This is a genomic window from Pseudomonas sp. DVZ6, from assembly GCF_024259445.1.
Lineage (GTDB): Bacteria > Pseudomonadota > Gammaproteobacteria > Pseudomonadales > Pseudomonadaceae > Aquipseudomonas > Aquipseudomonas peradeniyensis.
This window is the reverse complement of record NZ_JANCLM010000021.1, coordinates 1-100,727: the sequence shown is the minus strand read 5'-3', so window position 1 is coordinate 100,727 and position 100,727 is coordinate 1. Positions and strand designations below refer to the sequence as shown.

Annotated in this window: 90 protein-coding genes and 1 pseudogene; 43 read left to right on the top strand and 48 right to left on the bottom strand. The window is 65.7% G+C overall.

Features of this window, described 5'->3' with window-relative positions:
• The first annotated feature begins 150 nt into the window (after positions 1–150).
• From NMG10_RS14215 to NMG10_RS14200, 4 genes are all read left to right on the top strand, one after another.
• On the top strand, positions 151–252 hold the full coding sequence (locus tag NMG10_RS14215; RefSeq protein WP_302328695.1) for a DUF3077 domain-containing protein: 102 nt from the start codon (positions 151–153) through the stop codon (positions 250–252).
• A gap of 163 nt (positions 253–415) precedes the next feature.
• Positions 416–1,321, top strand: coding sequence for an alpha/beta fold hydrolase (locus tag NMG10_RS14210; RefSeq protein ID WP_232856073.1), 906 nt, complete (start codon positions 416–418; stop codon positions 1,319–1,321).
• 378 nt (positions 1,322–1,699) lie between these two features.
• A complete protein-coding gene (locus NMG10_RS14205) occupies positions 1,700–1,957 on the top strand; it encodes a hypothetical protein (RefSeq protein ID WP_186712545.1) in 258 nt (85 codons plus the stop codon).
• A gap of 205 nt (positions 1,958–2,162) precedes the next feature.
• Positions 2,163–2,450, top strand: coding sequence for a DUF3077 domain-containing protein (locus tag NMG10_RS14200; protein WP_203652532.1), 288 nt, complete (start codon positions 2,163–2,165; stop codon positions 2,448–2,450).
• 160 nt (positions 2,451–2,610) lie between these two features.
• Here the strand turns inward: NMG10_RS14200 and NMG10_RS14195 are convergent, their stop codons facing one another.
• From NMG10_RS14195 to NMG10_RS14180, 4 genes are all read right to left on the bottom strand, one after another.
• Complete coding sequence (locus tag NMG10_RS14195; RefSeq protein ID WP_254464581.1) at positions 2,611–3,528, bottom strand: RHS repeat-associated core domain-containing protein; 918 nt, start codon at positions 3,526–3,528, stop codon at positions 2,611–2,613.
• 647 nt (positions 3,529–4,175) lie between these two features.
• Positions 4,176–6,659: a TonB-dependent receptor gene (locus NMG10_RS14190; protein WP_254464580.1), complete on the bottom strand. Its 2,484-nt coding sequence runs from the start codon at positions 6,657–6,659 to the stop codon at positions 4,176–4,178.
• Between the two features lie 103 nt (positions 6,660–6,762).
• Positions 6,763–7,698, bottom strand: coding sequence for a FecR domain-containing protein (locus NMG10_RS14185; RefSeq protein WP_254464579.1), 936 nt, complete (start codon positions 7,696–7,698; stop codon positions 6,763–6,765).
• Positions 7,699–7,708: 10 nt separating this feature from the next.
• Positions 7,709–8,209, bottom strand: coding sequence for a sigma-70 family RNA polymerase sigma factor (locus NMG10_RS14180; protein WP_203652536.1), 501 nt, complete (start codon positions 8,207–8,209; stop codon positions 7,709–7,711).
• A gap of 185 nt (positions 8,210–8,394) precedes the next feature.
• On the opposite strand from NMG10_RS14180, the gene NMG10_RS14175 reads away from it, so the two are divergent.
• From NMG10_RS14175 to NMG10_RS14160, 4 genes are read left to right on the top strand one after another with little or no spacing between them, the layout of a single operon-like run.
• Positions 8,395–10,308 carry a sigma-54-dependent Fis family transcriptional regulator gene (locus NMG10_RS14175; RefSeq protein WP_254464578.1) on the top strand — a complete coding sequence of 638 codons (1,914 nt, stop codon included), beginning with the start codon at positions 8,395–8,397 and terminating at the stop codon, positions 10,306–10,308.
• A 3-nt stretch (positions 10,309–10,311) separates the two neighbouring features.
• Complete coding sequence (locus NMG10_RS14170; RefSeq protein ID WP_254464577.1) at positions 10,312–12,039, top strand: ABC transporter ATP-binding protein; 1,728 nt, start codon at positions 10,312–10,314, stop codon at positions 12,037–12,039.
• On the top strand, positions 12,029–12,706 hold the full coding sequence (locus NMG10_RS14165) for a S8 family serine peptidase (RefSeq protein WP_203652538.1): 678 nt from the start codon (positions 12,029–12,031) through the stop codon (positions 12,704–12,706). Before NMG10_RS14170 ends, NMG10_RS14165 begins: the two co-directional genes overlap by 11 nt.
• Entirely contained in the window at positions 12,699–13,997 is a 1,299-nt protein-coding gene (locus NMG10_RS14160) for an NAD(P)/FAD-dependent oxidoreductase (protein WP_254464576.1), read from the top strand. Before NMG10_RS14165 ends, NMG10_RS14160 begins: the two co-directional genes overlap by 8 nt.
• A gap of 124 nt (positions 13,998–14,121) precedes the next feature.
• On the opposite strand, the gene NMG10_RS14155 is transcribed toward NMG10_RS14160, so the two are convergent.
• Together NMG10_RS14155 and NMG10_RS14150 are read right to left on the bottom strand one after the other, a co-directional pair.
• Positions 14,122–15,435: an alginate export family protein gene (locus NMG10_RS14155; RefSeq protein ID WP_254464575.1), complete on the bottom strand. Its 1,314-nt coding sequence runs from the start codon at positions 15,433–15,435 to the stop codon at positions 14,122–14,124.
• 133 nt (positions 15,436–15,568) lie between these two features.
• Positions 15,569–17,062, bottom strand: coding sequence for an aldehyde dehydrogenase (locus NMG10_RS14150; RefSeq protein WP_203652541.1), 1,494 nt, complete (start codon positions 17,060–17,062; stop codon positions 15,569–15,571).
• A gap of 502 nt (positions 17,063–17,564) precedes the next feature.
• Between NMG10_RS14150 and peaA the strand changes: the two genes are divergently transcribed.
• The 5 genes from peaA (at position 17,565) to NMG10_RS14125 (ending at position 23,909) form a co-directional block, all read left to right on the top strand.
• Positions 17,565–19,130, top strand: a complete 1,566-nt coding sequence (gene peaA, locus NMG10_RS14145) for a quinohemoprotein amine dehydrogenase subunit alpha (RefSeq protein WP_203652542.1) — start codon at positions 17,565–17,567, stop codon at positions 19,128–19,130.
• A gap of 36 nt (positions 19,131–19,166) precedes the next feature.
• Positions 19,167–20,597 carry a quinohemoprotein amine dehydrogenase maturation protein gene (peaB, locus tag NMG10_RS14140; protein WP_254464574.1) on the top strand — a complete coding sequence of 477 codons (1,431 nt, stop codon included), beginning with the start codon at positions 19,167–19,169 and terminating at the stop codon, positions 20,595–20,597.
• A gap of 1 nt (position 20,598) precedes the next feature.
• Positions 20,599–20,922: a quinohemoprotein amine dehydrogenase subunit gamma gene (gene qhpC, locus NMG10_RS14135; protein WP_050705338.1), complete on the top strand. Its 324-nt coding sequence runs from the start codon at positions 20,599–20,601 to the stop codon at positions 20,920–20,922.
• Between the two features lie 19 nt (positions 20,923–20,941).
• Positions 20,942–22,063 (top strand): quinohemoprotein amine dehydrogenase subunit beta, encoded by a 1,122-nt coding sequence (peaD, locus tag NMG10_RS14130; RefSeq protein WP_254464573.1) that lies wholly within the window; start codon positions 20,942–20,944, stop codon positions 22,061–22,063.
• 163 nt (positions 22,064–22,226) lie between these two features.
• Positions 22,227–23,909, top strand: a complete 1,683-nt coding sequence (locus NMG10_RS14125; RefSeq protein ID WP_254464572.1) for an AMP-binding protein — start codon at positions 22,227–22,229, stop codon at positions 23,907–23,909.
• Between the two features lie 3 nt (positions 23,910–23,912).
• On the opposite strand, the gene NMG10_RS14120 is transcribed toward NMG10_RS14125, so the two are convergent.
• The 3 genes from NMG10_RS14120 to NMG10_RS14110 all read right to left on the bottom strand — a co-directional run bounded on the left by NMG10_RS14120 (position 23,913) and on the right by NMG10_RS14110 (position 26,941).
• Complete coding sequence (locus NMG10_RS14120; protein ID WP_203652546.1) at positions 23,913–24,470, bottom strand: TetR/AcrR family transcriptional regulator; 558 nt, start codon at positions 24,468–24,470, stop codon at positions 23,913–23,915.
• 232 nt (positions 24,471–24,702) lie between these two features.
• Entirely contained in the window at positions 24,703–25,854 is a 1,152-nt protein-coding gene (locus NMG10_RS14115) for an acyl-CoA dehydrogenase family protein (protein WP_062363361.1), read from the bottom strand.
• Between the two features lie 16 nt (positions 25,855–25,870).
• Positions 25,871–26,941, bottom strand: coding sequence for an enoyl-CoA hydratase/isomerase family protein (locus NMG10_RS14110; protein WP_254464571.1), 1,071 nt, complete (start codon positions 26,939–26,941; stop codon positions 25,871–25,873).
• Between the two features lie 406 nt (positions 26,942–27,347).
• Between NMG10_RS14110 and NMG10_RS14105 the strand changes: the two genes are divergently transcribed.
• From NMG10_RS14105 to NMG10_RS14095, 3 genes are all read left to right on the top strand, one after another.
• The gene (locus NMG10_RS14105) at positions 27,348–28,196 is read left to right on the top strand and encodes a LuxR family transcriptional regulator (RefSeq protein WP_254464570.1); all 849 of its coding nucleotides are present in this window, start codon (positions 27,348–27,350) and stop codon (positions 28,194–28,196) included.
• A gap of 68 nt (positions 28,197–28,264) precedes the next feature.
• Positions 28,265–29,755, top strand: coding sequence for an aldehyde dehydrogenase (locus NMG10_RS14100; protein ID WP_254464569.1), 1,491 nt, complete (start codon positions 28,265–28,267; stop codon positions 29,753–29,755).
• Between the two features lie 22 nt (positions 29,756–29,777).
• Entirely contained in the window at positions 29,778–31,160 is a 1,383-nt protein-coding gene (locus NMG10_RS14095; RefSeq protein WP_254464568.1) for an aspartate aminotransferase family protein, read from the top strand.
• Between the two features lie 130 nt (positions 31,161–31,290).
• Here the strand turns inward: NMG10_RS14095 and NMG10_RS14090 are convergent, their stop codons facing one another.
• The 8 genes from NMG10_RS14090 to NMG10_RS14055 all read right to left on the bottom strand — a co-directional run bounded on the left by NMG10_RS14090 (position 31,291) and on the right by NMG10_RS14055 (position 37,304).
• A complete protein-coding gene (locus tag NMG10_RS14090; protein ID WP_203652552.1) occupies positions 31,291–31,692 on the bottom strand; it encodes an ACT domain-containing protein in 402 nt (133 codons plus the stop codon).
• A gap of 102 nt (positions 31,693–31,794) precedes the next feature.
• Entirely contained in the window at positions 31,795–32,283 is a 489-nt protein-coding gene (locus tag NMG10_RS14085) for a DUF2878 domain-containing protein (RefSeq protein ID WP_254464567.1), read from the bottom strand.
• A 3-nt stretch (positions 32,284–32,286) separates the two neighbouring features.
• A complete protein-coding gene (locus NMG10_RS14080) occupies positions 32,287–33,546 on the bottom strand; it encodes a cyclopropane-fatty-acyl-phospholipid synthase family protein (RefSeq protein WP_203652554.1) in 1,260 nt (419 codons plus the stop codon).
• Positions 33,521–34,330 carry a DUF1365 domain-containing protein gene (locus NMG10_RS14075; protein ID WP_254464566.1) on the bottom strand — a complete coding sequence of 270 codons (810 nt, stop codon included), beginning with the start codon at positions 34,328–34,330 and terminating at the stop codon, positions 33,521–33,523. The genes NMG10_RS14080 and NMG10_RS14075 overlap by 26 nt, the downstream gene beginning before the upstream one ends.
• Positions 34,327–35,574, bottom strand: coding sequence for an NAD(P)/FAD-dependent oxidoreductase (locus NMG10_RS14070; RefSeq protein WP_203652556.1), 1,248 nt, complete (start codon positions 35,572–35,574; stop codon positions 34,327–34,329). The genes NMG10_RS14075 and NMG10_RS14070 overlap by 4 nt, the downstream gene beginning before the upstream one ends.
• A 6-nt stretch (positions 35,575–35,580) precedes the next feature.
• Positions 35,581–36,333, bottom strand: coding sequence for an SDR family oxidoreductase (locus NMG10_RS14065; protein WP_254464565.1), 753 nt, complete (start codon positions 36,331–36,333; stop codon positions 35,581–35,583).
• Positions 36,330–36,752 (bottom strand): nuclear transport factor 2 family protein, encoded by a 423-nt coding sequence (locus NMG10_RS14060; protein WP_232857234.1) that lies wholly within the window; start codon positions 36,750–36,752, stop codon positions 36,330–36,332. The genes NMG10_RS14065 and NMG10_RS14060 overlap by 4 nt, the downstream gene beginning before the upstream one ends.
• A gap of 105 nt (positions 36,753–36,857) precedes the next feature.
• On the bottom strand, positions 36,858–37,304 hold the full coding sequence (locus tag NMG10_RS14055) for a PAS domain-containing protein (protein WP_050705354.1): 447 nt from the start codon (positions 37,302–37,304) through the stop codon (positions 36,858–36,860).
• Positions 37,305–37,457: 153 nt separating this feature from the next.
• On the opposite strand from NMG10_RS14055, the gene NMG10_RS14050 reads away from it, so the two are divergent.
• Entirely contained in the window at positions 37,458–38,345 is an 888-nt protein-coding gene (locus NMG10_RS14050) for a MerR family transcriptional regulator (RefSeq protein ID WP_232857232.1), read from the top strand.
• Between the two features lie 7 nt (positions 38,346–38,352).
• Here NMG10_RS14050 and NMG10_RS14045 read toward each other — a convergent pair whose 3' ends face one another.
• The 4 genes from NMG10_RS14045 to NMG10_RS14030 form a co-directional block, all read right to left on the bottom strand.
• Positions 38,353–39,282, bottom strand: coding sequence for a malate dehydrogenase (locus tag NMG10_RS14045; RefSeq protein WP_254464564.1), 930 nt, complete (start codon positions 39,280–39,282; stop codon positions 38,353–38,355).
• Positions 39,283–39,580: 298 nt separating this feature from the next.
• Positions 39,581–40,276, bottom strand: coding sequence for an anti-sigma factor (locus tag NMG10_RS14040; protein ID WP_232857230.1), 696 nt, complete (start codon positions 40,274–40,276; stop codon positions 39,581–39,583).
• Positions 40,273–40,812: a sigma-70 family RNA polymerase sigma factor gene (locus NMG10_RS14035; protein WP_232857228.1), complete on the bottom strand. Its 540-nt coding sequence runs from the start codon at positions 40,810–40,812 to the stop codon at positions 40,273–40,275. The genes NMG10_RS14040 and NMG10_RS14035 overlap by 4 nt, the downstream gene beginning before the upstream one ends.
• A 100-nt stretch (positions 40,813–40,912) precedes the next feature.
• Positions 40,913–41,446 carry a DUF3455 domain-containing protein gene (locus NMG10_RS14030; protein ID WP_254464563.1) on the bottom strand — a complete coding sequence of 178 codons (534 nt, stop codon included), beginning with the start codon at positions 41,444–41,446 and terminating at the stop codon, positions 40,913–40,915.
• Between the two features lie 293 nt (positions 41,447–41,739).
• On the opposite strand from NMG10_RS14030, the gene NMG10_RS14025 reads away from it, so the two are divergent.
• Complete coding sequence (locus NMG10_RS14025; RefSeq protein WP_234562589.1) at positions 41,740–43,641, top strand: potassium transporter Kup; 1,902 nt, start codon at positions 41,740–41,742, stop codon at positions 43,639–43,641.
• A gap of 162 nt (positions 43,642–43,803) precedes the next feature.
• On the opposite strand, the gene NMG10_RS14020 is transcribed toward NMG10_RS14025, so the two are convergent.
• From NMG10_RS14020 to NMG10_RS14010, 3 genes and pseudogenes are all read right to left on the bottom strand, one after another.
• Positions 43,804–44,346 carry a Fic family protein gene (locus NMG10_RS14020; RefSeq protein ID WP_337994565.1) on the bottom strand — a complete coding sequence of 181 codons (543 nt, stop codon included), beginning with the start codon at positions 44,344–44,346 and terminating at the stop codon, positions 43,804–43,806.
• A 65-nt stretch (positions 44,347–44,411) separates the two neighbouring features.
• Entirely contained in the window at positions 44,412–44,582 is a 171-nt protein-coding gene (locus tag NMG10_RS14015; protein ID WP_232857262.1) for a YhfG family protein, read from the bottom strand.
• 192 nt (positions 44,583–44,774) lie between these two features.
• Positions 44,775–44,957 (bottom strand): annotated as a pseudogene (locus tag NMG10_RS14010) (hypothetical protein); the annotation flags it as partial.
• A 236-nt stretch (positions 44,958–45,193) separates the two neighbouring features.
• Here NMG10_RS14010 and NMG10_RS14005 point away from each other — a divergent pair.
• From NMG10_RS14005 to NMG10_RS13995, 3 genes are all read left to right on the top strand, one after another.
• On the top strand, positions 45,194–46,177 hold the full coding sequence (locus NMG10_RS14005) for a DUF1852 domain-containing protein (protein WP_254464582.1): 984 nt from the start codon (positions 45,194–45,196) through the stop codon (positions 46,175–46,177).
• Positions 46,178–46,204: 27 nt separating this feature from the next.
• Positions 46,205–47,233, top strand: a complete 1,029-nt coding sequence (locus NMG10_RS14000; protein ID WP_254464561.1) for a methionine synthase — start codon at positions 46,205–46,207, stop codon at positions 47,231–47,233.
• A gap of 87 nt (positions 47,234–47,320) precedes the next feature.
• A complete protein-coding gene (locus NMG10_RS13995) occupies positions 47,321–47,830 on the top strand; it encodes a flavin reductase family protein (protein WP_254464560.1) in 510 nt (169 codons plus the stop codon).
• 363 nt (positions 47,831–48,193) lie between these two features.
• On the opposite strand, the gene NMG10_RS13990 is transcribed toward NMG10_RS13995, so the two are convergent.
• The 3 genes from NMG10_RS13990 to NMG10_RS13980 form a co-directional block, all read right to left on the bottom strand.
• The gene (locus NMG10_RS13990) at positions 48,194–48,655 is read right to left on the bottom strand and encodes a type II toxin-antitoxin system YhaV family toxin (protein ID WP_156859478.1); all 462 of its coding nucleotides are present in this window, start codon (positions 48,653–48,655) and stop codon (positions 48,194–48,196) included.
• Complete coding sequence (locus NMG10_RS13985) at positions 48,655–48,972, bottom strand: type II toxin-antitoxin system PrlF family antitoxin (RefSeq protein ID WP_232857222.1); 318 nt, start codon at positions 48,970–48,972, stop codon at positions 48,655–48,657. The genes NMG10_RS13990 and NMG10_RS13985 overlap by 1 nt, the downstream gene beginning before the upstream one ends.
• Positions 48,973–49,115: 143 nt before the next feature.
• The gene (locus NMG10_RS13980) at positions 49,116–50,030 is read right to left on the bottom strand and encodes a LysR family transcriptional regulator (RefSeq protein WP_232857215.1); all 915 of its coding nucleotides are present in this window, start codon (positions 50,028–50,030) and stop codon (positions 49,116–49,118) included.
• A gap of 207 nt (positions 50,031–50,237) precedes the next feature.
• Here NMG10_RS13980 and NMG10_RS13975 point away from each other — a divergent pair, with 207 nt between their 5' ends.
• The 6 genes from NMG10_RS13975 (at position 50,238) to NMG10_RS13950 (ending at position 59,767) form a co-directional block, all read left to right on the top strand.
• Entirely contained in the window at positions 50,238–51,260 is a 1,023-nt protein-coding gene (locus NMG10_RS13975) for a zinc-dependent alcohol dehydrogenase family protein (protein WP_110738667.1), read from the top strand.
• 259 nt (positions 51,261–51,519) lie between these two features.
• Positions 51,520–52,920: a hypothetical protein gene (locus NMG10_RS13970; protein ID WP_254464559.1), complete on the top strand. Its 1,401-nt coding sequence runs from the start codon at positions 51,520–51,522 to the stop codon at positions 52,918–52,920.
• A 117-nt stretch (positions 52,921–53,037) separates the two neighbouring features.
• The gene (locus NMG10_RS13965; RefSeq protein WP_254464558.1) at positions 53,038–54,690 is read left to right on the top strand and encodes a VRR-NUC domain-containing protein; all 1,653 of its coding nucleotides are present in this window, start codon (positions 53,038–53,040) and stop codon (positions 54,688–54,690) included.
• The gene (locus NMG10_RS13960; protein ID WP_254464557.1) at positions 54,687–56,942 is read left to right on the top strand and encodes an ATP-dependent DNA helicase; all 2,256 of its coding nucleotides are present in this window, start codon (positions 54,687–54,689) and stop codon (positions 56,940–56,942) included. Before NMG10_RS13965 ends, NMG10_RS13960 begins: the two co-directional genes overlap by 4 nt.
• Positions 56,943–57,021: 79 nt before the next feature.
• Positions 57,022–58,659, top strand: coding sequence for a phosphoglucomutase (alpha-D-glucose-1,6-bisphosphate-dependent) (gene pgm / locus NMG10_RS13955; protein ID WP_254464556.1), 1,638 nt, complete (start codon positions 57,022–57,024; stop codon positions 58,657–58,659).
• A 223-nt stretch (positions 58,660–58,882) separates the two neighbouring features.
• Positions 58,883–59,767, top strand: a complete 885-nt coding sequence (locus tag NMG10_RS13950; protein WP_254464555.1) for a pirin family protein — start codon at positions 58,883–58,885, stop codon at positions 59,765–59,767.
• 74 nt (positions 59,768–59,841) lie between these two features.
• On the opposite strand, the gene NMG10_RS13945 is transcribed toward NMG10_RS13950, so the two are convergent.
• From NMG10_RS13945 to NMG10_RS13935, 3 genes are all read right to left on the bottom strand, one after another.
• Positions 59,842–60,735: an RHS repeat-associated core domain-containing protein gene (locus NMG10_RS13945; RefSeq protein ID WP_254464554.1), complete on the bottom strand. Its 894-nt coding sequence runs from the start codon at positions 60,733–60,735 to the stop codon at positions 59,842–59,844.
• A 155-nt stretch (positions 60,736–60,890) separates the two neighbouring features.
• Positions 60,891–61,307, bottom strand: a complete 417-nt coding sequence (locus tag NMG10_RS13940; RefSeq protein ID WP_232857203.1) for a RidA family protein — start codon at positions 61,305–61,307, stop codon at positions 60,891–60,893.
• Positions 61,307–62,623, bottom strand: coding sequence for an NAD(P)/FAD-dependent oxidoreductase (locus NMG10_RS13935; RefSeq protein WP_254464553.1), 1,317 nt, complete (start codon positions 62,621–62,623; stop codon positions 61,307–61,309). Before NMG10_RS13935 ends, NMG10_RS13940 begins: the two co-directional genes overlap by 1 nt.
• Before the next feature lie 404 nt (positions 62,624–63,027).
• Here NMG10_RS13935 and NMG10_RS13930 point away from each other — a divergent pair, with 404 nt between their 5' ends.
• On the top strand, positions 63,028–63,705 hold the full coding sequence (locus NMG10_RS13930) for a DUF1028 domain-containing protein (RefSeq protein ID WP_234562601.1): 678 nt from the start codon (positions 63,028–63,030) through the stop codon (positions 63,703–63,705).
• Positions 63,698–64,858 (top strand): acetylornithine deacetylase, encoded by a 1,161-nt coding sequence (gene argE / locus NMG10_RS13925; RefSeq protein WP_254464552.1) that lies wholly within the window; start codon positions 63,698–63,700, stop codon positions 64,856–64,858. Before NMG10_RS13930 ends, argE begins: the two co-directional genes overlap by 8 nt.
• A gap of 71 nt (positions 64,859–64,929) precedes the next feature.
• Here the strand turns inward: argE and NMG10_RS13920 are convergent, their stop codons facing one another.
• The 4 genes from NMG10_RS13920 to NMG10_RS13905 all read right to left on the bottom strand — a co-directional run bounded on the left by NMG10_RS13920 (position 64,930) and on the right by NMG10_RS13905 (position 71,191).
• The gene (locus NMG10_RS13920) at positions 64,930–66,321 is read right to left on the bottom strand and encodes an APC family permease (protein ID WP_254464551.1); all 1,392 of its coding nucleotides are present in this window, start codon (positions 66,319–66,321) and stop codon (positions 64,930–64,932) included.
• A gap of 257 nt (positions 66,322–66,578) precedes the next feature.
• Positions 66,579–67,826 carry a carbohydrate porin gene (locus NMG10_RS13915; RefSeq protein ID WP_254464550.1) on the bottom strand — a complete coding sequence of 416 codons (1,248 nt, stop codon included), beginning with the start codon at positions 67,824–67,826 and terminating at the stop codon, positions 66,579–66,581.
• A gap of 125 nt (positions 67,827–67,951) precedes the next feature.
• Complete coding sequence (locus NMG10_RS13910; protein ID WP_254464549.1) at positions 67,952–70,357, bottom strand: glucose/quinate/shikimate family membrane-bound PQQ-dependent dehydrogenase; 2,406 nt, start codon at positions 70,355–70,357, stop codon at positions 67,952–67,954.
• Positions 70,358–70,597: 240 nt separating this feature from the next.
• Entirely contained in the window at positions 70,598–71,191 is a 594-nt protein-coding gene (locus tag NMG10_RS13905; protein WP_254464548.1) for a TetR/AcrR family transcriptional regulator, read from the bottom strand.
• A 103-nt stretch (positions 71,192–71,294) separates the two neighbouring features.
• Between NMG10_RS13905 and NMG10_RS13900 the strand changes: the two genes are divergently transcribed.
• The gene (locus NMG10_RS13900; RefSeq protein ID WP_254464547.1) at positions 71,295–72,662 is read left to right on the top strand and encodes an MATE family efflux transporter; all 1,368 of its coding nucleotides are present in this window, start codon (positions 71,295–71,297) and stop codon (positions 72,660–72,662) included.
• Here NMG10_RS13900 and NMG10_RS13895 read toward each other — a convergent pair.
• Entirely contained in the window at positions 72,653–72,997 is a 345-nt protein-coding gene (locus NMG10_RS13895; RefSeq protein WP_232857602.1) for a cupin domain-containing protein, read from the bottom strand. The two genes, NMG10_RS13900 and NMG10_RS13895, sit on opposite strands and share 10 nt — an antisense overlap.
• A 60-nt stretch (positions 72,998–73,057) precedes the next feature.
• Here NMG10_RS13895 and NMG10_RS13890 point away from each other — a divergent pair, with 60 nt between their 5' ends.
• Positions 73,058–73,957, top strand: coding sequence for a LysR family transcriptional regulator (locus NMG10_RS13890; RefSeq protein ID WP_203646233.1), 900 nt, complete (start codon positions 73,058–73,060; stop codon positions 73,955–73,957).
• A 107-nt stretch (positions 73,958–74,064) separates the two neighbouring features.
• Complete coding sequence (locus NMG10_RS13885) at positions 74,065–75,261, top strand: MFS transporter (protein WP_203646235.1); 1,197 nt, start codon at positions 74,065–74,067, stop codon at positions 75,259–75,261.
• Positions 75,262–75,273: 12 nt separating this feature from the next.
• Here NMG10_RS13885 and NMG10_RS13880 read toward each other — a convergent pair whose 3' ends face one another.
• A complete protein-coding gene (locus NMG10_RS13880; RefSeq protein ID WP_232857598.1) occupies positions 75,274–75,885 on the bottom strand; it encodes a LysE family translocator in 612 nt (203 codons plus the stop codon).
• A gap of 100 nt (positions 75,886–75,985) precedes the next feature.
• Between NMG10_RS13880 and NMG10_RS13875 the strand changes: the two genes are divergently transcribed.
• Positions 75,986–76,966, top strand: a complete 981-nt coding sequence (locus tag NMG10_RS13875; RefSeq protein WP_254464546.1) for a GlxA family transcriptional regulator — start codon at positions 75,986–75,988, stop codon at positions 76,964–76,966.
• Positions 76,967–77,095: 129 nt separating this feature from the next.
• On the opposite strand, the gene NMG10_RS13870 is transcribed toward NMG10_RS13875, so the two are convergent.
• From NMG10_RS13870 to metH, 5 genes are all read right to left on the bottom strand, one after another.
• Positions 77,096–77,953, bottom strand: coding sequence for a CAP domain-containing protein (locus NMG10_RS13870; RefSeq protein ID WP_203646240.1), 858 nt, complete (start codon positions 77,951–77,953; stop codon positions 77,096–77,098).
• 277 nt (positions 77,954–78,230) lie between these two features.
• Positions 78,231–79,385, bottom strand: a complete 1,155-nt coding sequence (locus NMG10_RS13865) for a cysteine desulfurase family protein (RefSeq protein WP_254464545.1) — start codon at positions 79,383–79,385, stop codon at positions 78,231–78,233.
• Between the two features lie 164 nt (positions 79,386–79,549).
• A complete protein-coding gene (locus NMG10_RS13860; protein ID WP_254464544.1) occupies positions 79,550–80,029 on the bottom strand; it encodes a DUF2269 domain-containing protein in 480 nt (159 codons plus the stop codon).
• 1 nt (position 80,030) lies between these two features.
• Complete coding sequence (locus NMG10_RS13855) at positions 80,031–81,143, bottom strand: saccharopine dehydrogenase family protein (RefSeq protein ID WP_203646242.1); 1,113 nt, start codon at positions 81,141–81,143, stop codon at positions 80,031–80,033.
• Positions 81,144–81,335: 192 nt separating this feature from the next.
• Positions 81,336–85,043 (bottom strand): methionine synthase, encoded by a 3,708-nt coding sequence (metH, locus tag NMG10_RS13850; protein WP_254464543.1) that lies wholly within the window; start codon positions 85,041–85,043, stop codon positions 81,336–81,338.
• A 173-nt stretch (positions 85,044–85,216) separates the two neighbouring features.
• Here metH and NMG10_RS13845 point away from each other — a divergent pair, with 173 nt between their 5' ends.
• The 5 genes from NMG10_RS13845 (at position 85,217) to NMG10_RS13825 (ending at position 90,843) form a co-directional block, all read left to right on the top strand.
• Complete coding sequence (locus tag NMG10_RS13845; RefSeq protein ID WP_254464542.1) at positions 85,217–87,517, top strand: fatty acid cis/trans isomerase; 2,301 nt, start codon at positions 85,217–85,219, stop codon at positions 87,515–87,517.
• 262 nt (positions 87,518–87,779) lie between these two features.
• Entirely contained in the window at positions 87,780–88,814 is a 1,035-nt protein-coding gene (locus NMG10_RS13840) for an acyltransferase (RefSeq protein WP_254464541.1), read from the top strand.
• 57 nt (positions 88,815–88,871) lie between these two features.
• Positions 88,872–89,456 carry a Fe-S biogenesis protein NfuA gene (nfuA, locus tag NMG10_RS13835; protein WP_023630602.1) on the top strand — a complete coding sequence of 195 codons (585 nt, stop codon included), beginning with the start codon at positions 88,872–88,874 and terminating at the stop codon, positions 89,454–89,456.
• 295 nt (positions 89,457–89,751) lie between these two features.
• On the top strand, positions 89,752–90,360 hold the full coding sequence (locus NMG10_RS13830) for an SCO family protein (protein ID WP_203646248.1): 609 nt from the start codon (positions 89,752–89,754) through the stop codon (positions 90,358–90,360).
• On the top strand, positions 90,361–90,843 hold the full coding sequence (locus NMG10_RS13825; protein ID WP_234563032.1) for a copper chaperone PCu(A)C: 483 nt from the start codon (positions 90,361–90,363) through the stop codon (positions 90,841–90,843).
• Positions 90,844–90,966: 123 nt separating this feature from the next.
• Here NMG10_RS13825 and NMG10_RS13820 read toward each other — a convergent pair whose 3' ends face one another.
• Together NMG10_RS13820 and NMG10_RS13815 are read right to left on the bottom strand one after the other, a co-directional pair.
• Positions 90,967–91,194 carry a hypothetical protein gene (locus NMG10_RS13820; protein ID WP_023630605.1) on the bottom strand — a complete coding sequence of 76 codons (228 nt, stop codon included), beginning with the start codon at positions 91,192–91,194 and terminating at the stop codon, positions 90,967–90,969.
• A gap of 15 nt (positions 91,195–91,209) precedes the next feature.
• Complete coding sequence (locus tag NMG10_RS13815) at positions 91,210–92,361, bottom strand: MFS transporter (RefSeq protein WP_203646250.1); 1,152 nt, start codon at positions 92,359–92,361, stop codon at positions 91,210–91,212.
• A gap of 108 nt (positions 92,362–92,469) precedes the next feature.
• Between NMG10_RS13815 and NMG10_RS13810 the strand changes: the two genes are divergently transcribed.
• Entirely contained in the window at positions 92,470–93,279 is an 810-nt protein-coding gene (locus NMG10_RS13810) for a helix-turn-helix domain-containing protein (protein WP_254464540.1), read from the top strand.
• Here the strand turns inward: NMG10_RS13810 and NMG10_RS13805 are convergent.
• The 5 genes from NMG10_RS13805 to NMG10_RS13785 all read right to left on the bottom strand — a co-directional run bounded on the left by NMG10_RS13805 (position 93,239) and on the right by NMG10_RS13785 (position 96,896).
• Complete coding sequence (locus tag NMG10_RS13805) at positions 93,239–94,072, bottom strand: AraC family transcriptional regulator (protein ID WP_203646252.1); 834 nt, start codon at positions 94,070–94,072, stop codon at positions 93,239–93,241. The genes NMG10_RS13810 and NMG10_RS13805 overlap by 41 nt on opposite strands.
• On the bottom strand, positions 94,069–94,383 hold the full coding sequence (locus tag NMG10_RS13800) for an AzlD domain-containing protein (RefSeq protein ID WP_062574311.1): 315 nt from the start codon (positions 94,381–94,383) through the stop codon (positions 94,069–94,071). Before NMG10_RS13800 ends, NMG10_RS13805 begins: the two co-directional genes overlap by 4 nt.
• Complete coding sequence (locus NMG10_RS13795) at positions 94,380–95,078, bottom strand: AzlC family ABC transporter permease (RefSeq protein ID WP_203646253.1); 699 nt, start codon at positions 95,076–95,078, stop codon at positions 94,380–94,382. Before NMG10_RS13795 ends, NMG10_RS13800 begins: the two co-directional genes overlap by 4 nt.
• Before the next feature lie 103 nt (positions 95,079–95,181).
• The gene (locus tag NMG10_RS13790; RefSeq protein ID WP_254464539.1) at positions 95,182–96,003 is read right to left on the bottom strand and encodes an aldo/keto reductase; all 822 of its coding nucleotides are present in this window, start codon (positions 96,001–96,003) and stop codon (positions 95,182–95,184) included.
• Positions 95,991–96,896 (bottom strand): LysR family transcriptional regulator, encoded by a 906-nt coding sequence (locus tag NMG10_RS13785; protein ID WP_254464538.1) that lies wholly within the window; start codon positions 96,894–96,896, stop codon positions 95,991–95,993. Before NMG10_RS13785 ends, NMG10_RS13790 begins: the two co-directional genes overlap by 13 nt.
• Positions 96,897–97,016: 120 nt before the next feature.
• Here NMG10_RS13785 and NMG10_RS13780 point away from each other — a divergent pair, with 120 nt between their 5' ends.
• From NMG10_RS13780 to NMG10_RS13765, 4 genes are all read left to right on the top strand, one after another.
• Positions 97,017–97,715, top strand: coding sequence for a CoA transferase subunit A (locus tag NMG10_RS13780; protein WP_050705130.1), 699 nt, complete (start codon positions 97,017–97,019; stop codon positions 97,713–97,715).
• A 35-nt stretch (positions 97,716–97,750) separates the two neighbouring features.
• Entirely contained in the window at positions 97,751–98,407 is a 657-nt protein-coding gene (locus NMG10_RS13775; RefSeq protein ID WP_050705131.1) for a CoA transferase subunit B, read from the top strand.
• Between the two features lie 191 nt (positions 98,408–98,598).
• A complete protein-coding gene (locus NMG10_RS13770; RefSeq protein ID WP_062360297.1) occupies positions 98,599–100,017 on the top strand; it encodes a short-chain fatty acid transporter in 1,419 nt (472 codons plus the stop codon).
• A 206-nt stretch (positions 100,018–100,223) separates the two neighbouring features.
• A partial coding sequence (locus tag NMG10_RS13765) for a POTRA domain-containing protein (RefSeq protein WP_274235417.1) occupies positions 100,224–100,727 on the top strand: 504 nt, incomplete at its 3' end.

The following is a 100,727-nucleotide window of genomic DNA, read 5'->3' as shown; positions in this document are numbered from 1 at the left end:
TCGCGAAAGGGCTGCGCAGCAGCCCCGGCGATTTTGATGGCGGCTCGGAACCTGGGGCCGCTGCGCAGCCCTTTCGCGGCGCAAGGCCGCTCCTACAGGGTTGAGCTAAATCAATGAGTTATGGCTTTTCCACGAGAGAGGATTTCGCAAATGGACAATGAACCGGTGCTGGTCTGGGCATCGCACTACCTGAGCGATATGGCCAAGGCATTGATGGATGATGCGCATATGGGGATGTTGAAGAAGGTGTGAAACAGACCCCGGTGGTCTGGGTGGTCAGCCGAACCGACCCGGACCACACTCGAATGCCCTCAACACCTTTTATCGTGGCGACAAGCCCGTATAGTGCCTAGCTGTCATCAGTCAAAGGAGTGGCCATGAAACAAGCAGCACATCGCCCGGAGAGGGGAATCTGATGCGTATCGCAACGATCCTCGCGGCAGTCGGGACTACCTTGTCGTTGATGTCGGCGTCGCTGTCGGCGTCACCCGGCCAGCCTTCGTCTCCGTTACACACTGATCAGCAGCGTATCTCGGTCCAGGTCGAAGGCGAGGGCAGGGATGTGATCCTGATTCCGGGGCTGGCATCGTCTCGCGAGGTATGGGCTGACCTTGCCGCTCGGTTACGCCAGAACCACCGTCTTCACCTTGTGCAGCTCGCAGGCTTTGCCGGTTTGCCTGCGGTGTCCGATAGCGAAGGGAAAGTGGTCGCTCCGGTGGCCGAGGCAATTGCTGACTACATCCGCACCCAGCATATAGAGGCACCCGTGATCATCGGTCACTCACTGGGGGGAGAGGTTGCATTGATGCTGGGGGCTCGTCATCCCGATCAGGTTGGGCGCTTGATGATCGTCGATGCGTTGCCGTTCTATACGTTGCTGATTGACCCTTCGGCCACCAGCGAAACCGCTACGGCGCAGGCGGCAGCAATGCGTAGTTCGCTCTTGTCGGCATCGCCGGAGCAGAGCGAAGCGATGCAGAAGGCATCCATCGCCCGACTCGCCAAGACCGAGGCGGTCAGGCCAGGGGTGGTTTCTGCGGGGATCAGCTCTGATCGCAAGACCGTGGCGGATGCAGTGTATGAGTTGATGATCACTGATCTGCGTCCCGAACTCGGTCGCATCAGCGCGCCGGTCGAAGTCGTTTATGCATACGACGATTTTTACGGTGTGCCTGCATCCAGCGTCGATGCAACGTTCCGTCGGGCCTATGCCTCGACACCTGATATCCATTTCACCCGCATCGATGACAGTTTTCATTTCGTCATGCTCGATCAACCGGAACGGTTTGCCAGCGTTGTAGAAACCTTCCTCAAAAAGTAAGCAGTGCGGAGCCCGGCCAATGATTTGTTGGTGCGTCCTACAGGGATGAATCAGATTTTCCCTATTTCGAGTAGTCCATTTCCGAAGCATGCTTCGCCCACTGTTGCGCCCTCGAACTGGCGGCTAGTCTCGCTGGGTCGTTGCCAAATCAACGACCGGGCCTGCAAGTCCGTCTGAACATCGAACTGTACTCACCTTCGAGTCGCTGGCGTTTTCCAGTGGCTGTGCTCAATGGTGGCTACGTGCGGTTGGCCCTCGGGCCGGCCGGGTTATCGCTCGATGTTCCCCGGACTTGCAGACCCGCACGTAGCCGCCACCCATCCTCCTGCAGGTGAATGGGTGTCTGGTTGATCATTCATGAACGTCGAGTATGAAGTCATGTTGAAGATCGTCCCAGATCCACCCCCGTCCGCTGAATCCCCTCATCTCCTTGAAGACACCCTCGTCCAGGCCACCGAGTACGTCATGTGCGCACTGGCCGTCGCCCATCAGTCGTTCAGCCACCTGCCCAAATCACCGGCCACTCTGGTGATGCTGACGATGATGCACGAGCTTGATGCCACCCGCATGCTGCTGGAGTCGGCACTGGCTCAGCTCCAGATGAGTGCACGACCGCCGTCGTACACGTTGCATTGACAGGGCTGCCACGGCCCCCTTGGCGATCGTCTAGCCCTGTGGGAGCGGCCTTGTGTCGCGAAAGGGCTGTGCAGCAGCCCCGGCGATTTTGATGGCGGCTCGGAACCTGGGGCTGCTGCGCGCCCCTTTCACGACACAAGGCCGCTCCCACAGGGTCTAGCTAAATCAACGAGTTATGGCTTTTCCAAGAGAGAGGATTTCGCAAATGGACAACGAAACCCCTGCAGACCACGGCCAGCTCGGCTGGACCGTCGGCACCTGCACCTGCCTGGAAGGTGCCACCAAAGGTACGCGCCTGTTCCGCGTAGAACCCGGCAACTGCGCGAGCCACGCCATGGAGCAGGCCTCCGTGCTGCTCGACAGCGCCCGCCGGGCGTCCTTCATCGGTGTGATGGACAATGAGCCGGTGCTGGTCTGGGCATCGCACTACCTGAGCGATATGGCCAAGGCATTGATGGATGATGCGCATATGGGGATGTTGAAGAAGGTGTGAAACAGAGCCCGGCGGTTCGAAAAGGACCGCCTAGCCTCATGACGGAATGCAGATAGGCAGGTTTATAGAGGAATGTGCACCGTATTCTACAGTACTCATTGGCCTCGCAGTCGTCGCGCCCAACTGACGAGTTTTTCTAACTTGCTATATATCGCGCAGGTCAGGCGTCAGCTCGTATGTCGCTTGATTTCGAGTTTAAATCTGCGTTGCGCTCATAATATGAATTTCTGCGAAATAGTGTTGATTCTTTTGTGGGTAACACTTTTATTTTGTCAAATGAGCTTTCAAAAAAAACTATTATATTTTTATTGTCGCCGGCATAGTCGAAATCCTTACCTTTGGTGAGCTTGTTAAAGTCCTCTGTGTATATCCTGAAAACACGCGCCTTTGACCGGGTACGGGATGCGCTCGCGCCGGCGTAAGCTGTTGCCAGTTTGTAGTCGAATGTTCCGTAGAAACCGATTCCATAAATACCTTCGCCAATATTTTTAGGGTCGATTCCCGCAGCTAACGATTTCTCATAAATCGAAGAGCTACCATGAAATGCAATCATCTGACGATTAGTTGGCTTAAATAGGCGCCATATGGTTCGGGTGGTGTCTGTAATAAACTGCCCAACTGTAATGTGTCCATCTGGATCTTTGTTGTTTACTGGGTCCCCCAAACAATAAATATATGGATTTAGGTCGCCTGCACCAAAAGGACTAATGCTGTCAGGGCTGTTGAATCGCTTTAATGAGGGGCTGAACGCCCGATAACCGTGACCTAAGTGATAGCGCTGCGTCAAAGGATCAAAGGGCTCGCCGTTAAAGCCAAGCAGCGCCAATACACCTTTATGCCAACCATAGGGGGAATAGACAATGCATCGTCGTGGATGTGCGGACTTGAACAGGCTCGAGGGTGAATGATTTTGTTCAGTGGCTATCAGAGTGGTGATGTACGAGCTGCATCTGAATTTTTTTCTGACGGATACGTCTGGTAGTGCACGGCTTAGAGTATTGCCTGACAAGACTTCGCCCGAGGTGCGCTTCGAATCAATAGACATTTGGATCCGTCCGGCAGTTACGGTCTGGAACATAAGCATTCCACTGCTACCTGAAAATAAATACTAGTAAAATTGATAGCTATCTGTTGAGGCACCGAAGCGAGCGGTTAAAAATTTCTGGTGGCGGCAGGAAAGTCGAACGTCACGCAGGCCGCGCTCGGTTTCTTAGGCGGCACCTACAGTAGGTTTTATTTCACCCGAATGGATGGCGGTTGATCAGCCGGAGCGGTTCGTCAGCGCTGTTGAGGCTTTCCTCAAGCCGTGAGCAGAGCGCGGGTGATGAAACGTTGGCGTGCTTACGGGCAGCCCTCTCAGGTCTTTGGGGGCAAGGGCTGTTGACCGAGTGAGGGCCCCCAGGTGTCCACCGCAACCTTTGCAGCGCCTATGAGATCGAGCGCCGCCCGCGCGGCGCATCGCGGCACAAGGCCGCACATCTGTTTCGGGCCAGTCAGTCCTGTGCCATTACCTGGTCCGCCTTGTTGGTCCGACACGGTTTCAGCGTGGCCACCACTGCCGCTTCACCTGTCTCAAGACATGTACCAAGGCGGGCAACCATGAGATGTGTGAGCGGCCTTGTGCCGCGATGCGCCGCGCGGGCGGCGCTCGATCTCACAGGCGCAGAAGCCTTCGCGGCGAACACCCTGAAAGCCCCGGCGCTTACGGCGCCGATCCTGCCCCCATCAGAAACTCCCCTTGAGCGTCACCATGAAGTTACGCGGCTCACCGTAGTGGTTGCCCCAGCCAGCAGCCCCGATGGTCGCGTAATAGCGCTTGTCCAACAGGTTGTTGCCGTTCAACGCCAGGCTCCAGTGCTCGTCGAGGCGGTACTGCACGCGGCCGCTCCACAGGGTGTAGCCCGCTTGCTCGATGCTCAGGTTGCCCTGGCGGCGGAAGTTGTCGCTCTGGCTGGAAACCCCGGCACCGACCGTCCAGCGCTCGAGCGCGCCGTCGAGCTGGTAGTCGCCCCAGACCTTGAGCATGTGCCGCGGGATGAAGCTGGAGGTAAAGTTGAGCTCGGTCGGGTCGGTCTGGTTGATGGTGCTCAGGTACTTGGTCTGGGTGTAGGTGTAGCCCGCCAGCAGTTCCAGGCGCTCGATGGGCGAGCCGCTGACCTCGGCCTCGAAGCCCTGGGCGCGGACCTTGCCGCTATCGGTGTAGCAGTACTGGTCGCCCGAGCCCATGCAGGTGGCGGCGTAGTCGGTTTCGGCGCGGTGCTCTTCGACCGTGCGGAACAGGTTGAAGGCGGTGTTGAGCGCGCCGCCGAACAGTTCGCCCTTGATGCCCAGCTCGTAGTTGGCGCCGGTCTTGGGTTGCAGGGCCTGGCCCTGGGCATTCACCAGGTTGCTCTGCGGCTGGAAGATATCGGCGTAGCTGGCGTAGGCGGTCCACTCATCGTTGAGGTCATAGAGCACCGCGGCGAAGGGCGTGACCTGGCCGTTTTCCTGGCTGCGGTTGTGTACCCAGTAATCCCAGGCCTGGGTGTAGGAGTCGCTCTGGTTGCGGTACCAGCTCACCCGCGTGCCGAGCACCAGGGTCAGCGGCTCGGCCAGCTTCAGGCGCAGGGTGGCGTAGGTGCCGTACTGGCTGGTGGTGGAGTCGCTGGGCGCGCTGCCGCCACGGCTGGGGTTGGCCAGGAATTGGTCCTTGGACGGGTGGGGGAAGGCCCCTGACGGGTCGAAGGGGTTCTGGGTGCCGCCGAGCGGCATCAGCGCGAAGTAGTCGTGGGTCTTCTGCCGACTGGCGTTGGCGCCCACGATCAACTCGTGCTCGAGGCCGAACGCCTCGAACTTGCCGTCGACGTAGCTATCGAAGCCGTAGTCGTCCTGGTCGTAATCGAACCGGCCGACAATACGGCGCATTCCGGCGCTGCTGGCGCCGACCGGCACCGCGCCCTCGGAATAGCCGTATTCGATGTTCTGGTTGTTGTGGGTGTAGACCGAGGCGAAGTTCAGCGTCCAGTCGTCGTTGAAGCGATGCTTGAGGTCGGCGAAGCCGGTGATGCGCTGACTCTGCTGGTCATTCCAGGTGGCGCCCAGGCAGGTGGAGCGCGACAGCTTCAGATCGCTGCCGTCGGCATAACGGGGCAGGCCGGTATAGCACGGCGAGGCGTCGACGTCTTCATAGGCAAGGCCCACGCCCAGGGTTGTGTCGGGCGTCACGTCCCAGTCGAGGGCGCCGTACAGCACCTGGTCCTGGCGCTTGGCGTTGTCGTAGAAATACTGACGATCCTGCAGGGTCGCCACGGCGCGGCCGCGCACGGTGCCCGACTCGTTGAGCGGGCCGCCGACGTCCACCTGGCCTCGGTAGTTGTCCCAGGTGCCGGCGGACAGGGTCAGCGCGGTGTGGGCCTTGTCCTGGCCGCGCTTGCGCACGAAGTTGACGCCGCCAGCGGAGGAGCCTGAGCCCTTCATCATGCCAGCGGCGCCCTTGAGGATCTCGACGCGGTCGTAGAAGGCCATGTCGCTGGAGAAACTGTTGGCCTGCACGTAGTTGCCACCCACATCCAGCGGCACGCCGTCGTACTGGTACTGGCCGTCGAGGTTGAAGCCACGGGAATAGAAGTACTTGCCGCCCATGGGCGAGTCGTAGACGGTGATGCCGGGGGTCTTGTCCAGCACCTGCTCCAGGGTATTGAGGTTCTGGTCGTCGAGCATCTTGCGGGTCATCACGGTGACCGACTGCGGCGTTTCCTTGAGGCTGTGCACGCCTTTGCCGATGGTCACCGCGCGCGCGGCGTAGGACTGGGTGCCCTCGCTGGTGGCATCGAGGCGGTTGGCGTCGATGGTCAACGGCCCCAGTTCCATCGCCGCGCCATTGTCGGCCGGCACCAGCACATAGCCGCCGTTGCCCTGGCGCTGGGCTTGCAGCCCGCTGCTGGCGAGCAGGCGCAGCAGGCCTTCCTCGACGCTGTAGCTGCCGTCGAGTCCGGCGGTGTTGAGGTGGCGGGTCTGCTCGGTGTCGAACGAGATGGTTACCCCCGCCTGCACGCCGAACTGGGTGATCGCATTGCCCAGGGGGCCGGCGGCGATATGGTAGGTGTTCTGGCTGCTGGCCATGGCATGGGCCGGCGCGAGCAGCGCGCAGGGCACGCTGGCGAGGGACAGGCCGAAGGCGAACCGGCGGATGGCCAGGTGCAGGCGGGCGGTGGGGTGGGGAGCGGGCATTGGGTGATCCTTGCGTGTCATGGCGGAAAGTCGCTGTCGTCGCGGCTTGTGTCATGGACGGACGAGAATCGAAATCAGCAAGATTGCGGAAAACTTTTTTCGCTCAGGCAGGCTCCACGCTGACCCAGTAGCGACTCAGGTAGCGCACCTTCACCGGCAGGGATTTGGGCAGGTTCGCCAGGGCGATATCGGTGTCGTCGATACGGAACGAGCCGGAAATGCTCATGCCGCGAATGGCCGGGGCGCAACGCAGCACCCCGCTTCGGTAGCGGCCCAGCTCGTCGATGAAGTCACCCAGGCGCCAGTCGTTGACGCTGAGCATGCCCTGGACCCAGGCCGTCGAGTCGGCGGGCAGGGGCTGGGCGCGGGCCAACGTGTCGCGGTCGAAGCCGGCCTGTTGCCCTGCGTCCAGGCGCAGCACCTGGTCGAGATGGTGCTTGGGCCGAATCTCGACGGCCGACTGCAACACACCGACCCGTGTCTGCTCCGCTAGCTGCCGCACACTGAACCGCGTACCCAGCGCCCGCACGCTGCCGTTGTCGGTGTGCACGATGAACGGGCGCCGGGCGGGGTCGCTGGCGGTGCTGACCAGGATCTCGCCGCGATAAAGTTGGATCGCCCGTACCTGCGTATCGAAACGCACATCCAGCGCGGTGTCGACGTTCAGCTCCAGCTGCGAGCCATCCTCCAGGCGCAGCGAGCGCCGTTCGCCGCTGCCGGTGCGCTGCTGGGCGAGGAGGGCGCTGTAGGGCACCTGTTCGCTGGCCAGCCAGGTGCCGCCGCCGACGGCCAGCAGCATGCCCAGTACTTTCAGCACCTCGCGGCGCTGCGCCTGGGCCGCGCCCAAACCCGACAGCGCGGCCTGGCGTGGCACCATTGCCCATTGTCGCTGAAGCTTCTCCACTCGCGTCCAGGCTTCGGCATGCGCCGGGCTTGCGGCCAGCCACGTCTGCCAGGCCTGGGTCCGTGCAGTGTCGGCATCACCGTCATTGAGCTGCACGTACCAGGTCGCGGCCGCTTCGAGTGTCTTCATATCCATTGACCAGCCCTCAGCTCTCGACCACCAGCAGGCAGCGGGTCATGGCCCGGATCAGGTGGTTTTTCACCGTGGTGATCGAGACGTCGAAGCGTTCGGCGACCGCCGCATAGGTCAGCCCTTCCAGTTGCACCGCGAGGAAGATGTCGCGGGTCCTGGGGCCGAGCTCGTCGAGCATTGCATCGACCGATACCAGCATCTCGATGATCGACAGGCGAATCTCCGGCGACACCTCGACCGGTTCGGGTCGCAGGGCCAGGGCCTGCAGGTAGGCCTGCTCGATGGCGCGGCGGCGAACCTTGTCGATCAGCAGTGCGCGGGCGATGGCGCTGAGGTAGCTGCGCGGCTCGCGGATGGGCGCCTGGTTGCGGGCGGTCATGACCCGCAGGAAAGTGTCGTGGGCCAGGTCGGACGCATCGGCGGTATTGCCCAGGCGCGCGCGCAACCAGCTTTTCAACCAGCCGTTGTTCTCGCTGTACAGCTGGTGCAGCGCCGAGCGGTCGAGCGTCGACATAGAGCGGGATCCATGATGTAAATGGTAATTGCTCGCATTGTCTCGGTGCGGCGGGGGGATTGCAAGGTCCACGGCTGCTGGCGTGGCTTGCGCTTACTAGATGACTGCCAACGAATTCTGACGCACACTGCCGAAAAAACCGATGCCCATTGCCCCGCCTGAGCGGGGCACCCCTGGAGCACGCAATGGCGCGACAACTTCCAACAACAAACGCCAACGACCCGCTGCAGCAATCCCGCCTGGTCCGCCTGAAGCTGGCCAGTGAAGGCGAGCTGCCCTCCGGCATGCTGCGTGACGAGATCGACGCCTCCTGGCGCCGCAGCCTCGGCCACGGCCTGGACTGCCTGCAGGGCGAGCAGGTAGGCCTGGGCATCCGCCATGGCCTGGACCTGCGTGCGCTGCTGGAGCACAACCGCCTGCTGATCGACGCGGTCACCCCCGAACTGGATTACCTGGTCAAGCGCCAGGGCAAGAGCGGCATCGTCATCCTCGGCGACGCCCAGGCCAACGTGCTGGCCATCGAGGGCCAGAAGCAGACACTCGAGCGCGAGGGCCTGCGCGACCTGCACCCGGGCAGTTGCTGGAGCGAGGCCCTGCGCGGCACCAACGCCATCGGCACGGCGGTGGTCGAGGGCCAGCCGACCCTGATCAACTGCGGCGAGCACTACCTGGACCGGCTCAGCCCGTTCTCCTGCACTTCGGTGCCTCTGCGCGATCCGCGTGGCGAGGTGATAGGCGTGCTTGATGTGACCCGTGAAGGTGTCATGGCCCAGCCCCAGGACAACCTCTCCACGCTGCTGCTGGCCGCCGGCAATATCGAAAGCCGGTTGTTCGGGCTGTATCACCCCGAGCACCTGGTGCTGGCCTTCCACAGTCGGCCGCAGTACCTGGCCAGTGCCTGGCAGGGCCTGCTGGCGCTGAGCCTGGAAGGCGAGGTGCTGGCGGCCAACGACAATGCTTGCCAACTGCTGCAGATGTCTCGCCAGACGCTGCTTGGGCGGCGCAGCAGCGACCTGCTGGGCGAGCGTTCGCCGGCATTCATTGCCCGCCTGTGGCAGGGCGGTGTCAGCAGCGTGCAGACCGCCAAGGGCGAATTCTTCTTCCGCGCCTTGCAGTTGCCACGGCATGGCCGCGTCAGTGGTCCGGCGTTCACCACCAAGCCGGCCGAGCCGGCCAAGGCCCAGGCCCTGGAGGCCCTGGCCGGCGGTGACCCACGCCTGGCACGGGCTCTGCGCATGGCCCGCCAGGGCCTGGCCAATGGCTTGCCGGTGCTGCTGTTGGGCGAAACCGGTACCGGCAAGGAAGTCGCCGCCCGTGCCCTGCACCAGGCCGGCCCGCGGGCCGACAAGCCCTTCGTGGCGGTCAACTGCGCGGCGATTCCCGAGGGCCTGATCGAGTCCGAGCTGTTCGGTTACCGCGAGGGCGCCTTCACCGGCTCGCGCCGTGGCGGCATGGTCGGGCGGCTGATGCAGGCCCATGGCGGCACGCTGTTCCTCGACGAGATCGGCGACATGCCCCTGGCCTTGCAGGCGCGCCTGTTGCGTGTCCTGCAGGAGCGCCGGGTGGCGCCGCTGGGGGCCGGCGAGGAGCAGGACATCGATGTGGCGCTGATCTGCGCCACCCACCGCGATCTCAAGCGCCTGGTCGCCGACCAGCAGTTCCGCGAAGACCTCTACTACCGGGTCAACGGCGTATCCCTGCGACTGCCGGCACTGCGCGAGCGCGACGACCTGGCGACACTCATCCAGGGCCTGCTGGACAAGTCCGGGGCCAGGGGCGTCAGCCTCGATGCACCATTGGTGGCGCTGCTGGAGAACTTCGACTGGCCGGGCAACATCCGCCAGTTGGAAATGGTGGTGCGCACCGCCCTGGCGATGCGCGAGGAGGGCGAGCAGGTGCTGACCCTCGACCATCTCACCGACTGCCTGCTCGATGAACTGGCCAGCGGCGCCGCGCCGTCCGGCAGCCTGCGCGACAACGAGCTGGAGCTGATCCGCGCTGCCCTGGCCCGCCATCAGGGCAATGTCTCGGCCGCGGCCGAGGCCCTGGGCATCAGCCGCGCGACGCTGTACCGCAAGCTCAAGCAGTTGCGTGGTTGAGCCATGGGCGGACTGTTTTCCCGGCTGATCGAATCCAGCGACCCGGCGCTGATGCGTCAGGCGCTGGCCTGGTTGTATGGCTTCGTGCGTCCACACCGTGGCGCCATCGGCGTGCTGCTGGCGCTGTCCCTGGGCGCCTCGCTGCTGGCCCTGGCGCAACCCTGGCTGGTCAAGACCCTGATCGACGAGGGGTTGCTGGCCAAGGACTACCAGACCCTCTGGCACATGGCGGCAATCATGATCGTCGCCGGCCTGCTCGGCACCGTGCTGGCCGGGGTCAACCGCTACCTGCATACACGGCTGTCCGGGCGCATCCTGTTCGCCCTGCGCGATGACCTGTACCGCCACCTGCAACGGCTGTCGCCGACCTTCTACGGCCGGCGGCGCACCGGCGACATCCTGTCGCGGCTGGACGGCGATGTCGCCGAGATCCAGCGGTTTGCTGTGGACTCGCTGTTCTCGGCGGTGTCGGCGCTGATCGGCCTGGTCGGCGCCGTGGCCCTGATGCTGATGCTGTCCTGGCAGCTGTCGCTGCTGCTGGCGCTGCTGATTCCGATCGAGGTGCTGTGGCTGCGCTGGATGCGGCGCAAGGTCGAGCGCGAGGTGCGCAGCCTGCGCGAGCGCTCGGCGGACGTGTCGTCGTTCCTGGTCGAGACGCTGCCGGCGATGAAGTTCATCCAGGCCGCCGGCCAACAGCAGCGCGAGGCCGAACGCCTCGACCGGCTGGGCCAGGGCTACATGGGGCAGTTGCTCAAGGTGCAGGTCACCGAGTTCTTCACCCAGGCGGTGCCCGGCACCCTGACCTCCTGGTGCCGGGCGTGCGCATTCCTGGTCGGCGGCTGGTGGGTGATCCAGGGGACCTGGCAGCTGGGTGCGCTGATCGCGTTCTCCACCTACATGGGCATGGCCGTCGGCCCGGTGCAGAGCCTGCTGGGCCTGTACGTGGCGGTGCAGCGGATGGCCGTGAGCCTGGCCCGGGTGATGGAGCTCAAGCAGGAGGCGGTCGCGGTGCGCGAGGCGGATGATCCCAGGCCCATGCCGCAGGGGCCCGGCGAGCTGCGCCTGGAGGCGGTGAGCTTCGCCCACGACGGGCGCCAGGGCAAGGTGCTGGACAAGGTCGATGCCAGTCTGCCGGCCGGGGCCAAGGTCGCCATCAGTGGCGCCTCCGGCGTCGGCAAGTCGACGCTGATCGACCTGCTGCAACGCTTCTACGACCCCGATGGCGGGCGCATCCTGCTCGATGGCGTCGACCTGCGCGAGCTCGACCTGCAGGCCCTGCGGCGACGCATCGCCGTGGTCAGCCAGGACATCGTGCTGTTTCGCGGTACCCTGGCGCAGAACCTGGCCTACAGCACGCCCCAGGCCAGCCGTGACGACCTCGAGCGGGTGGTGCGCCTGACCCGTCTGGAGAGCCTGGTGCAGAGCCTGCCGCTGGGGCTCGACGGCTTGCTGGGCGAGCGTGGCCAGCAGCTGTCCGGTGGGCAGAAGCAACGCATCGCCATCGCCCGGGCGCTGCTGCAGCAACCGGCGATCCTGGTGCTGGACGAAGCCACCTCGGCGGTGGATGAAGCCACCGAGCGCGAGGTGATCGCCGCCATCGACCAGCTGTTCGCCGGGCGCACGCGGATTCTCATCAGCCACCGCGCCTCGACCCTCGCCGATGCCGACCTGCACCTAGAACTGCTGGACGGACAGTTGCGCAGCAAGGAGCCCGCCGACCATGGCCGCTGAACCGTGCATCGGCGTGATCGACAGCGGCTGCTCGCCGGAGCAGGCGGCCGGCCTGCTGGATGCGCGTCGCTTCTGGCTCGAAGAGGGCATGTTGCGCGAGGGTGACCCGCTGCCGGACGCCCTGGGCCATGGCAGCGCCGTGCTGGCGCGGCTGCGCGCCGAGTCCGGCGCCCAGCCCGTGCTGCTGGCCCAGGTGTTCGCCGGGCAGGGCAGCACCAGTGCCTTGCAGGTGGCGGCTGGTCTGTTGTGGCTGGTGGAGGCCGGCGCGAGCGTGGTCAACCTGAGCCTGGGCCTGCGCCAGGACCGCCCGGTGTTGCGCCAGGCCTGCGCCGAGGCCGTGGCCGCCGGGGTGCTGCTGTGCGCCTCCAGTCCGGCGCGGGGCGAGCCGGTGTACCCGGCCAGCTACCCCGGGGTCATCCGCGTGACCGGCGATGCCCGCTGCGCTGCCGGGCAGTGGTCGTGGCTGGACACGGCCCAGGCCGACTTCGGCGCGGCGGTCGGCAGCGATGGCGGGGCAGGAGCCAGCCTGGCCTGCGCCGCATTCAGCGGCCGGGTGGCGGCCCTGCTGCGCGAGGAGCCCGGCATGACCCGGGAGGCGCTGTTGCGGTGGCTGAAAACCCACGCGGCGTTTGCCGGCCCTGAGCGCAAGGGGCTGATCAATGTCTGAATCGAGCATCCTGATACTCGGTGCCGGACCTGCCGGCGCAGCCACGGCGCTGGGGCTGCGGCGAATGGGCTATGCCGTCACGGTGGTGTCCGACTGGCGCCGCTTCGCCGCGGTGGAAGGCGTGTCGCAGCGGGTGCTGGAGGGCCTGCGTCATGCAGGCCTGGGCGCCGCCCTGGCCGAGGCCACCACGCCGGCCACGCGTCAGGTGCACTGGAACGGCGAGCGGCTGCAACCGAACCAGGAATGCCTGCTCGATCGCCAGCGTTTCGACCAGGCCCTGCGCGACGACCTGCGCCGCGCCGGTGTCGAGCTGGTCGAAGGGCGTGTGCGCGAGGTGGCGCGGGGGCAGGGGTACCGGTTACACCTGGACGACGGTCGCACCTTGCACGGTAACTTCCTGGTCGAGGCCCGTGGTCGCCAGGCGCCGTTGAGCGAAGGTCGCCTGCGCGGACCGGAGACCGTCAGCCTGCTCAACCTCTGGCAGGCAGCGCCCGGCACGCCGGCCTCGGCGGTGGAGAGCCTGGACGACGGCTGGGCCTGGATGGCGCGACTGGCCGATGGCCGCTGCTACTGGCAGGTGACGCTGGATGCGACGGCGGCACAGCTGCCGGGCAAGGCGGCCTTGCCCGAATACTGTGCCGAGCGTCGGCGTGGTTCGGCGCTGGTGGAGCAACTGTTCGGCGAGCAGGCCTTCGCCCCTGCGCAGGTGCATGCCCGTAGCAGCACCGCGATCCTGGCCGGCGCCTGCGCAGGCGATGATTGGCTGCGGGTGGGGGATGCGGCGATGGCGGTAGACCCGCTGTCGGGTAACGGGATCTTCCAGTCGTTGTCATCGGCCTTGCAGGCGCCGGTGGTGATCAACACCTTGTTGCAGCGGCCTGAGCACGCGGCCCAGGCGCTGCGCTTTCACCAGGAACGGATTGAGCAGCTGTTCCTGCGCTTTGCCCGTATTGGCCGGGATTTCCACGATCAGGAGCAGTCGCGGGCGACGGCCGCGTTCTGGGCTGCGCGCCGCGAATGGCCGGATACGCAGCCGATCCATGCCCAGGCCGCCTGGAGCGCTGTGACGGTGGAGCTTCGGCCGGTGTTGCGTAATGGCTTCGTGGAGGAGGCCGAGGTGGTGGTGACGGCAGACCAGCCGTTGGGGGTGTGGCACTTGCAAGGGGTTGAGTTGGCGCCCGTGGTCCGTGGGGTGCAGGCGGGGCTGTCGCTGCAGGCGTTGTTGCGTGATCGGCCTGCACAGCAGCAGATGATGGTGCGGCGGTGGTTGTTGGAGCAGGGGTGTCCTTGAGACTGTGGGGCTGCTGCGCAGCCCTTTCGCGGCACAAGGCCGCTCCTACAGAGGATCGCGGTCTCCTGTGTAGGAGCGGCCTTGTGCCGCGAAAAGGGCCGCGCAGCGGCCCCATAATCTGGAATCAGAAGAAGGTCCCGACCACCAGTTGCAGATAGGTCCCCCTATCCCGGCCACCCAACTGCACGCCGCCATCCTGCGCACTGCGCTGCGGGGTATAGAACCCCACCAGCGGGCTGATCAGCCAGTGCTCGTTGACCATCCACTCCACATACAGGTCCACCTCGCGCCCACCCAGGTTGCCCTGGTCGGTCTTGAGCGTGTCGAAGTCGAAGTACAGCGCCCCCACGGTCAGGCCCTCCCGCGGCGTGGCCTTGAGCGCCACATGGTGAACCTGGGTGTTGCTGTTGAAGGGCCCGGCGTAGTTGGCCGCCACCTCGCCCTGGAACCAGGTGCCGTAGCCTCGGCTCAGGCCATAGAAAAGCGGGTCGAAATGCTCCGAGAAGCGGCTGTAGCGGTAGGTGGCGGTGGGCGCCCAGGGCAGCTCGGAGAACGTCCAGTTGCCCTCCAGGTACCAGGCGTTTTCGCGTCCGCCAGTGCGGTCCTGGGTGACGTATTCGGCGGCCAGCTCGAGGTCTTTCACCCCCAGGTTGCCACGCCCGCGCAGGCTCACCGTGTCCATGCCGTCGCGGTGTTCCAGGCCGAGGATCTCGGCGTAGCGGCGGTCGACATCCAGGCCGTGGATCCAGCTCAGGCCCACGGTGCCCGCATCGCTGACATGTTCGAGGTTGGCCACCGCCATGGCGGTGTCGGCCTGGAACGGGTTGTCTGATTTGAGCCACATCAGGTCGCCACGCCAGCCTTGCTTGCCGCCCAGGCGCAACACGGCGGTGCGGTCGAAGGCCTTGCGCGCCGCCAGGTAGTAGGCGCCGCCGCGGTCGAAATCGGCGCCCAGGTCGACATTGCCGGCATTGACCGGGTCGCCTTGGATCAGGAAGCCGTCGCCGAGGGTGATGACCTGACGGCCCCCAGAGACATCGATGCCATCCTCACCGAGGGCCGGGAACAGGTTGCCCGAGCGCCAGCCGAGGTAGGCGTCCTCGATGCCGGTGCGACGCTCGTTGCCGAGGGTGAAACCGGCGGCGTCACCATCGCCCCAGGTGGCCGAGCTGAGCAGGCTGAAGGCGCCGTACAGCGTGCCGCTGTCGGCCAGGGCCTGGCTGGAGCTCAGGCCGTACTTGACGTAGCCCTCGCGCCAGTTGCTGCTGCCGGGCTGGCGGTTGCCGAACTGGTCGAAGCTTTCGTCGCTGTGGAAGACGCCGAACAGGGCTTCGAGGTTGGCGTCCAGGGTGGTGCCGGCGTTGTTGTAGAGTTCATGGGCCTGGGTGAGGGGAGAGGCCAGCAGCAGGGCCAATGTGCAGGCGAGCTTGTGCGTCATGGTGTGCTCCATGTTTTTATTGTGTGTTCTGTAGGGGCTGTTCCGGCCTCTTCGCGGGTAAACCCGCTCCCACAGGGATCGAGCGAATCCTGTGGGAGCGGGTTTACCCGCGAAGAGGCCAGTGCAGGAAGACTCAGAGCCTGATCAACACCGACTTCAGCTCGGTGTAGTGCTCGATCGCCGCCGCGCCCATCTCGCGGCCGACGCCGGAGAGCTTGTAGCCGCCAAACGGCAGCGCCGGGTCCAGTGCGCTGTGGCAGTTCACCCACACCGACCCGGACTTGATCCGCGGGATCATCCGGTGCACCGCGGCGAGGTCGTTGGACCAGATGCTCGCGCCCAGCCCGTAGGGGTTGTCGTTGGCCATGCGCACCACCTCGTCGAGGTCGTCGAACGGCATGGCCACCAGCACCGGGCCGAAGATCTCCTCCTGCACCAGGCGGTGGCGCTGGTCGACATCGACGATCACCGTCGGCTTGACGAAGTAGCCCGGGCCGAAGCCTTCGCCGCCGCAGGCGATGGTCGCGCCCAGCTCGCGGCCCAGGTCGATGTAGCCGGTGACCCGGTCCTGCTGCTTGGCCGAGATCAGCGGCCCCATCTGCACGGTCGGGTCCAGGCCGTTGCCCAGCTTCATGGCGTTGGCGATGCCGGCGATATCGGCCACCACGTTGTCGAAGTGCTTGCGGTGCACGTACAGCCGGGAACCGGCGCAGCATACCTGGCCCTGGTTGAAGAAGATCGCGGTGGCGGCGCCGGCGGCGGCTTCCTGCAGGTTGGCGTCGGGCAGGACGATGGTCGGCGACTTGCCGCCCAGCTCCAGGGTGACGCGGGTCATGTTGTCCATGGCGGCCTTGCCGATTAGCTTGCCGACCTCGGTGGAGCCGGTGAAGGTCAGCTTGTCCACGCCCGGGTGGCGGCTCAGGGCGGCGCCGGCGTTCAGCCCGGTGCCGGTGATCACATTGAACACGCCATCCGGGTAGCCGGCCTCGCTCACCAGTTCGGCGAGCTTCAGCGCGGTCAGCGGGGTTTCGTCGGCAGGCTTGAGGACCACGGTGCAGCCGGTGGCCAGGGCCGGACCGAGCTTCCAGCAGGCCAGCAGCAGCGGGAAGTTCCAGGCGACGATGGCACCGACCACGCCGACCGCTTCGCGGCGGATGAAGCCGTGGAACTCATCGTCGGGCATCAGCGGCAGCGAGGGCTCGACCGTGCTGCCTTCGAGCTTGGTGGCCCAACCGGCCATGTAGCGCAAAAAATCGATGGCCAGTTGCACGTCCATCACCTGGGCCACGGCGGCGCTCTTGCCGTTGTTCAGGCATTCCAGCTCGGCCAGCTCCCGGGCATCGCGCTGCATCAGGTCGGCCAGGCGCCACAGCAGGTTCTGCCGTTCACGCGGGCGTGTGCGGCTCCAGGCCGAGTTGTCGAAGGCCTGGCGCGCGGCCTGCACGGCGCGGTCCACGTCCTGGGCCTCGGCCGCGGGCACCTCGCCGAGGACCTCGCCGGTGGCCGGGTTGCGCAAGGTCATGGTGCGACCGCTGGCGGCGTCCTGCCAGTCGGCGCCGATGCGCATCCTGAGCTTGCGTGCGAGGAAGTCGCGTGTGGCGGGGAGGATCGGCAGTTCGGAATGCATGGGGGCGGTGCCTCTTGTCATGGTTGTGACCAGGGCTGGGGCAATGGGCGTGCCAAAGGACTCGGATGGCGGGTAGGCCCAGCTAGTGGTGGCTTTTGCCGGATTGGGAGTGAATAGAATCAGGGTTGATCTGTTGCATATTGAGATCGGGTGAGACGTCGTGTGACACACATTCACGGGTGCTGGGGCCGCTGTGCGGCCCTTTCGCGGCACAAGGCCGCTCCTACAGGGGATCGCGGTCTCCTGTGTAGGAGCGGCCTTGTGCCGCGAAAGGGCTGCGAAGCAGCCCCGGCAACTGTCTCAAGGTGAAACACCCAGTCGCGAAATGGGACGTTCACCTACAATCCCAAACGCTGGCCCCTACCCGCAAAACCAAGGTAACTCACTGATCCAAAACATTTTTGCTGCAACTGGCACACTTCCTGTATCGCAACTGTCACATGCACACCGCTGTACCCAAGCGTGCGAATAACGATAAGAACAACACCGTGGAGGTCTGACCTTGAAGACGACTCGACTCCGGCGGCAGGCGGGCACACTGGCGCTGGTCGCCACCGCACTGCTGGCCGCCCAGGCCATGGCGGCCGAGCAGGGCCCGAGCCTGTTGCAGAACAAGTGCATGGGTTGCCATATCCCCGAAGGCAACGACAGCTACAGCCGCATCAGCCACCAGCGCAAGACCCCGGAAGGCTGGCTGATGAGCATCGCCCGCATGCAGGTGATGCATGGCCTTTCGATCAGCGACGACGACCGCCGCACCCTGGTCAAGTACCTGGCCGACAAGCAGGGCCTGGCGCCCAGCGAGACCGAGGGCGTGCGCTACGCCATGGAGCGGCGGCTGAACACCGTCGAGCACTTCGACGATCAGCTCAGCCAGATGTGCGGGCGCTGCCACTCCGGTGCCCGGGTCGCCCTGCAGCGGCGTCCGGCCAAGGAATGGGAACACCTGGTCAACTTCCACCTCGGCCAGTGGCCGTCCCTCGAGTACCAGGCCCAGGCCCGCGACCGCGACTGGCTGGACATCGCCCTCAAGCAGATGGTGCCGGACCTGGCCAAGCGCTTCCCCCTCGACAATCCGGCCTGGGCCGAGTGGCTCAAGGCGCGGCCCGAGTCCAAGGTCCTGGCCGGGCAATGGGCGTTCAGCGGCCACATGCTGGCCAAGGGCGACGTGCGCGGGGTGATGACGGTCAGCGCCGAGCAGGGCGACACCTTCAAGGTCGAACTCAAGGGCGCCTATGCCGATGGCACGCCGTTCAACGGCAGCGGCTCGGCGATCCTCTACAACGGCTATGAGTGGCGCGGCAACGTCAAGGTCGGCGAAGCCAACCTGCGCCAGGTGTTCGCCGCCATCGAAGGCCAGATGAAGGGCCGCATGTTCGAGGCCGAGCATGACGAGCGCGGCCTGGACTTCAGCGCCGCCAAGGCCGGCCAGGGCCGTCTGCTGGCGGTGCAGCCGGCGTTCATCAAGGCCGGCGGCGACAGCGAGATCAGCCTGGTGGGCAGCGACCTGTCCGGCAAGCCCGACCTGGGCGCGGGCGTCGAGGTGACCGAGGTGCTTGAGTCGACGCCGACGCTGATCCGGGTCAAGGCACGTGCCGCCAGGGACGCCGCCGCTGGCCAGCGCGAGGTCGCGGTGGGCGCGCTCAAGGGCGTGCAACTGGCGGTGTACGACAAGGTCGAGGAGGTCAAGGTGGTGCCGGCATTCTCCATTGCCCGCATCGGCGAGAACGGCGCCTCGGTGCCCAAGGTCCAGGGCCGCTTCGAGGCCGAGGCCTGGGGCAAGGACGCCAGCGGCCAGCCGCTGCGCATCGGCTATCTGCCGGCCACCTGGAAAGTCGAACCGTTCAACGAACGGGCGGTCGAGGACGAAGACGTCAAGTTCGCCGGGCAGATGCAGGCCGACGGCGTGTTCGTGCCGGGCGGGGCAGGGCCCAACCCGGCGCGCAAGATGATGACCAACAACGCCGGCAACCTGAAGGTGATCGCCACCCTCGCCGACGGCGGCCAGCAGGGCGAGGGTCACATGATCGTCACCGTGCAACGCTGGAACAATCCGCCACTGCCATAGGCATCAACCTGACGCATCGAATCCCGGGAGGTCGCCATGGGCGCACTACTGAACCTGGTCGAACGCAACCTGCACGAAGTGCAGGTGGATGCCGACCGCATGCTGTTCCATATCCCCAGCAGTTCGCTGTTCGCCGCCGACGCGGTGACCGGCGGCATCATCGACGCCCTGCGCCGCCAGGGCTGCTCCGCCGAGGAGCTGATGCAACGCCTCGGCCAGCAGTTTTCCGGACAGGACATCGAGGAAACCCTGCGCGAGCTGATCGCCCTGGAAGTGGTCAGCGACGGCTCGCCGCTGACCCCGGAGATCGCCCTGAAACAGGTCGAGCGCACGGCGCTGAACACCGTGGTGCTCAACGTCAACACCGGCTGCAACCTGAGCTGCACCTACTGCTACAAGGAAGACCTCGACAAGCCTTCGGCCGGGCGCAAGATGAACACGGCCACCGCCGAGGCCTCGGTGGAGATGCTGCTCAAGGAGTCACCCGACGAGCAGCGCTACAGCGTGGTGTTCTTCGGTGGCGAGCCGCTGTCCAACCGGGCGCTGATCGAGCACATGGTGGCTTACTGCGAGCGGCGTTTCGCCGAGGCGGGCAAGCAGGTCGAGTTCATCATGACCACCAACGCCACCTTGCTGACCGAGGAAGTCGTCGACTGGCTCGACGCTCATCGCTTCGGTTTGTCGGTCAGCATCGACGGGCCCAAGACCGTGCACGACCGCAACCGCATCACCGTGGGCGGGCAGGGCACCTACGACGTGGTGCGGCGCAAGGCCGACATGCTGCTGTCGCGCTACCGCAGCCGGCAAGTGGGCGCGCGGGTCACCCTGACCCGTGGCATCACCGACATCGAGACCATCTGGAACCACCTGTTCAACGAACTGGGTTTCGCCGAGGTCGGTTTCGCCCCGGTGACCTCCGGCGACATGGCCGACTTCAACCTCACCGGCGACGAGCTGGTGCAGGTGTTCGCCAACATGAAGGCCCTGGGCCGGCGTTACCTGGAGGCGGCGCTGGAGCATCGCAACATCGGTTTCTCCAACTTGCACCAGCTGATCACCGATATCCACGAGGGCCACAAGAAGGCCCTGCCGTGCGGGGCGGGGCTGAAGATGCTGGCGGTCGACCACGAGGGCGAGCTGAACCTGTGCCACCGTTTTACCGGCTCCAGCCTGCCGACCTTCGGCAACGTGCACCAGGGCGTGAAACAGGCGCAGCTCAATGATTTTCTCTCGCAACGCCTGGACCGCAGCGGCACCGGCTGCGACAGCTGCCGCATCCGCAACCTGTGCTCCGGTGGTTGCTACCACGAGAGCTACGCCCGCTATGGCGATCCGCAGCACCCGACCTACCACTACTGCGAGCTGATGCGCGACTGGGTCGACTTCGGCATCGAGGTCTACAGCCGCATCATGGCCGCCAACCCGGCCTTCATCGATCGCTACATCACTCCCAGGAAGGCGCATTGACATGAAGCACCTCAAACCGCTGAACAACAAGGCGCGCATCCTTGAACAGGCCGCCGCCGAAGACCGCGTCGACGAAGTGCTGGCCATGAGCGCCGTGGCCGGCTGCACCGCCACCACCGATCCGGGCTGGGAAGTGGACGCCTTCGGCGGCGTCAGCTCGCTGTGCCAGCCGATGGAGGCCGACCTCTACGGCTGCTCCGACCCTTGCTGGTGGCCGGCCCAGGTGCCGGACATGATGAGCACCTACCAGGACTGGAACGCCCAGGCGACCAACTCCGCCGAAGACTGGCGCAACCTCGGCACCGTATTCCCGAAAGACAAATAGAACGACAAGGGGAAACCGCATGAAAGCTGGATTCTGCGCGCAGCTCGCGCTCACCATTGCCGCCACGGCCTGCGCCTGGGCGGCCCAGGCAGATGATGCAGGCCCGGCCTTGAAGGCCGGCCATGAATACCTGATCGCCACCAACTACCCGAACAACCTGCATGTGGTCGAGGTGGCCAGCGACACCCTGTACAAGACCTGCCGCATGCCCGATTCGTTCGGCCCCGGCACGGCGATGATGGCGCCGGATAACCGCACCGCCTACGTGCTGAACAACCATTTCGCCGATATCTACGGCATCGATCTGGACAGCTGCAAGACCACTTTCCACGCCAACCTCTCCAGCGTGCCGGGCGAGGTCGGCAAGGCCATGTACTCCTTCGCCATCAGCCCCGACGGCAAGGAGGTCTACGCCACGGTCAACCCGAGCCAGCTCCTGAACGACCACTACGTGGTCAAGCCGCCGCGCCTGGAGGTGTTTCGCACCAGCGATGGCCTCGACGCCAAGCCCGTGCGCAGCTTCCCGATGCCGCGCCAGGTCTACCTGATGCGCGCCGCCGACGACGGCAGCCTGTACGTGGCCGGGCCGGACATCTACAAGCTCGACGTCAAGACCGGCAAGTACAGCATCGCGCTGCCACTGCGCAGCTGGAACCGTCCGGGCTACAGCGCGCCGGACGTGCTGTACTTCTGGCCGCACCAGAGTTCGTTGCATGAGTTCTCGATGCTCTACACCATTGCGAAGTTCAAGGATGCCAAGCAGGACCCGGCCACCGCCGAGCCGCTGTACGGCTACCTGAGCATCGACCTGAAGACCGGCAAGGCCCACACCCAGGAGTTCGCCGAACTGACCGAGCTGTACTTCACCGGCCTGCGCTCGCCCAAGGATCCGAACCAGATGTACGGCGTGCTCAACCGCCTGGCCCGCTATGACATCCAGCAGAAGAAACTGGTCAAGGCCGCCAACCTCGACCATACCTACTACTGCGTGACCTTCGACAAGGCCGGCGACAAGCTCTATCTGGGCGGCACCTTCAACGACCTGGCGGTGTTCGACCCGAACACGCTGGAGAAGGTGAAGAACATCAAGCTGCCCGGTGGCGACATGTCGACCACCACGCCGCAGGTGTTCGTTCGCTAGAGGACCGGGAAATATACATCCCCGTGTAGGAGCGGCCTTGTGCCGCGAAAGGGGCGCGCAGCGCCCCCGGCGATTTCAGCGTCACAGCGAGATTGGGGCTGCTTTGCAGCCTTTTCGCGGCACAAGGCCGCTCCTACAGGGATCGCACAACAAGAGAGCCCCTATGCCCCAGCCCAGCCATACCCAAGGCTCAAAAGCCACTCCCTTGCTCACCCACTGCATCGGTGACGCTTTCGACGTCACCGCCGCCCGCTTCCCCGACCGCGAAGCCCTGGTGGTCCGCCATCAGCACCTGCGCTACACCTGGCGGCAACTGGCAGACGCTGTCGACCTGCACGCCCGCGCCCTGATGGCCCTGGGCCTGCAGGCCGGTGATCGCCTGGGCATCTGGGCACCCAACTGTGCCGAGTGGTGCATCACCCAGTTCGCCAGCGCCAAGATCGGCGCGATCCTGGTCAACATCAACCCGGCCTACCGCACCAGCGAGCTGGAGTACGCCCTGGGCCAGTCAGCCTGCCAATGGGTGATCTGCGCCGACGCCTTCAAGACCTCCGATTACCACGCCATGCTGCTGGACCTGGTGCCCGAGCTCGGTGCCTGCCGACCGGGCGAGCTGCAAAGCACCCGGCTGCCCGAACTGCGCGGGGTCGTCAGCCTGGCCGATACGCCACCCAGCGGCTTCCTGGCCTGGCCGGCGTTGCAGGCCCGCGCCGGCGAAACCGACGCCGGGCAACTGACCGCACGCCAGGCCAGCCTGCACCGGCACGAGCCGATCAATATCCAGTACACCTCCGGCACCACCGGTTTCCCCAAGGGCGCGACCCTCAGCCACCACAACATCCTCAACAACGGCTACATGGTCGGTGAAAGCCTCGGGCTGACCGAGCACGACCGGCTGGTGGTGCCGGTGCCGCTGTACCACTGCTTCGGCATGGTCATGGCCAACCTCGGCTGCATGACCCACGGCAGCACCCTGATCTACCCCAACGATGCCTTCGATCCACTGCTGACCCTGCAGGCCGTGGCCGAGGAGCGCGCCACCGCGCTGTACGGCGTGCCGACCATGTTCATCGCCGAGCTCGACCACCCGCGCCGCCACGAGTTCGACCTGGGCAGCCTGCGCACCGGCATCATGGCCGGCGCCACTTGCCCGATCGAGGTGATGCGCCGGGTGATCGACGAGATGCACATGAGCGAGGTGCAGATCGCCTACGGCATGACCGAGACCAGCCCGGTGTCGTTGCAGACCGGCGCCGCCGACGACCTGGAGCGCCGGGTGACCAGCGTCGGTCGTACCCAGCCGTGGCTGGAGAGCAAGGTGATCGACAGCGCAGGCTGCACCCTGGCATGCGGCGAGATCGGCGAGCTGTGCACCCGTGGCTACAGCGTGATGCTCGGCTACTGGAACAACCCCAAGGCCACCGCCGAGAGCGTCGATGCCGATGGCTGGATGCACACCGGCGACCTGGCGGTGATGGACGACGAAGGCTATGTGCGCATCGTCGGCCGCAGCAAGGACATGATCATCCGCGGCGGCGAGAACATCTACCCGCGGGAGCTGGAGGAGTTCTTCTTCACCCACCCGGCGGTGGCCGATGTGCAGGTGATCGGCATCCCCTGCAGTCGCTATGGCGAGGAGATCGTCGCCTGGGTCCGCCTGCATCCGGGGCAGGTGTTGGGCGCGGACGAGCTGCGCGACTGGGCGCGGGCGCGCATCGCGCATTTCAAGGTGCCGCGTCATTTCCGCTTCGTCGACGCATTCCCGATGACGGTGACCGGCAAGGTGCAGAAGTTCAGGATGCGCGAGATCAGCATCGAGGAGCTGGCTGGCGGCACCGATCGATAGTCGTCAGCCCTGTGGCCGGGCACCGTTGAGGAACAATTGCTCGACCGTCTGCGCAGTGTTGGCGCTGGCGGCGCGACCGCGGTGCTCGGCATCGACCATGCCGTAGATCATGGTCATGAATATCTCGGTGAACACTGCCGCGCTGATGTCGATGCGTAGCACGCCCAACTGCTGGGCACGCAGGAAGAACGCATCCATGGCCTGGATATAGACCTGCCAGCGCAGGTCCTCGGCGTCGTTGAGCAAGGTATCGGGGCGGTACTGGAACATCAGGAACATCAGCAGTTCGCGATGCTTGAGGTGTTCGGCGATCAGGTGTCGGATGCCGGCCAGCGGTTCGACGCGCTCGAGGTCGGCTTCAAGAATGACCTGGTTGAGCACCTGCTCGCCATGGTCCTCGAGCAGTTTCACCAGGTTGTCGCGGGTGCCGCAGAAGCGGTGCAGGGTGGCCTTGCTGACCCCGGCGGTTTCCGCCAGCTCCTTGAGGGTGGCGCGGGGGTGGACGACAATGGCCTGGGCCAGGGCCTTGAGCAGGCGCTCTTCCTGGAGGGTTCTACGCATGTGGGACCTCGAGTCGGGGTTCGGCGACGAAATATCCACAATTGTATCATATGAGACGAATAAATCTCATAAAGGGGCACGCCCCGTGTAGGAGCGGCCTTGTGCCGCGAAAGGGCTGCGCAGCAGCCCCGGGATTTCAGCGTAAATGCAAAGATTGCCGGGGCCGCTTTGCGGCCCTTTCGCGGCACAAGGCCGCTCCTACAGAGGGGCGCGTATAACCTGATGCCTTGCCTCAGACCGTATAGTGCTTCAACTCACGCGCAATCAGCATGCGCTGGATCTCGCTGGAGCCCTCGTAGATCTGGGTAATGCGCGCATCGCGATAATACTTCTCCACCGGGTAGTCTTCCAGGTAGCCGTACCCGCCATGCACCTGGATTGCCATCGAGCAGACCCGCTCGGCCATCTCCGAGGCGAACAGCTTGGCCTGGGAGGCCTCCGACAGGCAAGGCTTGCCGGCGCTGCGCAGGCGCGCGGCATGCAGGATCAGCAGGCGAGCAGCGTTGACCTGCACCTGCATGTCGGCCAGCAGGTTGGCGATGCTCTGGTGCTCGTTGATCGGCTTGCCGAACTGGATGCGCTCGCGGGAGTAGGTCAGCGCCGCCTCGAACGCCGCGCGGGCAATGCCCAGGGCCTGGGCGGCGATGCCGATGCGCCCGCCTTCGAGGTTGGACAGGGCGATGGCCAGGCCCTTGCCGCGTTCGCCCAGCAGGTTGGCGGCCGGGATGCGGCAGTCGTCCAGGGTCACCGCGCAGGTGTCGGAGGCACGAATGCCCATCTTGTGTTCGCTGCGGTCGACCTTGAAGCCTGGGTTGTCAGTCGGTACCAGGAAGGCCGAGAGGCCTTTCTTGCCCAGCTCCGGGTCGGTCACGGCGAAGACGATGGCCAGCTTGGCGCGGCGGGCGTTGCTGACGAACTGCTTGGCGCCGTTGATGACCCACTGGCCATCGACCAGCTCGGCGCGGGTGCGCAGGTTGTGGGCCTCGGAGCCGGCCTGGGGCTCGGTCAGGCAGAAGCAGCCGATCGCCTCGCCGCTGGCCAGTTGCGGCAGCCAGGCCTGCTGCTGCTCGGGGGTGCCGTAGGCCAGCAGCGGGCCGCAGCCCACCGAGTTGTGGATGCTCATCATCGCCCCGGTGGCGCCATCGGCGGCGGAGATTTCCTCGACCGCCAGGGCGTAGGCGACATAGTCGGTGTAGCTGCCGCCGAACTGCTCCGGGGCGACCATGCCGAGCAGGCCCAGTTCGCCCATCTTGCGCACCACGTCATCGTCGATCCAGCCGGCCTTTTCCCAGGCCTGGGCATGGGGCGCGATCTCGCCGCGGGCGAAATCGCGGGCCATGTCGCGGATCATGATCTGCTCTTCGCTCAGTTCCAGGTCTTGCATCTGTGTACTCCCGGGCTCACAGGCCTTCGAAGAATTGGTCGACCCGCTGGGCAGTGAGGCCGGCCAGGGTCGGCGGGTTCCAGCGGGGTTGCTTGTCCTTGTCGACGATCAGGGCGCGCACGCCTTCGATGATGTCGCCGTGGGCGAACCACTGGCGGTCGATGTGCAGTTCCATGGCGAAGCAGTCTTCCAGGGCCAGGTGGCGGCCACGGCGCAGCAGTTCCAGGGTGACCGCCATGGCCAACGGCGAGCGGGTTTCCAGCAGGTCGGCGGTGTCCAGCGCCCATTGGCGGCTGTCGCCGATGGTCACGGCGCGCAGTTGCTCGATGATGCTCGGCAGGTCGGGCAGGGCGAAGAAGTGGTCGATCACCGGGCGCAGTGTCGCCAGCGGCGCGTCCGCCAAGGTCTGGGTGCCCAGCTTGGCGAGCAAGCCTTGCAGGTCCTTGAGCGGGTTGGCGCCGAAGGTCAGGCGGTCGAGCCCGTCATCCAGGGCCGCGAGCTGCTCACTGTCGACGTACCAGTCGGCCAGGCCGCAGTAGAGGGCATCGGCAGCCTTGACCTGGCTGCCGCTGACGCCCAGGTAGATACCCAGTTCGCCCGGTACCCGGGGCAGGAAGTAGCTGCCGCCGACATCCGGGAAGTAACCGATGCCCACCTCGGGCATGCCCAGGCGGCTGCGTTCGGTGACGATGCGCAGGTCGCAGCCCTGGGCCAGGCCCATGCCGCCGCCGAGGGTGAAGCCGTCCATCAGCACCAGCACCGGCTTGCGGTAGCGGTGGATGCACAGGTCCAGGGCGTATTCCTCGACGAAGAAGTCCTCGTGCAGCTTCTCGCCGGCCTTGTAGCTGTCGTGCAGCGAGCGGATATCGCCACCGGCGCAGAAGCCCTTGGGGCCCTCGCCACGCAGCATCACGGCGTGCACCTGCGGATCCTGGGCCCATTGGTCGAGGTGGCGCTGCAGGCTGCGTACCATGTCCAGGGTCAGGGCGTTGAGGCCGGTGGGGCGATTAAGGGTGAGGTGGCCAATGTGGTTGCGGACCTCGGCCAGTACCTGATCCGTTGCCGAGGGTTGAGCGTGCGCGGTCATCGCGGTCTCCCTGCTTTGTTATTGATTTTCCAAGTGAAGTCCTGGAATGCGCGGGCGGATCGAACGATCCTGTCATGCAAAATTACCCTGCACAATTGGCAAATCTGCAGGGTTACCCTGCATTTTTGTCGCCATGCGCATTCCAAGTCTGATGCAGCACTGTAGCAACTCCACGCCCCCTGTAGGAGCGGCCTTGTGCCGCGAAAGGGCCGCAAAGCGGCCCCAGGATTTCAATACTGATGCGAAGGTCGCCGGGGCCGCTTGCGGCCCTTTCGCGGCACAAGGCCGCTCCTACAGGGGGACGTGCAGCAATTGAGACTGGCTCCTCACCCCGAAGGGTGATAGCCGCCCCGTCCCCCCCATGAAACAATCCCGCCCAGCACTCACCCTGGCGGGGACAACAACAATGAGCAACGCCCAGCTGAATTCGCCCGACTGGTACGCGCAGATGGCCCGCGTGGTCGACGCCATTGGCACGCCCGGCTTCGTCGAGGCGTTGTTCGCTGCCCTCAACCAGCTGGCGCCGTGCCAGGCCATCACGGTGTTCCTGTACCCGCGCAAGGGCTTGCCGTCGGCGCTGTTCGCCAAGGACGACGAGGGGCCCTGGCTGCCCGAGGGCAATGTGCAGAAGTACCTCGAAGGCTACTACCTGCTGTGCCCGTTCTACCGCGCCTGCATGGACGGCATGCCCGCCGGCTGCTACCGCCTGAGCGATGTCGCGCCCGATCATTTCAAGCGCAGCGAGTACTACACCTCCTTCTACCAGCATGCCCACCTGGAGGACGAACTCAACTACCTGGTGCCGCTGGACGCCCAGCTGACCATCGCCGTGGCCCTGGGCAGCACCCGGCGCCTGGGCAGTCGCCAGGTGGCCGAGCTCAAGTGCATCGCCGCCTGGGTGGTGGCGGTGGTGCGCCGCCACTGGGGGCAGCTGGATGCCGAGGCCCTGGGCGGGCGCTTTGAAAGCGCGCTGGGGCGGCAGATCAACGCCGCGCTGAACAACTTCGGCTCGTCCTTGCTCACCGAGCGTGAGTGCCATATTGCCCAGTACCTGCTGCGCGGCCATTCCACGCGTTCGCTGGCCGAGCGCCTGGGCATCAGCGAAGACACGGTCAAGACCCACCGCAAGAACCTCTACGCCAAGCTCGATATCGCCACCCAGGCCGAGCTGTTCTCGCTGTTCATCGCCTCGCTGGCCCAGGCCCAGGAAGGCCTGAGCAAGGACCCGCTGGAAAGCTACCTGCGACGGCGCTGAACCACCGTTTCACCTCATCCAGACAACGACAATCACCGGCCCCGCGTGTGGCCGGAGGGGAGACCTGCGTGCATACGAAAAGCGATTGGCAGCAGCGCGCTGCACAGCAAAGCTTCATCACCACCGCGTTGATCGACGGCCGCCCGGTGACGGCCCGCGACGGTGCCACCTTCGCCGCCATCAACCCGGCGACCGAGCGCTGCCTGGCCCAGGTCGCCGCCTGCGCCGACCATGAAATCGACCAGGCGGTGCGGGCCGCCCGCCGTGCCTTCGAGCACGGCCCCTGGGCACGCATGGCGCCTGCCGAGCGCAAGCGCGTGCTGCTGCGCCTGGCCGAGCTGATGCTGGCCCACCGCGAGGAACTGGCGCTGCTTGACTCGCTGAACATGGGCAAGCCGGTGATGGACGCCTACAGCATCGACGTGCCCGGTGCTGCGCATGTGTTCGCCTGGTATGGCGAGGCGCTGGACAAGCTCTACGACCAGGTCGCGCCGACCGCCGCCAGCGCCGTGGCAATGATCAGCCGCGAGGCGTTGGGCGTCATCGGCGCGGTGGTGCCGTGGAACTTCCCGTTGGACATGGCCGCCTGGAAGGTCGCCCCGGCACTGGCCGCAGGCAACAGCGTGGTGCTCAAGCCCGCCGAGCAGTCGCCATTCTCGGCCCTGCGCCTAGCGGAGCTTGCATTGCAGGCGGGGTTGCCGGAAGGCGTGCTCAACGTGGTGCCGGGCCTGGGTGAAACCGCGGGCCGCGCCCTGGGGCTGCACCCGGACGTGGACTGCCTGGTGTTCACCGGCTCCACCCAGGTGGGCAAGTACTTCATGCAGTACTCGGCGCAGTCCAACCTCAAGCAGGTGTGGCTCGAATGCGGCGGCAAGAGCCCGAACCTGGTGTTCGACGACTGCCGCGACCTCGACCTGGCAGCGCAGAAAGCGGCGTTCGGCATCTTCTTCAATCAGGGCGAGGTGTGCTCGGCCAACTCGCGGCTGTATGTGCAGCGCTCGATCCATGACGAGTTCGTCGAGCGCCTGCTGCGCCAGGCCCGTGAGTGGCTGCCGGGCGACCCGCTGGATCCGGCCAGCCGCGCCGGCGCCATCGTCGATGCAGGGCAGGCCGCGCGCATCGAGGCGGCCATCGCCCAGGGCCGGGCCGAGGGCGCGCGCCTGCTGTGCGGCGGCGAGCGGCTGAGTGTCAACGGCTCGCAGAACTTCATCACGCCAACGATCTTCACCGATGTGCGCCAGGACATGGCCCTAGCCCGCGAGGAGATCTTCGGCCCGGTACTGGCGGTCAGCGCCTTCGATGACGAGGAGCAGGCCATCGCCTTGGCCAATGACAGCGTCTACGGCCTGGCCGCGTCGGTCTGGAGCGACGACCTCAACCGCGCCCACCGCGTGGCCCGGCGGCTCAAGGCCGGCACGGTGTCGGTCAACACCGTCGACGCCCTGGACGTGACCGTGCCGTTCGGCGGCGGGCGCCAGTCGGGCTTTGGCCGCGACCTCTCGCTGCATTCGTTCGACAAGTACACCCAGCTCAAGACCACCTGGATCCAGCTGCGCTGACATTCACCCGAGGAGAACAACAATGAACGCACCTTTTGCGCCCAAACGCGACACCCGCGACTACCAGGCCAGCGACGCCGCCCACCACATCCACGCCTTCCTCGACCAGAAGGCGCTCAACGCCGAGGGGCCACGGGTCATCACCCGGGGTGAAGGCCTGTACCTGTGGGACAACGACGGCCGCCGCTACCTGGACGGCATGTCCGGCCTGTGGTGCACCCAGCTCGGCTATGGCCGCAAGGACCTGACCGCCGCCGCCGCCGCGCAGATGGACCAGCTGGCGTACTACAACATGTTCTTCCACACCACCCACCCGGCGGTGATCGAACTGTCCGAGCTGCTGTTCAGCCTGCTGCCGGGCCACTACAGCCACGCCATCTACACCAACTCCGGCTCCGAGGCCAACGAGGTGCTGATCCGCACTGTGCGTCGCTATTGGCAGGTGGTCGGCCAGCCGAGCAAGAAGATCATGATCGGCCGCTGGAATGGCTACCACGGCTCGACCCTGGCGGCCACGGCGCTGGGCGGGATGAAGTTCATGCACGAGATGGGCGGGCTGATCCCGGACGTTGCGCATATCGACGAGCCGTACTGGTTCGCCGCGGGCGGCGAGCTGACCCCGGCCGAGTTCGGCCGACGCTGCGCCCTGCAACTGGAGGAGAAGATCCTCGAGCTGGGCGCCGAGAACGTTGCCGGTTTCATTGCCGAGCCGTTCCAGGGCGCCGGCGGCATGATCTTCCCGCCCGAGAGCTACTGGCCCCAAATCCAGCGCATCTGCCGCCAGTACGATGTGCTGCTGTGCGCCGACGAGGTGATCGGCGGTTTTGGTCGCACCGGCGAATGGTTTGCCCACCAGCACTTCGGTTTCGAGCCCGACACCCTGTCCATCGCCAAGGGCCTGACCAGTGGCTACGTGCCCATGGGCGGGCTGGTGCTGAGCAAGCGCATCGCCGAGGCGCTGGTGGAGCGGGGCGGGGTATTCGCCCACGGCCTGACCTATTCCGGTCACCCGGTGGCAGCAGCGGTGGCGGTGGCCAACCTCAAGGCCCTGCGCGACGAAGGCATTGTGCGCCAGGTCAAGGACGACACCGGGCCATACCTGCAGCGCATCCTGCGCGAGGTATTCGCCGATCACCCGCTGATCGGCGAGGTGCAGGGCGCCGGTCTGGTGGCGGCGCTGCAGTTCGTCGAGGACAAGGCCACGCGCAAGCGCTTCGCCAACGAGAACGACCTGGCCTGGCAGTGCCGCACCTTCGGTTTTGAGGAAGGGGTGATCATTCGCTCGACCCTGGGGCGCATGATCATGGCGCCGGCGCTGGTGGCCAGCCGAGGCGAGCTGGATGAGCTGGTGGAGAAGACCCGTATTGCGGTGGATCGGGTGGCGGGGATGGTTGGCAGACGCTGAGTCTGGCTTGAGATCCTGGGGCCGCGTTGCGGCCCTTTCCGGCCGGTCCGACGCCTCGGCAAGGCCGCTCCTGCAGGGGTACGCGATCCGGGTAGGAGCGGCCTTGCGCCGCGAAAGGCCTGACTTATGATTATCCAGCGTTGTCAGACAGTGCCTTCAACACCGTCATTGCGCTCTGGGCATCGTCCACGCCGACAAAGATGTGGTCATGGTAATAGGCCGCCACTACGTTGCAGCTGATGCCCGCCTTGCCCAGCGCGGTGGCGAACGCCGCAGTCAGGCCCACGGCCTCGAGGGAAGAGTGGACGGTCAGCGTGATCCAGGCGCAGACATAGGTGTAGGGCAGCTGCATCGCGTCCGCGACCGTTCGCTCCAGGATGACCGTCCAGCCTTCGCGCTCCCTGAAGCTGCCTACAATGTTCAGGTCTTGCAGCTGCGAGGCGTCAGTGACCGTGGCAAAGACATATTCGCCATCATTGAGTTCGGGCCTCATGGACTGGAGAAGTTTTTCAATCGAGGTTTCGCCATGCATCGCCTGGGCTCCTTGAATTGTGAGTCGGCAGTCTAGAGCGTTCACCGGGGGCGAATGAAATTAGCATTGCACGCAGGGCATTAGGACAATCGATTTCGCCGCTCAGCGCCACGCTGCCAGGCGTACCAGCGCGGGCAGCAGCAGCGCCCAGATCGGCGCCAGCAGCAGGGCGGTGGTGACCGCGCCCAACGGCAGGTCAACCTGCGTCAACCGGGCACCGGCCAGATAGGCCAGCGGCCCGCCCAACGCACCCAGCACCGCCCCGCGCCAGAACGGCTGGCCGGCCCAGGCCAGGCTATGGCGCAGGCCGCTGGCCAACACCAGCCACATCAAAACCAGCCACACGGGTAGCGGACGGCTGTCGAAAGTAAACACGCCAATCGCGCCCAACAGGCTGTCCACCAGGCAGCCGGCCAGCGTCACGCGCAGTAGCGCCCAAGCCTCGCCAGGGCGATCCTGGCAGAGGTATACATGCACCGCCATGACCGGCGGCACCACCAGCAGCAACCCGGGCCATCGGGCGCCGAGCACGCACAGCCACCAGCCGGCCTGCAGCCACAGGGCATTGGCGATCAGCCAGCCACGGCGCATGGGTCAGTGCCCGGGCAACGGAGCGCGCCGTGCCAGGGGAGCTGCCCACAGCAACTGGGCGACGCCGATGGCGCGCTCCTCGAAACCGCCCTGGCAGTAGCACAGGTAGTACTCCCACAGGCGCTGGAACATTTCGTCGTAGCCGAGCGCCGTCAGCACACCGCGGGCCTGGCGCAGGTTGTCGCGCCAGTGCCGCAGGGTGCGGGCGTAGTCCAGGCCGAAGTCCTCCAGGTGCACGAGGTTCAGTCCTGTCTGGCGGCTGGCGGTGTCGAGCAGCACGCTCAGCGACGGCAGGGCGCCGCCGGGGAAGATGTAGCGCTGGATGAAGTCCACCGAGCGACAGGCCTGGGCATAGCGCTGGTCGCGGATGGTGATGGCCTGCAGGAGCATCAGCCCGTCGGGCTTGAGCAGCGTAGCGCACTGGCGAAAGTACACAGGCAGGTAACGGTGGCCGACGGCCTCTATCATCTCGATCGAGACCAGTTTGTCGAAGGTGCCCGCCAGGTCGCGATAGTCCTGGCGCAACACCGTCACACGGTGCTCCAGCCCCAGCGCCTGGACGCGCTGCAGGGTGAAGGCGTACTGGGCCTCGGAGAGCGTCGTGGTGGTGACCCGGCAGCCGTGCCGGGTCGCGGCGTGGATCGCCAGGCTGCCCCAGCCGCTGCCGATCTCCAGCAGGTGATCCTGCGCACGCAGTTCGAGTTTGCGGCAGATCTGCTCCAGCTTGTTCAGCTGGGCCTGCTCCAGGGGTTGCTCGGGGTGTTCGAACCGGGCCGCCGAGTACATCATGGTCGGGTCGAGCAGGTGTTCGAACAGGACGTTGCCCAGGTCGTAGTGGGCCAGGATATTGCGTTTGGCGCCGCGCCGGTTGTTGCGGTTCAGGCGATGCAGCAGGCGCAGCAGGGGGCGACCCAGACGCGCCAGGCCACCCTCCAGGGCGTCCAGTACCTCCAGGTTGGCCACGAACAGCCGGGTCACGGCCGCCAGGTCCGGGCTGTGCCAGTAGCCATGGATGTAGGCTTCGCCGGCACCGATCGAGCCATTGCCGGCCACCAGGTTCCAGGCCGCGCCTTCAAGGATCTCCACTTCGGCCTGCAACGGGCTGTCGGTGTCGCCGAAGCTCCATTGCCGTCCCCGCTCGCGCAGCCGCAGGTGGCCGTGGCGTAGCTTGCCCAGTTGCGCCAGCACCGCGCTGCGGGCCAGTCCACCCAATAGCGGTGTGAGGCCTGCAGATTTGCTAACGCTCAGGGTGGGGTTCGACATGGTCGGGCTCCTCGCGGCGATGGCCGAGCGCCAGGGTGCCCTGGCTGGCGGTATGGTCGTGAACGGGGACACGCTTGAACAACAGGCGCAGGGCTTGCCAGTAGATGGCCGAGACGGTGCGCAGGCTCATCCAGGGGAAGGACAGCAGGTAGCGATGCAGCGCGGCGCGGTCCAGCGGCTGGCGGCGCACGGCGAGGTCGGCTTCGAAGACCTTCTGGCCGTCTTGCCAGTTCTCCATGTGCACGTGAATCCGCTGCGTATCCAGATGGAAGTGCAGGTGGTAGTCCATGGCCATCGGCAGGAAGGGCGATACGTGAAAGGCCTTGGCCATGGTGAACGGTTGCTCGAGGCCGTCCCGCACCGGCAGCACATAGTGGAAGCGCTCGCGCCATGGCGTGTTGCGCACTTCCAGCAGAATCGCCGCCAACTGCTCGTCGCGGTCATGGCAGAAGTACAGGCTCACCGGATTGAACGACAGCCCCCAACTGCGCAACTGTGTCAGCAGGCGCACCGGGCCTTCGGGAACCTGGCCGGTGGCCTGGCCGACCAGTCGGCGGGCGGCCTGGGCCAGCGGCTCGCCCTTGCCGGTCAGCGCCGGCAGGTAGTCGGTCTCGCGCCAGCTCAAGGGCGCCAGTCGCCAGCGCCCCACCCAGCGCGACAGGCCCAGCAGCCGGGCCTGCTCGTCGAGGTCCAGGTAGAACATGCCGATCCGGTAGCGGAAGGCATGCGACCGGGGCCCCAGGCGTCGATGGCTGACCCAGCCCGGGCACAGGCTGCTGTTCACAATTGCTCTCCGAAGTGTTCGGCGACCTTGAGCGCACTGACCACGCCGTCTTCGTGAAAGCCGTTGCCCCAGTAGGCGCCGCAGTAGTAGCTGTGGTGCTGGCCCTGCAGCTCGGCCTGGCGGGCCTGGGCGGCGGTGGCGGCGAGGCTGTATTGAGGGTGGGCGTACTGGTAGCGGGCGATGATCTGCGCCGGGTCTACACGTGAGGTCTGGTTGAGGCTGACGCAGAAGGTCACCGGGGCCTGGATGCCCTGCAGGATGTTCATGTTATAGGTCAGCGCGGCTGGGGCCTGTTCGGGGCCGCCCAGGCGGTAGTTCCAGCTGGCCCAGGCCTTGCGCCGGCGCGGCAGCAGGCGGGTGTCGGTGTGTAGCAGCACATCGTTGCTGGCGTAGGTGATGGCCCCAAGCACCGCGCGCTCCTGGGCGCTGGGTGCTTCCAGCAGGGCCAGGGCCTGGTCGCTGTGGCAGGCGAACACCACGTTGTCGAAGCGCTCACTACCGGCCTTGCCGTGCAGGGTGACGCCGCCTTCGTCGCGGCTCACCCGGTCGACTTTGCACGCCAGGCGAATGCGCTCGGCGAACGGTCGGCACAGCGGTGCGACATAGCTGCGCGAACCACCCTCGACGACCCGCCACTGCGGACGCCGGTTGACCGACAGCAGCCCATGGTTGCGACAGAAACGCACGAAGAACTGCAGGGGGAAATCGAGCATGTCCGCCCGTGACATCGACCAGATTGCCGAGCCCATCGGCACGACGTAGTGCTCGATAAAGCGCCGGCCATAGCCCTGTGCCTGGAGGTAACCGCCCAGGGTGGTGGACGGGTCGATGCGCTCGCGGTCCAGGTCGGCCAGGGCCTGGCGGTTGAAACGCAGGATGTCGCGCAGCATGCCCCAGAACCCCGGCGACACCAGGTTGCGCCGTTGCGCGAACAGGGTGTCGAGGTTGTGGCCGTTGTATTCGAGGCCGCTGTCCGGGTCATGCACCGAGAAGCTCATCTGGGTCGGACGCGAGGCGACCCCAAGCTGGTCGAGCAAGCGGATGAAGTTCGGGTAGGTCCAGTCGTTGAACACGATGAAGCCGGTGTCCACTGCGTGGCGCTCGCCGTGCCAGGGCACTTCGACGGTATGGGTGTGGCCACCGATCCAGTCCTCGGCCTCGAACACCGTGACTTCGTGGCGGCGCGACAGCAGGTGGGCGCAGGTCAGGCCGGCGATGCCGCTGCCTATGATCGCGATGCGCATGGCGGGCTATTCCTGTGGCCGTCTTGCCAGGCGTCGACCCAGCGCCAGGCGCCAACGCGGCGGCAGCGCGCCGAGCAGGCGCAGGACCAGGGTGAACGCAGCGGGGAAGTTGATTTCCAGCGGCCGCCCGGGCAGGCGCCGGGCGATATGGCGGGCGGCGCGCTGCGCCGTCCAGCGCTGAGGCATGGGGAAGTCGTTGCGCCGGGTCAGGGGCGTATCGACGAAGCCGGGGCTGACCAGGGTGACATCGATGCCTTCATTGGCCAGGTCGATGCGCAGCGATTCGATCAGGTAACGCACGGCGGCCTTGGATGCGCCATAGGCGCCGGCCCGGGGCAGGGCGAGCCAGGCCACCGAACTGCCCATCACCACCACATGCGGGCGCTCGCCACGGCGCAGCATGGGCAGGGCGATGGCCAGGCAATGACACAGGCCCAGCAGGTTGGTGCGCACCACGCGCTCGACCAGGTCAGGGTCGAATCGACCCGGCTCCAGGTATTCACAGGTCCCGGCGTTGAGGATCACGCCATCGAGTGCGCCCCAGGCTTGCTGCAGTTCCCCGGCGATCAACGCCAGCCGTTCGCGGTCGTCGATATCGCCAAGGGCCGCCAGCGCCTGCCCGGGAAAACGTTCGACCAAGGGCGCCAGGCGCTCGGCGCAGCGGCCTCCCAAGGCTACCTGGTGCCCCTGTTCCAGCAGTTGCGCGGCCAGCGCCGCGCCGATGCCGCTGCTGGCGCCGGTCAGCCAGTAGCGGCTCATGCCAGCCGACCCTTGAGCCAGCGGATGGCGCCGCCCATGACCGGGACATGTTCATAGAGCAGGGCACCGGCGTCGAAGTAATCCTGGTGAACCTGTACCCGCTGCTGCCATTGCAGATGGCTGCAGCCCTGCAGGCTGATGGGCCGGCCACCGGCCAGACGTGGATGGCGAAAGTGCAGGGTCCAGCGCAGGTAACCCTGCCCGGGCCGGACCTCGTCGGCGCCGGTGAAGGCATAGCGGATGTCGTGGGCGTTGGCGTAGAGCTGGGCGAAGTACGCCTTCAGGGCCGGCAGGCCATCGACCCGGTGCAGCGGGTCGCGAAAGCTGACATCTTCGCTGTACAGGTTTTCCAGCGAGTCCAGGTTGCCCCGGTGCAGGCGGGCGAAGCATTCGGCGAACTGCTGCAGGTAGTCTGACATGCGCGGCTCCGGGAAATCCTGTACAACGATGGCGAGTTGTACAGGTATGACTGAAGCCTAGGACTAAAATTGTACAAATACAATCTTCTTGTACAGCTTTTGCCGTCAGCGTCCGGCTGCCGCCAGCGCCTCGCGCAAGCGCGCGACCTCCGCTTCCAGTTCGCGCACTTTCTCCTCGGCGGCCACCTGGGCCGTGACATCGCGCTGGATACCGATGTAGTAGGTCAGTTGGTCGGCTTCGTTGCGCACCGGGGTAATCGACAGCTCGTTCCAGAACGGGCTGCCATCCTTGCGGTAGTTGCGCAGCACCTGGCGGCAGGGGTGGCCGGCGCGGATCGCCTGGCCGATGGCGGCGACGCCCGGCTGGTCATGGTCGGTGCCCTGGAGAAAGCGGCAGTCCTGGTAGAGGATGTCGTCCGTGGCGTAGCCGGTGAGCCGTTCGAAGGCCGGGTTTACGTAGATGAGAATGCTGTCGTTGCCCTCCTGTTCGGCGACGACGATGCCATCGTTGGACTGCTCGACCATCAGTTGCAGGAGTTTCGCGTTGATCATGGAGCTCACCTGTCGGATCGTGTGTGCGAATGCGCAGCGTAGCTTCCGTGCGAGAACCTCGGGCGCGTGTGCCGACCATGATGACCCAAGCAGGCTCGCCGCAACAGGTACCCATGGGGTTAGAATGTGTCTTCACCCATTCGAACCCTGGCCATGACCGACGCCCCTTCCTTCGACTTGCTGCCCATGCGCGACGTGGTCAGCCTGACCGGCATCAACCCCGTGACGTTGCGCGCCTGGGAGCGCCGCCATGGCCTGATCAGTCCGCAGCGCACCGAAGGCGGGCACCGGCTGTACACGGCCAGGGATGTCCAGCGCATTCGCGACATTTTGCGTTGGACCGGCAATGGCGTGCCTATCAGCAAGGTTGGCGGGTTGCTCGCCGGCCAGCCCGAAGCGCCCCCCGCGCAGGACGATGCCTTTCACGACTGGCGCCAGGCCGTTGTCCGGGCGACCAAGGCGTTCGACGCACAGGCGCTGGAAGGCATTCACGGGCAGTTGTTCACGCTGTTGCCCAAGGCCTCGGTGATGCACGAGGTGTTCATGCCGGTGTGGCGCGAGCTGGCCGAAGGTGAGGCTTTCGGCGAGCGCAGCCAGTGGCTGTTCCTGGACACTTTCCTGCGCGCCCGTCTGCTGCTGCGCCTGCACATGAACCAGGCCGATGCGCCACGGGTGCTGCTGGCCGGCGCCGAGGGCCTGGCCGAGCTGCAGTTGCTGTGTGCCGGCCTGCTGCTGAGTGATCGGCGCCAACGCATCGAGGTGCTGGGGTGTGGCCAGCCGCTGGAGGAGCTGGCGCTGGTGTGCAGGGCAATCCAGCCGGCGGTGCTGGTGGTTGCGGTGCGGGGGCCGGTAAGCGCGGCCTTGGCGAAACGACTGCGTTCGTTGCAGATGGAGATCGCTTGCCCGCTGGCGCTGGTGGGCGAGGGGCTGGGGGCGTCGCAGGTTGTGTTGCAAGGTATTCCGGTGTGTCTGCTGGATGAGTGTGATCCTCAGGCGCCCGGCATGCTTGATGCGTTGATCAGGGGCGCCTTGGACCTGTGATGGCTACCTACAGCGCCTTCATCTCCGCAATATCCCGCGCCACCTGATCCGCGGAGCGGTCGAACATCGCCTGTTCCTGCGCATCCAGCGGCAGCTCGATCACCCGCGTGATGCCCGCGTCCGAGAGCACGCAGGGAACCCCCATGGCGATATCCGTGCGTCCATACTCGCCCTCGAGAATCGCGACCGCCGGCAGGATGCGGCTGCGCCCGTTGGCAATCGCATCCACCATCTGCGCGATCGCCACGCCCGGCGCATCGCAGGCGCTGCCGACCTTCTTCAGGGCAAGGATCTCGCCGCCACCTTTACGGGTACGCTCAACGATCTGCTCGATCTGCTCACTGGACAGCAAGTGCGCCAGCGGCACCGCACCGACCATGCAATAACGCATCAAAGGCACCATGCTGTCGCCGTGCCCGCCCAGGACCAGCGCCGTGATATCCCGTGCCGAAAACCCGGTCTGCTCGGCGATGAAACATTTCATGCGCGCGGTATCCAGCACCCCCGCCTGGCCGAACACCTTGTCGCGGCCCAGTCCACTCAGGCTCCAGGCCCGGTAGGTGAGCACGTCGACCGGATTCGACACCACCAGCACCGTCGCGGTTGGCGCCTGCTGTTTCACATCGCGCATGATGCCGTCGAGTATCGGCAGGTTGATGGCCAGGACATCCTGGCGCGACTGGCCAGGCTTGCGCGGCACGCCCGCAGTGATCACCACCAGATCGGAACCCTGCAGCAATTGCGCATCCGACCCGCCGTGCACCTTGGTATCGGACCCGGACTCCACCGCCGCCTGCCAGACATCCAGCGCCTTGCCCTGCGCCAGTTCACCCTGGACGTCGATCAGCGCCAGTTCACGGCAGAGCGCGTCCCGGGCGATGACCTGGGCCGCTGCCTCACCGACGATACCGGCACCCACGATTGATAGTTTGTTCACCTCGCACCTCCTAGTGGCTCGCGTTACCCGCAACACGCGCGCCTGTACAGGGAAGTATTGCCTGCCCGGGCGAAAAGGCTACCCGAGGTGGAGCCCTGTGGGCCCTTGGAGCCATCCCTTTCAAGGTTTTTGCGTTTTTTGGGATATGGCCGCTCTAATTCAAGATTGCCGGGGTCGCTTTGCGACCCTTTCGCGGCACAAGGCCGCTCCTACAGGCGAACGCGCCCCCCTGTAGGAGCGGCCTTGTGCCGCGAAAGGGCCGCAAAGCAGCCCCGGCGATTCGAAGCCGGACGCCAATTCAGAGCACTTTGACCGCCCGCCCGATGAACTGCACAGGCCCGTTCGGACGTCCGCTTGCAGAGCCACCCGCATTCTCCAGGGTCAGCTCGAACAACTGGTTGGGCTCTACCGCAGGCAGGCGCTCCAGCGGCACGGTGACCTGCTCCCCAGGTTTGATCAGCCCAAGCGAGATTGGTGCTGGCCACTGTTCACCCTTGGTCCAGAACTGCAGGACCTTGCCTCCCGGGACCTCGGACTTGCCCAAGGGAATCAGCTGGACCTGATCAGCGCCACGGGCCTGGACCACCCAGCCAGGTGCCTGGGTGGCAGGCGCCACCAGCACGACCATATAGGTGGTGGCAGGCGACTGTACCGTCAGCAGTGCAAGACCCAGTAACAGACTGGCTGCAAGGCCGGCACCGGCCAGCCCTTGCCACAGCCCCAGGCGTCGCCACCATGAGGGCTGGGCAGGGCGGTCGCCCAGGCTACGGTTGATCCGTTGCCACAGTCGGGGACTGGGCGCAAGTGGCGTGGCCAGCGCGTTCAAGCCCAGCAGTCGCTGCTCCCAAGCGTCCACGGCGTCACGCAAGGCACGGTCGCTGTCCAGGCGCTTGAGCACGGTCTCCTGCTGTTCGGCCGACAACGTGCCTAGCACGTACTCCCCGGCCAGTTGCTCGAGGTCATCGGTGCTTTCGTTACCCGGCTCGTTGGTCATCCCATGCACTCCCGCAGCGCCTTGAGGCTGCGTTTGATCCACGACTTGACCGTGCCCAGCGGGGTGTCGAGCAGGCGGGCGATCTCGGCATGGCTGCAGCCGTCGACGTAAGCATGCAGGATGCACTTGCGCGGCGCGGCGTCGAGCTGGTCGAGGCAGCGGTGAATCCTCGGTGCATCGGCCTGCAAGGTCATGTCATCGTGATAGGGCGCGATATCGACGGTGGCAACATCGTCGATCACCACTTCTCGGCGGGTATCGCGTATGAAATTCAGGGCCAGGTGCCGGGTCAGGCTGTACACCCAGCCACGCGCCGAGCCTCGGGCCGGATCAAAGCTGGCCGCGCGAGTCCAGATGCGGATGAAGGCGTCATGGACGATGTCCTCGGCGGTGGCGTGGTCGCGGGCGATGCGCCGGGCCACGCCGAGCAGCCGGGCACCCTCCTGGTCGTAAAGCGCCTGCAGGGCGCCGCGATCGCCCCTGGCACAGGCCTGGAGACAGCGCTCGTAGTCGAATGGCGTCGTGGGCAGGTTCAAGGTCGGGCCGATCCTCATGCTACCGGGAGCCCCGGCCGGTCGGCCGGGGACTGTCGATGAGCGTAGCTCAAGGGTGCTGGCGCGCCTTGCGCGCAGGCCCTCAGTTGGCGGCCCAGAAGATGTAGTCGGCCTGGTACTTGACGATCTGCTTCTCGCCCTTGTTCTGCGCCGTGCAGGCGGTCTGCGGGGCGACACCGCCACGGGTGGCCAGGCGCTGGACGAAGCTGACGCCGCTCATGGCGCCCTTGCCCTCGGCGGGATTGGCCTTGACCAGCTGGTACGGCAGGTCACCCTTGGCCGCCGGGGCGATGGCCAGCTGGGTGCCGGTGATCTTCGAGCCGTCCTTGGCCTGCCAGGTGGCGGGCGGGCCGAAGTAGTCGCCCACGGTCTTGCCGGCCCGGTCCTTGAGCACGGCCTTCGGGCCGACGAAGGTCCATTCGGTCTGGCCGGGGGCGTCGGCCTTGTCGCGGCATTCGTAGGTGATTTCGCCGACACCGACGGTTTCCAGCGCCACCTTGTGGCCGTCCGGCACCTTGACGGCATCGGGGACCCCGGTCTGGGCGTGGGCGGTCGGCACCAGCATGGCCAGGGCGAGGCCGCAGGCGGTCAGGAACGAAACGTGTGCGATGTTCATCGAGCGATCTCCTGGTGGGGGCATGGCAGGGCATTCAGTTGTTGCCCTGAGTTGAATACCCACCAGAACGGGATCTGGATGCACTCAAGCGTAAAAAGAGAGACCTGGCCGACGGAGCGCAAGGTGGCCAGCAGTCTTCCTCCGATGTCGAGCGCTCATCGGGGAATGGCGTTTCTTTACGCTTTCTTTATGCCGGCCTTTGCAGCTTGAGAAGATACTGGCGCGGTTTTTCTGCCCCCCCCAGCCTGCCTGCCCGCATTCAGTGTTTACGCGATACTGACGAGACGTTACCTGTGAGCCAATCCGCAACCGTTGAAAACCCGTCCCACGCCAACAAAAGCACGGGCGTCGGCCTGCTGGTCGCCGCCGTCGGCGTCGTCTATGGCGACATCGGCACCAGTCCCCTGTACACGCTCAAGGAGGTGTTCTCCGGCCATTTCGGCGTGCAGGCCAACCTTGAGGGGGTGCTGGGCATCCTGTCGCTGGTGTTCTGGTCGTTGATCTGGGTGGTTTCGGTAAAGTACGTCCTGTTCATCCTGCGCGCCAGCAACCAGGGCGAGGGCGGGATCATGGCGCTGACCGCGCTGGCCAGGCGGGCGGCACGTCCTTATCCGCGGCTGAGCAAGGTGCTGGTGCTGCTGGGGCTGTTCGGCGCGGCGCTGTTCTACGGCGACAGCATGATCACCCCGGCCATCTCCGTGCTGTCGGCGGTGGAGGGCCTGCAGTTGGGCATCGACGGCATCGAGCACTGGGTCGTGCCCCTGGCGGTGGTGGTGTTGGTCGGGCTGTTCATCATCCAGAAGCACGGAACCGCGCGCATCGGCATCCTGTTCGGGCCGGTGATGGTGCTGTGGTTCGTGGTGCTGGGGGCGCTAGGCATCCATGGCATCGTGCAGCGGCCCGAGGTGCTGCAGGCGCTGAACCCGTCCTGGGCGGCGCACTTCTTCGTCGCCCATCCGGGCATCGGCGTGGCGATTCTGGGTGCCGTGGTGCTGGCCTTGACCGGTGCCGAGGCGCTTTATGCCGACATGGGGCACTTCGGCCGCAAGCCGATTTCCCGCGCGTGGTTCATCCTGGTGCTGCCGGGCCTGGTGCTCAACTACTTCGGCCAGGGTGCGCTGATCCTCGACAACCCGGCAGCGGTGCGCAACCCGTTCTACCTGCTGGCCCCCGAGTGGGCGCTGCTGCCGATGGTCGCGCTGGCCACCCTGGCTACCATCATCGCCTCGCAGGCGGTGATCTCCGGCGCCTTCTCGCTGACCCGCCAGGCCATCCAGCTGGGCTATGTGCCGCGCATGTTCATCCAGCACACCTCCAGCGAAGAGCAGGGGCAGATCTATATCGGCATGGTCAACTGGGCGCTGATGGTCGGCGTGGTGCTGCTGGTGGTCGGCTTCGAGTCGTCCAGCGCCCTGGCGGCGGCCTACGGCGTCGCGGTGACCGGCACCATGCTGATCACCACGCTGCTGGCCTCGGCGGTGGTGCTGTTGCTATGGAAGACCCCGCGCTGGCTGGCGATTCCCTTGCTGCTGGGCTTTCTGCTGGTGGACGGCCTGTACTTCGCCGCCAACGCGCCGAAGATCCTGCAGGGCGGCGCCTTCCCGGTGATCGCCGGCCTGGCGCTGTTCGTGCTGATGACCACCTGGAAGCGCGGGCGCAGCATCATCGTCGAGCGCCTGGATGAAACCGCCTTGCCGCTGCCCTTGTTCATAGCCAGCGTGCAGGCGCAGCCGCCCCATCGCGTGCAGGGCACGGCGGTGTTCCTTACCGCCCGCTCCGATGCGGTGCCCCACGCGCTGTTGCACAACCTGCTGCACAACCAGGTGCTGCACGAGCAGGTGGTGCTGCTGACGGTGGTGTCGGAGGATTCGCCGCGGGTGACGCAGGACAAGCGCTTCGAGGTCGAGGCGTTCGGCCAGGGCTTCTTCAGGGTCAACCTGCACTTCGGCTTCATGGAGGAGCCCGACGTGCCCCTTGCCCTCAGCCACAGCAGCACGACCGAGCTGGACTTCAGCCCCATGCGCACCACCTACTTCCTGAGCCGGGAAACCGTGGTGCCGACCAAGCGAATCGGCATGGCCAAGTGGCGCGAGCACTTGTTCGCCTTCCTGTTGAAGAATGCCAACAGCAACCTGCGGTACTTCAAGCTGCCGCTGAACCGGGTGATCGAACTGGGGACCCAGGTCGAGATGTGAGGGGGCATCACGGGGCGCCGGTAGCTTACTATCCTGAATGGCATAGCAGGGGTATGGCGAGGAGTGGCAACGCGCGCCGGGCGCCCAGGACGCCGCCAAAAGTGAACAGCTTATTTCCGAGGCAGGACACTAGTGTGAGCTTGAGCGCGCTGGGTGCTCAATTCAAAAGTCCACTTCCATGATTTCAGAACCGATACATTTATCGAAGATTGCGGCCAGAGGGACATCGTTGCCGTAGTAGGATGCGATACATGCATTGACCCATTCTTCACGGTTGGCCAAGTCCCAATTTATAATGTAACCTGCGTTGAATACCAGACATTCAAATAAGTAGCGCTGTGTTCGTCCGTTGCCTTCCCGGAATGGGTGCGCGACGTTCAACGTACCGTAGGATTGCGCAACAGCGGAAACCAGTTTTTCTCGGGAGTACCCTTCAAACCAGTGCGCGTCGGCCATCTTCGAAAATTCTTTCTCGGTTTCGGACTCGATAAACTCTGGACTGCAGAACCTTGTTCCGCCCTTACTGATTGCTAACGTTCGGGTCTCGCCTGCCCAGCTATACACATTGCAGAACAAGGCATGGTGCACCCGCTTCAAAGCGTCGAGGTTGTAGGGCGGCTGGACAAAGTCCATCGTTTGCAAGGCAATTTCGTTGAGGTACCGCTCGGCCTCTTCAAGGTCATCTGCATCTTGCAGATCAAGCAAGTTTATAAGCACGTCGCTACCCGGGTAGCAATCCGGTGCTTGGTCAGTACCGTACTTGTCTCGGCTCAAGCTTTGATGCGTCGGACGGCATGAAGAGCCGCAGCGCGGGTAGGCAGCTTCACTTCGCCATCGGTAGGGGATGGCACAATGCCCTCAAGGCGCAGGCTGGCCGCGAAATTGGATTTTCGATACTTGGCGAAACAAGCTTTCTTGGCTTGCAAACTCAGCTTATCCATCATTTGCCCTCGAGTCATTGCTTGGTAAGTATAACCGATCGCCCTGCAATGGCGCCACGTCAGACCACGACGTTGCCCTTGGACATCACTCAAAGTCTGTCCGGATGCCTCAAGAACATGGCGATTCGTGAAAGCGGAATTGGCGGTATCAGCGGGCATTCATCGGGGTACAACGGTCGGTGATCATGGGCCTCATATCGCCAGCCCTGATACGACATTGACACCTTCCAGCGTCGCAAACGAAATGTCCTTGGCCGTCAGCTCCGAAGTCCGCACCTGCGCGGGCTCGATGTCCGCGGGCTCGAAAAAACGAGTGAAGATGTCCAGGCGGTGGCGCTCGATGGGGTAGGTGATCAGCGTCTGGCTGGCCAGGTCGCCGCGCTCCAGCGCGGGCAGCGGCGTCGTGCAGGCTATCGGTATCGCGCAGGGCGTGCATCGTGCGCAGGTGCGTTGGATTGATCATGAGTGGAATTAAAGATCATCTCAAGAAAAATGAGTTTGTCTCATTGTGGCCGTTTATTGACAATCCCCCCATTGAATTTTTCCTTCGAAGCCGGGCAAGCAGGAAGACTTTTCAGGATCTATTTCGGGAATCAGGGTGCCGGGTCACAATGAATAAAACCTTCACGTTCGCCATTAAAAGTATTCGTTTCGACGAGGACTATCTGCCTGCGGACAACACCCGCATCACCACCAACTTTGCCAACCTGGCCAGGGGCGCGAGCCGCCAACAGAATCTGCGCAACACGCTGGCGATGATCGACAATCGCTTCAATGCCCTGGCGCATTGGGACAACCCCAAGGGTGACCGTTATTCGGTAGAGCTCGATATCGTTTCCGTCGAGATGAAGATCGCGGGTGAACAGGCAGGCGATGCCTTGCCGTTGATTGAGATCCTGAAAACCAGCATTGTCGACCACAAGACCAACGAGCGCATCGAAGGCATTGTCGGGAACAATTTCTCCTCTTACGTGCGGGACTATGACTTCAGCGTGCTGTTGCTGGAGCACAACAAGGGGCAGTCCGGTTTCAGTACGCCGGAGGCGTTTGGCGAGCTGCACGGGAAACTGTTCAAGCGCTTCGTGAATTCGAGCGCTTTCAAGGAACACTTCAACAAGCCGCCGGTCATCTGCCTGAGCGTTTCGAGCAGCAAGACCTACCAGCGCACTGAAAATCAGCACCCGGTCCTGGGTCATGAATACCAGCAGGATGAGTACTCATTGACCGATGAGTACTTCGCCAAGATGGGCCTGAAGGTGCGCTATTTCATGCCGCCGAACAGTGTCGCGCCCCTGGCGTTTTACTTTGCCGGCGACTTGCTGGGTGATTACAGCAATCTCGAGCTGATCAGCACCATCAGCACGATGGACACCTTCCAGAAGATCTACCGCCCCGAGATCTACAACGCGAACTCGGCGGCAGGCAAGTCCTATCAACCCAGCCTGAAACACCAGGACTACTCGTTGACTCGAATTGTCTACGATCGCGAAGAGCGCAGCCGTCTGGCCATAGAGCAAGGCAAGTATGCCGAAGAACAATTCATCAAGCCGTACCACGCCGTGCTGCAGCAGTGGTCCGCTCATCACGCTGTTTGAACGATCGAATACACAAGGCCTTGCGTCATGAAAAAACTACTCCCCACTTCGACTGCCGGCAGCCTGCCCAAACCGTCCTGGCTGGCCCAGCCGGAAACCCTCTGGTCGCCCTGGAAACTGCAAGACGAGGCGCTGGCCGAGGGCAAGCAGGATGCGTTGCGTCTGTCGTTGCACGAGCAACAACTCGCTGGTATCGATATCGTCAGTGACGGTGAGCAGACCCGTCAGCATTTCGTCACCACCTTCATCGAGCACCTCGACGGCGTCGACTTCGAGAAGCGTGAAACCGTCCGCATTCGTGACCGCTACGACGCGAGTGTTCCGACGGTCGTGGGCGCCGTGGCTCGTCAGAAGCCGGTGTTCGTGGAGGACGCCAAGTTCCTGCGTCAGCAAACCTCGCAGCCGATCAAATGGGCGCTGCCAGGCCCCATGACTATGATCGATACGCTGTATGACGCGCACTATAAAAGCCGCGAAAAGCTGGCCTGGGAATTCGCCAAGATCCTCAACGAGGAAGCCCGCGAGCTTGAGGCTGCCGGCGTTGACATCATCCAATTCGACGAACCCGCCTTCAACGTCTTCTTCGATGAAGTGAATGATTGGGGCGTTGCCACCTTGGAGCGGGCGATCGAAGGCCTGAAATGCGAAACGGCAGTGCATATCTGCTACGGCTATGGCATCAAGGCCAACACCGACTGGAAGAAGACCCTGGGTTCCGAGTGGCGCCAGTATGAGGAGGCGTTCCCCAAGCTGCAGAAATCCAAGATCGACATCGTCTCGCTGGAGTGCCACAACTCCCACGTTCCGATGGAGCTTATCGAGCTGATCCGCGGCAAGAAGGTGATGGTCGGGGCCATCGACGTGGCCAACCACGCCATCGAAACCCCGGAGGAAGTGGCCGATACCCTGCGCAAGGCCCTTCAGTTCGTCGACGCCGACAAGCTCTACCCGTGCACCAACTGCGGCATGGCGCCGTTGCCGCGCGCCGTGGCACGCGGCAAGCTCAATGCACTGAGTGCAGGTGCAGAGATCGTGCGCCGAGAACTCGCGAGGTAAAGCCGAGCGCGGTGTGGGAGGGCTGGGGCGTGCAGCTTCGGCCCTTTTTCATAGTTGGCGGGTTGTATCAAATCTTCAGGACCTACTATGTCGCTTCCTTGTATGGCTATCGAGCCGTTGCGCTTTCGCCAAGCGCTCGGGCACTACGCCTCCGGCATCACGGTGATCACCTCGCACAGTGATGGCGAACCGCTTGGCTTTACCTGCCAGTCGTTCTACAGCGTGTCGATGAATCCGCCGCTGGTGTCGTTCAGCGTCATGTCCAGTTCGGCCAGCTATCCCGGAATTCGCCAGGCCGGCCGTTTCGCGGTCAACATCCTGTCAGGCGAGCAGGTCGGGATTTCCAACCAGTTCGCCCGGCGAGGCACGGACAAGTGGCAAGGCATCGACTGGCAGACATCGCCGCTGGGCAACCCGATCATTGCCGGCAGCCTGCACTGGCTCGATTGTGAAATTCACGCCGAACACGCTGCCGGTGATCACCTGATCGTGATTGGCGAGGTGAAGGCGTTGAACGTGCAGGACGCCGACGCCGCGCAGCCACTGCTGTATTTCAAGGGACAGTATCGTAGTCTCGCCGCAGTGGATGCGGCTTGAGTCTTCATTCATCATGCGCGCGATCATGTTACTGCGTCAGGTACAAAGGTTGCGCCTAGGGTGGTGTACAGCACCCACAAAATGCTGCCCCCCATCCACAGACTCGAAACCGCAAGAAGCGTGATCCGCGTTGCACCGCGTTACCGAACCGGCGCTTGATCACGCGAATGGGACTTTCGACCTACAGGCTGTCCGGATCCCCGAAGAACATTTTGACATTCATATAAGTCAAAAGGTTATGAACGGGAAACTGGATTTGTACCCCAGATGTACCCCTTTCAACAGCAGCTACGAGTGGATTCCAGTGGACGCAACGAGGAGGGATCGGTTTCAAACGTGCAATCTCTCACTCACTTGCGTAATTTATGCTTTGGGCTCGTCCCAGTCGCTACGCGTCGCAGCAGTCAGCGCATCCCAGTCATCAGGAGGGTTGCCGCGGCCCAGCATCTTCTCGAATACGGCGTAGGGATCGGATTTGCTGCCTGCGGAGCGTAGGGTATTTTCGTCGTTGACCCATGCATAGACGATGACCTTGGATCTTGAGTCGTAGCGAAAGAACAGCCGAAAGCGCCTGCCGATTTTTGCACGGCGCCAATGTCGGTAGGCGGTGCCCAGCGTATTGCCTTGGCGGAACTCATCACGGCCCGGATCGGCAGGCACAGCCTCCATGATCAGATGGCTCAATGCCCGAAACAGCTTGACGTTGGCGTTGCTCTCAAAACCTTGCGGGTCGTTCTGCTCGGCCCGGGCGGCCGCTTCTTGCAATTTGCGTAGCTGTAACGTCACACCTTCATGGAACAACAGTGTCCAGCCATGTCGCAGCATCAGATCGCGACCTCACCGTCGATATCTTCGTCCAGGTTTACGGAGTGGTTTGCGTTGGCGAGCATGGTTTGCGCCAAGTCTTCCGGCAGAGTGGTGAGGTTGCGGCCGTCTCGGATATCAGCCTCCAGCAAACCCAGGAATGCACCGATGGCAGGGTCTTCGTGGGTGGTTTCTACGCGGCTGACCACGATTTCACCGTTGCGTACGTCGAATGCAATTTTGCCACCTGTGTCTATGCCCAGTAGCTGGCGAACGGATTTTGGCAGCGTGACCTGCCCCTTCGAGGTCAACGTGGCGATTTCGTGGATGGCAGGCATGAGCGTTCTCCCGGATGTGCTGATTGAATGGTAAGGAATATTCCTTACATGGTCAATCTTGGTTTTCTGCTGGTCAAGCATAGGCGGGTAGGACGCTCAGTAGCGCCGCAGGAAGCTTTACACCAATTCCTGGGACACGATCCCTAAAGACTATCGGGGTCCCCAAAGAACATCTGTATCCGCGACCGCAACCACTTCTCCGCCGGATCATTGTCCTGCGCCCCACGCCAGGCCATGTGCAGCTCGAAGGTGCGCACCTCCAGCGGCAGGTCCTCTGCCCGCAACCCACCCGCCGCAGTCAGCGCATCGGCCGTGTAGTCCGGCACCGTGGCGACGATATCGGTCCCCGCCAGCAAACTCCCCAATCCGTTGAACTGCGGCACCGCCAACACCACGTGGCGCTTGCGGCCGATCTCGTCCAGTGCCTCGTCGATGAACCCCGAGAGGTCGCCGGCGAACGACACCAGGGCATGGGGCCGGGCGCAGAAGTCATCCAGGGTGATGCTGCCGGGCATGCTGTCGGCGCGCAGCAGCTTGGGCATGCTGCGGCGCAGCACCTTGCGCTTGGCGTTGGCGGGGAGTTCGTTGGTGTAGCTCACGCCCACCGAGATTTCGCCCGAGGCCAGCAGGGTGGGCATCAGCAGGTAGTTGACCCGGCGCACCACCAGCACGATGCCGGGGGCTTCGGCGCGGATGCGCTTGAGCAGCTGCGGCAGCAGGGCGAATTCGGCATCGTCCGACAGGCCGATGCGGAACACCGCGTTGCTGGTGGCCGGGTCGAACTCGGCGGCGCGGCTGACGGCGGTGGAGATCGAGTCCAGCGCCGGTGACAGCAGGGCGAAGATCTCGTGGGCCCGCGCCGAGGGCTCCATGCTGCGGCCGGTGCGCACGAACAGCGGGTCGTCGAACAGGTTGCGCAGGCGCGACAGCGCGGCGCTGATCGCCGGCTGGCCGAGGAACAGTTTCTCGGCGGCGCGGGTCACGCTGCGTTCGTGCATGAGCGTTTCGAACACGATCAGCAGGTTGAGGTCTACGCGACGCAAGTCGTTACGATTCATTCGATGCGGCTCGCCTGAAGTGGGGCAGGGGTGAATCTTAAGGCCAAAGGCTGGTACCCTGCACCGATTTCCGGGTGCCAATGCACAGATTTGTCAGGGGCCCAATCAATGACAGGCATGTCGACTATTAACAGCCACTGATGGTCCAACCGTGAAAGCCCGGATAAAGTCCGTGGTAATACGAGATTCACACAGGCGAGGTATGCGATGTCCCGCATGATCCGTTTCCACAAGTTCGGCCAGGCCGATGTGCTCCGATGCGAGGAGCAGGCCGAACCGTCCCCGGCTACCGGCGAGGTGCAGATTCGCGTCGAGGCGATCGGCGTCAGCTGGTACGACGTGCTCTGGCGGCAGAACCTGGCGCCGTCCCAGGCGCGGCTGCCGGCCGGCATCGGTCACGAGATGGCCGGCGTGGTCACCGCCGTGGGCGAGGGTGTGGACGATATCGCGGTGGGCGACCGGGTTGCCAGCTTCCCGGCCACCAGCGCCAACGACCACCCTGTGTATGGCGATGTGATCGTCCTGCCGCGCAGCGCCATCACCCGTTACCCGGATGTGCTGACCCCGATCGAGGCCAGCGTGCACTACACGCCGCTGCTGATCGCTTACTTCGCCTTCGTCGACCTGGCGCGGGCCAAGGCCGGGCAGACCGCGCTGGTCACCGACGCCAGCCACTGCGCGGGGCCGGCCTTCGTGCAACTGGGCAAGGCCCTGGGGCTGAAGGTGTTCGCCGCCACCAAGGAGCCCGAACAGCGCGAGTACCTGCTGGGCCTGGGCGCCGACAAGGTGATCGTCACCGAGGAACAGGACCTGCTGATGCAGATCGGCAAGTACACCGATGGCCGTGGCGTGGACATGGTCCTCGACGGCATGGGCGGCCCGCAGATGTCGCTGCTCGGCGATGTCCTGGCGCCGCGTGGCAGCCTGGTGCTGTACGGCCTGCAGGGCGGCAACCAGACGCCGTTCCCGGCCTGCGCGGCGTTCCAGAAGAACATCCAGTTCCATGTGCACTGCATCGGCAACTTCACCGGCAAGCCGGAGCTGGGCATCGCCCAGGACCAGGTGGCCCTGCAGCGGGCGCTGCGCGACATCAACCAGTTCACCGCCGACCAGCTGCTGACGCCGCAGATCATCAAGGTGTATCCGTTCGAGCAGGTGGTCGAGGCGCACCGGCACATGGACGAGTGTCCGTGTGGTGGGCGGGTGGTGCTGGATATGGGTGTGCACTGAAGCCACGTGTGATCCCTGTAGGAGCGGCCTTGTGCCGCGAAAGGGCCGCAAAGCGGCCCCGGCGATTGATGCGTCAACGCTGTAACCTTGAGGCCGCTACGCAGCCCTTTCGCGGCACAAGGCCGCTCCTACAGGGACGTCAGGCAAATTTAGCTAAATGTCCTACTAGGCTTTAGGAAGTTTCCTTCAAGCTCGGTTTGCTATTCATCTGCCAGAATCGGACTTCAACTCGAAGCCGTCAGGGAGATGGAGCGATAGCATGACCGAGACCCACGACCAAGCCATGCATTATGTCTACCAGCAAGTCCTGCAGCGCCTGCTGGAGCACATGACCCAGGCCCAGCGCGCCTCGGTGCAACTGCTGGTCCAGCGATTGCTGGTCATCGCCGGCGGCCAGGAATACGTCGGCAACGTTCGGGTGCTGGTGCTGCACGGTGTCGACCGGCGCAGCGCGCATCTGCTGGCCTGCCTGCGCGCCGCGCAGTTGAGCATCGCCCTGCGCCATGGCGCCACCTGCCGCCTGCGCGTGCTGGCGGCCCGCCTGCCGACCCTCGACGATACCGCCCTGGCCCTTCACGACCGTTGCTTCAGCGCGCTGTTCCTGCATGACGATCCGCGGGTGGAGCTGCTGCGAGCCGACGGTGGCCAGCTCGGCCCGTTCGGTGCCCGCCAGGCCTGCACGGCCGAGCAACTGGCCGATGCGGGCAACGCCTGGTTGCTGTTCGGCCATCTGGTTGGCGGGCAGCCGGACGCGATGCTCGGTGCCAGGGGCTACCTGGAGCTGGCCAACAGCCTGGGCCAGGCGCTGGCCGGGGAGGCCGGCGAGCAGATCCTGATCAGCGCCGTGCCGTTTTCACAGCGCCACCGCTTGCTGGCCTGGGGGCGGCGCTGCCTGCGCCATACCGTGGAGGTGGCCCACGCCCTGACGCCTCACAATGTGCTGGCGGCGGGTCTCGAGCAGTTGGGCGAGGTGCTGGCCGATCCCTGGCAACCACCGACTTCGCCCGTGCTGCGCCAGCCCGGCGGCGAGCCGCGCCTGGTGATGGTCGAGGACCTGTTGCGCCACCCGGACGACGGTGGAGCGCTGGACCGCATGCTCGGCCGGCAGGACGTCAAGGGCAGTCAGGCCCAGGGGCCGTCAGGGCTGTTCGATCCCTTGCCGCTGGCCCACCTGCATGGACTCAAGGCGCAGTACCTGGATCAGCGCAGCTATCGCGAGGGCACCCAGGCGTTCTTCCAGCGCTTGCGCCAGCCGTCGACCGCCTGGCCGCAGGGGCGGGCCTTGCGCGGCGAGGCACAGACGCGCCTGGCTGGCGCCTATGGTGTGAGCGAGGCGCAACTGGTCTGCCAGCTGTTCACCCCGTTCGAGGCGCAAGGGCACAACCTCGAGACCTTCGTGCTGCGGTGTCATCCGGGCATGCGCGTCGCGCTGCCGTACCTGCACCGCGCCTTGCAGGGGCGCCCCTGCCCGGAACCGGTCAGCCAGTGGCTGGTTGAAACCAGCGGCCTGCAGCTCGCACAGTTGCGGGGGCTGTATGCCGGCACGCTCAGCCACCAGGCCCGGCGCCTGTTCCAGCTGCTGGGCCGGCGCGACCTGTGGCTGCGGCCTTTGCCGGCCAGCCCGGGTGGCGGCTATCCGCTGTGGCGCGCCGTCGAGTAGGCCTGCTTTCTGGGCGAGTGCTCTTAACGATCGTGTGACCGTCGATCCAGCGCGCTTGCCCAGGCATGTGATCTGTATGTATAACCAGTGCTTGTTCCTCAGCACCCGACTAGCACCGTGATCGCCCATTCCGTCGATGATCCCCTGTACTACCTGCACAACTTCCGCCAGGTCCTGCGCTGGGTCGGGCAGCGCTATGCCGACCTGCTGGACCGCGACGAGCACGGTTTCATCCAGGTCTTCAGCGAACTGCCGGTGCCCAGCCAGGCCCTGCTGGTACGCATGGTCATGCGCAAGGGTGAGCTGTTTCGCGGTGACAAGCTCGACTATGCCGAGATTGGCGACACCGAGGTGGCCCTGGCGCCGTTGCTGGCGTTGGGCTGGGTGGTCGACGACGCGCCGATGACGGTGGAGCAGCTGTGGGCGTTGCTGCGCAAGGACGAGCTGGCGACGTGCTTCGCCGGGCGACTTCCCCGGCCGCGGGCCGGCAAGGCCGGGTTGCTGGAGCAGTTGCAGGCTTTGGGTTTGCCGGCCGGCCCGCTGGCCCAGTGGTGCCCAGGTTTCCCGGTGCGGATCCTGCATTGGTGCCAGCAGCCGTTGTGCGACCGCCTGCGCCTGCTGTTCTTCGGCAACCTGTACCAGAGCTGGTCGGACTTCGTGCTTGCCGACCTCGGGGTGTTCCGCTACGAACAGGTGGCGTTCAGCGACGACTCGCGGGCCTTGCGCCAGCGTGCCGAGGTCGACCTGGCCATGACCCTGTACCAGTGCGCAGAGCACCTCGAGCAGGGCGCCCCGCCTGCCGAGCTGCTCGCGGCACTGGACGGGTTCGACGATAGCAACCCCTGGCTGGCCCGGCGCCGGGCGCGCCTGCTGTTCAGCATCGGCCAACAGTGCGAGCGCCTGGGGGACTGGGACCTGGCACTGCGGATCTACGCCGACTGCGCGCACCCCGAGGCACGTATTCGTCAGGTCCGGGTCCACGAGCGCAGCGAGCAATGGCCAGAGGCTCATGCCCTGGCTCGGCATATGGCCCAGGCACCTGCCAACGCTCTGGAACGCCAAGCCCTGGAACGCCTGCTGCCACGTCTGGCGCGCAAGCTTGGCGGTCCGGCACAGCGGCGCCGGCGCAGCGAGGCAGTGACACTTATCGAACTGGAACTGCCGGCCGAAATGGCAGCACTGGGGGTGGAAGAGGCGGTGCGCCAGCATTTGGAGCAGGAAGGCGGCAGCGTTCACTACGTCGAGAACACCCTTTTCAACAGCCTGTTCGGCCTGCTGTGCTGGGAGGCGATCTTCGCCCCGGTGCCGGGGGCGTTCTTCCACCCGTTCCAGAGCGGGCCGCAGGACCTGCACGACGTCGACTTCCAGCAGCGTCGCGCGGCACTGTTCGACGCCTGCCTCGGGCGCCTGGACGATGGCAGCCATCGCCAGGCCATCCGCGACTGCTTCCAGGCCAAGCAAGGCCTGCAGTCGCCTTTCGTGTTCTGGCAGATGCTCGACGAGCCGCTGCTCGAACAGGCACTCGAGCACTTGCCGCCCGCGCACCTGAAGGCCTGCTTCCTGCGCCTGCTGCAGGATATCCGCGCCAACCGCGCCGGTATGCCCGACCTGATCCAGTTCTGGCCGGGGCAGGGCGGCTACCGCATGATCGAGGTCAAGGGGCCGGGTGACCGCCTGCAGGACAACCAGCTGCGCTGGCTCGAGTTCTGCCATGCCCACGGGCTGCCGGTCGCGGTCTGCCATGTACGCTGGAGCGATGTGCCGGCATGAGCTACACCGTGGCCGTGCGTGCCCTGTGTGAATTCAGCGCCAAGGTTGGCGACCTTGACCTGCGCTTCACCCCGTCGCCCACCGCCCAGGAGGGCATTGCCGGACACCGCCGGGTGGTGGCGCGGCGCGCCGCCGGCTATGAAGCGGAGGTGGCGCTGGAGGGCGAGTACCAGGGGCTGCGGGTGCGCGGTCGCGCCGATGGCTACGACCCGGCGCGCAATCGCCTGGAGGAGATCAAGACCCACCGTGGCGATCTGGCCAGGCAGCCCGACAACCACCGCCAACTGCACTGGGCCCAGGCCAAGGTCTATGCCTGGTTGCTGTGCCAGGCACGGCAGCTGACGGAGATCGATGTGGCGCTGGTCTATCTCGATGTCGACAGTGACGGCCAGACCGTGATCAGCGAGCGTTACCAAGCCGATGAGCTCAAGCACTTCTTCGAGACCCAGTGCCAGCGCTTCCTGGCCTGGGCGCAGGCCCAGGAGCGGCGGCTGAGGGAGCGGGACCTGGATCTTGGCGCGCTGACATTCCCCTATCGCGAATTCAGGCAGGGCCAGCGCCAATTGGCCGAGACGTTGTACAAGGCCGTGAGCACCGGCCGCTGCCTGATGGCCCAGGCCAGCACCGGCATCGGCAAGACCCTCGGTACCCTGTTCCCGCTGCTCAAGGCCGTGGTGCCGCAGCAGCTGGACAAGCTCTACTTCCTTACCGCCAAGACCCCAGGCCGGGCCCTGGCCCTCGATGCACTGCGCCAGATCACCCGGGCGTCGCCGCAACCAGCCCTGCGCAGCCTCGAGCTGATCGCCCGCGACAAGGCCTGCGAGTACCCCGAGAACGCCTGCCATGGCGAATCCTGCCCTTTGGCGCGGGGCTTCTACGACCGCCTCCCTGCCGCCCGCGAAGCCGCCGCGCAGGTGTCGCTGCTCGACCGTGCCAGCCTGCGCGAGGTGGCCTTGGCGCACCAGGTCTGTCCTTATTACCTGAGCCAGGAGATGGCGCGCTGGGTCGACCTGCTGGTGGCCGACTACAACTACTACTTCGACGCCCATGCCTTGCTGTTCGGCCTGGCCCAGGCCAACCAGTGGCGCACGGCGGTACTGGTGGACGAGGCGCACAACCTGGTCGAGCGGGGGCGGCAGATGTACAGCGCCAGCCTCGACCAGGGGCAGTTGCTGGCGTTGCGCCAGAGCAAGCCGGCCGGGCTGGGCAGTGCCCTCGACCGGCTGAATCGGCAGTGGAACGCGCTGTACAAGGCCCAGGTGGCGCCGTACCAGGCCAGCGAACAACTGCCGGACGCCTTCTTGCGTGCCCTGCAGCAGTGCATCGGGCTGATCCAGGAGCGCATGAACCAGGCGCCCGCCGAAGTCGAGCCCAAGGTGCTGGAGTTCTTCTTCCAGGCCCTGCAGTTCAGCCGCATCGCCGAGCTGTTCGACGAGCACTTCCTGTTCGATATCAGCCCGCGCAACGGCCCGCGGGGGCGGCGCCTGGCCACGCTGTGCCTGCGCAACGTGGTGCCGGCGCGGCTGCTGGGGCCACGGATGAGCGCGGCGCGCAGCGTCACGCTGTTTTCTGCCACGCTGAACCCGCGGCACTTCTACAGCGACCTGCTGGGCATGCCCGCTGACACGGCCTGGCTGGAAGTTGCCGCGCCGTTTCGGGCCGAGCAGTTGCAGGTGCGCATCGTCAGCGAGGTGTCCACCCGCTACCAGCAGCGCCAGGCGTCGCTGGAGCCGATTGTCGAGCTGATCGCCGCCCAGTTTGCCGGCCAGCCGGGCAACTACCTGGCCTTCTTCAGCAGCTTCGAATACCTGGAGCAGGTGGCGCGGCTGCTGGAGGCCAAGCATTCGCAAATTCCCCTGTGGCGCCAGGCCCCGGGGATGGACGAAACCAGCCGTGAGGCCTTCCTGGCGCGTTTCGTGGAGCACGGGCAGGGTGTGGGTTTCGCGGTGCTCGGCGGCGCCTTCGGCGAGGGTGTGGACCTGCCGGGCACGCGCCTGATCGGCGCCTTCGTTGCCACCCTCGGGCTGCCCCAGGTCAACCCGGTCAACGAGCAGTTCAAGCAGCGCCTGGGCCGTCAGTTCGGCGCCGGTTTCGACTATGCCTACCTGTACCCGGGCGTGCGCAAGGTGATCCAGGCCGCCGGCCGGGTGATCCGCGGCGATCAGGACCGTGGCGTGTTGATGCTGATCGACGAGCGCTTCGCCGAGCCCCGGGTGCGGCAGATGTTCCCCAGTTGGTGGCAGCTGGGGTGAACGCCGCCATCGCCTGGCGCTGAAACTCCCAGTACACTGCGCGTTCCAACACCTACTTCTGTTGATTTCGAGGTTCCGCATGACGCTCAGTCCTTTGGCAGGCAAGCCGGCTCCGGCCAGCGTGCTGGTCGATATCCCCCGCCTGTTGACCGCCTACTACACCGGCCGTCCCGACGCCGCGGTGGCGGCCCAGCGCGTGGCCTTCGGCACCTCGGGCCACCGCGGCACGTCGTTCGAGCTGAGCTTCAACGAATACCACGTGCTGGCGATCACCCAGGCCATCTGCCTGTATCGCCAGGAAAAGGGCATCGACGGCCCGCTGTTCATCGGCGCCGACACCCACGCGTTGTCTGCCCCGGCCGCCGCCAGCGCCCTGGAAGTGCTGGCCGCCAACGGCGTGCAGGTGATGCTGAGCCAGGATGACGAGTACACCCCGACCCCGGCAGTGTCCCACGCCATCCTCTGCTACAACCGTGGCCGCCAGCAGGGCCTGGCCGACGGTATCGTCATCACCCCGTCGCACAACCCGCCGCAGAGCGGCGGCTTCAAGTACAACCCGCCCAATGGCGGCCCGGCCGACAGTGACGTGACCAAGTGGATCGAGGCAAAAGCCAATGAGCTGCTGGCGGCCAACCTGGCCGGCGTCAAGCGCATGGACTACAAGCAGGCGCTGGCGGCACCGACCACCCAGCGTCACGACTACGTCAGCAACTACGTCGCCGACCTGGAAAACGTCATCGACTTCGAGGTGATCCGCAGCGCCAATCTGCGCCTGGGCGTCGACCCGCTGGGCGGCGCTGGAGTGCGCTACTGGTCGGCCATCGCCGAGCGCTACCAGTTGAACCTGGAAGTGGTGAACACCGAGGTCGACCCGACCTTCCGCTTCATGACCGTCGACTGGGATGGCCAGATCCGCATGGACCCGTCCTCGCCGTATGCCATGCAGGGCCTGATCGGCCTGCGCGAGCGCTTCGACGTGGCCTTCGCCTGCGACCCCGACCACGACCGCCACGGCATCGTCACCGCCGACGGCCTGCTGCAGCCGAACAACTACCTGGCCGTTGCCATCGACTACCTGTACCGCAACCGCCCGCAATGGCGCAGCGATGCGGCGGTGGGCAAGACCGTGGTCTCCAGCGGCCTGATCGACCGTGTCACCGCCGCGCTGGGCCGTGAGCTGTACGAAGTGCCGGTGGGCTTCAAGTTCTTCGCCCAGGGCCTGTTCGACGGCTCGCTGGGCTTTGGCGGCGAAGAGAGCGCCGGCGCCTCGTTCCTGCGCAAGGATGGCAGCGTCTGGGCCACCGACAAGGACGGCCTGATCCCGGCGCTGCTGGCGGCCGAAATGACCGCCCGCACCAAGCGCAATCCGAGCCAGATCTACGCCGACCTCACCGCCAAGCTGGGCAAGCCGTACGCCACCCGCGTCGAGGCCAAGGCCGATGCGCGGCAGAAGGCGCTGCTGAGCAAGCTGGCGCCGGAGCAGGTCACGTCCACCGAACTGGCCGGCGAGCCGATCGAGCAGATCCTCAGCCACGCGCCGGGCAACGGCCAGGCCATCGGTGGGTTGAAGGTGATGACTGCCAACGGCTGGTTCGCCGCGCGGCCGTCGGGCACCGAGGACATCTACAAGATCTACGCCGAGAGCTTCATCGACGAGGCGCACCTTGCGCGCCTGGTGGCCGAAGCCCAGGTGCTGGTGGACGCGGCGATCGCCTGATCTACGTCGTTGTACAAGGTCGGCGCGGTCCCTGTGGGAGCGGCTTCAGCCGCGAACACCGGCGCAGCCGGTGCCAGGCACCGCGTCGCCTGATTCGCGGCTGAAGCCGCTCCCACAGGATCGCGTAATTGTTCTGCCAGTAGAACGATCCATGCCATTTTCTCCGTCTACCGCTTAATTAGCCTCCTCGGTAAGGTTATACCTATCCAAGAGGAGGCTTCTCATGAAAAAGATCCAGGGTATCCACCGCAGCCCCCACGCCCATTGGGTGGGCGACGGCTTCCCGGTGCGCAGCCTGTTCACCTACGACCATCTGGCCCGGCACATCAGCCCGTTCCTGCTGCTGGACTACGCCGGCCCCCACGACTTCACCCCGACCACGGCCCGTCGCGGCGTCGGCCAGCATCCGCATCGCGGTTTCGAGACGGTGACCATCGTCTACCAGGGCGAGCTGGAGCACCGTGACTCCACCGGCGCCGGCGGCTTGATCGGGCCGGGTGACGTGCAATGGATGACCGCCGCGGGCGGCATCATCCACGAGGAGTTCCATTCCCCGGCCTTTGCCCGTAGTGGCGGTACCCTGGAAATGGTGCAGCTGTGGGTCAACCTGCCGGCCAAGGACAAGCGTGCCGCGGCGGGCTACCAGACGCTGCTGGCCAACGACATTCCCGTGGTGGCGCTGGCAGGCGAGGCGGGCAACCTGCGGGTGATCGCCGGACGTTACCTGGATCATCAGGGACCGGCGCGCACCTTCACCGAGATGGACGTCTGGGACCTGCGGCTGAAGGCCGGTGCCACGTTGCAACTGCCCTTGGCCGCCGGGCGCAATGCCGCGCTGGTGGTGCTGCGCGGCAACCTGCGGGTCAACGACGAGCGCGAGGCCGGCCCGGCCAGCCTGGTGCTGCTGGAGCGCGATGGCAGCGATGTGCGCCTCGAGGCGCTGGAAGAGGTCAGCGTGCTGCTGCTCAGCGGCGAGCCGATCGACGAGCCGATTGTTGGCTACGGGCCGTTCGTGATGAACAGCCAGGCGGAAATCGCCGAGTCGTTCGATGATTTCCAGGCCGGGCGGTTTGGGCAGGTGGGCGGTGTCGAGCGTGGTATCTATTGACAAATGCGGCAAAGGAGCTGCATGGGCCGCCTCTGCTGAAATAATGCCTAGTGTGGTGTTTCAGAAACACCACACTAGATTGAGGTACGCACGCCCCCATTTTGCCTAGCTGTTGATTCCTGTCTACGAGCATCCAATGCCTCCTGATTGGGAATCCACTCATCCCAGGAATCTGTTGATTCAATCGAGCTGCTGCGGGATCGTGAGTAATTGTTCTCGGCCGTACGTGCCTCGGGGCTGTATGCCACGTTGGCAGATGTTTGTGCTTGTACTGGACGTACTATCGCCATGGGCCTACGTGTTTGGGTCGAGGGTGGCAACGATATGAACGATCTGTTAGCGGGAGCGTTTGTCCAACCTGGCAGTGGCGACACCAAGTCATTTGCCGGTCGGGCGGGAAGGGTTGAGGAAATCACTGCCACACTGCGTTGAGTGGCTGGCTCGGTCCCTGTGCGAGGGCGAGGCGACACCGCCACGGTGGGCAATATGCGAGGTGGCATGGAGGTCGTACGTAGAGACGCGTTACCGTTTGTGCCATTCGCGGGGAAGGGCTGATGGATCAATCCTCGGAACTTGGTAACAGCGGTTGTTACTACTGCCGCAATATATAAATTCATTGTGCTGCTCATGCCCGAGGAATCTGCTCGATTGATGGGGTCGTTATGGCAATAGGAGTAAGCATTAATACCTCCATCACCAAATGGGCTCATATCGTCGGCGGAGACAAAACGCATCAGTACTGGGTTGAAGCTTCGATAACCGTTTCCAAGCAGGTAAACACCGGTCGAAGGCTCGCGGTGCTGGCTATTGAAACCGAGCAGGGGCGCTACTGCTCGCGCAGATCCCAGGTGTCCAAAGGCACAGTAGACAAACACATCTGGCGGCTGGTCACTAAGTCGTTTCAAAACCGAGCCGGCAATATCTGTCACCAGCAGCCTTGTGGATGGCAGGAAGTTTGGTTGAGACATGGCCGCTCCTGAGTTTGGCAAACTCGAAAAGCTGACTATGGAGTGGGTTGCCTGTACCGACAACTGGCAGAACTATCAGGGGGCTCAACGCTGGTTCAGCGAAAATCCTTGAAAGGGTGAAGGGGCCGCAAGGCAGCCCCAGGTATCGCATGTCGTTACTCCTGATCCGGCACCACCGCGATCACATCGATCTCCATCAACCACTCAGCCTGGGCCAACCCTGCCACCACCAGCCCGGTGGAAATCGGGAACACCCCCTTGAGCCATTTGCCCACTTCCTTGTACACCGGCTCGCGGAAGCGCGGGTCGGTGATGTAGGTGGTGGTCTTGACGATATGCGACAGGTCCGAGCCCGCTTCTTCGAGCAGTTGCTTGACGTTCTTCATCGCCTGCTCGGCCTGGGCCTGCGGATCGCCCAGCCCCACCAGCCGGCCTTCGAAGTCGGTGCCGACCTGCCCGCGCACATAGATGGTGTTGCCGGCGCGCACCGCCTGGCACAGGTCGTTATCCAGAGTCTGGTTGGGGTAGGTGGCCTTGGTGTTGAACATGCGGATGCGAGTGTGGGTAGGCATCAGAGGGCTCCGAAAGTGCTGACGTTGCTGATCGAGGGTTGCTGCTCATCCGCCGCGCGCTGCTCGCGGTCGCGGTAAGCCAGGTAGGTGCGCTGGGTGGCGATATGGCCGGCAACGTGCTTGGCGTCGTGCCACACCCCCCAGATGAACGACGAGCCACGGCGCGACAGCCAGGGCAGGCCGAGGAAATACACGCCCGGCTCCCTCGACACGCCGCGCTGGTGCTGTGGCTTGCCGTTGGCGTCGAAGGTGTCCACCTGCAGCCAGCTGAAGTCCACGCCGTAGCCGGTGGCCCAGATGATGGTCCTGACGTTGGCCTGGGCCAGGTCCAGTTCCGGCAAGGGCTGGCTGACGCAGGCCGGGTCGGGCAGGCGCTTGCGTGCCTCGGGCTCTTCCGGCAGGTCCAGGCCGTTGCGTTCGATATAGGCGTCGGCGGCGTCCAGCAGGGCCAGGTAGTTCTCGTCGCCGCGGTTGATGTTCTCGGCCAGGTTGTCCTGGAAGCGGGCCACGCCGCCCTCGAACGACTGGGTCAGGCCGACCAGGGTCATGCCCTGGTGGGCGAGGGCGCGGAAGTTCACGGTGTGGCCGCCGCGGGCGCCGGACACGGCGATGGTCACGTGCTCGCGGCCGGGCTTGGCGATCTCCGCGTCCCACTCGCCAAGCACGCCCAGCCACCAGCAGAAATCGCGGTTGCGGTAGCTGCGCGGCGGACGGTCATGGGCGCCGACCGACAGGTACACCTGGCGCCCGGCGCGCATCAGTTCCTCGGCGATCTGCACCCCGGAGGAGCCGGCGCCGACCACCAGCACCGCGCCCTCGGGCAACTGCTCGGGGTTGTAGTAGGCGGCGGAGTGGATCTGGTGCAGGCTTTCGTCCTTGGGTGCGATGGCCGGGATCACCGGGCGCTGGAACGGGCCGGTGGCAGCCACCACGCGGTTGGCGCGGATCACGCCCTGGTTGGTGTCGATGGTGAAGCCCGGGCGGTCGGCGTTGCGCACCACCTTCCTCACCTCGACCCCGGTGCGTACCGGCAGGTTGTACTTGCGCACGTACTGTTCGAAGTAGTCGGCGACCTGCTCCTTGCCGGCGAAGGCGTCGGCGTCGAGGTCGAATTCCAGGCCAGGGAAACGGTCGTGCCAGACCGGTCCGTTGGCCACCAGCGAATCCCAGCGTCCGCTGCGCCAGGCCTCGGCGATGCGCTTGCGCTCCAGCACCAGGTGCGGCACGCCGAGCTTGCTCAGGTGTTCGCTCATGGCCACGCCGGCCTGGCCGGCGCCGACCACGAGGGTGTCGATTTCGATGTTGTTCAGTGTCATGTCCCAGCCCTTCTTCAGCGGCGTTCTTGTTCAGGTCGGTGGGGACCGCCTTTGCCTGGGGCCAGACTAGGGATGGGCGGGAAATCGCGAAAATAGTATTTAGCTGGGGCTTGCCGATAAATTGGCGAAGGCCTGTGTTGTAAAGCGGATGTTCAAGATTGCGCAGGACCTTGTAGGAGCGGCCTTGTGTCGCGAAAGGGCCGCGCAGCGGCCCCGGCGATTGATGCATTAACGCTGAAACCCTGGGGCCGCTGTGCGGCCCTTTCGCGACACAAGGCCGCTCCTACACAGAATGCATTCGCAGGCGCCTTAGTTTTTTCCTGCCCAGTACCGAGGAAAATGTTGGTTTCGCAGCTCCCGGGGCCCACCGAGAATGCCGGTAACCTCAACACAGGAGCTGCACCATGACCTTCTCCATCATCGGCCGCTGCCAGGAAACCGGCCAGGTCGGCATCGCCATCAGTTCTTCGAGCATCGCCGTTGGCGCCCGCTGCCCGTGGGTACGTGCCGGGGTCGGGGCGGTGTCGACCCAGAACATTACCTTGCCGGCCCTCGGCCCGCAGATCCTTGACGCCCTCGAACAGGGCCAGTTGCCGCCCGCAGCGGCGCTGGACCGGGTGCTGAGCGCCAATGGCTGGAGCGAGTATCGCCAGGTCACGGTGATCGACAGCCAGGGCCAGGTGGCGCTGTTCACCGGCAAGGAGGCCCTGGGCGTGCACAACGCCGTGGCCGGCGAGCAATGCGCCGCGGCCGGCAACCTGTTGTCGTCGCGGGCGGTGATCGAGGCCATGGTGACGGCGTTCGAGCAGGCCGGCGGCCACCTGGCCGACCGCCTGCTGGCGGCGATGCACGCGGCCATGGCTGCCGGTGGCGAGGCGGGGCCGGTGCACTCGGCGGCGTTGAAGATCGCCGGAGAGCTGACCTGGCCTTTGGTGGACCTGCGCGTGGACTGGACCGAGCACGATCCCATCGGTGAACTGGACAGCCTCTGGCAGGCCTACCGCCCGCAGATGCAGGACTATGTGACCCGCGCCCTGAACCCGACCGCCGCGCCGAGCTATGGAGTGCCGGGCGATGAATGAGGTTTCCAGCCGTGCGCTGCTGGAGCGCTTGATCGGGTTCGCCACGGTCAGCCGCGATTCCAATCTCGAGCTGATCGCCTTCATCCGCGATTACCTGGCCGGACTTGGCGTTGCCAGCGAGCTGTTCCACAACGAGGAGGGCACCAAGGCCAATCTGTTCGCCACCATCGGCCCCGCCGACCGTGGCGGCGTGGTGCTCTCCGGGCACACCGACGTGGTACCGGTGGAGGGCCAGGCCTGGACGGTCGAACCGTTCCAGCTCACCGAGCGCGAAGGACGCCTGTACGGCCGTGGCACGGCCGACATGAAGGGCTTCATCGCCTCGGTGCTGGCGGCGGTGCCGGCGTTTCTCGCCCAGCCGCTGAAGATGCCGGTGCACCTGGCGTTTTCCTATGACGAGGAGGTGGGCTGCCTGGGTGTGCGCTCGATGCTCGCCGCCCTGGCGCAGCGTCCGCACAAGCCGCGGCTGTGCCTGATCGGCGAACCCACCGAGCTCAAGCCGGTGCTCGGCCACAAGGGCAAGCTGGCCATGCGCTGCCAGGTGCATGGCGCCGCCTGCCACTCGGCCTATGCGCCCTACGGCGTCAATGCCATCGAGTACGCGGCGCGGCTGATCGGCAAGCTGGGCGAGATCGGTGACGAGCTGGCGCGTCCCGAGCATCACGACGAGCGCTTCGACCCGCCGTTCTCCACGGTGCAGACCGGGGTGATCAAGGGCGGCCGGGCGCTGAATATCGTCCCCGAGGAGTGCGAGTTCGACTTCGAAGTGCGCGCCTTGCCCGGCTTCGAGGCCCAGGCCGTGGCCGACCGTCTGCAGACCTACGCCGAGGCCGAGCTGCTGCCGCGCATGCGTGCCGTCAGTGGCGCCAGCGACATTCGCCTGCGCGCCCTGAGCGCCTACCCGGGCCTGGCCACGCCAGCCGAGAGCGAGGCCGCACAACTGGTGGCGTTGCTCAGCGGTTCGGACGATTTCGGTACCGTGGCCTTCGGTACCGAGGGCGGTCTGTTCGACCAGGCGGGTATCCCCACGGTGGTCTGCGGGCCTGGGAGCATGGACCAGGGCCACAAGCCCGACGAGTTTGTCAGTGTCGAGCAGTTGCAGGGATGCGATGTGATGTTGCGGCGGTTGGTGGATCATCTGAAGCAGGCATGACAATCGCGGGGCCAGCCCGCTCCCACAGGTTGCGCAGGCATCTGTGGGAGCGGGGTGGCCCCGTGACAAGGTTACAGCGGCTCAGGCCTGAACAACGGTTTCTTCATCACGCCCTTGATCCACACGACGGCAATCAGCGACACCACCGCCAGTACCACTCCCGCCGTACCGAACACCTTCAGGTTCATCTCCGGGCTGGGCGAGGCATGCCAGATCGCGTACAGCATCCCGCCGATACCGAACAGCTGCGGCAGTGGGTAGAACGGTGTGCGAAATGGCCTCGCCAGATGTGGGTAGCGCAGCCGCAAGGCGATCACATCCAGGTGCACGATGATGTACGCCAGCAGCCAGGCCAGCGCGGCGGCCAGCAGCAACAGGTTGATTGCCGCGGCGTCCTGGCCCATCAGCAGGATAGGCAGGCCGGTGATCGCCGCGACGAACAGCACGGCCACCCAGGGCGTGCGCGCCCGCGGGCTGAGCTGCTTGAACTGGGGGAACGCCTGGCCGTTGCAGGCCATGCCGTAGAGCATGCGTGGAATGGCCGCGAGCGACGTGTTGAGGGTGCTGCAGGTGGCGGTCACCGCGGCGATCACCAGGAACACCTCGCCGGTCTTGCCGAACACCGTGGTGGCGAACAGGTAGTGGGGCAGGGCGTCGCTGCTCAGGGCTTCCCGGGGCACCAGGAACAGCGCGCCCAAGCCGTACAGGCCGATGGTGGCGAAGATCACGGTCAGGCCGATGATCATCGAGCGCGGGATGTTGCGTTCGGGCTTGCGGGTTTCCTCCACCAGCGAGCAGACGAACTCGGCGCCGACGAAACCCCACACGGCCATGGCGGTCAGGGCCAGCACCCCGGCGCCCATGGGGTTCCAGTCGCCCTGCAGCAGGGTGGTGGTGACCCCCTCGGCATGCCCTTCGCTGATCGCGGCGATGCCGAGGATCAGCAGTACGATCACCATGACCACGGCCATGGCGCTCTGCAGCTTGGCGAAGATGTCGATGCCCATCAGGTTGAGGCCGGTGAACAGGGCGAGCACGCCGAAGGCCACCGAGTACTGCGGGAACACCCCGGGGTAGACCTTGCCGATGATCAGGTCGAGCAACAGCAGCTCGGCCGACAGGGCGAACATGGCCACCACCACGTAGCCGGAAAAGGTCGCCAGGATCGCCGGGAAGTGCCCCAGCGCCACTTCGGTGTAGCTCGACAGGCTGCCGGCGCGCGGCACCAGCAGGGATAGTTCCGAGAAGGAAAAGGCGTAGCTCAGGGCCAGCAGGTAGGCCAAGCCCAAGGGCACGATGAAGCCCAGGCCGGCGGCGCCGACCCCCTGCAGCATCATCACCATCACCCCTTGCGACACCACCAGGCCCACGGCCACCGCCAGCAGCGACCCCAGCCCCAGGACCCGGCGAAAGCCGGCTTGATCGTGCTGCACGCTGGCAGGCACGGACGCACTTGCACTCATGACAGTTTCCCCGCTCTTTGTTGTTGTAGTTGCGCCAGATACTGGGACAGGGGGCGGGGCGGGGAAATTAGTAAATATGTGGTTGCTGGGCAGGAAAAAGCTATGCGCGCCAACGCGGACCTGTAGGAGCGGCCTTGCGCCGCGAACGGGCTGCATGGCAGCCCCGGCGATTGATGCTTTAACGCTAAAACCCAGGGGCTGCTGCGCAGCCCTTTCGCGGCACAAGGCCGCTCCTACAGGTCACGCCAGGCTTGGTTTCAGAACGTCGCCTTGACCTGCAAGCCGAACACCAGCGCGTTGTCGATGTTCTTCCCGGAAAACGCCCCCGGCTCGACGATGTACTGCACATCCGGCCGCAGGTTCAGCCACGCGGTGGCCTGGTAGCCATAGCTCAGCTCGACCAACTGCTCGGCGCTGTCGAGGTTGGGGACGGGCTGCCCGGCATCGACGGCCGCATCTTCCAGCACATCGCGGCTACGCGGGTTCGGCACCGCGCGGCCATACCCCAGCGCGACGGTATCCCGTGGCCGGCTTGCGAACGGCTTGTACAGCACCACGCCTGCGCCATACCACCTGGTGAACGGCGAGGCGGCCTTGCTCGACGCCGAGTACTGGCCGAAGGCATGCAGGCTGCGCTCGGGCGATACCGGGTCGTTCCACACGGCCTGGTCGACCAGCAGGTAATGCCCACCACGACCGGCGACTTCCTCGCTGCTGCCGATGCGCTTCGCGTTCGAGCTGTCGTAGTAGTAACCGAGCTTGTACTCGCCCGGCAGTTCGCCGCGCAGCTTGTACACCAGCTCCACCGGGACCACGGTGCCGGTGCTGTGCTTGGGCCCCAGGTGCCAGGCACGGCTGGCATTGCCGTTGCTCTCTGGGTCGACGTTGAACGCCGCCACCCGCAGTTGCCAGTCGGGCGTCAGGTCATATTTCACCCGTACGCCGAGGTGGGCGTTGGGGTAGTTGGTCCAGCCGCTGCCGCCGGACATGTTCAGCGGGTGACCGCAGAAGCCGGCGTTCATGAAGTTGCACAGGATGCCGCTGTCCAGGCCGCCGAGGTCGTTGCCCATGGCCATGTAGCCGAGCTTGAGGTTCAGCGCGGGCGACAGGTTGCGCTCGTAGCTGAGTTCGGTCAGGCGGGTGTAGAGGCCGCCGTAGTTTTCCTGGATCGGCAGGCGGTTGCCCACCAGGTCCTCCGAGGCGCTGTTACCGCGCCGGTCGTTGATGGTCAGCTGGACCTTGCCGCCGTTGTCCAGGCCGTACAGCTTCGACAGGTCGAACTGCACGCCCAGCTTGAGGTTCTGCGAGTAGCGGGCCGAGCGGTGCAGGCCGCCATGGGCGTTGTAGGCGGTCTCGCCGCTGTAGTCGCCGGTGAAGCTGATGCCGTCTGCCGCGAGCCGGTGGCGCAGGCCGCCCCAGTCGCCGGTCAGGGTGTTGTCGTCGGCGAGAGACGCGGTGCTGGTCAGCAAGAGAAAGAAGGGAGTGAAACGAAAAGCACGGGGCATTGCGTAATCTCGGGTTGTGTATAGGGCCCCTTCGCGGGTAAACCCGCTCCCACAGGGACCGCACAAGTTGCAGTCCAGTGAAAGTCCTGTGGGAGCGGGTTTACCCGCGAAGAGGGCGACGCGGTTCAGGGCAGGGCGTACGCCATCACGTAGTCGCCACGATCGGTCGACTGGCGTGCGCCGCCGGCGGTGATCACCACGTACTGCTTGCCGGTCTTCGGCGACACATAGGTCATCGGGCCGCCCTGGCTGCCGACCGGCAGGCGGGCCTTCCAGATCTCGTTGCCGTTGCCGCTGTCGTAGGCGCGCAGGTAGAAGTCCTGGGTGCCGGCGATGAACACCAGGCCGCCCTGGGTGGACAGGGTGCCGCCCAGGGTCGGCAGGCCGATCTTGATCGGCAGGTGCATGCGGATGCCCAGGGGGCCGGTGTCCTCGACAGTGCCGACCGGTACCTGCCAGGCGATCTGCCGGGTCTTCATGTCGATGGCGGTGAGGGTGCCGAATGGCGGCGCCTGGCACGGGATACCGGCCACCGACAGGAAGCGGTTCTTGTTCACCGCATACGGTGTGCCCTTGAGCGGCACCGCGCCCATGCCGGTGTTCAGCGCCTCGCCGCCGCCCGCTGCCGCACCCGTGTTCTGCGAAGGGATCATCTGGATCCACAGGCCCAGGCGCATGTCATTGACGAAGATGAAGCCATGCACCGGGTCGGTGGAGAGGCTGCCCCAGTTCATGCCGCCCAGCGAACCCGGGAAGCTCAGCGACAGGTCGGTGCCCGGCGCGGTGTACAGGCCGTCATAGCGCATCTTCTTGAAGTCGATGCGGCACAGCAGCTGGTCGTACGGGGTGGCGCCCCACATGTCCGACTCGGTCAGGGTCTGCGCGCCGATCTGCGGCATGCCCACCGACTTCGGCTGGGTCGGCGAATACGGCTCGTTGGGGATGTTGCCCGGTTTTACCGGTACTTCGTCGACCTGGGTCAGCGGCTTGCCGGTGGCGCGATCGAGCACGTAGATCTGCCCGGCCTTGGTGCCGATCACCACGGCGGGCACGGTATTGCCGTCATCCTTGGTGAAGTCGATCAGGCTCGGCTGCATCGGCAGGTCGAAGTCCCAGAGATCGTTGTGCACGGTCTGGTACACCCACTTTTCGTTGCCGGTGGTGGCGTCCAGGGCCAGCACCGAGGCGCCGTAGGTGTGATCAAGCTTGTTGCGTTCGACGCCGTAGATGTCGGTGGACGAGGAGCCCATCGGCAGGAACAGGGTGTTCATCGCAGGGTCGTACGACATCGGCGCCCAGCTGTTGGGTGTGCTGCGCACGTAGGTCCGGTCGTCTTGCGGGGCGTCGCGGTCCTGCGGGTTGCCCGGGTCGAAGGCCCAGCGCTGGGCGCCGGTGATCACATCGAAGCCACGGATCACGCCGCCGGGCATGTCGGTCTGGACGTTGTCGGCGACGCGGCCGCCGACCACCACGGTGGTACCGGCCATCAACGGTGCCGAGGACAGCTGGTAGTACGAGTCCGGCACGTTGCCCAGGCCGGCCTTGAGGTCGACCTGGCCGTTGTCGCCGAAGCCTTCGCAGAACGCGCCGGTGTCGGCATCGACTGCGATCAGGCGGGCATCGATGGTGTTGGTCAGCAGGCGGCGCTGGCAGTTGGCGCCGGCCGGCACGCTGCTCACGCTGACCGGCGTGCTGTCGGGCCGGGTCGGCTGGGCGATCGGCGCGCTGGCGTCGAAGTAGGCCAGGCCGCGGCAGCGCTGCCAGACCTTGGACTGGGCGTTGATGGCGTTCTTCCACAGCTCCTTGCCGGTGTCGGCGTCGAGGGCGATCAGGTTGTTGTGCGGGGTGCAGATGAACACCTTGTCGCCCACCTGCAGCGGCGTGAGCTGGTCTTCGGCGCCGTTGCCGTCGCTGAGGGCGACGTCACCGGTGTGGTAGGTCCAGGCCACCTTGAGCTGGTCGACGTTGCCACGGTTGATCTGGTCCAGCGCGGCGAAGCGGCTGCCGCCCTCGGTGTTGCCGTAGTGGGCCCAGTCCTTCTGTTGCTGGCCGGGTTCCACTGGCGTCAGGCCCGGGCCCTTGCTGGTAGGAGCGACGCTGGGGTGGGCGACGAACATGTTGCCGGCGGCGATCGCCAGCGCCACGCCCAGCAGACCGGCGATGCCGTAGGCGCCACGCGCCGGGCGCCGGACCAGTTGCGGATACACCAGCACTACCACCAGGCCGATGGCGGCGAACATGAACAGCCGCGAGAACAGCGGCCAGAACACCAACCCGGCGTCGGCCACGGCCCAGATCGCGGTACCGGCGAGGAACAGCGCATAGAGCCAGGCGCCAGCGGGCTTGCGACGGGCGATGAGGATGCCGGCAATGGCCATGGCCAGGCCGCCGCCCAGGAAGTACCAGGAGCCGCCCAGGCCGGCCAGCTTGACGCCGCCGGCAGCCAGGAGCAGGCCGAGCAGGGCGATGACGACGCCCAGGCCGACCAGGATGAAGGTTGAGGCGCCGGAGGCGCGGGGTGAGTCTTTCATGCCAGGGATCTCGCAGGTGGAATGCGAGAAGTTTAAGCCCTTAGCAAGCTAATTAACAAGTTAGTACATTTTTCGGCGAGCAAAATTTCTATAGGCCGTAATCCTCCCGTGTAGGAGCGGCCTTGTGCCGCGAAAGGGCCGCAAAGCGGCCCCGGCGATCTTTGCTCAGTCCTGAAATCCTGGGGCCGCTGCGCAGCCCTTTCGCGGCACGAGGCCGCTCCTACAGGTGGGCGTAGCCATTCAGACCTGCAACCCCTCCATCAAACAGCGCAACGCCCCCTTCACCCGTTCCGCCGCCGCCTGCGGATCGTCCTGGGCGATCACCCACATGCCGCTGTCGCCCATCGCGCCGTTGATCAGGTGCGCCATGGCCACGGCGTCGAAGGCGCGCAGCCTGCCGGCCTGCTGCAACTCCACCAGCCCCTGGGCCATGGGCCCGATGTAGCTGGCTTCCTCCAGTTCGCGCAGGCGCGGGCCGAGTACCCCGGGGGCGTCCTGCAGCAGGATGCGCCGCAGGGCCGGCTCGTGCAGCAGGTCGTAGTAGTACAGGCAGGTGTCGATATAGCCGTCCCATGGGTCGTCGTGGGTGGCGTAGCGGGCGTCGAGCGCCTGGTTGATCTCCTCGAGCAGGTGCTCCACCACGGCGCTGAACAGCCCGGCCTTGCCGCCGAAATGGTGGTGCAGGGCGCCCCGGGTGAGGTCGGCTTCGGCGCACAGTTCGTCCATCACCACGGCGGCAAAGCCCTTTTCGGCGAACTGGCGGCGGGCGACGGCGATCAGCCGTTCGATGGTATCCGCGCTCATGGCGGCGCGGCTGCGGCGAGGGGTGGGCATGGAGGGCTCCGGGTGAAAAGCGATGGCTGCAAACTAGCATACGTTGCGTATGTCAATAAATGGCATTAGCATACGCGGCGTATGTCAATTGGAGGTTACTACCGTGACTGCCCTTGTTTCACGCAAGAACATTGCCTGGCTGGGTGAGCTGCCCGGTCTGTTGCGCCTGGCGCTGCCGCTGGTGCTGGGCCTGTCGGCGGCCGAGCTGATCAGCCTGACCGATACCGTGCTGCTGGCCTCGCTGGGCACCGTGGTGCTGGCCTGTGTCGCGCTGACCAGCAGCGCCGGGCTGATCTTCCATGCCGGGCTCTACGGCATGCTTGCCACCCTCAGCGTGCGCGTCGGCCATGCCTTCGGCGCCGACGACCCCGGCACCGTGGCGCGCACCCTGCGCGCCGGGCTGGGCTATGGCCTGCTGGTGGGCATCCTCGGCTGCCTGGCGATGCTGGCCTGCCTGCCATTGGTGCAATGGCTGGGCGTGCCGCTGCCCGACGTGGCGCTGCTGACGCCGTACTGGCAGGCCATGGCGGTGTTCCTGATCCCGTACTGCCTGGCGGTGGTGTTCAAGGATGTGCTGGAAGCCATCGGCCGGCCCTGGGTGGGCGTGCTGCTGGTGATGAGCGCGGTGCTGTTCAACATTCCGCTGAGCTACGGGTTGATCCACGGCCATTTCGGCCTGCCGACGCTGGGCCTGCTGGGCGCGGGTATCGCCGGGGTGATCGCCGAATCGCTGGCGGTGTTGCTGGCCCTGGCTTATTGGCGCCTGGCGCCATCGCTGGCCCGCTACCGTCAGGCGCCGCAGGGGGCGCGACTGAGCTGGCGCACGCTGCTGGGCGAAGGCTGGCCGCTGGGCCTGGGTTATCTCGCCGAAGCCGGCGCGGTGGTGATCGCCGCCTGGATGCTGGGCTGGCTGGGTAATGCCGCACTGGCGGCCAACCAGGTGGTGCAATCGATCGGCGCGTTGCTGTACATGCTGCCGCTGGGCATGGCCGCGGCGGTGAGCATCCGCATCAGTCAGGCCCAGGGCCGCGGCGAGACGGCGCGCATCCGTGCCATCGGCAGCGCCACCTTTGCCAGCGTGAGCGCCTGGATGCTGGTGGCCACCGTGCTGTTGGCGTTGTTCGGCCGCTCCATCGCCGAGGCCATGAGCGACGACCCGCAGGTGATCGCCATCGCCGTGCCGATGTTCGTGGTGGTCGCGGCCATGCAGGTGGCCGATGGCTTGCAGTCCACCGCGCTGGGCGCCTTGCGCGGCCTGCAGGACTACCGCTGGCCGGTGGGCGTGACCATGATCAGCTACTGGTTGCTGGCGTTGCCGCTGAGCTACTGGCTGGCCTTCCACTCCGCGCTGGGCGCGGTGGGTGTGTGGGTCGGGTTCGCCTGTGGCCTGGCCGTGGCGGCGGTGCTGCTGCCGTGGCGGTTCTATCGCCTGCAGGCGATGCCTGCCGCAGCGGCCTTGGCTCAGCCCTGATAGAACACCGCCAGCCATACCGTAGCCACGCCGGGTTCGGTCCACTCCACGCGGTGGCGGCAACCGGGCGGGATGTCCAGATGGTCGCCGGGGCGCAGCACGCGGGTGCGCGGCTCATGCTCCAGGCGCAGCCCGGCGCTGCCACTGAGCACGACCACCCATTCGCCCTCGGTCTGGTCGTACCAGAACCCTGGCGGGCTGGCCTGGCCGCTGGAGACGATGCGCTCGATGCGCAGACCCGGGCGCCGGAGCAGGTCGGTGAACTGCTCGTCGGCGTCGGGCGCGAGCGGGGGCAGGGCGGTAAACAGGTTGTCGGGCATGGGCGCCTCGCGCATGGTTGATTCCAGCCGGTGATTGTAGGAAGGTTTCGGCCTTTGCCCCATGGAAGATTGACGATGGACAAGCTGCTGGCGCTCAAGGTGTTCATGGCCACCGCCGAGGTCGGCGGCTTTTCCGCCGCTGCGCGCAGGCTGGGGGTGGCGACCTCCTCGGTGACCCGCCAGGTCGACGCCTTGGAACTGGAGCTGGGGGCCAGCCTGCTCAACCGCTCGACCCGCCAGGTCAGCCTGACCGAAGCCGGCGCCAGCTACTACCAGCGGGCCCGCGAGATCCTCGAGGCCCTGGCCGAGGCCGACGCCAGCGTCGCCGACCGCGGCGAGGAACCAGTCGGCGTGTTGCGCCTGTGCCTGCCGGTGGAATTCGGTCGCCGGGTCATCGCTCCGCACCTGGGCGCGTTCCTCGCCCGCCACCCGGCACTGGAACTGGACATCGACCTGAGCGACCGCTTCGACGACCTGCTCGATGGTCGCTACGACCTGAGCATCCGCCTCGGCGAGCCGGCGCCCAGCGACGAACTGGTGTGTCGCCCGCTGGGGCGTTTCGAGCGCTGGCTGGTGGCCAGCCCGGCATACCTGAGCCAGCAGCCAGTGCTTACCGAACCGCAGCAACTGGCCGCGTGCGCCTGCCTGCGCTTTCGCTACGGCCAGTCGGCACGGCCCTGGCGGCTGAGCCTGGGCGAGCAGCGCCTGGAACTGGACGTCAGCGGCCCGTTGCGCAGCGCCAACGCCGACCTGCTGCGCGAGGCGGCCATTGCCGGTAGCGGCGTGGCGCTGCTGGCCGACTGGCTGGTGCGCGAGGATGTCGAAGCCGGGCGCCTGCAAAGGTTGTTCGCCGACTGGACGGTGAGTCCGGGGGCGGCCAGCGCCAGCATCAACGCTCTGTACCTGCCCAACCACCGAGGCTCGCGCCGGGTCATGGCGTTCGTCGCCTTCTGCGAGGGGCTGCTGGCCGGCTGAGGTGTTGCGCGCCACGCAAAGGCCCGTTGCGCGGGCGATGGATTCTCGCCGGGGCGGTTGTCCGTCACCCTTCGCGCACATCCTTTCGCAAGCCGAGGTACCCTCGAATGAATCCCTCCCTCGCCGTCGCCCAGGCATCGGCCCCAGGCCTGAGCCGCACCCTGGTGACGCTACTGGCGTTCTGCTGCGGCGCCATCGTCGCCAACATCTACTACGCCCAGCCCATCGTCGGCCTGATCGCGCCGGACCTGGGGCTGCCCGCCGAACGGGCCAGCCTGATCGTGTCCCTGACCCAGATCGGCTACGCCCTGGGCCTGTTGTTCCTGGTGCCGCTGGCCGACCTGCTGGAGAACCGCCGGCTGATGATCGCCACGGCGGTGCTGGCCACCGGCAGCTTGTTGCTGGCCGGCACCAGTGGCCACGGGCAGGGCGAGATGTTCCTGCTGTACGCGCTGCTGATCGGCTTCAGTTCGGTGGCGGTGCAGATGCTGATACCGCTGGCGGCGCACCTGGCGGCGGAGCGCGAGCGTGGCCGGGTGGTCGGCAACATCATGGGCGGGTTGCTGCTGGGCATCCTGCTGGCACGGCCGCTGGCGAGCCTGGTGGCGGATCACTTCGGCTGGCGCGCGGTGTTTGTCGGTGCCGCCGGGGTGATGGTGGCGATCATCCTGCTGCTGGCGTTGACCTTGCCGCGCCGGGTGCCTGAGCACAAGGCCAGCTATGCCGGGCTGATGGCTTCGTTGCTGGTGCTGCTGCGCCGTTATCCGGTGTTGCGCCAGCGGGCACTGTTCCAGGCACTGATGTTCGCGGCGTTCAGCCTGTACTGGACGGCGGTGCCACTGGCGCTGGCCGGCGAGCACGGCCTGTCGCAGAGCCAGATCGCGCTGTTTGCCCTGGTCGGGGCGGTGGGCGCGGTGGCGGCGCCGCTGGCCGGTCGGCTGGCCGATGCCGGCCATGCGCGACGCGCTTCGCTGCTGGCGATGGCCCTGGCGCCGCTGGCGTTGCTGCTGGGCCTGAGCGCGCCGGGCGCCAGCGTGATCGGCCTGGGGTTGACCGGGGTACTGCTGGATTTCGCCGTGCAGATGAACATGGTCATCGGCCAGCGTGAGGTGTATGCGCTGGATCCGGCCAGCCGTGGCCGGCTCAATGCCTTGTACATGACCAGCATCTTCCTCGGCGGGGCGCTGGGCTCGGCGCTGGCCAGTGGGGTGTATGCGCAGTATGGCTGGAGCGGCGTGGCGTTGCTGGGCGCGGGATTGCCGGCGCTGGCGCTGGTGGTGTTCCTGGTCGTTTCCCGGCGTTGATCCCTGGGGCTTCTATCGTCCCAGCGGCAGGGCCACGCCGATCAGCGCGAACAGGCTCCCGCAGCAGCGGTTGAACCCACGTCCGCCCTTGGCCAGCCACGGGCGGATGCGAAACGCCAGGCGGGCCAGCAGGTACTCCACCAGGCATTCGACACTGGCGAAGGTCGCCGCCATCACCACGAACTGCACCAGCAGGCCGCGCTGCGGATCGATGAACTGGGGCAGGAACGCGCCATAGAACAGCAGCACCTTGGGGTTGGCCAGCGCCGACAGGCAGCCCTGGCGGAACAGCCCGGCATTGCCCAGCGCCACGCTGCCGCGTGGTTGCTCCAGGTGCAGCGCCGGGGTGCGCCACAGCTGGATCCCCAGCCAGACCAGGTAGGCCCCGCCGACCCACTTGAGCACCGTCAGCACCGAGGCCGAGGCCTGCAACAGGGCGCTCAGGCCGAACATGGTCAGGGCGATCAGGAGACTGAAGCCCAGCACCCCGCCGAGGATGGTGAACAGCGTGCGGCGGGCGCCGTACAGCGCGCCATGGGTCAGGGCCAGCAGGCTGTTCGGACCTGGGGTCAGCGACAGGCCGATGCTGGCGAGCAGGTAGATGAGCCAGGTGTCGAGTGCCATGGGGGAGCCTTGTTTATGTGCAGGGCGTCAGTGTAGGGCAGGGCAGTGGGAATACAGGGTAGTATCTGGCCATTGAATGGTTATATCTGGACATACCTCAATGACACCCGACCTGCGCCTGCTGATCCTGCCGTTACCGGAGTTCGCCCTGCTGCCGTTCGGCGCGTTCCTCGACAAGCTGCGCTTTTCCGCCGACGACGAGGACTACAGCCGCCAGCGCTATTGCCGCTGGATCGTGCTCGGCCTGGACCGGGAACCGGTGGTTTCCAGCAGCGCGGCGATCGTTCAGGTCGAGGCGACGCCAGCGGACATCCGCTGGGGCGACTACGACCACCTGGTGCTGTTCGGTGGGCGCAACGCCAGTGCCACGGCGGCACTGGCGCCGCGTTACAAGGCCTTGCTCAAGCAGGCGGCCAAGGCCGGGGTGAAGCTGGTGTGCGTCGACAACGCGGCCTTCCTGTTGGCGGCCTGTGGCCTGCTGGACGGTCATCAGGTGGTGGTGCACTGGCGCCATGAGGCGGAGTTTCGCCTGGCGTTTCCCCGTGTGCGCCTGCTGACCGGGCAGCTGTTCTGCTTCGACGGTGGCCGCATCACCTGTGCCGGCGGCACGGCAGCCATCGACCTGGCGGTGGAATTGATCGCCCGCGCCAGTGGCCGCGCTCGGGCGCTCAAGGGCCTGGCCGACATGCTGGTGGACGAGAGCCGGGATAGCCTCCATGCCTTGCGTTCACTGGAGGCCGGTGCCGGGCAGGGGCGCCAGGTGCGGCGGGCCACGGCGCTGATGCGCCACCACCTGGCGACGCAGATGCCAGTGGAGGCGTTGGCGGCAGAGCTGGGCATCAGCCGGCGCCAGCTCGACCGCCAGTTCCAGGCCTGCCATGGCATGAGCGCCAAGGCCTGGTGGCAGGAACTGCGCCTGCAGCAGGCGCGCTGGCGCTTGCTCAACTCCAGCCACAGCCTGGCACAGATCGCCGATGAGGTGGGGATGGCAGATGCCAGCTACCTGGGCAAGTGGGTACGGCGGCGGTTTGGTTGCACGGCGCTGGCGTTGCGCAACTCGGGCCATGCACCGTCCCTGTAGGAGCGGCCTTGTGCCGCGAAAGGGCTGCGCAGCAGCCCCTGTCTCGGTGAAACGCTGAAATTGTCGGGGCCGCTTTGCGGCCCTTTCGCGGCACAAGGCCGCTCCTACAGGGACGGTGCCTGGCAGGGTTTACTGCGGCGTACCGAACAACCCCGTCCAGTAGATCCCGGCATCGCTCTTCGGGTCCACCGCATACGCCGCCCCCAGCTCGCGGAAGTCCGGGTTCATCAGCGTGGCGCAGTGCCCTGGGCTGGCCAGCCAGCCGTCGACCACCTTGCGCGCGGTGTCGCGCCCGGCGGCGATGTTCTCGCCGATCTGCCGGTACAGGTAGCCGGCCAGCTCCGCCCGATCACCTGGGGTGCGGCCCTCGCGGTCGAGATGGTCGAAGAAGTTCTGGTTGGCCATGGCCCGGGTGTGGTTGGCGGCGACGCCCGCCAGGGTGGTGCTCCAGGCCAGCGCCGGGGCGGCGGGGTAGGGCTGGCCGCCGCACTGGCGGGGCAGGTTGCGCGCGGCGTTGATCTCCTGCAGCAGCTTCTGCCCTTCGGCCTGCCAGTCACCCAGGCGAGCGCTGAGCAGCGGTCGGGCCAGGACAATGCGCCAGTCGCGGCCCTCCTGGCTGACGCCGATGTCGACGAACTGCGGGTCGAGCACCACCTGGCAGAAGCTCTCCTCGATGGCCTTCATCGCTGCCTGGGCGTCCCGTGGGCCGGACAGGCTGATGGCCTGGACGTTGACCATCGGGTAGGCGGCGCGGGTCATGGCCTGCTGCAGGTCGCGGGTGCCTTCGGGCGACAGCGCCAGGCGGGTGTCGCTGTTGAGCGGCGGCAATTCCAGCGAGGCTTCGCCACCACAGCGCTGGGCCTGACTGCGGTAGACGTTGATCGTATCGATCAGTTGCGCCTCTTCACCGGTGAAGGCCTGGGCGCTGGTAGCGGCGAGCAGGCCCAGCGTCAGGCCGACGAGGCAGGCAACGGATGGGACGCGCATGTGGATCTCCCTGTAACTGGCAGCGTCTGGATCTGCGCTGCCCATCCTACACAACGGCAAGGCTTTTGGCCCGGCCATGTGCAGTGTGAAAAGGCGGGCCTTGGCAGTCGAATGCGGTTGGCAAAAGAGGGAGTAGACCGCTGCTCGGCGAAAAAGTGCGATCGTTGTTGGCGCGCTATTGCTTCAAGGTACAGAAGAAGGTTGTGACCCTGCGGTCAACGTGGAGAACCGGCTGTATCACCGGCACCATTTTGACCTGCAGGGATTGCAGCGTGTCTTACCAGAGTGCCACCGCTGCTGCTCCGACAACCCGGCCGAATACCGCCAGCGCCGTGTCCACGTCCGCTTCGCTGGTGTAGCGCCCGAGGCTCAGACGCACGCTGTTGCGCGCCTGGTGCTCGTCGAGGCCAAGAGCCAGCAGCACATGGGACGCCGCGTTGCTCGCCGAGTTGCAGGCCGAGGTGGTGGACAGCGCCAGCTCGCCGGCCAGGGCCAGGCTGTTGAAACCCTTGGCGTCGATGCGCAGGTTGAGGGTGTGGGGAATACGCTGCATCGCGCAGCCATTGAGCGTCACTCCGGGCAAGGCCAGCAGGCCGTCGCGCAGGCGCCGGGCGAGCTGTTCCAGGCGTTGGTACTCCGTCTCGCCGGGCTGGCCGGCCAAGTCGAAGGCGCTGCCCATGCCGACGATCTGGTGGGTGGCCAGGGTGCCGGAACGCAGGCCGCGTTCATGGCCGCCACCGTGCATCTGCGCACGCATGACCGGGCGAGCGTGAGGGCCGACGTAGAGGGCGCCGATGCCCTTGGGGCCGTAGACCTTGTGCGCCGAGAACGACATCAGGTCGACGGCCTGGTGCGCCAGGTCGATGCGGACCTTGCCCACGGCCTGGGCCGCGTCCACATGCAGCAGCGCGCCATGCTCGCGGACCAACTGGCCGATACGGGCGAAGTCAGTCACCGTGCCCAGTTCATTGTTCACCGCCATCAGCGACACCAGGCGCGTGTCCGGGCGCAAGGCGGCCTGCACGGCTTCGGCCTGGATCAGGCCATGGGCGTCGGGCGCCAGGCGGGTCACTGTCCAGCCCTGGCGCTCCAGTTCGGCGGCGGTGTCGAGGATGGCCTTGTGTTCGAGCTGGCTGGTCAGCAGGTGCCCCGGCTGCGCGAAGCCTTGGGCGACGCCCTTGAGCGCCAGGTTGTTGGATTCGGTGGCGCCGGAGGTCCAGACCAGATCGTCGGGCTGTGCGCCCACCTGCATGGCCACCTGCTGGCGGGCCTGTTCGACGGCCTCGCGGGCCGCCTGGCCGTGGACGTGGCCACTGGAGGCGGGGTTGCCGAAGTTCGCCTCGCGTCCCAGGCAGGTGAGCATGGCGGCAATGACCCGGTCATCGACCGGAGTGGTGGCGGCGTAATCGAAGTAGAGCGGGGTGCTGGGCATGATCGCGGGCGGGTCCGTGCGTGGACGCCGCCTGTCGGCATCCATGGACATCATCCTAGGCAACTGCCGGTATGAATGTTTTTTCTTTTTCCCGTTCCAGGGCGATTTTAGAAAAAAATTCTATTCCTTTTCGTTATGTATTTAGAATTTTTTTCTTACGAGGGTCAGAGCCATTGCCACGGTGCCTGCTTGGTGATCATCACCAGCACGATCAGGAACATACCGGCAAACCCCGCCACCCCCATCCACAGCCAGGGGCGGTACAGCCGCTGATAGTCCTCACCCAGCACTGTGCCATGCTCGACCGCCTGGGCCGCGAGGCGCTGCATGCGCGTCTGCAACAGCAGCACCGGCAGCCACAGGGCGCCCACCGTGAAAAAGATCAGCAGTGCGCCACGCAGCCAGTCCGTGGACCACGGCATGCCGGTCACGCTGACCATGGCGTAGCCAGTCAGCAACTGCAGCACTCCGGCGGGTGTGGTGATCCAGGCATCGAAGCGCACCACCATCCTGGCCACGGCGGCGATCACCCGTGGATCGCGGCTGCGGTTCGCGGCGATCAGGTACAGGTACGAGCCCATGCCGAAACCGAACAGGAATACGGCAGCGATCACATGCAGGTACTTGAGCAGCAGGTAGCTCATCTCAGCCTCGCCCGTGCTGGAAGCTGACGCTGTAGCGCACCTTGTCCGGTTCGCCGATGGCCGCCAGGTACTGCTCGACACTGATCTCGCCGACGCAGGGGCGGGCGCCCGGGGCTGGGGTGTAGCCCTCGATGACCCTGGCCATCAGCGCCACCGCCGCGCAGCTGGGAATTTCCGGGCCCTTGTCGTCGCGGGCGCTGACCTGGGCCTGCAGGCGCAGTGGCTGGCCCTGCATGTCCAGGCCGCGGACATCGAGGTACATCGCACTCATGCCATCGCCAAAGCGCTCGAAATGGCCGCCCAGGCGATGCAGACGCCGCGCCCAGGGCAGCGGATCGCGCACCAGGCCGTACTTGACCAGCAATGCCAGCGCGGCATTGGCCAGGCCACCGGCCATGAGCCCGGAGCCGGCCTTGAACGCCAGGTCTCGGGCGCCGTAGCGCTCGGCGAAGATGTCCATGTCCGGCACATCGACGTTGTTCAGCAGGCGCCAGCCCAGGCCAGGCAGGTGGCGCAGCTGCAGGCCGAGCCAGCCGTCGACGGTGTGCGGGCGTCCGTCGCGCCACTGGCGGATCGGCCGGCCGGCGTAGGCCAGCACGCCCTCGATGGTGGACAGGCCGGGCATCTTCGCCGAGGAGGAAATGCCGTGCTCGATACGGTCTATGCGGCTGAAGTGATGGCGCTGCTCGTCGAGGATCGCCGACGACAGGCTGGGCACCGAGCTGCAGCCGCTGAGCAGCGCGACATTGGCCTGGCGGGCGCGGGCGTCCAGGCGCTCAATGCCGTTGACGAACACCCGGCAGTCGGAGAGGTCGCAATAGCTGGCGCCGGCCTCGATGCAGGCTTCGGCCACGCTGTAGGGCTGGCCCTGGAAGGGGCCGCCGGTATGGATCACCCAGTCGATGCGCAGCGTGCGCAGTGCCTCGGCGAAGCCGGGGGCCATGGCGTCGCCGCACCAGCTTTCGCTGCCGCTCAGCTGGGTGGCCAGTTGGGCGAGGCTGTTGGCGTTACGGCCGGCGATCACCAGTTGCACGGCGGGCATCTGCTGCAGGTGGCGGCAGATGATCCGGCCGAAGTTGCCGTAGGCGCCGATCACCAGGATTCTGCGGGACATGCGGGGGTCCTTGTGCATGTGTCGGGGGAGGAAAAGCTGACTTACATTTCCCTGTAGGAGCGGCCTTGCGCCGCGAAAGGGCCGCAGAGCGGCCCCAGCGATCGTTGCATCAACACTGAGATCCTGGGGCTGCTACGCAGCCCTTTCGCGGCGCAAGGCCGCTCCTACACAGAGGGGGCAGCGCAGGGCTGGTCAGCCCTCGTAGCCCAGGTTCGGCGCCAGCCAGCGTTCGCTGACGCTGACATCCTGGCCCTTGCGCGCGCTGTATCGCTCGATCTGGTCCTTGTCCACCTTGCCCACGGCGAAGTACTGCGCCTGCGGGTGGGCGAAGTACCAGCCGCTGACTGCTGCCGCCGGGAACATGGCGAAGTGCTCGGTGAGGAACACGCCGCTCGGGCCGGTCTCGCCGATGGCGGTGCCATCGAGCAGGCGGAACAGGGTTTCCTTCTCGGTGTGGTCCGGGCAGGCCGGGTAGCCGGGGGCCGGGCGGATACCGCTGTACTGCTCCTTGATCAGCGCCTCGTTGTCCAAGTGCTCGTCCTTGGCGTAACCCCAGTGCTCCTTGCGCACCTGCTCGTGCAGCCACTCGGCGCAGGCCTCGGCCAGGCGGTCGGCCAGGGCCTTGACCATGATCGAGCTGTAGTCGTCGCCCTTGTCCTGGTAGGCCTTGGCCACTTCCTCGGCGCCGATGCCGGCGGTGGTGATGAAACCGCCGACATAGTCGGTCACGCCGCTGTCCTTCGGCGCGACGAAGTCGGCCAGCGACCAGTTCGGCTTGCCGTCGGGCTTGATAGTCTGCTGGCGCAGGTGGTGGAGGGTGGCCAGGGTGTCACCGTTGCCGCCATACACCTCGATGTCGTCGTGTTCGACCTGGTTGGCCGGCCAGAAACCGAACACCGCGCGGGCGCTGATCAGCTTCTCGTCGATCAGCTTGTCGAGCATTTCGCGGGCGTCCTTGTACAGCGCCGTGGCAGCCTCGCCGACCACTTCGTCGGTGAGGATGCGCGGGAACTTGCCGGCCAGGTCCCAGGAGATGAAGAACGGCGTCCAGTCGATGTACTCGGCCAGGGTGCGCAGGTCGATGTCTTCCAGCACCTTGACGCCGGTGAAGGAGGGCACCGCGGCCTGGTAGCCGACCCAGTCGTACTGCGGCTTGGCGGCGATGGCCTGGGCGTAGCTCAGGCGTTCGGTGCGGGCGCTGCGGTTGGCGGTGCGCTCGCGCACCTCGACGTATTCCTGGCGGGTCTTCTCGACGAAGCCGCTCTTGAGCTCCTTGGACAGCAGCTGGGTGGCCACGCCCACCGCGCGCGAGGCGTCGGTGACATAGACCACGGCGTCGTTGGAATACTTGGGCTCGATCTTCACCGCGGTGTGGGCTTTCGAGGTGGTGGCGCCACCGATCATCAGCGGCAGGTGGAAGTCCTGGCGCTGCATCTCGCGGGCGACGTGGACCATCTCGTCCAGCGACGGGGTGATCAGGCCGGACAGGCCGATGATGTCGCACTTCTGCTCGCGGGCGGTCTGCAGGATTTTCTCGGCCGGGACCATCACGCCCATGTCGACGATGTCGTAGCCGTTGCAACCGAGCACCACGCCGACGATGTTCTTGCCGATGTCGTGCACGTCGCCCTTGACCGTGGCCATGAGGATCTTGCCCTTGGCCTCCGGCTTGTCGCCTTTCTCTTCCTCGATGAACGGAATGAGGTGGGCCACGGCCTGTTTCATCACGCGGGCGGACTTCACCACCTGCGGCAGGAACATCTTGCCGGCGCCGAACAGGTCGCCGACCACGTTCATGCCGCTCATCAGCGGGCCTTCGATGACTTCGATGGGGCGCGCCGACTGTTGGCGGCATTCTTCGGTGTCTTCGACGATGTAGGCGGTGATGCCCTTGACCAGCGCATGCTCGAGGCGCTTGTCCACCGGCATCGAGCGCCATTCTTCGTTCTCGACTTCCTTGGTGGCACCGCCGCCCTTGTAGTCGTCGGCAATCGCCAGCAGGGCGTCGGTACCGTGCGGGGTGCGGTTGAGCACCACGTCCTCGACCTTCTCACGCAATGCCGCCGGGATCTCGTCATAGATCTCCAGCTGGCCGGCGTTGACGATACCCATGGTCAGGCCGTTCTGGATCGCGTGGTAGAGGAACACCGAGTGGATCGCCTCGCGCACCGGGTTGTTGCCGCGGAACGAGAACGACACGTTGGACACGCCGCCGGAGCTCAGGGCATACGGCAGGTGATCGCGGATATAGGCGCAGGCCTCGATGAAATCTACCGCGTAGTTGTTGTGCTCCTCGATGCCGGTGGCGACGGCGAAGATGTTCGGGTCGAAAATGATGTCTTCCGGCGGGAAGCCCACCTCGTTGACCAGGATGTCGTAGCTGCGCTGGCAGATCTCGCGCTTGCGCGCGGCGGTGTCGGCCTGGCCGACCTCGTCGAAGGCCATCACCACCACGGCGGCGCCGTAGCGCTTGCACAGGCGGGCGTGGTGCTTGAACTGCTCGACGCCTTCCTTCATCGAGATCGAGTTGACGATGCCCTTGCCCTGGATGCACTTGAGGCCGGCCTCGATCACCTCCCACTTGGAGGAGTCGATCATGATCGGCACCCGGGAGATGTCCGGCTCGCCGGCGATCAGGTTGAGGAAGCGGACCATGGCGGCCTGGGAGTCGAGCATCCCTTCGTCCATGTTGATGTCGATCACCTGGGCGCCGGCCTCGACCTGCTGCAGGGCCACCTCGAGCGCCTCGGTGTAGTTCTCTTCGCGAATCAGCCGGGCGAACTTGGCGGAACCGGTGATGTTTGTGCGCTCGCCGACGTTGACGAACAGCGACTGGCGATCGATGGTGAACGGCTCCAGGCCCGACAGGCGGCAGGCCTTGGGGATGTCCGGAATCGCCCGCGGCTTGTACTTGGCGACCGCCTCGGCGATGGCCTGGATGTGCGGCGGGGTGGTGCCGCAGCAGCCGCCGATGATGTTGAGGAAGCCGCTGGCGGCGAACTCCTCGACCACCGCGGCCATTTCCGCCGGGGTCTCGTCGTACTCGCCGAAGGCGTTGGGCAGGCCGGCGTTGGGGTGGGCGGACACATGGGTGTCGGCCTTGGTCGCCAGCTCTTCCAGATACGGACGCAGGTCCTTGGCGCCCAGGGCGCAGTTCAGGCCGACGGAGATCGGCTTGGCGTGGCGCACCGAGTTCCAGAAGGCTTCGGTGGTCTGGCCCGACAGGGTGCGGCCGGAGGCGTCGGTGATGGTGCCGGAGATCATGATCGGCAGTTCGACGTCGTCCTCCTCGAACACCTGCTGCACGGCGAAAATCGCCGCCTTGGCATTGAGGGTGTCAAAGATGGTCTCGATCAGGATCAGGTCGGCGCCGCCCTCGATCAGGCCACGGGTGGCCTCGATGTAGTTCTCCACCAGTTCATCGAAGGTGACGTTGCGATAGCCTGGGTCGTTGACGTCGGGGGAGATCGAGCAGGTGCGGCTGGTCGGGCCGAGCACGCCGGCGACGAAGCGCGGCTTGTCCGGGGTCTCGAGGGTCTTGGCGTCGGCCACCTGGCGGGCGACGCGCGCGCCCTCGACGTTGAGCTCGTACACCAGCGCTTCCATGCCGTAGTCGGCCTGGGAAATCTGCGTGGCGTTGAAGGTGTTGGTCTCGAGGATATCGGCGCCGGCGTCCAGGTAGGCTTTCTCGATCGCGGCGATGACATCCGGGCGGCTGAGCAGCAGCAGATCGTTGTTGCCTTTGACATCGCTTGGCCAATCGGCGAAGCGCGTGCCACGATAGTCGTGTTCCTCGAGGCGGTAACTCTGGATCATAGTACCCATGCCGCCGTCGAGGATCAGGATGCGCTCTTTGAGTGCTTTCTGGAGTGCTTGGTAACGAGCGCTGCGGTCGGACATAGGAACTACCTGGTCGGGCGAATATCAGAAGGTGCCGAATAATAACAAAGCTGCACGGATTTTAGGCGTACCGCCGATTTGCATGAATTTACTTCATGTTGGTGCGGCGCCCCAACACCTCAGGACCCGCCAGGCACATCGTGATGGCTTCAAGTAACCAGGACTTTCGGCACATGCTGCATCGCATATTTGCCAGCGCCTTCGCCTTGCTCATCAGTGGCGCGGCGTTCGGGCAGGCCCCCCAAGCGAGCCCGACGATTTCATACACCCGGGATATCCAACCGATCTTCACCGAGAAGTGCGTGGCCTGCCACGCCTGCAACGACGCCGCCTGCCAGCTCAACCTGGGCAGCGCCGAGGGCGCCGAGCGCGGTGCTTCCAAGGTGCCGGTCTACCAGGGCGAGCGCAGCCAGGCGGTGCCCACCACGCGGTTGTTCTACGATGCCCGTGACGAAGCCGGCTGGCGCAAGCAGGGCTTCTACTCGGTGCTGGACAAGCAGGGCAGCCAGGCCGCGCTGATGGCGCGCATGCTCGAGCTGGGCCACAAGACCCCGCTCACGCCCAATGCCAAGCTGCCCGAGGAGATCGTCCTGGGGCTCAACCGCAACAACATGTGCCCGTTGCCCCACGAGTTCGACGCCTACGCCGGCGCCCACCCCAAGGAGGGCATGCCGCTGGCGGTCACCGGCCTGACCGACCAGGAGTACCAGACCCTGCAGCGCTGGCTGGCGGCTGGCGCTCCGGTCGAGAAAACGCCGATCCAGCCCAGCGCGGTCGAGGCAAAGCAGATCGCCGACTGGGAAGAGCTGCTCAACCGCCCCGGTTCGACCGAGGCACTGGTCGGCCGCTGGCTGTACGAGCACCTGTTCCTCGCCCACATCCACTTCGTCGGCGGCGAGCCGGGCCACTTCTTCCAGTGGGTGCGTTCGCGCACGCCGAGCGGCCAGCCGGCAGACCTGATCGCCACCCGTCGCCCCAACGACCCGCCAGGCACCGATTTCTACTACCGGCTGATCCCGGTGCAGGGGGTGATCGTCCACAAGACCCACATCACCTACCCGATGGGGCCGCAGAAGCTCAAGCGGGTCAAGCAGCTGTTCTACAGCGGCGACTGGCATGCCTCGTCGCTGCCCGGCTACGGCCCGCGCCACCGCGCCAACCCGTTCGAGACCTTCGAGGCGATCCCGGCGGTGGCCCGCTACCAGTTCATGCTGGACAACGCCGAGTACTTCGTCCGCACCTTCATTCGCGGCCCGGTATGCCGTGGCCAGATCGCCACCGACGTGATCCGCGACAACTTCTGGGCGCTGTTCCAGGAGCCGGCCCACGACCTGTACATCACCGATGCCGAGTACCGGGGCGAGGCCACGCCGCTGCTGGCCATGCCCGGGCAGATCGACGACGTCGGCAGCGTGCTGAGCCTGTGGCACGCCTACCGCGACAAACGCAACGAGTACGAGGCGCTACGTCGCGAGGCCTATGCCGAGCAGCCGGCGCCGAGTTGGTCGACCCTGTGGGCCGGCAACGACAACGCGCTGCTGAGCATCTTCCGTCACTTCGACAGCGCCTCGGTGACCAAGGGCCTGATCGGTGACGTGCCGCTGACCATGTGGCTGTTCGACTACCCGCTGTTCGAGCGTACCTACTACCAGCTGGCGGTGAACTTCGATGTGTTCGGCAACGTCTCGCACCAGTTGCAGACACGCCTGTACTTCGACCTGATCCGCAATGGCGCCGAGATCAACTTCCTGCGCCTGATGCCGGCCGGCAAGCGCGGTGAGATCCTCGGCGACTGGTACCAGAACAGCGGCAAGGTGAAGATGTGGATGGACTACGAGGACATCGACACCAGCACCCCGAGCGCGCTGAAGCTGGACAAGCACGATCCCAAGCGTGACTTCGGCCTGCAGCTGCTGCAGCGCACCGGCAGCCTGAACGTGGCGCCCGATCCGATCAACCGCTGCCAGGGCGCCTATTGCTCGCGACCCGGCCTGTCCCAGGAGTTCCGCGACGTCGAGCAGTCGCTGAGCCGCCTGGTGTCGCGCCCGGCCGCGGGCCTGAAGGTGATCGGCCAGCTGCCCGAGGCGACCATGCTGCGCATCGAAGGGCAGGGCGGTCAGCGCCAGGTCTACAGCCTGCTGCGCAACCGCGCCCACAGCAACGTGGCGTTCCTGCTCGGCGAGGCCTACCGCTACCAGCCGGGGCTGGACACCCTGACCCTGGTCCCGGGCGTGCTCAGCAGCTACCCCAACTTCATCTTCAACATCCCGGTGGCCGATGTGCCGGAGTTCGTCGAGGACATGGAAGCGGCGCGGGACGACACGGCGAAGTTCGAGCGCATCGTCATGCGCTGGGGCGTGCGTCGCAGCCATCCCGAGTTCTGGCGCTACTTCCATGACCTGAACAGCTACATCAAGCAGACCGAGCCGGTGGAGGCGGGGGTGCTGGACATGAACCGCTACGAGAACCTCTGATCGGTTGGCCGGGACTTTCCCGGCCTGTTGCGGTCGGAACTGCTGGATGGTTTCGGTTGAAATGGCTCTGCAGCCATCGCCGGGGTAGGAGCGGCCTTGTGCCGCGAAAGGGCTGCAAAGCAGCCCCAGGGGCCTCCAGCAACGCTGCAAAGATTGCTGGGGCCGCGCAGCGGCCCTTTCGCGGCACAAGGCCGCTCCTACCCCCGCGATGACATAGCCTGATTGCCGAAGCCTCAACGCACCGGTCAACGCAGGGTTTTTCATGCTGTATTCGCTTCAGGCTCTCCGGGCATTCGCCGCCTGGGTGGTGGTCTGCCACCACTTCATGCAGATCTTCTTCGACTTCCACGCCACCGGCCCCCTCGGCCAACTGCTCGCCGACCGCGGCGCGGTGGGGGTGGACATCTTCTTCGTCATCAGTGGCCTGGTGATCTACCTCTCGACCCGCGACAAGGACATCGCGCCCGCACAGTTCCTGCTCAACCGCGCCCTGCGCATCGTGCCCGCCTACTGGTTCTATACCCTGCTGATGGCAGCGCTGATGCTGGTCGCCAGCCGCTGGATGCCGCACCAGGTGTTCGAATGGCAGCACCTGCTGCTGTCGCTGTTGTTCATCCCTGCGGAGAATCCGGGTGGCTACGGCTTGTATCCGACCCTCAATGTCGGCTGGACGCTGAACTTCGAGATGTTCTTCTACCTGTTGTTCGGCCTGGCGTTCCTGGTGCGCCAGCGCCACCACCTGCTGTTGGTGACGGCGGCGCTGCTGCTGGTCAGCGAGGTACTGGGCCGCCTCGGCGTGCTCAGCCGCTTCTACAGCAACGACATCGTCTACGAGTTCCTGCTGGGCATTGGCCTGGGCGTGCTGTACCGCCGCGGGCTGATTCGCCAGGGCTTGTGGCTGCCGCTGGGGCTGCTCGGCGTGGCGGGGTATGCGCTGTATCACCTGGACGCCTCGCAGCGCCTCCTGCACTGGGGCCTGCCCAGCGCCCTGGTGGTGCTGGCGTTCATCGCCCTGGAGCCATTCTTCAAGGGTAACCGGGTGCTCAAGGCGCTGGGGGATTGCTCCTATTCGGTCTACCTGGTGCATGTGCTGGTGCTGTATGGCGGCCTGTTCGCCAGCGAACGCCTGCGCCTGAATCCGTACCTGGTGTTCGCCTTGTGCGTGCCGTCAATCGGACTAATGTCGTGGCTCAGCTACCACTGGCTGGAGCGTGGCCTATACGGGCGGCTCAAGGCCGGATTCGCGGGGCGTGGCGCCCAGGAGCCTGCGCTGGCGCTATCCCGAGTCAAATGCTAGGACTTTGTTCGAGGGCCGGGTTGGCGTACACTGCCGGCAAGTCTGTGAGGAACTTCCATGAGCGCTATAACCATTACCGACGCCGCCCATGATTACCTGGCCGATCTGCTCTCCAAGCAGAACACGCCTGGCATCGGCATCCGTATCTTCATCACCCAGCCGGGCACCACCTACGCCGAGACCTGCATCGCCTACTGCAAGCCGGGCGAGGAGAAACCCGACGACCAGCCGGTTGGCCTGAAGAGCTTCACCGCCTACCTCGACGCAGTCAGCGTGCCGTTCCTCGAGGACGCGCTGGTCGACTACGCCACCGACCGCATGGGCGGCCAGCTGACCATCAAGGCGCCGAACGCCAAGGTGCCGATGGTCAACGAAGACAGCCCGATCAACGAGCGTATCAACTACTACCTGCAGACCGAGATCAACCCGGGCCTGGCCAGCCACGGCGGCGCCGTGAGCCTGGTGGACGTGGTCGACGACGGCATCGCCGTGCTGCAGTTCGGCGGCGGCTGCCAGGGCTGCGGCCAGGCCGACGTGACGCTGAAGGAAGGCATCGAGCGCACCCTGCTCGAACGCATTCCGGAGCTCAAGGGCGTGCGTGACGTGACCGACCACAGCCAGAAGGAAAACGCGTACTACTGATCGCCAGTGGTGACGCCATCGCGGGGCAAGCCCGCTCCCACGCCTGGGCCATGCCTGGATCAATGCGTGGGAGCGGGCTTGCCCCGCGATGTTTTCAGGTGTTGTGCATTGATCCCTAGCAACAAAGTGTTACGGATTCAACCCCTGCGACAACCGGTCGCGCCCCGTAAACAAAGGGCTGCAGCCTGGTCGGCCGGATATCGGGTGGATGGTGCAGGGGTGGCGTGACAGAATGCCCCGGTTTTCTGGCCGGCCCATCCCAGGGGTCGGCACCTTCCCTGTAAAGGATGGTTCCATGAATGATCTGTTGACCCGGCGCGCGGTTGTCGCCGGGATGGGCGTACTGGGGCTTGGCCTGCTGGCGGGTTGCAACCCGGCCCGGGGCCTGGACTTCAAGTACGGCAAGAACATGAGCAACGAGATCCTCGGGCGCAAGTTCAAGCTCAAGGACACTCAAGGCAACGAGCGCACCCTGTCGAGTTTCTACGGCTCGATGCCGATGATCTTCTTCGGCTTCACTCAGTGCCCGGCCGTCTGCCCGACCGCCATGGCGCGCGTGGCGCAGATCCGCAAGATCCTGCGCGGCCGTGACCGTGACCTGTTCCAGCCGGTGTTCATCACCCTGGATCCGGAGCGCGACAGCCCCGAGATACTCGATGCCTACGTCAAGGCCTTCGACCCGTCGATCGTTGCCCTGACCGGTACCCCCGAGGAAATCGCCGAGGTGGCCCGGGAATTCAAGGTGTTCTACGAAAAGGTCCCGGCCGGCGACACCTACACTGTCTCTCACTCGTCCACCAGCTACGTCTACGACACACGTGGCACCCTGCGCCTGAGCCTGGGCCATTCCCTGAACGCCAAGGAATGTGCCGAGGACCTGGTCACCCTGATGGAGATCTGCTGAATGTCGATGCAACCGATCAAACGCGGTCTGGCCGCCCTGGCCCTGCTGGGCATGACCCTGCCGGCGTTCGCCCAGACCACCGTGAGCGACGCCTGGGTGCGCGCCAGCGTACCGCACCAGCAATCGACCGGCGCCTTCATGACCCTGACTGCCAGCAGCGACAGCAAGCTGGTGAGCGTCGCCTCACCCGTGGCCAAGGACGTGCAGGTGCATGAGATGGTCATGAACGGCGATGTGATGAAGATGGGGCCTGTCGATGCCATCGCGCTGCCGGCGGGCAAGCCCGTCAAGCTGGACCCCAATGGCTACCACGTGATGTTGATGGGCCTGAACCAGCAGGTGAAGGAAGGCGAGCAGGTGCCGCTGACCCTGACCATCATCGATGCCAAGGGCGCCAAGGAAACCCTGCAGGTACAGGCACCGGTGCGCGCGCTCAACGCCGAGGCCGGCGGTGGGCATGACCATATGCATATGAACCACTGATCGTGGATCGGGGGCGCTTTGCGCCCGTTCGCGGCACAAGGCCGCTCCTACAGAGGAAATCGCAGTCCCCTGTAGGAGCGGCCTTGTGCCGCGAACGGGCTGCAAAGCAGCCCCAGCGGCCCGTCAGCTACGAAAACGTGGCAACGGCCGTTCGATGTTCAGCGAGGTCAGGGTCTTGCGCACCTGTGCATCCTCGGCCTCCAGCGCCTTCAGGCTGGCGCGGATCTTCCCGGCGGCGGGCACATCGCCCTGGCGGTCGATCCAGTCGGCGATCTCCTTGCAGGCGCTGCTCAGGCAGGCCTGGCGCTGGCTCATCAGCGACAGGAGCGTGGTGATTTCTCGTTCGGACATGACGCGATCCTCCATTCAGCCCCTTGAGTGTAGCAGCGCCCGGCCAGGCTGCTCGTAGCCGATGGCCAGTGCCCAGCCCGCCAGCGCACAGACAAACAGCGTCGCCCCCATAGCCTGGCAGGCACCCGCCAGCAGCAGTCCCGCGCCAATCTGCAGGTAGTAGAACAAGCCGAACAACGCGCCCGCCGTGCCACGGCAGTCGGCGTAGTCGACCAGCGCCGAGCCCAGCACCAGCGGAATCGCCATGGCGAAGGCGAACATCACCAGGGCCATGGCCAGCACCGTCCACAGGCTGTCGCCCAGCCCCAGCAGTGCCAGCGCCGCCAGTAGGTCGAGCAGGCACGCCAGGCGCAGCAGGCGCGCCGTGGCCACCCCGCGCTGCAACAGTCGTGCATTGAGTCGCGCGCCCAGCAGCGAGCCGAGCGCCAGCGCCGCGCCGGAGTAGCCCATCCACGGGCTGGCGCCGAGGCGCTCGAAAACAAACGGCGCCAGGCTGTACCAGCTGAACACGCTGATGTTGAACACTGCCACCAGGGCGCTGGCCAGCAGCACGCGACGGTCGCGCAGCAGGCGTCGCAGCACCTGGCCGAGCGCGGGCGTCGCCTGCGCGGCGGGGCGCGTCTCGGGCAGGCCGCGCCAGGTCCAGGCGAGCAGCAGCGCGGCCATCAGCAACTGGCCGGCGAGTACACCGTGATAGCCGAACAGCCGGTCCAGCCAGGCGCCGCTGATCAGCCCGAGCGCCGGGCTGAGCGCCAGGCATACGCCGATCAACGAGAACACCCGGGCCAGTTCAGGGCCGGCGTGGCGATCGCGCAGGATGGTCTGGGTGACCACGGAGCCCACCGCCGCCGCGAAGGCCGCCACGATCCGCGCCAGCAGCAGTTGGCTGAAGTCGACCGCCAGCAGCGCCGCCAGTGCTGCGGTGGTATAGAGCGACAGGCCGGCAAGCATGGCCGGGCGCCGCCCCCACAGGTCGCAGGCACGCCCCCAGGCCAGCACGCCGACGGCAAACGCGACGAAGTACAGCGACAGGGTCAGCGAAGCCTGGGCAGCGCTGACGGCGAATGCTTCGGCCAAGGAGACCAGGGCAGGGCTGTAGAGGGTTTCGGCGACTTGCGGAAACATCAGCAGGGCGGTGGCCAGGGCCAGCCAGGAACGGGAAAGCATGGGAGTGAACGCCTTGCAGCACAAACGGGCGCTCATGGTAGGGACGTTGTGCCGTGAGCTATTATCGCGATTCCGTTGCTCTATCGTTGAAATCGGACAATTACAGCCATGGCCTGGTTAGCCCCCGACACCCAGTTCGACCCCGATGCTTTCGACGCGCCGGTACTGGGCATCTGCTCGGCTCTGGGCGACCACGACTCGGGGCGCCACCGCCATGGCCGCGGCCAGGTGCTGTTCACCCGCCAGGGCTGCGTGCGCATCCAGACGCCCGGACGCCTGTGCCTGCTGCCACCGACCCAGGCTGCGTGGATTCCGGCGGGGCTGGAGCATCGGGCGCGCATGCGCGAAACGGTAGACTACCGCTCGCTGTATTTCAGCGCCGTGCTCAACGTGGAGCTGCCCGACGACGTGACGATCATCAGCGTCAACCCGTTGCTGCGCGAACTGCTCGAACGCATTGCCCAGGCGCCGTTCGACACGGCCTGGGACCGAGGTGACCAGGTGCACCTGCTGGCGCTGTGTCTGGGCGAATTGCGCCTGGCGCCGCGCCAGCCGATGTTCCTGCCACTGCCAGGCGATCGCCGCCTGGTTGGGCTGGTCGAGCGGCTCGAGCGCCTGCCGCCAGCGCTGGGTGAACTGGCGCGGCAGGTTGGCGCCAGCGAGAAGACCATCAGCCGCCTGCTGCGCCGGGATACCGGCATGTCCTATCAGCAATGGCGCCAGCAGTGGCGGTTGTTGCGGGCAATGGAACAGCTGGCGTTGCAGCGGCCGCTGGGCGCCATCGCCGACGACCTGGGCTTCGCCAGCGACAGTGCCTTCATTGCGTTCTTTCGCGGCATGACCGGCATCACGCCAGGCGCCTGGAACCGGGGCGCAGCTACAGGCCCAGACAGGCCTGGCGATAGGCCCCCGGCGTAACCCCATAGGCCTGCTTGAACTGGCGGCTGAGGTGGCTCTGGTCGGCGAAGCCCAGGGTGACGGCGACCTCCAGTGCCGGCAGGCCGCTGCGCAACAGCTCGCGGGCGCGGGCCAGGCGGCGCTGCTTGAGCCAGGCGTGGGGCGGCAGGCCGGTGGCCTGGCGGAACACCCGGGCGAAGTGGAACGGCGACAGGTTCACCGCCGCCGCCAGGGTTTCCAGCGAGGGCGGCTCGACCAGCCGGCTCTCCAGCAGCTCGCGGGCACGGGCCACGGCCAGCGGCTCGTTGCCGGGGGCGGCGGGCTCGGCGCAGTGGCCGTGGCGCTGCACCAGCGCCAGCACCGCTTGGCGCCAGGCGGTCTGTTGCTCCAGGGCGCTGGCGCAGGATTCGGACAACTGGTGCAGATGGCTGAAAGCGGCGGCCAGGGCCGGGTCCTGGATCACGCTGTCCTTGAACCGGGGCAGGCCGTGGCGGCCCAGCTCCAGTTCGTCGAGCACGCCGGTGACCCGCTCGTGTTCGGGGTAGAAGCCACGGTAGCGCCAGCCGGCCTCGTGGGCGGTGGCACCGGTGTGCAGCTCGTCGGGATTGATCAGCACCATGCTGCCCACCGGCGCCAGGTGCTCGCTGCCGCGGTGCCAGAAACGCTGGGCGCCGGATTCGATCACGGTGAACACGTAGCCTTCGTGCACATGCGGGGCGAAGCGCTGCTGGATGTAGCGGGCGTGCAGCATCTCGACGTCGCCGAGGGCGGGCGCCTGCCACAGGTGGGCCTGTTCGCGCAGGGGCGTGGTCATGCCAGCCAGCTGCGCAGGAGGAAGAAGATCAGCATGCTCGCCAGCATGCTCAGCAACACGCTGCGGGTCAACAGCACCAGGGCGATCGCCACCAGCGAACCAAGCAGGTAAGGGTTCAGCGGGCTCAGCTCGAGCTGGTGGCCGGGCAGGAAGATGATCGGCCCGCAGATCGCGGTGAGCATGCCGGGCACGGCGAAGCCGAGGAACTGCCGCGCATTGGAGCTCAGGCGCAGCGGCAGGCGCGGTTCAAGGAAGGCGTAGCGGTTGAGGAACACCACCGCGCCCATGGCGACGATCAGCAGCCAGATCATGAGCGGCCTCCGGAGAATTTCTGGCAGATAAAGCCAGCGGCCATGCCCAGCAAGCCTGCCACCACCAGGGCAGTTTCCCAGTGCCAGTAGCTGAACAGCACCGAGCAGAACAGCGACACCGCCACGCACACCACGGTCGGCAGGTTGCGCACCAGCGGCGCGATCAGCGCGACGAAGGTGGCGACGATGGAGAAGTCCAGGCCCAGCTGGTCCAGGTGCGGGATGTTCTGGCCGAGGACGATGCCGGCCAGGGTGAACAGGTTCCAGGCCACATAGAAGGTCAGGCCGACGCCCAGGGCGTACCAGCGGTTGAACTGCTGCTGGTCGTGGTGGCTGGTCAGGGCGAAGAACTCGTCGGTGAGCAGAAAGCCCAGGCCCAGGCGCCAGCGGGTCGGCAAGCCGGACATCACCGGGCGCATGGACAACCCGTAGAGCAGGTGCTGCGAGGTCAGCAGCAGGGTGGTGAGCAGGATCGACAGCAGGTTGGCGCCGCCCTTGAGCATGCCGATGGCCACCAGCTGCGCGGCGCCGGCGAAGACGATGGCCGACAGGCCCTGGCCTTGCCAGGCGCTGAGGTTGGCCTCGATGGCCATGGAGCCTGCCAGCAGGCCCCAGGGCGCGACGGCCAGGGACAGCGGCAGGATGGCGATGGCACCGTGAAGGAAGGCATTGCGGGCGAGCGGTGGGCTGGACATGGGAACGACAACGAATCGACAGGGCAGGCCAGCATGACAGAGCGGCGCGGGGGCGGCTTGAACGATCTTGCTTTGTTGTCGATCATGCCGGCCCCTGAGGGGGTCAGACCATTGCCAGGCGCTGCTTGCGGGTCGGCGCGGGGAAGGCCTGGTCGATGGCCCGCAGGTCTGCTTCGCTCAATATCAGCCCTGCCGCCGCCGCGTTCAGGCGCACATGCTCCGGGTAGGTGGCCTTGGGAATGGCGATCACGCCCTCCTGGCGCGTGACCCAGGCCAGGCTCACCTGGGCCGGCGTGGCGCCATGGCGTGCGGCGATATCGCCCAGCACGGGATGTCGCAGCAGGCGCCCGGCCTGGGCCAGCGGGCAGTAGGCCATGGTCGGCAGGCCCTGCTGCTGGCTCCAGGGCAGCAGGTCGAACTCGATGCCGCGCTCGGCCGGGTTGTACAGCACCTGGTTGGTGGCGCAGGCGGGGTTGTCGAGCTCGCGCAGGTCGTCGAGGTCGAAGTTGGACACGCCCCAGCGGCGGATCTTGCCCTGCTCGATGAGGCGCTCGAAGGCCTCGACGGTCTCCTCCAGCGGATACTGGCCGCGCCAGTGCAGCAGGTACAGGTCGATGCAGTCGGTGCCCAGGCGCTCGAGGCTGCGTTCGCAGGCGGCCGGCACACCGCGCCGGCTGGCATTGTGCGGATAGACCTTGCTGACCAAAAACACCTGGTCGCGGCGCCCGGCGATGGCCTGGCCGACCACGCGCTCGGCACCGCCCTCGGCGTACATCTCGGCGGTGTCGATCAGACCCAGGCCCAGTTCGATACCCTGTTGCAGCGCCGCCACTTCAGCACTCCTGCACCCAGGATCCTCGCCCATGTACCAGGTGCCCTGGCCGATGGCCGGAACGCGGGAGCCCGCCAGATTCACGTAACGCATGTCACCTCCTGTGGATGGGTATGGGTCAGCAGTACATCGAGCAGCGCCTCGGCGGCCTTGGACAGTTTGTGATCGCTCAGGGCGATCACGCCGATGCGCCGCTCCACGGTCGGTTCGACCAACGGCACGCAGCGGGCGCCGAGCTCCTGCATCTGGCCGCTGCACAGCGCCGGCACCGCGCTGACCCCCAGGCCGCTGGCGACCATGCGACCGATGGTCGACAGCTGGTGGCTCTCGAACGCCACCGCCAGCTTGCCATGGTTGGCGGCCAGGTGCTGCTCCAGCAGCAGGCGCACCGCGGAAGGCCGTTGCAGAGCGATGAAATCCTCGGCCAGCAGCTGCGGCCAGCGCACCTGGGGCTGGCGGGCGAGGGGCGAGTCGGCGGGCACCACCGCGACGAAACGGTCCAGGTACAGCGGATGGAAGCGCAGCGCCTCGCTGCTCTCGGGCTCGAAGCCGATGCCCAGTTCGACGCGGCGGTGGCGCACCAGTTCCAGCACCTGCTCGTTGATCACATCGTGCACGGTGACGTTGACCTTGGGGTAGCGCTGGCGGAACACCTTGAGCGACTGCGGCAGCAGGTTGCCGGCAAAGGCCGGCATGGCCGCCACCGAGACCCGCCCCAGCTGCAGGGTAAAACGCTGGCGCAGCATCTCCTCGGTGTCGTCCCAGTCGGCCAGCAGGCGCCGGGCCAGGGGCAGCAGCACTTCGCCCTCGGGGGTCAGGCTGACGCTGCGGGTAGTGCGGGTGAGCAGGGCGCCGCCGAGGTTGTCCTCCAGCGCCTTGATGGTCAGGCTCAGGGCCGGTTGCGAGACGTGCAGGTGCTCGCCGGCCTGGGCGAAGCTCTGGTACTTGGCCACGGTGATGAAGGCGCGCAGTTGCTTGACGTTCATGAGGGACGGGCCCTTTGTTTTGTAAAAGTTATCAATCGATGACGAAAACAAAATTAACAAATCAGTCGACTACAGTGAAGATGACCGTACGGTTCCAACAACTACAAAAGGCGACTGAGCATGGCCGGACTGGACAAGCGTGTAGCAACTTATGAAGAGGCCCTGGCGGGCCTGACCGACGACATGACCGTGCTGGCCGGCGGCTTTGGCCTGTGCGGCATCCCCGAGAACCTCATCGCCGAGATCAAGCGCCGCGGCGTCAAGGGCCTGACCGTGGTCTCGAACAACTGCGGCGTCGATGGCTTCGGCCTGGGCGTGCTGCTCGAAGACCGGCAGATCCGCAAGATGGTCGCCTCCTATGTCGGCGAGAACGCCGAGTTCGAACGCCAGCTGCTCAGCGGCGAACTGGAAGTGGAACTCACCCCGCAAGGCACCCTGGCCGAGAAGATGCGTGCCGGCGGCGCCGGCATCCCGGCCTTCTTCACCGCCACCGGCTACGGCACCCCGGTCGCCGAAGGCAAGGAAGTGCGCGAGTTCAACGGTCGCAAGTACATCCTCGAAGCGTCCATCACCGGCGACTTTGCCATCGTCAAGGGCTGGAAGGCCGACCACTACGGCAACGTGGTGTACCGCAACACTGCGCAGAACTTCAACCCGCTGGCCGCCACCGCCGGCAAGATCACTGTGGTCGAGGTCGAGGAGATCGTCGAGCCCGGCGTGCTGCTGCCCAGCGAGATCCACACCCCGGGCATCTATGTCGACCGGGTCATCGTCGGCACCTTCGAGAAGCGCATCGAAAAGCGCACCGTCAAGGCCTGAGCGCCGCCCTCAAGAACAACAAAGAGATCCTGACCATGGCATTGACCCGCGAACAAATGGCGCAACGCGTCGCCCGTGAACTGAAGGACGGCTACTACGTCAACCTCGGCATCGGCATCCCCACCCTGGTGGCCAACTACGTACCCGAAGGCATGGAAGTGATGCTGCAGTCGGAGAACGGCCTGCTGGGCATGGGCGAGTTCCCCACCGAGGCCACCATCGACGCCGACATGATCAACGCCGGCAAGCAGACCGTCACCGCCCGCCGTGGCGCGTCGATCTTCGATTCGGCGCAATCCTTCGCCATGATCCGTGGCGGCCATGTCGACCTTACCGTGCTCGGCGCCTTCGAGGTGGACGTGCAAGGCAACATCGCCTCGTGGATGATCCCCGGCAAGCTGGTCAAGGGCATGGGCGGCGCCATGGACCTGGTGGCCGGTGCCGACAACATCATCGTCACCATGACCCACGCCTCCAAGGATGGCGAATCCAAGCTGCTGCCCAAGTGCAGCCTGCCGCTGACCGGTGCCGGCTGCATCCGCAAGGTGCTCACCGACCTGGCCTACCTGGAGATCGAAAACGGTGCCTTCATCCTGCGCGAGACCGCCCCGGGCGTGAGCGTCGAGGAAATCATCGAGAAGACCGCCGGCAAGCTGATCGTGGCGGACGATGTAAAGGAAATGACGTTCTAATCACCCGCACCGCCCCCCTGTAGGAGCGGCCTTGTGCCGCGAAAGGGCTGCAGAGCAGCCCCGCGATTTCGGCATCAGCGCTGAGATCGAGGGGCCGCTTCGCGGCCCTTTCGCGGCACAAGGCCGCTCCTACAGGGGTTTTGCAATACCTGATTAAAACTCCACCAATAAAACCAAAAAAGGAAAACATCGTGGCCGCTGATATCCAAGACAGCCGCTCCGCCCGCTTTGCCCTGCGCTGCTCCAACTGGGCCGAACGCTGGTTCCCCGACTCCTGGGTGTTCGCCGCCCTGGCGGTGATGCTGGTGTCCCTCGGCGCCCTGGCCATGGGCGGCAAGCCCACCGACACCGCCAAGGCCTTCGGTGATGGCTTCTGGAGCCTGATCCCGTTCACCATGCAGATGGCCTTCGTGGTCATCGGCGGCTATGTGGTGGCCAGTTCTCCGCCCGCCGCCCGGTTGATCGACCGCCTGGCGCGGCTGCCGAAGAACGGCCGCTCGGCGGTGTGCTGGGTGGCGCTGATCTCGATGCTCGCGTCCTTGCTCAACTGGGGCCTGTCGCTGGTGTTCGGCGGCCTGCTGGTGCGCGCCCTGGCCCGGCGCAGCGACCTGAAGATGGACTACCGCGCCGCCGGCGCCGCCGCCTACCTGGGACTGGGCGCGGTGTGGGCGCTGGGCCTGTCGTCGTCGGCCGCGCAGCTGCAGGCCAACCCGGCCAGCCTGCCGCCGTCGATCCTGTCGATCACTGGGGTGATCCCGTTCACCGAGACCATCTTCCTCTGGCAGTCCGGGGTGATGCTCGCCGCGCTGGTGGTCGTCTCGCTGGTCGTGGCCTATGCCACCGCGCCCGGGCCGAACAGCGCCCGCAGCGCCCAGGACTGCGGCGTCGATCCGAGCTTCAGTGCGCCGCCTTCGCCACAGCGCACCCGCCCGGGCGAGTGGCTGGAGTACAGCCCGATCCTGATCCTGCTGCTGGTCGCCCTGGCCGCCGGCTGGCTGTACCAGGAGTTCGCCACCAAGCCGGCGATCACCGCGATCTCTGGCCTGAACACCTACAACCTGCTGTTCATCATGCTCGGTGCCTTGCTGCACTGGCGCCCGCGCAGCTTCCTCGACGCGGTGACCCGCGCCGTGCCGACCACCACCGGGGTGCTGATCCAGTTCCCGCTGTACGGCTCGATCGCCGCCATCCTCACCCAGGTCAAGGGCGCGGACGCCCAGACCCTGGCCCACCATATCTCGGTGTTCTTCACCCAGATCGCCACCCATGACACCTACGCGCTGCTGATGGGCGTGTACTCGGCGGTGCTCGGTTTCTTCATTCCGTCCGGCGGCGGCAAATGGATCATCGAGGCGCCCTACGTGATGCTGGTGGCCAACGACCTGCAGTATCACCTGGGCTGGGCGGTGCAGATCTACAACGCCGCCGAGGCGCTGCCGAACCTGATCAACCCGTTCTACATGCTGCCGCTGCTGGGGGTGCTGGGGCTCAAGGCGCGCGACCTGATCGGCTTCTCGTTCGTGCAGTTGCTGGTGCATGTGCCGCTGGTGCTGGTGCTGCTGTGGGCGCTGGGCACGACCTTGCAGTATGTGCCACCAGTGATGCCGTAAGGCCCAAGTCGTGGAGCTGCACGGCAGCTCCACGTGGTTCACGGCGACAGGGCGAAATTTTTTCTCTGTAGCGCAACAGCTCTATCTCAATGCTTTCATTCAATACGCAGAGCTGTGTTACAAAAAACTCAATGATAGCAAATTGACGCCAAAATGATGTCAAAATAGTATGCCCGCCACTTTGCACTGTTCACCAGGGATTGGTCATGGCGGGACGTCTAGTTTCAGGGCGCAAAACGGCCCTCTGTGCGCTTGTCGGCCTGCTGTGCTGCCCTGCGGCCTGGGCCGTTTCACCCGGCGACCAGGACCTGATCCGCGACCGCCAGGACCGTCTGCTCGAAGAGCAGCAGCGCCGCCTCGAAGAGCTGCGCAACCTGCCCGGCAAGGCCGCCGAACCCGGTGAGTCGCAACCGGCGTCCGACAGCCGCTGCTTCACCATCCACACCATCGAGCTCAAGGGCGCCGACAGCCTGTCCGCCGCCGACCGCGACCGCCTGCTCAAGCCCTTTATCGACCAGTGCCTGGGTGTCACCCAGCTCAATGCCTTGCTCAAGGCCATCACCGACCATTACCTGGGTCGCGGCCTGGTCACCAGCCGCGCCTACCTGCCGCAGCAGGACCTGTCCTCGGGCCATCTGCAGGTACTGGTGGTGGAAGGGCGCCTGGAAGGGTTGCGCCCGGACCCGGCCAGCGGCCTGAGCGACCGTGAG

Excerpts from the sequence above, each read along its gene's own strand:
- NMG10_RS14215 (WP_302328695.1), top strand. The coding sequence starts at position 151 with ATGGACAATGAACCGGTGCTGGTCTGGGCATCGCACTACCTGAGCGAT.
- NMG10_RS14210 (WP_232856073.1), top strand. The coding sequence starts at position 416 with ATGCGTATCGCAACGATCCTCGCGGCAGTCGGGACTACCTTGTCGTTG.
- NMG10_RS14205 (WP_186712545.1), top strand. The coding sequence starts at position 1,700 with ATGTTGAAGATCGTCCCAGATCCACCCCCGTCCGCTGAATCCCCTCAT.
- NMG10_RS14200 (WP_203652532.1), top strand. The coding sequence starts at position 2,163 with ATGGACAACGAAACCCCTGCAGACCACGGCCAGCTCGGCTGGACCGTC.
- NMG10_RS14195 (WP_254464581.1), bottom strand. The coding sequence starts at position 3,528 with ATGTTCCAGACCGTAACTGCCGGACGGATCCAAATGTCTATTGATTCG.
- NMG10_RS14190 (WP_254464580.1), bottom strand. The coding sequence starts at position 6,659 with ATGCCCGCTCCCCACCCCACCGCCCGCCTGCACCTGGCCATCCGCCGG.
- NMG10_RS14185 (WP_254464579.1), bottom strand. The coding sequence starts at position 7,698 with ATGGATATGAAGACACTCGAAGCGGCCGCGACCTGGTACGTGCAGCTC.
- NMG10_RS14180 (WP_203652536.1), bottom strand. The coding sequence starts at position 8,209 with ATGTCGACGCTCGACCGCTCGGCGCTGCACCAGCTGTACAGCGAGAAC.
- NMG10_RS14175 (WP_254464578.1), top strand. The coding sequence starts at position 8,395 with ATGGCGCGACAACTTCCAACAACAAACGCCAACGACCCGCTGCAGCAA.
- NMG10_RS14170 (WP_254464577.1), top strand. The coding sequence starts at position 10,312 with ATGGGCGGACTGTTTTCCCGGCTGATCGAATCCAGCGACCCGGCGCTG.
- NMG10_RS14165 (WP_203652538.1), top strand. The coding sequence starts at position 12,029 with ATGGCCGCTGAACCGTGCATCGGCGTGATCGACAGCGGCTGCTCGCCG.
- NMG10_RS14160 (WP_254464576.1), top strand. The coding sequence starts at position 12,699 with ATGTCTGAATCGAGCATCCTGATACTCGGTGCCGGACCTGCCGGCGCA.
- NMG10_RS14155 (WP_254464575.1), bottom strand. The coding sequence starts at position 15,435 with ATGACGCACAAGCTCGCCTGCACATTGGCCCTGCTGCTGGCCTCTCCC.
- NMG10_RS14150 (WP_203652541.1), bottom strand. The coding sequence starts at position 17,062 with ATGCATTCCGAACTGCCGATCCTCCCCGCCACACGCGACTTCCTCGCA.
- peaB (WP_254464574.1), top strand. The coding sequence starts at position 19,167 with ATGGGCGCACTACTGAACCTGGTCGAACGCAACCTGCACGAAGTGCAG.
- qhpC (WP_050705338.1), top strand. The coding sequence starts at position 20,599 with ATGAAGCACCTCAAACCGCTGAACAACAAGGCGCGCATCCTTGAACAG.
- peaD (WP_254464573.1), top strand. The coding sequence starts at position 20,942 with ATGAAAGCTGGATTCTGCGCGCAGCTCGCGCTCACCATTGCCGCCACG.
- NMG10_RS14125 (WP_254464572.1), top strand. The coding sequence starts at position 22,227 with ATGCCCCAGCCCAGCCATACCCAAGGCTCAAAAGCCACTCCCTTGCTC.
- NMG10_RS14120 (WP_203652546.1), bottom strand. The coding sequence starts at position 24,470 with ATGCGTAGAACCCTCCAGGAAGAGCGCCTGCTCAAGGCCCTGGCCCAG.
- NMG10_RS14115 (WP_062363361.1), bottom strand. The coding sequence starts at position 25,854 with ATGCAAGACCTGGAACTGAGCGAAGAGCAGATCATGATCCGCGACATG.
- NMG10_RS14110 (WP_254464571.1), bottom strand. The coding sequence starts at position 26,941 with ATGACCGCGCACGCTCAACCCTCGGCAACGGATCAGGTACTGGCCGAG.
- NMG10_RS14105 (WP_254464570.1), top strand. The coding sequence starts at position 27,348 with ATGAGCAACGCCCAGCTGAATTCGCCCGACTGGTACGCGCAGATGGCC.
- NMG10_RS14095 (WP_254464568.1), top strand. The coding sequence starts at position 29,778 with ATGAACGCACCTTTTGCGCCCAAACGCGACACCCGCGACTACCAGGCC.
- NMG10_RS14090 (WP_203652552.1), bottom strand. The coding sequence starts at position 31,692 with ATGCATGGCGAAACCTCGATTGAAAAACTTCTCCAGTCCATGAGGCCC.
- NMG10_RS14085 (WP_254464567.1), bottom strand. The coding sequence starts at position 32,283 with ATGCGCCGTGGCTGGCTGATCGCCAATGCCCTGTGGCTGCAGGCCGGC.
- NMG10_RS14080 (WP_203652554.1), bottom strand. The coding sequence starts at position 33,546 with ATGTCGAACCCCACCCTGAGCGTTAGCAAATCTGCAGGCCTCACACCG.
- NMG10_RS14070 (WP_203652556.1), bottom strand. The coding sequence starts at position 35,574 with ATGCGCATCGCGATCATAGGCAGCGGCATCGCCGGCCTGACCTGCGCC.
- NMG10_RS14065 (WP_254464565.1), bottom strand. The coding sequence starts at position 36,333 with ATGAGCCGCTACTGGCTGACCGGCGCCAGCAGCGGCATCGGCGCGGCG.
- NMG10_RS14060 (WP_232857234.1), bottom strand. The coding sequence starts at position 36,752 with ATGTCAGACTACCTGCAGCAGTTCGCCGAATGCTTCGCCCGCCTGCAC.
- NMG10_RS14055 (WP_050705354.1), bottom strand. The coding sequence starts at position 37,304 with ATGATCAACGCGAAACTCCTGCAACTGATGGTCGAGCAGTCCAACGAT.
- NMG10_RS14050 (WP_232857232.1), top strand. The coding sequence starts at position 37,458 with ATGACCGACGCCCCTTCCTTCGACTTGCTGCCCATGCGCGACGTGGTC.
- NMG10_RS14040 (WP_232857230.1), bottom strand. The coding sequence starts at position 40,276 with ATGACCAACGAGCCGGGTAACGAAAGCACCGATGACCTCGAGCAACTG.
- NMG10_RS14030 (WP_254464563.1), bottom strand. The coding sequence starts at position 41,446 with ATGAACATCGCACACGTTTCGTTCCTGACCGCCTGCGGCCTCGCCCTG.
- NMG10_RS14015 (WP_232857262.1), bottom strand. The coding sequence starts at position 44,582 with ATGGATAAGCTGAGTTTGCAAGCCAAGAAAGCTTGTTTCGCCAAGTAT.
- NMG10_RS14005 (WP_254464582.1), top strand. The coding sequence starts at position 45,194 with ATGAATAAAACCTTCACGTTCGCCATTAAAAGTATTCGTTTCGACGAG.
- NMG10_RS14000 (WP_254464561.1), top strand. The coding sequence starts at position 46,205 with ATGAAAAAACTACTCCCCACTTCGACTGCCGGCAGCCTGCCCAAACCG.
- NMG10_RS13995 (WP_254464560.1), top strand. The coding sequence starts at position 47,321 with ATGTCGCTTCCTTGTATGGCTATCGAGCCGTTGCGCTTTCGCCAAGCG.
- NMG10_RS13990 (WP_156859478.1), bottom strand. The coding sequence starts at position 48,655 with ATGCTGCGACATGGCTGGACACTGTTGTTCCATGAAGGTGTGACGTTA.
- NMG10_RS13985 (WP_232857222.1), bottom strand. The coding sequence starts at position 48,972 with ATGCCTGCCATCCACGAAATCGCCACGTTGACCTCGAAGGGGCAGGTC.
- NMG10_RS13980 (WP_232857215.1), bottom strand. The coding sequence starts at position 50,030 with ATGAATCGTAACGACTTGCGTCGCGTAGACCTCAACCTGCTGATCGTG.
- NMG10_RS13975 (WP_110738667.1), top strand. The coding sequence starts at position 50,238 with ATGTCCCGCATGATCCGTTTCCACAAGTTCGGCCAGGCCGATGTGCTC.
- NMG10_RS13970 (WP_254464559.1), top strand. The coding sequence starts at position 51,520 with ATGACCGAGACCCACGACCAAGCCATGCATTATGTCTACCAGCAAGTC.
- NMG10_RS13960 (WP_254464557.1), top strand. The coding sequence starts at position 54,687 with ATGAGCTACACCGTGGCCGTGCGTGCCCTGTGTGAATTCAGCGCCAAG.
- pgm (WP_254464556.1), top strand. The coding sequence starts at position 57,022 with ATGACGCTCAGTCCTTTGGCAGGCAAGCCGGCTCCGGCCAGCGTGCTG.
- NMG10_RS13950 (WP_254464555.1), top strand. The coding sequence starts at position 58,883 with ATGAAAAAGATCCAGGGTATCCACCGCAGCCCCCACGCCCATTGGGTG.
- NMG10_RS13945 (WP_254464554.1), bottom strand. The coding sequence starts at position 60,735 with ATGTCTCAACCAAACTTCCTGCCATCCACAAGGCTGCTGGTGACAGAT.
- NMG10_RS13940 (WP_232857203.1), bottom strand. The coding sequence starts at position 61,307 with ATGCCTACCCACACTCGCATCCGCATGTTCAACACCAAGGCCACCTAC.
- NMG10_RS13935 (WP_254464553.1), bottom strand. The coding sequence starts at position 62,623 with ATGACACTGAACAACATCGAAATCGACACCCTCGTGGTCGGCGCCGGC.
- NMG10_RS13930 (WP_234562601.1), top strand. The coding sequence starts at position 63,028 with ATGACCTTCTCCATCATCGGCCGCTGCCAGGAAACCGGCCAGGTCGGC.
- argE (WP_254464552.1), top strand. The coding sequence starts at position 63,698 with ATGAATGAGGTTTCCAGCCGTGCGCTGCTGGAGCGCTTGATCGGGTTC.
- NMG10_RS13920 (WP_254464551.1), bottom strand. The coding sequence starts at position 66,321 with ATGAGTGCAAGTGCGTCCGTGCCTGCCAGCGTGCAGCACGATCAAGCC.
- NMG10_RS13915 (WP_254464550.1), bottom strand. The coding sequence starts at position 67,826 with ATGCCCCGTGCTTTTCGTTTCACTCCCTTCTTTCTCTTGCTGACCAGC.
- NMG10_RS13910 (WP_254464549.1), bottom strand. The coding sequence starts at position 70,357 with ATGAAAGACTCACCCCGCGCCTCCGGCGCCTCAACCTTCATCCTGGTC.
- NMG10_RS13905 (WP_254464548.1), bottom strand. The coding sequence starts at position 71,191 with ATGCCCACCCCTCGCCGCAGCCGCGCCGCCATGAGCGCGGATACCATC.
- NMG10_RS13895 (WP_232857602.1), bottom strand. The coding sequence starts at position 72,997 with ATGCGCGAGGCGCCCATGCCCGACAACCTGTTTACCGCCCTGCCCCCG.
- NMG10_RS13890 (WP_203646233.1), top strand. The coding sequence starts at position 73,058 with ATGGACAAGCTGCTGGCGCTCAAGGTGTTCATGGCCACCGCCGAGGTC.
- NMG10_RS13885 (WP_203646235.1), top strand. The coding sequence starts at position 74,065 with ATGAATCCCTCCCTCGCCGTCGCCCAGGCATCGGCCCCAGGCCTGAGC.
- NMG10_RS13880 (WP_232857598.1), bottom strand. The coding sequence starts at position 75,885 with ATGGCACTCGACACCTGGCTCATCTACCTGCTCGCCAGCATCGGCCTG.
- NMG10_RS13875 (WP_254464546.1), top strand. The coding sequence starts at position 75,986 with ATGACACCCGACCTGCGCCTGCTGATCCTGCCGTTACCGGAGTTCGCC.
- NMG10_RS13870 (WP_203646240.1), bottom strand. The coding sequence starts at position 77,953 with ATGCGCGTCCCATCCGTTGCCTGCCTCGTCGGCCTGACGCTGGGCCTG.
- NMG10_RS13865 (WP_254464545.1), bottom strand. The coding sequence starts at position 79,385 with ATGCCCAGCACCCCGCTCTACTTCGATTACGCCGCCACCACTCCGGTC.
- NMG10_RS13860 (WP_254464544.1), bottom strand. The coding sequence starts at position 80,029 with ATGAGCTACCTGCTGCTCAAGTACCTGCATGTGATCGCTGCCGTATTC.
- NMG10_RS13855 (WP_203646242.1), bottom strand. The coding sequence starts at position 81,143 with ATGTCCCGCAGAATCCTGGTGATCGGCGCCTACGGCAACTTCGGCCGG.
- metH (WP_254464543.1), bottom strand. The coding sequence starts at position 85,043 with ATGTCCGACCGCAGCGCTCGTTACCAAGCACTCCAGAAAGCACTCAAA.
- NMG10_RS13845 (WP_254464542.1), top strand. The coding sequence starts at position 85,217 with ATGCTGCATCGCATATTTGCCAGCGCCTTCGCCTTGCTCATCAGTGGC.
- NMG10_RS13840 (WP_254464541.1), top strand. The coding sequence starts at position 87,780 with ATGCTGTATTCGCTTCAGGCTCTCCGGGCATTCGCCGCCTGGGTGGTG.
- nfuA (WP_023630602.1), top strand. The coding sequence starts at position 88,872 with ATGAGCGCTATAACCATTACCGACGCCGCCCATGATTACCTGGCCGAT.
- NMG10_RS13830 (WP_203646248.1), top strand. The coding sequence starts at position 89,752 with ATGAATGATCTGTTGACCCGGCGCGCGGTTGTCGCCGGGATGGGCGTA.
- NMG10_RS13825 (WP_234563032.1), top strand. The coding sequence starts at position 90,361 with ATGTCGATGCAACCGATCAAACGCGGTCTGGCCGCCCTGGCCCTGCTG.
- NMG10_RS13820 (WP_023630605.1), bottom strand. The coding sequence starts at position 91,194 with ATGTCCGAACGAGAAATCACCACGCTCCTGTCGCTGATGAGCCAGCGC.
- NMG10_RS13815 (WP_203646250.1), bottom strand. The coding sequence starts at position 92,361 with ATGCTTTCCCGTTCCTGGCTGGCCCTGGCCACCGCCCTGCTGATGTTT.
- NMG10_RS13810 (WP_254464540.1), top strand. The coding sequence starts at position 92,470 with ATGGCCTGGTTAGCCCCCGACACCCAGTTCGACCCCGATGCTTTCGAC.
- NMG10_RS13805 (WP_203646252.1), bottom strand. The coding sequence starts at position 94,072 with ATGACCACGCCCCTGCGCGAACAGGCCCACCTGTGGCAGGCGCCCGCC.
- NMG10_RS13800 (WP_062574311.1), bottom strand. The coding sequence starts at position 94,383 with ATGATCTGGCTGCTGATCGTCGCCATGGGCGCGGTGGTGTTCCTCAAC.
- NMG10_RS13795 (WP_203646253.1), bottom strand. The coding sequence starts at position 95,078 with ATGTCCAGCCCACCGCTCGCCCGCAATGCCTTCCTTCACGGTGCCATC.
- NMG10_RS13790 (WP_254464539.1), bottom strand. The coding sequence starts at position 96,003 with ATGCGTTACGTGAATCTGGCGGGCTCCCGCGTTCCGGCCATCGGCCAG.
- NMG10_RS13785 (WP_254464538.1), bottom strand. The coding sequence starts at position 96,896 with ATGAACGTCAAGCAACTGCGCGCCTTCATCACCGTGGCCAAGTACCAG.
- NMG10_RS13780 (WP_050705130.1), top strand. The coding sequence starts at position 97,017 with ATGGCCGGACTGGACAAGCGTGTAGCAACTTATGAAGAGGCCCTGGCG.
- NMG10_RS13775 (WP_050705131.1), top strand. The coding sequence starts at position 97,751 with ATGGCATTGACCCGCGAACAAATGGCGCAACGCGTCGCCCGTGAACTG.